A 115,343-nucleotide genomic window follows, 5' to 3' on the forward strand; every position below is an offset into this window, starting at 1 on the left:
TGGCTCTCGCTTTTCTTGGGCGTCTCGCTTATTGTGATTGACGTTGTGACGTCATTTCTCGCTCTTAAGATTCAGGAAAGTAGAAAATTGTCATTAGTATTGAAAGGTGAAGAATGATAATAGAAATTAAAGATCTTGTAAAAGAATTTGACCATCACAAAATATTTGATCGATTTAATCTTGAGGTAGAACAAGGTGAATTAATTGCACTAACTGGTCCGAGTGGATCGGGGAAAAGTACATTGTTAAACATCTTGGGTTTGATCGATAACTTTGATAGTGGTTCATATCGGCTTTTTGATGAAGAAAATATCAAAGTTAATTCTAAACGGGCGGGCAAAATAATTCGTGAAAGAATCAGTTATTTGTTTCAAAATTTTGCTCTGATTGACTCAGCGACAGTTGAAGATAACCTATTAATGGCTCTAAAGTACCGCAAAGAGTCGAGGCAGGCCAAAAAAAAGATCATCACTCAGTCTCTTAAGAGTGTCGGACTAGATGGATATGAAGGTAAGAAAGTTTTTTCGTTGTCGGGCGGTGAGCAGCAACGAGTTGCGATCGCGCGGGTGTTAATTAAACAGAGTGATTTGGTACTTGCTGACGAACCAACTGGTTCTCTCGATTCCAAAAATCGTAATGAAGTTCTTGAATTGCTGATGAATATCCATAAGGAAGGTAAAACGGTAATCATTGTTACTCACGATCAATTTGTTGCCGATAGCTGTCAGCGAGTTATTTCCATTGGATAATAGGCAACGCCTCGATATTTTAAGCATAAGTACTTTCGTTCCGCTGGCTGATCGTGGTCAGGAGACGGCTTAAATGAATAAATTTCTGAAAGATATTTTAATATTTTTGGGCGGGTTACTCGCGATCTTAGCCCTATTCCTTAGCTTGGTGCATAACAGCGTTACTGATCGGATTAATCCTTTGATCAAAGAAGAAACCAGCTACGCGCAAGTGCCGCTCAAAACGCAAGATTATTGATTTGATTGCAATGGCAAGAAATTTATTTACCAGATTTTTAGTAATGTGCTATAATTAAACATTGTTTTCTCCTATGTTATTTTTTTTAGATTTTTATTTCTTTAAGTATATTTTACAGTTTTTCAAAACTGTTGTGAAGATTTTAAGTATAAATAGCGGTGAGAAAAAGGATGAATCTACTTATTCTGAACCAGTAGATGTCGAATCAAACAATGCACAAAATCAACTAAACGAAAGTAACGTTGAAGAAAAGAGAGGAACAAGTGAAAATAAAACATCAGAATCTGAGTTAACTAATAAAGATAAAACGCAGTCAAGTCAGAGAAATGTTGAAATTGTTAGTAGATCGAACAATAAAAATCTAAATCTAAGTGAGCAAAATCCTAATCTTCATCCAGAAGTTATACGTTTTGCATATGATTTAGAAGTAAAGAAAGATAAGATTGATCCAAACAAAAATACTTTTGAAACCTACTCTGCTAATTATAAAAAAGGATTTAACTCTTTTTTATCCTTAAGAACGATTATGGACCCAGAGTTAAGCTATACGGATTGGTTTGAAAAGTTTTGTAATAATGGGGCAAATCCAGAAGGTGTTGGATATTCATCTTCTTCTAATTTATTAACACGGAAAAAACTTTCAAGAGAACAACTTGCAAATGCTCAACGATTCAGAAATGATCTTAGAAAAGGTGACATTGTAGTAGTTACAACTGGAGCAATGGGTCATGCAGAAATTGCAACAACCAGAAATTATTTACTTGAGATATCTGGAAGCGGAAATGTTCAGGATTGGTTTTGGGGAACCTTACATAATAATAATCAATACGTAATCGAAGACTGGATATTTCTCATTGGGTATGCCCTTGATGGTAGCAGGGCTAGGAATTATATTAGCGAAAAACAGAAATATATAGACTAAATAATTCGTATATGGCGAATCAAGTAGCAAACTGGGCAGATTCACATTTCTTTAATACTAATCATGGTTCGTATAGAAATATTAATATAACTTATCAGTTGACTCCACAAGCATTCTGGTATGGTTCAGGAAATGCCAGTGTAGTGAATCCAACCGCAGTTAAATCTAACTGGATTTTACCGTATAATTTACCTTATATGTTTAATAACTATGGAGGATACTCTGTAAGAAAGGTTGGAACGTATTAAAAATGAAAAAATTGAAGTGGCTTCTGATTTTGTTAATTTTAATGATAGGTATTGGAGTAGCTGTTTATCATATGCAAAAGAATCGTGCGGAGAAAAAAGCGTATGAAGTATTAAGTACTTTAGTTCCCCGCAATAAACAAATTAAACTCAAAATCACTACTCCTGGAAATGGGTTGCGGCTGTTTCCAGAGTCATATGATTTTGCTGTTACTACCAAGGAAGACTATAATCATTGGCGGAGCGTGGTCGTAAAAAGGAAACATTTCTTAAGTCCAGGAACTGGTGATAACCAGATGAAAGAACTAATAAACGATCCAAATAACTGTGAAATTATCTATAAAACTACTCAAACCGTAAAAAGGGGCAAGCCAGATGACGATATTATGATGATTTATGGTGATGACGGATTTATCAATAGCCATTATCCGTCGAATTCACCTTATACAAATCAACGTCATTTTAAAACTTGGAATCAGGCTTTAAAACACATGTATGATAATTTTTCTTGCCTTCCGAGTAACGAAGAACTTGTGAGCAAGTGGGATTTTCCGTCAAAAACCGTTAAAGAGCTAGCGGAATATCGGAAATCTCTTAATAAATAATATCTTGGAGTCATGATTTTTTATGGCTTTTTCTTGTTATAAATCGCTGAAAAAAAGGGCGGCATTATATCGTACAGCATCGGATATTTTTTCGAGATGTTATTTAAGTTTCCCAAAAATTCAGGTTAAGACAGTGGTTCTTCCCGAATTTTTCCTGGTGATTAACTAAAAACTAGCAGCATTTTTCTCTCCATTAAGGTAAAATAAAACGATAGAATCAATGCCAATAAGTGTTAAAGGGGTTGGTGGCCTCCATTGTAACGGACAGGTGATAATTTCATCAGTAATTAGCGGAGGGAACACTTATTTTGGAGGTTTATTCATGGCAGGCAAGAAAATTGCGGGCCGCGGTGTTGTCATGGTCGCGGTCTTTATCGCCACTTTTATGACAAGCGTGGAGGTGACGATTGTCACCACTGCGTTGCCGTCAATTATTAGTTCGCTGCATGGGTTGGCAGCACAAAGTTGGATTATGAGCGCCTATTTATTGACGATGGCTATCACAACTCCGATTTATGGTAAGCTCGCCGATTCTTGGGGACGGCAAAAGATTTTTCAATGGGGCGTTGTGGTCTTCACGCTCGGTTCGCTTTTTAGCGGGCTAGCGCCAAACATGGGGTTGCTGATTGCGGCTCGGGCGCTGCAGGGCATTGGTGCGGGAGCAGTGATGCCCCTGACTTTCACGATCATCGCCGATTACTATGATTTTCAAGAGCGTGCCAAGGTCTTAGCATTTAATAACACCGCTTGGGCGCTCTCGGCTCTTGTTGGACCGATGATCGGCGGATTTCTAGTCGACAATTTGTCCTGGCACTGGGTCTTCTTTGTCAACGTCCCGCTTGGGATTTTGGTTTTTATCTTGATTCAAGTAGCTTATCGAAACGACAATTTCACGCCGGAAAAACTAAAAATGGACACAATGGGCATCGTTTGGTTATCGGCTGCATTGATTAGTCTACTGTTGGGCGTTGAGTTTCTCGCAAGTTCTTTGCCACTCAGCTTTGGCTTGTTCGTCGTTACTTTAGTTACTCTTTACTTGTTTATCCGCACGGAAAAAAGAGTCGCTGACCCTTTGATTTCGCCGAAAATGTTCGCTAATCGCACTTTTTCTATTCAAATTGCAACGACCACGATTTTAAGCGGCGTCTTGATGGGCTATGAAGCATATTTTCCAATCTGGCTCCAGGCTTTGTATCGAGTTAATGCAACTAAGGCGGGACTAGTGGTGACTTCAAGTTCTTTGATGTGGTTGGTCGCATCGTTTTTTGTCGGGGCGCTGATTAGTCATTTTATTCCGAAAAAAATCAGTTTATTCGCCCTGACGATTCTTCTGATTTCTTATTTTTCACTTTGTTTTGCCAGTCTTGAGTTTCCGATCTGGCTGTTTTATGTGATTGCAATGGTCAACGGCGCGTGCATCGGGACAGTCAACAATATGAATTTAATTTTGGCTCAGCAGTTGGCGCCCGCCGAGATGATGGGTTCGGCTTCTTCGATCGTGACTTTGGGCAGGTCGCTCGGGCAGACCGTAATGAACGGAGTTTACGGCACGATTTTAAATATTGTGATCAATGCCACACGCGGGTCAATTCCATTTGCCAAGATTAATGAAGTGATCAGCTCCAGCTCCTCGTCCGCTCGCCCTGATCCTGCGATGGCGCAGGTGATCTTGAATGGACTGCACGGAATTTATATCTCAGCGACGGTGATTTTGGTTATTTGTTGGCTTTATAACATGACCGATCCACTCAAGGAAATTGTTAAAGAGTAAAAGTTTCAAGGCAAATGCTGTAGAGATTTTTTGAAAGACATTTAAAAACGACCCTCAAAAAAGATGAAGGTCGTTTTTTAGAGCAATTTTTCTTCCCACTCAGCTTCTTTAAAGCCGACGAGAACGAAGTCGGAGCCGATCACGAGCGGTCTTTTAACCAGCATGCCGTCAGTCGCCAAGATTGTCAAAAGTTCATCTTCGCTGGCGGTACCGATTTTGTCCTTTAGATTTAGCTCGCGGTATTTCTGCCCCGACGTATTGAAGAATCTTTTGAGCGGATAATCTGACTTGTGGTACCAAGCCTCTAACTCGGCTTTGGTTGGATTATTTGTCTTGATGTTTCGATCTTGATACTCAATGTTGTGATCGTTTAACCATTTCAATGCTTTCTTACAAGTGCTGCATGGCGGATATTGTAAAACTGTTATTTTCATTGTTTCACCTCTGGTTTAATTATAGCAGGATAAGAGGTAATTCAGAATATTAAATAGTTTTTTTCGGATTTTAAATATACTATAGATAAGAGATTTGGTATACTATGAGTAATTAATTACAGTCGAATTTTTTTCAAAGGAGATGACGATGAAATTACTTAGAAGGCTCAGTGCAATGTTGTTAGTTTTGAGTGGGATTTGGGTGTTGGCTTTTGCGTTTACTGCCAAGATTGACAGCAACGCCGCTGAATTTCCGGATCATGTAGCTAATGGTAGCGATTTCAGGGGGGGGCATTTAGCTAACTCCTTTGGAAATGACTTGCTTCAGCCAAAGTTAGAACGAATACTTGACCCGATCTCAACTTTGCCAAACGAAACGCAGTATTTCTTTTCAGCGGTTGGTGAATCGGTCGTTCTGTTAAACGATAACGGCAATTGGGATAGTATCGAGATTACTAAGCCGATTCAGTCGCAAAATGGCGGTGCTGTTTTAAATACTGCGCTCGATATGACAAAGGATTTTACTTTTAGCTGGGATTTGAAGTTTGATAGCGGTAATAGTTATATTGCTAATGGTTTAGGTTTTGTCCTGCACCCGTTGTATCGCCCTAAAGAAACCGTGATCGATTCCCAAGGTGGTCCAAGTATTACTTTGCCAGCGGTCATTGGACGGAAATTTCCGGGCAACCTTGCGGTGACTGATCCTAATGATCCAATGAACGGTCAAACTCTGCGTTCACTGGGTCCTGGTGGCGGGTATCTCGGAATCAGTGATTTAATGAACGCTATTGGTTTTAAGATTAACACTTATTACGTTTATAATAACTATCAAAGACCGAAACAAGAGGGAACTTATTACGGTCATCGGAATCATTTTGACGTTGGCGGAATGGGGTTCTATGGAATTACTGATGAAGAGAGTTTAGAAGGTATGACACCTCGAGTGCATACCCCTTACGGAGCTTTTGTTTCGACAGACAATACTGGCTATTCAAGTCAACCTTATTATCCCGCCAATCTTAATGATGATCCTGTAAAATCGATCAGTGACGCTAATGGAAGTGTTAATGGAGAAGCATTTAAGGTTTTTAATTACCGTTGGCATCCAATGACCATTGCTTACACTGCAAGCACTAAAACGCTAAAAGTAACAATTGCTGATGACACAGGGACTAAGAAAGTTAATTGGAGTCGAACGTTAAGTCCGGGGGAACAGGCAATTATTGCCGATCGGAAGAACTGGGCTTTTGCAATTGCGGGGTCAACCGGTGGTGGTTCTGAAGGAAAAAGCATTCGGAACGTCTACGGAACTTTTACACCCGCCGAGCCGAGTGTAATTGTGCGCCATGTCGATGAGAACGGAAATGATATTAAAGATGCTGCTACCACTTCGCTTGCTGATTGGCAGCTTACACATCCAGGATCCACGCATTTTGTTGATTCATCAAGCACCGAAACGCTGGAGAAGAACGGCTACACATACCGTCGAGCACAAGTCAACGGAACTTTCTTTGAGAACGGCACCCGAATCAATCGCCGACTTGATCGAGCTGGTTTGGACGCCGAAGTAACCAAGAATGGCAGCGTTTGGAGTGTATCGACTGAATTTAAATCATCAACCTTCATTAACTATGTTTATCGGCGTGAATTACCGAATGAAAGTCCAGACGTTAGTGCGACTTTAACAATGAGTGTTAACGGTGGCGCTTTTGGGAATACCGTTGACATTTGGCCTGGCGATACCGTTGCATTCAAATACAGTGCGAAGAATACCAATATGCCAATCTGGTCGAAAGTAACCGCCGTGCAGTCGTTGGGTGGATTATTTGAAGCACCAAGTGGGTTTACAGTCAAAGACGGATTATTGTACGTTCCACTAAATAATGGTACTTCAAATACTTTAAGAACTGGACAGATCGGTGAGAACATGGTATCGATGGTCTACAAAGGAGTCGAAAATGCGAATTTGACGGCTAATGATACGGGACAAGTGACGATTACTTATCACCCGACCGCACCGAATACTTCGCCAATTTCCGAGATTGCTTCCAAGGTTGCAATTTATGATCAATCGCTGCAGTTGGTGGATAGTGATGGCAATCCTGTGTACGGCTCGTATTTCTATAATGCTGATAATAACTTAGCACCACTTGCCAGTAGCGATCCGGTGTTCCATTTAGGGAACTTCATTCCAACTACGAATACCGTGAAACAGACCGACCAAGGCTGGTGGAATATTGATGAGACAACGAAAGTGCTGACGATTTATCCGCATAAATTAGACGGAGCTGTAGACGCGCTTAATGCAGAGTGGCCGTGGCACAATCGGGCGAGTGAAATCACCAGAGTTGTGGTGAAACCGGGCGTTACCGCTGCAGGTTCGCTAAAGAATCTATTTGCTGATTTGAGCAATGCAACGGAAATGGATATTAGATCACTTGATACGAGTGATGTGACTGATTATACTGCAATCTTTCAGAATTGTAATAACCTTAAAACACTCGATCTGACCAACTTCAAGGTGAAGAACGGAGCCAGCACGGAGCAGATGTTGAGCGGAACTAGTAGTTTGTGGAAACTCACACTAGGAGCTGAGACTAAATTGGGATCGACAACAGGACTACCAAATCCTAATATTCAGGCTCAAATTAGTGATGGAGGCGAGACTTATTATTGTACTGATCCTCAGTGGAAGGAAGTTGGTACAGGAAGCGATCACGATGCCAAAGGGGCAGTAAGACTTGCTGCCCAGATTATTAGTGACTCGCAATCGAGTACGACAGCGAAGATTTATGTCTGGGATCAGACAGGACGGTGTACGATGACGGTTCCGAGTTCAATTAATTTTGGCAGACAAGAGCTCAAGACTTCAGAAATTACAGCGACAAGTGCGAATCAAACTGTTGCGATTAGCGATACGAGAAATGTCCGTAAACACAAGAAGTGGCATCTTGAAGCAGAAGCGACACGATTTAAGAATAATAGAAATCAAGAAATTGCCGCAGATCCTTTGATCTATGCAGATACTGCGGGAGATCATCCATTAAGCGCAACACCAATAGTGCTGGGCGAACAGCAAGTTCCAGGTTTATTGTTTCAAGATAACTGGAGTCTGCCGTGGAATTTAAAGATCAAGTTAAATCCGCGTCTTGTTCCAGGAGGAGGCAAGTATCAGTCCACAGTCACGTTTACGTTGATAGACGTTGCGGGGCTATAAAAAGAATTTTAGGAGGAAAAATGATAAAACCAATTAATGACATTTGGAACGACGATGTTCAAGACATTATTGATTTCAATAAATCAGTCGGCATTCAGGACGATTTGCATAATTATGGCAAAGAAAATGTTGATTTTCAGGATTGTGATCTGAAAGAATCGCTAAGACAAGTAATCGATAATGATGCCGATGACCTAAGTTTTGATAGCGCTGATGAAGCGTGGAAATATTTGAATGAGTAAATTTGAGGTTAAGTTTTCTTCTAATTTTAAGCGCAATTTTTCAGGGGGAAGGTATAAGAAAGACGATTTTCTGGTAATTTTTGATATTCTAACTAAGGGACATAGTATCCCGGAAAAATATTTTGATCATCAGCTAGTTAATAGAAAGCCAGTGCGTGAACTTCATATTAAACCTGATTGGTTATTAATTTATAAGTATATTGATGAAAATACAATTAGGCTCATTGATACTGGAACACATTCCGATCTTTTTGATTAACTTACATTTCTTTTGACTCAATCAATGATTGAGTTTTTTTAATGCTTAAAATTCTGGTAGTAAAAAATTGCCAGCTGTGTGCGATCACGGAGTTTTAACTTTTCGAGAAGTTGGCTGATATAATTACGAACTGTACCCGAACTTAAAAATGTTTGTTCAGCAATTTCTTTGTTGTTAAGTCCTTGAGCTACAAGCGTTAATATTTCTTGTTCTCGTTGAGTTAGTTCAATTTTAGGCGTAGGTTTAGTGTAAGAGCTTTGCAGTTTTTTCATGATTTCCGGACTAAAGACCGTTTGGTTGAGAGCAGCGGTGTGAATGGCAGGGACAATTGCCGCTAGATTTTGCTTAATTAAATATCCTTTGACCCCCAGCTGTAACGATTTTTCGAGGTACTCATCATCAGAAAAAGTAGTCAAAAGGAGAATTTTGGCGTTCGGGTCAGATCCAAGAATTTCTTTAGCTGCAGTGAGACCAGACGACTCACCAATTCGAATATCGAGGAGCACGACATCGGGGTGAAATTGATGATAAAGATTCACGGCATCACTGGCTTCGTGGGCGCTTGCGACAACTTCCAGGTCGTCTTCGGCATTGATAATTGTTGTTAGTGCTTGAGTAACCAAATGGTCATCATCAACTAAGACTATTTTCAGCATTTTGATCCTTTCTAGGGAGAACTAAAGTTATCGTTAATCCTTCGGCGTTTTGATGGAGATGAAGTTGACCGTGAATTTCTTCGGCTCGCTGCTGCATGCTCGTTAATCCCATGCCTCGGGCGATTTCTTTTAGATTCTTGCCATTATCTTTAATTTGAACTTGATAGAATGCCGGGAGTTCTTGAAATTTAATCAGAACCTGATCGGCACCAGAGTGTTTGATTACGTTGGTGAGTGCCTCTTTAATCGTCATGAGAATAATTTGATTTTGCTCTAAAGATGTTTCGGCAAAAGGTTCCCCTTTAATTGTAAGAGCGCAAAAAGTAAAATCAGCAACGATCGGCTTTAGGGCTTGGCTCAAAGTTAGAGATTTTTCCTGAATTCCGTGAACACTAGCTCTGATACTATCCATCGCCTGATTAACGGTGCTGCTTAGTTCAGATAGCGGTTCGGTAATTTTTGGATCTTGATTTAAAATCTCGATCGCACCGAGCTGAATAATACTACTGGATAATAAGTGTCCGACGTTATCGTGAATATCGCGGGCAATTCGATTGCGCTCTTCAGCTAATTGAAGTTGCAGCTTCGTTTGTTCTTTTGATTCAAGTGCCAGATTTTGTTGTTGGAGCGTCGCAAATTGTTCAAAACTATCATCTTGTAGTTCTTGCTTCTTTCGTCTGATTTTGCCCAACTCCTGATCGGCATAACTAAAATAAAGCGCAAGGAGACAAAATAAAAGAACTAGCATTTTCAGCCAGTTGACATTGATGATTAGTGGAATCATTAGGGGAAATAAGTTGTGAGGCTTTGTCAGGCGGACAATAAAAGGGAAGAAGCAAATAAAGCTCGCATCATATAGCGCCAAGCAAGCGATAAAAACCGTTATTAACAAATCTCCTGCGGGGAGCCAGAAACTGAGATTAAGGCTAATAATGCTAATTAACACAACCCGAATCATTAGCGGGTCAAATCCCTGACTGCACATTAAAACGATCCCAACAGCAGTTAGCAAGCCAATTTCTAAATAAAAGTGAGTTTTTAGTTTCATAATTGAATCCATTCATGACATTTGTCACATAATTTTAGTCCGAAGTCACTGGGCAACTTGGCGACAAATTTATATAGTAGAGAATATCAGATCAAGGTGAGGAGTTCAAAATGATTATCGATGTTCAGAATTTGGTTAAACGCTATCGCGAGTTGACGGCGCTTAATCACGTGGATTTACAAGTTCAAGAAGGCGACATTCTTGGATTGTTGGGACCAAACGGCAGTGGTAAATCGACGATGATTAATTGTATTTTATCACTACTTAGTTACGATCGGGGCGAAATCAAAGTTTTTGATCAGACGATGAAGCCAGATAGCTACGCAATTAAAGAGCGCATTGGGATTGTTCCGCAAGAGCTGGCTTTTTTTAAAGAGCTCACGGTGCAAGAAAATATTAGTTACTACTGTGGATTGTATCTCAAAGATCGGGCACAGGTAGCAAAGAATGTGGATCAAACAATTGAATTAGTTGGCTTGCAGGACTTTACTAAATTTTATCCCAAGCAGCTGAGTGGTGGCTTGGCTCGACGCCTTAACATTGCTTGTGGAATTGCTCATCAGCCTGAATTAATATTTTTAGATGAACCGACAGTTGCCGTGGATCCCCAAAGTCGGAATCGAATTTTGGAGAGCATTAAAGAGTTAAATAAAAATGGCGCGACAATTGTTTATACGACTCACTATATGGAAGAAGTCGAGTTTTTGTGTAATCGAATTGTGATCTTAGATCACGGTTCGGTCATTGCGCAAGGTTCCGCCGACGAGCTTAAAGCAATGGTCAAAGCTAACGAAAAGATTGTGATAACCGTCCCGATGATTACAAGTGAGCAGCAAGCTGATTTGTTGAAGCTGCCAGCGGTGCAAGAACTTAATTACGCCGATCAAAGTTTGGAAATTACGAGCGGTGATCTAGAGCAAACGATGCTGCCGGTGCTTGAATATTTGCAGCAGGCAAAAGTCGCTTACGCTGATCTTCATACCAAAGAGGTGACGTTAAATGATGTGTTCTTAACAATTACCGGTCGTGAGTTGAGGGACGAAGCATGATGAAACATTTGATTTATTACCGAGTTAAAGTGCTGCTCGGTAACCGGTTCTTACTTTTTTGGACGCTGGTGTTCCCGTTAGTCATGGGACTTTTCTTTAAAATGGTTTTTAGTAATTTAGACCAAATTCAAATGTTAGACAACAGCACGCCGGTTGCCGTGGTGGGAAATGATCAGGAACTTCGGCGGGGGTTAGCTGAGGTAAAAAATGAAAACAAGTCAGTTTTTAAAGTGAGTCATTTAAGCCAATCAGAAGCTCAAAAGAAATTAACTGCAGGAGAATTGGTAGGATATTATGATACAAATTCCCAGCCAATTAAATTAGTAATTGCTCAAAACGGCGTCGAACAAAATATTTTAAAAGATATTTTGAGCCGTTATGAACAAAATCGTGCCATGTTTACGGAATTGTCAAAGTCCCATCCTGTAAATTTGAAGGTGCCTGATGATCACTACACCTTTAATCAAGCCAAAAGTCGTAACTTTAGCATTATGAGTTTTTATTTCTTTACTTTAATTGCGATGGCAGTCGGCTATGGTGTGCAATTTGGTCTGCGTAATGCCGAAGACGAGCAGGCGGATCAATCAGAAAACGGCATTCGGCTCACTTTAACGCCGATTCCCAAAATGTTGGTTGTCATTAGTAATTTAATTGCAGCGCTAATTGTCTTTTATGCGATCGTCTTGATCGTTTTAGCAGTTTTCCATTGGGGTTATCAGGTCGATTTTGGCAACCGGTGGGGATTAATTCTCTTGGTTTGTTTGATGGGGAGCGTTTTGCAAATTTGTATGGGCAAATTTATCGGCAATTTAATGAGTAAGCGAAGCTATTCGCAAAAACTCGGGGTTGTGAGTCTGATGGTATCGTTATTAACCGTACTTGCTGGGATGATGGGTACTCAGGGTATCAAACATTGGATTGATTTAAATTTGCCGCTTTTGGGTAAGCTCAATGCAGTTAACCTGATCAGCGACAGCATTTATCAATTATTCTTTTACCAGTCCTTAACAACTTTTTATCAAAATTTAGTCTGGCTGTTAGGGCTGACAATTCTTTTTGTGCTCTTAGATTATCGATTCGAAAGGCGGGTTCAGTATGTCAGTTTATAAGACGATTTTAAGAGTTCTAATCAAAAATATTGGCGAACTTTTGCTGGCTTTTGGAGTTACGTTGTTGATTCTTGTAATTTTTACCTTTCAACAAAAAAGCTCTTCTGATCAAGTGGCAAAAGTTGCGGTAATTACAACTAAAAAAAGTGATCTCACTAATTCGTTAACCGATTATTTAGGGCATCAGCAAAAAGTCGTTAAAATCAAAGATCAGAGTCAAAAGGGGATTGATGATGCAATTTTTTTTCAAACTGCGGATTACATTTTGTACTTGCCCGCAGATTTTGAAGCGCAAGTAAAGTCAGGTCAGAAGCCTAAGCTCAAAACTCAAGTTCGTCCAGGGACGTATAGAAAGGAGTTGGTCGACAGTAACGTTGATCAATATTTAAATACTTTGCGGCTTTACCAAACCAAATTGCCCGATTTAAAATGGGATCAACTTTTAACTAAGACGAGCCAGACTTTGAGCAAGCAAGGAAAAGTTAAACTTGATGAATCCTATGAAAGGCGCGAAAAACAGAGCAGGGCGTCAAACATTTACAATTTAGTTGCCTATGGGATTTTCCTCATTATCTTTGGGGCGTTTAGCACAGTAAATTTAGTCTTTAACCGCAAGGAAATTAAGGTGCGCAACCAGTGTTCACCGCTTAAACCGCGCGAATTATCTACGCAGATTAATCGAGGCTTGTCGACCTATTTGATTGCGACAAGCGCCGTCTTCTTGTTCTTGATTTTCATTTTTGCGGGGTTAAATCTGAATAAAGTCACCTTACTGTTTATCTTTAACTCTTTGATCTTTATTCTTTCAATTGTCACGCTATCGAGCTGGATTACTAGTTTATTTAAAAATGAGCAGGCGTTAAATGGTTTTCAAAATATTTATGGTTTAGGAAGTTGTTTTTTGGGCGGAGTGTTTGTTTCTAGCAGTCTGCTGCCTGATTTTGTTGGCAAAATTGCCTGCTTCACACCAGTGTATTGGTTTACAAAAAATAATGATTTAATCGGGGACACCGTTAATTTTAATTCCAAGTTTTACCAATCGTTTGGGCAATCGATGCTGATTGTTGTTGGTTTTGCGATCGCGTTTTGGACGCTGCAAGTCTTGTGCGAGAAAATGAATTTGGAGTTCGATTAAAAAAATACGCTCCAACTGCGTCTTAATTCTCAACTCCGCGAGAAAAGTTTTGTTCAATTAATGTTGGATTAATAATCCCATGCTCTGTTAGCGACCAAGGGGATCCTGGTTGATGAGTTATTGCGCTTAGCCCAGAAGCTGTAAAATCACCGTAGTCGTTTAGAATTCCTAAAAGTAAGTTAGAAATGTCAGAATCACTTTGAATATTGCTGTAGTCCTCAAAAGCCTCATCTTCAAGTTTATTGCCAATGATTCCTTTTTGACCTTTGAATTTTTGGTGGACTTCTTGTACAACTGGACCGTATGGCAATGCCAAAATTGGAGATTCAAACAGTTTGCCTTTAGTTTCTGCTGCGTAACGACCAAAAGCAAAATATAATAATTTAACCACCTTCATCTGGGTCAATTCTTCGACGTTTTCATCTGATTGGGCTGAAAAATAATTGTTAACCCGAAACCAGTTAGCTAGCTGCAGGGCATTAAACTTCGGTTTTGGCGGATCAATAGGAATGATTTCCTGACTATCACGTTTTAAATAGTTCTTGATCTTTTTAATAATGGTATCGGGAGTTTGATCTTGGTCAATCATTGTTTTTAGCAACTCGTCATTAACCATTAAAGCTTTCAAGATTTTGTTATTTGACGGGTTCGGAAATGCTCCTGCTTCGTAAATAGCGACAGTGTTAGGACTCCAACCAACCAATTTAGCGAATTCGCGCTGTGATAAACCAATCTTAGCGCGATATTTCTTGATTTCGATCGGCGCCACTAATCCCATCTCCGCACGATACATTTGATTTGCAATTTCAACTGCTTGATCGTCTAACTTAAGATCATCGACCAACTCATCAGTTTCTTGATCAAATCTAGCAGGAGCAGTTACTTCATAGCGATGCCCGTGAATCAGAAAAGTATTTGTGTGGTCTTTAATATATGTACTCATTGGCTACCTCGTGAATTTAATTTGATATATGAAAGCTAATAAACTTGATCCAACTACCTTCATTATTAATTTTGAATTTGATGTAAAAAATTTCCTCATTGAATTCGGTTTTATAAATCCATACGAATTCACCTGAACGATCGCGGTCGAGTTCTTGTTTCTTAAAATCACTGACGTCAAGTTGGCTAACGATCTCTTTGACCAAATCTGTTGAAATAGGATAGGCGGATTCTGATCTCCGATTTATCAAATTGAATTTATCATTTGAAATCAAATATTTTAATTTAGCTAATATTTCATACTGGTTCACTTCAGTAACCCGTTTTCTCTATCATTATTATAACTCAAGTTGTCATTTTCGCTACTAAATAATAGCACTGCTTTTAGGATCTGTAAATTTTTGCTAAAAAATAACAACAACTTATTTTAAGGTCAAATAAGTTCTTTGCCGATCGAATTACCAAGATCTATTTCTCGCTCTCCAGGATCAAGTTTAAATTGTGCGATATATTTAAATTCTTTCATTAAGATTCATTATAACATTAGGGAAGTTCCCAGAAATCTATCCGGGAACTTATTTTATTTGACACAGGGTGACCTTTTTGTTACATTTGAACATGTGATCAAATGTTCAAATGAGGAAATAAATGAGTTATATTAATTTTGAAAATGTGACTAAAGAGTACGTGGTAGGTAATAACACAAAGATAAAAGCTGTTAATCAAGTCAATTTTGAAATCGAGCAGGGCGAATTTGTTGTGATCTTGGGAGCAAGCGGTGCTGGGAAAACGACCCTTCTGAATTTGTTGGGCGGAATGGACAGCCTAAGTTCAGGGACAATAAAAGTTAATAAAAATCTGATTTCGTCGTTTGATGCGAAAAAAATGACGCTGTATCGTCGCAACAATGTTGGTTTTGTGTTTCAGTTTTATAATTTAATTCCTGATTTAACTGCACTTGAAAATGTAGAGTTGGCAACTCAAGATTGCGATAACCCGTTAGATCCCAAAAAGAGTATCTGCGACGTGGGATTAGAAAATCGTCAGAACAATTTCCCTTCTCAGTTGTCCGGTGGTGAGCAGCAGCGAGTTTCCATTGCGCGGGCGATTGCTAAGAATCCGGATATCTTACTTTGTGATGAACCGACGGGAGCTCTGGATTCCCAGACTGGGCAGCATATTTTTTCGCTTTTAAAAAGTGTTGCCACCGATCGACATAAAACAGTAATTGTAGTGACGCATAATGCAGAATTTGCGGAGTTTGCTGATCGGGTGATAAAGATGAAAGATGGACAAATCGAGGTAAGGAACAATTAAAAAGCCATTAATCAAGAAATTCTTTAGGACAATAAAGCATAATTTTGGTCAGTTGATTTCAATTGTTTTGATGTTAACGCTTGGAGTTACGATTTTTATCGGGGTCGACAGCACTTGGCGCAGCCTGCAAGTCTATCAAAATGAGGCTTATAAGAGAGATAACCAGGCGGACATCGAACTAATAATTAAACCGACTGTATTGGATCGCAAGAAAATTGCAGGCATTAAACACGTCAAAAATTTTGAAACATCACTCAAAACGGAACAAAAAAATTTAGTTGTGAATGCAGTCCAACCCAATTTTAAACTTAACGGATTCACGATTACGGGCGGGAAAGCCAAGCTTAAGGGCAACAATTGTGTTTTAGATCAAAGCTTCGCTGAACAAAATAAAATCAAAGTCGGCGATCAAATGACAATAGCCAAACAGCAATATAAAGTTGCGGGGTTGGCGACAAGTTCGTCCTATTTATATCTCACGCCTGATTCAACGACGGTAATCCCTAACCACAAAGAGTACGGCTTTGTTTATATTACAAATGAACGTCCGGTGGTCAATCGAATCTTATTGCAAACAAATCAGGTTAAACAAGTAAAAAAAGAACTTCAGTCAGTTTTCAAGCAAGACATTATTAGTTTATCGAGTACCAAAGAAACTCTAAATGACTTGGCAGTAAGCCAGAAAATAACTCAATATCAGACAATTGGCTCGCTCTTTCCAGTTGTATTCTTTATGATTGTAATTTTGATGAGCTTTACAACCATGTATCGGCTAATTAATCGTGAGCGTCAAACAATTGGAACTATGAGATCGCTGGGTTTGAGTGATTCACAAATTTTACTGCATTATCTGAGTTATAGTTTTTTGGTTAGTATTGTTGGGACAGTGTTAGGAGTAGTCCTAGGCTGGAAGTTAATACCACCGTACATTTGGCGTTTTTTCAACGAACTATTTGTGTTTGGTGACTACAAAATTATTTTAGATTTTAAGCAAGTCCTTTTAGTTTCAATATTGGGAATTTTATGTACGTGTCTAGCCACCGTTTTTGTTTTTAAGCGATTAAGTCGGGAAAAGCCAGCCGAACTACTGAGAGATAAGGTCGACGAAGGTCATCAAAGCCGTATTTTAATCTCAAGTAAAATGCAAGTTTTGAATAAGTTAATTTTTAGACAGATTTCTAACGGCAAACTGCGAGCGATAATGACGGTGATCGGCGTTGCGGGAAGCACCGGGTTGTTGTTGTCGGCGCTTGGAATTCGAGATACCGTCAATGGCGTCGCTAATACAGTCTATGAAAGAAACTATTTGTATGACGCGAAAATTTACTTGAATCAAAGCGTTCAAACTAACAAAAAGAACACAGAATTTTTAATGGAATATCCTGTGTTCTTAATGTCTGCGAGTCATGATAAGACTAGTATTGTACATATTTTGGAAGACCAAAGTAAATTAATCAGGATTTACCAACCGTCTGGCGAAGCAGTTAATTTAAAAACTGATGAAATCCTAATTACCGAAAAAACGGCTAAACTTTATGATGTCAAAGTGGGCGATCGAATGCGATTTTATGATTCAAAAGGAAATTTGATAAACTTCAAAGTAACGACGATTGGCCAGTTAAATATCGGTCAAGGGGTGTATTTAACTCAGGAAAGTTGGAAAAATTTAGCACAAAATTTTGTGCCAACAAGTATTATCTCCAAGAATCAGAATTTAGCTGATTTAGAGTCGCACGCCACCAAAGTCACTAAGACTGAACAGCAGAAAAAAGACTTTTTAAAAAGTATGAGCAGCACCCTGTCAATGTCACTGCTTTTGATTTTAGCTGCGGGTTCGCTGTTAATAATTGTATTGTACAATTTAGGGGTTTTGAATTTTAGCGACCGAAGCCGAAGTTTGGCAACCCTGTCTGTTTTGGGATTTAAGAATCAAGAATTGAAGAAAATTCTCTCGACCGAAAATATTTTTCTGTCAATTGCAGGGATCATAATTGGCATTCCAGTTGGCAAAATGCTTCATCACAAAATATTTGCCAACGCTGGAATGGGTGACGAATTAGATTTTACGCCATTAATTGCGCTAAAAAGCTATTTCATCACAATTGGATTTACGATTGCTTTAATTGTTCTCGTTACTTTCCTATTAAATCGCAAGATTAGGAAAATTAAAATGGTTGAAGCGTTGAAAAGTGTCGAGTAAATCAAAAAAGCTAATCGCAAAGATTAGCTAAACAAGATTCTTCCAAACCACGATTGAAGCCTTTGAGGCGAAATCTCATTGGCTTCTTTTCAATTTCTAGATCATTCTAACATTTTTTCAAATTAATAGCAATCCCAATTGTACATCACGTCAGAAAAATCTAAATTTTGCAGCTTCTCTTGATTGATAAAGAAGTTGGCAACTCCCGAATCGCCCCACATCACGTTATCATCGTCAGAGACGAGCTGGAACAGCAAAGTGTTGTAGTTATTTGCCAGTCCCTGGTCGTACTCGCGCGGGTCAGTTTGCGTGAAAAAAGGATATCCGCCAATTGCAGATTCAATCGGAACCATGTCCATTAGATCATCGATTTGTTGGTCGGAAAGGTTATCTTCCATCATGCCGTAAAAATCTTTGCCCACGGATTGAGTGAATTCCACAAAATCTCCCATCGGAATTATTTCAGACAGGGTGCCGGATAGGCGCTTCTCGTTTTCGACGACCTCATACAATTCTTCATTTTTGTATGGCTCAAAAATCCCTGTCAGATCCTGGGACGGCTCGCTTGAATCAGCGAAATAAAAGACTTGGTAGCCGCTGTGGTCTTTTGGGTCGTCTAAATTTAATCCCATTAGATCGTCAAAAATATCGATGTAAAAAGCGAGGATCCCTTGCTCAGGAAACGGCGAAAGTTTTGGCATTTCAGCAAAATTAATCTGTGCCAGGAAAGATAACGGCTTACCGTCAGTGTTAGTTGGGTACTTGACGCTTTTTGGCAGATAGCCAACCCCGCCAACCTTACTGCAGATGTTGGTGGTCTTATCATCAGTCAACTCAAGTGCAATAAATTGTCTTTTGGCAGCAGATATTTTTTTGGCATCTTCCGCTGAAAGATATTTTTGAATCATGGTTTCTAATTTGTTCATTTTTTGTTCCAACCCTCAATATGTGCAATCATTTCGTTGTAAGTTTGACCGGTGATGAGACCAACGGCCGAGATGATCAGCATAATCCCAACAAAAATTGTCGGGACAACTTTGACGACACCCTGCCAGTCCAGCTTCCAAGAAAGAAAGACGAACCCGAAATACGCAAGGCAGAAGATGAAAATTACCCAGGTCATTTCTTGATAGTTGTGAAGAAATCTCTGAAAATTTTCTCATTTTCTTCTTGGTTGATCGGCAATTGATAAGTGTTATCAGCGCCTTTAGCTGTAAACGGCGGAATCACAACTTTCAATTTTTTGGCGAGTTTTGGTGATTCGATCACGGTAGCTCCTTGCATCGAGCGTTTAGCCGAAGTTATCTCACTGCGATTTATCGTGATTAGCGAGCCGGGAGTTTGTTCCACGACGTCGAATGGCAAGATCTGAAGAGTTTGTTCATCAGAGGATAGTCCCAAAATAAAACTGCCAATTTTCTTGCTCATGAATCCAGATTTCATGCTGTAACCGTAAACCAAACGGCAATCTTCACCTGGTGCGGCTTGCTCGAAAATCCTTTTGATTAACTCATAACTTTCGTTACTTTTTTCATCTGATACTTTAAATAATCCCATGGGGGTCAATGCTCCTTTAAGGTTTTTAGTTTTGGACTTTAAAAATAGCGAATTAAAAAATCGATATCCTAAACATTGTAACATATTCGAATTTGAAATATTTTTTTGAAAATAACCAAAAATTCAAAAATGAAAAAGGTTAAATATTAAAATAATCGGCAAATATTCGAATTTATTTTAAATATTAACTAATAATAACTGCTTTTTGGTGAGTTAAATGTTAAAATGGTATTCAGCAAGGGAGGTATTTACGATGTCAACTGAACTAGTAGAAATTCTGAAAAAAGAATTTGAAAGTAGACCTTTAAGTAAAGACGAAAAAATAAGTATAATAAATAAAATGATTACTATACTTGATGATAATCAAATTTCTCAGGTCATTGAATCATTGAAGAAACCTTTTTTTAATTCTCAATTAAATGAGTACTTGATCGATTCGCAAATGCCAGAAATTGATTCAAAAGAATTTGATTTCTTGGTTCAGGCAGCTAAATATCACGGAAATATTGTTAGAAGTTTAATGAATGAAGCGGGCATTAGCAATTATTACATAGATAGATTTAGTAAGAAATATCATTTGAAAACAATTACCAATAAAACTCTGGTTTTTCCGTCAAAAAAAATTGATGCGCCGTTTTTATTTCAAAAACAATATTCAAAATCTGTCATCTCGCATGAATCAGCTTTGTATTTGTTGGATTTGTGTGATGTCATCCCTAAAAGAACCGTTATGAGTATGCCGAAGGGATACAAGTTATCTCAAATTAGTGATAATGTTTTGCAGTCGTCGTGGGAATTATATAATGGGCAAAAGTCTCTCCTTGTAAGATATCCAGAAAATGACCCGCTTGTCCTCACGAGAAGTGATCCCATTGAGGAATCTCAAATTTTAATTAAAGAAACAAGTGAAGGAAATCCTGTTCGGGTGACGACCTCTGAGCGCACAATTGCCGATATTTTGAGACCGAATTCATGCGCAGAGGAAGAATCGAAGGTTGAAGCTATTAGGCGGTACTATGATTCAAATCCCGGAAAAGGTCAAAGATTAAGAAGAATTGCTCATAAAGAAGGAGTGCTTTCAGAGTTAGACCGATATTTATGGTCGTTAAGGTTAGATTGATAAGAGGAGATAAAATTGAAATCCAATCGGCTAAAAGATTTAATTAAAACCCAAAATTCAAAAATAAGTTTTGAAGAATATAGAATTAGGTATGCTACGGAACGCTTTTTACTAAGGTTACAGGATAGTGAGTATAAGGATAATGTAGTTATTAAAGGTGGTTTTCTACTGGGAACCATTTTTAAAATTGAGCAAAGAACAACAAAGGATTTGGATACATCATTACGGGATATAGAAGTTGATCGAAAAAACATCACAGAAATGCTTGAAACGATATCTGACATTGATTTAAATGACAATGTTAAGTTTGAATTGCTGAAATTAGTAGATTCTCAACAAAATCATGTTTATGCTGGTTTTAGAGCAAAGTTAAAAATGAATTTCTCTGATGAAAATTCAAATATTTGCTTTGATTTGGATTTAGGGGTGGGAGATAAGATTACTCCATCAGCTCAAATTACAGAGATTCCTTTGCTTTTTAATGAAAAGAACGAGAAACAGGAAACGCTTGCCATTTATGCTTATCCTCTTGAAACAACACTTGCCGAAAAAGCAGAAATAGTATTGGATTTAGGTGTTAAAAATTCTAGAATGAAAGACTTTTATGACATTCATCTTATTTTAAATTCTCCTAACGAAACCAGTTCTGTGAAACTTTATGAAGCTTTTGAGAATACGTGGAATTTTAGACATAAAGACAAAATAATCGATGAAGAATTATTTGAAGATTGGTTTTTTATAATTGATGAAATATCTAGTAGTAAGGAAATTAATGGAAAGTATTGGAAAAATTATACTTTAGATAGGGAATATACTCAGAGTTTAGAATTTTCAGATATAATGCATCAATTTAAAGAATATTTAACCGAGCTTCATAATGTTTATAGAAAAATCACCCAGCGAAAAATCTGAGATGATTTTTTTGTGCGGGTATTGACCTTGGTTTGTATTAAATGGCATTTTTGTGATATAATCGCCACTAATAGGAGAATTTAACCATGAAAGATACTGTTACTAAAAGAATTTCTGTCAATTTAAATAAAACAACGGCTGAGACAGCAGATTTAGTGATTGCTAAATTGGGACTGAAAACTAGTGATGTTGTGTCGATGTTACTGACCCAAATAGCTGATACTGGAACGTTGCCGGTTTCGTTTTCAATTAGTGAATATGATAAATTAAAAGCTCAATTGGTTGCTGCAACGCATAACTCACCTAGTCAAAGTGTCGAAACACCAGCCGAAATAGCTGAATTTTTTGAAGATTAAACAAGATAATGGACTTAGGAAATATATTTTTGGCTTATTTAAAATACGATGATATTACTGGCGGGAAGACGAGACCCGTTTTGTATATTGAACAGGCTGATGGCTATCACTATGTTTACAAAATAACCTCCAAATTTTCAAATAAATCACTACAAATACGACCCAAGCATTATGAAATTAATGATTGGAAGCAGTCGGGATTAAAGAAAGGATCGTGGATTGATTGTAATAAGCGCTATAAACTGCCGATTAGAAAATCTGAATTGAGGTATCTTGGCAAGTTAAGCAAATTGGATTTGAAACAATTGCTTACATTTATGAATTCTTAAGTGTTTTTTTGGCGTGCTTATTCCCGCGTTGGGCTGACCCAAGTTCCCGATCCGTGCCCCAAGATCGTTTTAACCGCCGGGATAAAAGTTGTGACAATTGTGAGGGCATTCATAATCCACCACCAAAGCATGTAAAGCGGGGCAAACAGAATATATGCGAACTTGCGCCCACGGTCGTCGATGATGAGGGATGCCGTTAGCTGGAGCGCCCCTGCGATCATTTCAAAGCAGACGAAGACGAGCGCCATTGTCAGCAGGTGGATCAGAGCGTCGCCACTATTAGTAACAAGGTCAGAAACTACCAGCCAAATGAAGAAAATTGTGGAAATCCAGAAGAAAAACGACCAGATAATGCTAAAGCTTTGATCGATAAACATCAACGTTCGACCAATATTTTCTAATGGATGGCGCAGGATTTTACTAAAGTTGGTTAACCAAACTTCAGTTCCACCTTTTGCCCAGCGTTTTCGTTGCCGATAAAGATTTTTTGCTGTTTCAGGGACGTTCATATAAAACATAATGTCAGGTGCGAAAGCTGCAAGCCAGCCGTTTAATTGCTGATCCCAAGCCACACTGATATCTTCGGTGGCGCGATCTTGGCGAAAGAGCCCTACGTCAATCAGCGCACTTTTGCGATACATCGTGTTGGCGCCGCTGTAGGCGTAAATCCCGCCAAAAACACCAGTTTCAGTCCGCTTGATAATTCCAACAATGCTCGAAAATTCGACCGTTTGAGATTTCGCGATCAACTTGTTGCGATTTTGTACGTCCATGTTCGCTGTGACGGCGGCGATATTCTGCGAATCTTGCCGAATAAAATAGTTAACGTATTTCTTCAAAGCATCCGGCTCCGGCACCGTATCAGCATCGTTACTGAGAATCAACTCGCCTTTTGCAAAAGAAAGTCCAATGTTAAACGCATGCGCCTTTCCTTTATTTTTTTCAATGCGAATTACTCTAAGACGCGGGTATTGCTCCTGCAGACTCTTTAGAATCTGCGGCGTGTCGTCAGTTGAGCCGTCGTCAGTGACCAGAACCTCATAATTTGTGTAATTGAGTTCGTTCATTAAATAGTCAATCGTGTTTCTGATCGTCACATGTTCGTTGTGCGCGGGCACCATGATCGTAATCATTGGCTCAATATCATCTGGAATCTCGACCCACTCCTTTTGCTGATGTTTAAAAATAAACTTGTAACAAAGCACGCCAACAAACCAAGCCAGCCCTCCTAAGATCGGATAGGAAATTAAAATCAAAAAGGCAATGTTAAAAGGATTCATCTTTATACCTCGTGTTCTTTAAAAAGTCTGGCGGTGAAGTGCGTATCTAAATTCTGATCAGGACGCACACTGTAAAATTTCGCATCATGACGGGCGTCTTTAGGTCCAAAACGTTCAGTCCAAACAGCTTCCAGCACTTTTTCGCGCTGATCAAGCTTCTCTTGGTTTGGCACGATCTGCCGGTTTAGTGTGTGAGTGAATCGGTGGTTGTTCCACAATGTTACACAAAAGTAGAAAATGACGATGAATATGAAATATCCGATGAAAAAAAGTCCTAAGAATTTCAAAAGTTGAATTTCATCAAAATAGTGAGCAATCTTGAACTTGTGGGCAAAACTCGCAAACAAAATCGGCGACAATACCCAGAAAAAAGGAAACAAAACGCCGCACCAACCAATAAGTGCCACGAGCGTTTGCCCAATTTTCATGCCCCAATGGCCGCGCTTGAAGTAATCATCATTAACTAATTTCAATTTTCGTACCTCCACGTAATATTATAATGAAAAAATTCACCCTCAAACATTTTTCTGAAAAATTTCTTGACGCTTTTGAAAAAAAGTTGATAATAAATTTACAATCATGGAAATTAAGAGGGAAAACTTGTTTAAGAAAAGAACCATCTATTTAATTACATTTATTTTAATGGCATTTGCCTTGATTGGCAAAACCCAGCAAGTGCACGCAGACTCAGCAGTTGACGATGTTTTTGTCGGTCAGATCAATTACCAGCCAAATTACGGAGTTAGAGTTTATACAATTGACGGCGAGACGGTGAGTCCGACTGAGAAATTTCTGCCTCACGACTCACTGTGGCAAGTGTTCAAAAGCCAAAATATTAACGGTGTCAAATACAATAACGTCGGCGGGAATCAGTGGGTTCAAGCCCAGTATGTGATTAATTTCATCGGACAAGTTTTCTACGTCCCAGGCTACGGCATTCGTGTTTATCAAATCAATGGGAATCAAGTCATGCCAACCGAACAAACTTTGCACGACGGAACGCAGTGGAAAGTGTTTGAATCACGTGTCGTCAATGACGTCTACTACTACAATTTGGGCGCCAATCAGTGGGTTGAAGCGCAGTATCTGAGAGCTTACGTTGAGCCGAAGTGGGACCAGAAGTCGTACTTGACTGTGAGTTACGAGGCGAATTACGGCATCGGAGTGTTCAGCGAGGCGACGCACGAAGCAAAATTGCTGCAATATCTGCCAAACGCTTCGACGTGGAAAATTGTCGGCCAGCGTCAAGTTGCAGGAAAAAATTGGTACGAGGTCGGCAAAAATCAGTGGGTCGACGGCGATTATGTCGTGGTCGGACAGTTTGCAGAGAGTCGGGTGCTTGGGGCAAGTTACATCAGCCAAGAGGCTGCGGGGGCGCCGATGGGATGCGAAGCAGCGAGTTCTTTAGAAGCGCTTCACTATCAAGGTCACGCGGCTGATTATAATTTAAAATCTTTTCTAGCAACAATGCCCATCGCAGCCAATGGGAATCCTTACGAAGGTTTTGGCGGTTCGCCTTATCAGGTTATGAGCGGGATCTACCAGTCCATTTTCCCAAGTGCTCTGACTCCTTGGGTTCGCCGCTTTGGTCGGGCGAATAACATCAGCGGCAGTGGGATTGACGGCATTATCGGACATCTTGACGGTGGTGCACCAGTGGTCGCGTGGGTCACTTTAAATTACAAACCAGCAGTCTGGAGTCGTTATAACTGGGGGATGGGCGTTGATAATGCTCACGTCGTGACAATTGATGGCTACAACGCCGATTCGCTTCATATTGTTGATCCCGAGAACGGCGTTTATTGGGTCAAGAAATCCACCTTCCTTGAGGCTTACAATCATATGAAGTTTGCCGTTGCATTCTTAAAATAGTCGTAGTTTCTGTTACTTGAAATTACGGCTTTTTTGTCATAAGTCAACACTTGACAGATGCCAAGTGTAGAACTATAATTTTCAACGCTAAAAGGAGGCGAATATGGAAAGTCGATCATTTATCCGTTTTGAAATTGGTTTTTACCGGCTAAAACGGCGCTTACTTCAAGAATTTCTTAGACCTTACGATTTGAAAGCTTTTGACAGCATGTTACTGGTGACAGTTGTAATGCATCCGGGATGCAGTCAAGGAGCGATTATTCAACATGTCATGGCTGATGAGACGAGTATTGCGCGCGGACTTAGAAACCTAGAGGAGAAACGGTTGATCACCCGCCAAGAAGATCCAACAAATCATCGCAAGAAGTTGGTTCAACCGACGGCTAAAGCACAAGAAATTTTTGATAAATTTGATAGTTTACTGGAGTTGTGGAATGAGTTTATTTTCAAGGATTTTACATCCCAGGAACTTGACAGTTTAGAGAAAATGATTGCGAAAATGCAAACAAATTTGAAAGATATTGATTATCAAGAATTATTAACAAAATTTAAAAAAGAGTGAGGTGTTGAAGATGGATCAAACCGTTGATACTAACGGGAAACCTTTCAATAAGATTGCATTAGTTGTTACTTTATTATGTGGAACTTTCTGTACCGTCTTAAATGGGACGATTCTAGCTACTGCTTTTCCAACTTTAATGAAAACCTTCAATATTTCGGCGTCAACCGTGCAGTGGCTGACGACCGGTTTTATGTTGGTTAATGGCGTCATGATCCCCGTGAGTGCTTGGATCAGCACCCGAGTTAATTCAAAAATACTTTATATCAGCGCCATGAGTACGTTTCTAGTCGGAACAGTGATTTGTTATTTTGCTGGCAGCTTCCAAATGCTTTTGGCTGGTCGGCTAATTCAAGGAGTTGCTGTTGGAATCACGATGCCTTTGATGCAAACGATTATCCTGACGATCTTCCCGCCAGAAAAACGGGGGATTGCAATGGGACTAGGCGGGCTCGTAATCGGGCTAGCACCAGCGATCGGTCCGACACTTTCGGGCTGGGTGATCGACAATTGGACTTGGCGTGATTTGTTTAGCATTATTATTCCGATTGTGACGCTCGTTATCATCACAAGCTTCTTCACGATGCGCTCAGTTCTAAAAATCTCGCACAATTCGATCGATGTGCTTTCAATCATCGAATCGACGCTAGGATTTGGCAGCCTTTTATACGGATTTTCGTCGGTCGGCGATCACGGCTGGGCTTCTCCGCTAGTTTACGGTACGATTCTAGTCGGACTTGCCTTCATTGCCCTTTTTTGTTACCGCCAGCTGCATCTGGAAAATCCTTTCTTGCAGCTGCGAGTTTTCAAATCACCAGAATTTGCGCTGTCAGTCATCTTATCATCAGTTACAAACATGGCGATGATGGGAGTGGAAATGATTTTGCCGCTGTATTTGCAAATGGTCAAAGGACTATCGGCTTTTCACTCGGGTCTCGCCCTGCTTTTAGGAGCGTTAATCATGGGGGTCATGAGCCCCGTCACGGGAGCAGCTTTTGACCGGTTTGGCGCCAAACGCCTCGCGACTACCGGGATGTTCTTTCTAACTGCTGGAACAGTTCCTTTCCTATTTATTACAAAATCTTCTTCGACTTTATACATCGTCGTGCTTTATGCCTTCCGGATGTTCGGAATTTCGATGGTGAACATGCCAGTTACGACCTCAGGGATGAACTCACTGCCATTTAATTTGATCAGCCACGGTACGGCGGTCAATAATACGACCCGCCAGGTCTTCACTTCAATGGGGACGGCAATTTTAGTCAGCGTGTTGACTAATGTGACCAATAATCTAAAGCCAGCTGTTAGTGTTCTTAAAGCCACCCCAATGGCGTATAAAGATCAATTGCTTAGTGCAACGATCACCGGTTATCGGGCTGCTTTTGGCGTCGCAGTGTTTCTCTGCCTGGTAACTTTCTGCCTGTCATTTAAGCTTAAAGACAAAGAAACTTCAGCAGATTTACCGCTTGGAGGTGACGCAAAATGATCATTGTTTTATTGGTTGTCATGACGCTAGTTGCTTATTTTGGCGGAGTGTACGTCGAGAATCGCCAGGTTGGAAATTGGATTCGCTTCATTAGTGACGTGCTGTTGGTCGGGATTGTGGCGTTAATCATCGCTAACAATTCATATCATTTCGGCATGCAAAAACAAGTCGAGAAAACGACGACGAGTGTTCAGTCGGCACTCCCGCAGCAAAAAATTCCATTTCTATTGTATGAACCGCTGGGCAACGCAGGCAAAGAACAAGTTTATCTTTATCACAGTGGCAGCTCTAAACTTAAACATACGAGCACTGATCAGACGACGAATCGCGTGGTGCGGCGTGCAGGTAAACCTGAACTCGTCAGCGAGAAAACAGTGTGGCGTTACCAGAATAATTTCAGTCGTTTAATGTTTGGGGTCGCTGGAAATGACGGAACGCGAATTAAAACGAGAAATACTTTCTATCTTCCGAAGAATTGGGTCGTGATGTCTTCTAAAGATGCCAAAAAGTTAGCGAAACCAGCGATCCAAGCTAAATTAAGGCAAAATGTGCAGGGAAAATTGCAGGAAGCCTTAAGAAATCAGCCGCAGCTGACAAAATCTGAGCAGCAAGCTTTGATGCTGCAATACCAAAGTCAAGCGATCGAAAGATTAATTAAATAGCAGAGTTGCCAGTTTTGGCAACTTTTTTTTCGGATTTTAAATATACTATAGATAAGAGATTTGGTATACTATGAGTAATTAATTACAGTCGAATTTTTTTCAAAGGAGATGACGATGAAATTACTTAGAAGGCTCAGTGCAATGTTGTTAGTTTTGAGTGGGATTTGGGTGTTGGCTTTTGCGTTTACTGCCAAGATTGACAGCAATGCTGCTGAATTTCCGGATCATGTAGCTAATGGTAGCGATTTCAGGGGGGGGGATTTAACTAACTCCTTTGGAAATGGCTTTCTTCAACCAAAAATAGAACCCGATCTTGACCCGATCTCAACGTTGCCGAACGAAACTCAGTATTTCTTTTCGGCGCTCGGTGAGTCGGTCGTTCAGCTAAACGATAATGGAAATTGGGATAGTATTGAGATTACTAAACCAATTCAGTCGCAAAATGGCGGGGCTGCGCTCAATACCGCGCTCGACATGACAAAGGATTTTACTTTTAGCTGGGATTTGAAGTTTACACCTGGTAATAGTTATCTGGCAAATGGTTTAGGCTTTGTCCTGCACCCGTTATATCGCCCCAATGAAACTGTGATCGACTCCCAAGGTGGTCCGAGTATTACTTTACCAGCAGTTATTGGACGGAAATTTCCGGGAAATCTTGCGGTAACCGATCCCAACGACCCGATGAACGGTCAAACTCTGCGCTCATTAGGTCCTGGTGGCGGGTATCTCGGAATTAGTGATCTGATGAACGCTGTTGCTTTCAAAATTAACACTTATTACGTTGAATCGGGCTATAATCGACCTAAACAGGAAGGGACTTATTATGGAAGTCCGAGTCATTACGATGTAGGTCGAATGGGATTCTACGGCGTGACCGATTACCAAGAACCTTTGATTAAAAAGGGCCAAATGCCTTATGGAGCTTTCATCTCTACTGACAATACTGGTTATTCGTCGAAACCGTATTACCCTGGCACGCTTAGTGGTTCTTATGATTCTGATGTGGTTCCGATTAATGATGCTAATGGAAGCGTTAATGGTGATAAGTTTCAGATTTTTGATCTGAAATGGCATCCGATGACGATTGTCTATACAGCTAGTACTAAAACTTTGAGAGTTACCATTCGTGACGCTACTGGAACTAAAAAGGTCGATTGGAGTCGAACGTTAAGTCCGGGGGAACAGGCAATTATTGCCGATCGGAAGAACTGGGCTTTTGCAATTGCCGGGTCAACTGGTGGTGGCTCTGAAGGAAAAAGTATTCGGAACGTCTACGGAACTTTTACGCCCGCCGAACCAAGTGTAATTGTGCGCCATGTCGATGAGAACGGAAATGATATTAAAGATGCTGCTACAACTTCGCTTGCTGATTGGCAGCTTACACATCCAGGATCCACGCATTTTGTTGATTCATCAAGCACCGAAACCATTGAAAAGAACGGCTACACATACCGCCGAGCGCAAGTCAACGGAACTTTCTTTGAGAATGGAACTCGAATTAATCGCCGGCTTGATCGATCGGGACTTGGTGCTGAAGTTACTAAGAATGGCAATGTTTGGAGTGTTAGTACCGAATTTAGATCATCAACCTTCATTAATTATGTTTACCGGCGTGAATTACCGAATGAAAGTCCAGACGTTAGTGCGACTTTAACAATGAGTGTTAACGGTGGCGCTTTTGGGAATACCGTTGACATTTGGCCTGGCGATACCGTTGCATTCAAATACAGTGCGAAGAATACCAATATGCCAATCTGGTCGAAGGTAACCGCCGTGCAGTCGCTAGGAGGTTTGTTTGAAGCACCAAGTGGGTTTACAGTCAAGGACGGACTATTATACGTTCCGCTAAATAATGGGACGAATAACAACTTGTGGACGGGACAGATCGGCGAGAACACTGTGTCGATGGTCTACAAAGGAGTTGAGAATGCCAACTTGACGGCCAATGATACGGGGCAGGTGACGATTACTTATCACCCGACCGCCCCGAATACTTCACCGATTTCCGAGATTGCCTCTAAGGTTGCAATTTATGACCAGTCTTTGCAGTTAGTGGATAGTGATGGCAATCCTGTGTACGGCTCGTATTTCTATAATGCTGATAATAACTTAGCGCCACTAGCAAGTAGTGATCCCGTCTATCAGCTCGGCAATTTCATTCCAACTACGAATACCGTGAAACAGACCGACCAGGGTTGGTGGAATATTGATGAGACAACGAAAGTGCTGACGATCTATCAGCACAAACTAGACGGAGCTGTAGATGCTGATTCTTCGGGGCAGTGGCCGTGGCACAATCGGGCAAGTGAAATCACTAAAGTTGTAATGAAGTCAGGTGTTACAGCAACGGGATCGTTAAAGAATCTGTTTGCCGATCTTAGTTCAGTGGCTTCTATTGAAGGGTTGACAGCTGTCGATACCAGCGATGTTACTGACTATAGTTCGATCTTTCAGAATTGCAGTAACCTAAAAACGCTTGACCTGACTAACTTCAAGGTGAAGAACAGTGCCAGCACGGACCAAATGTTGAGCGGAACTAGTAGTTTGTGGAAGCTCACACTAGGAACTGAAACAAAGCTCTCATCCACAACAGGACTAACTAATCCCAATATTCAAGCTCAAATTAGTGATGGCGGCGAGACTTATTATTGTACTGACAATCAATGGCGGGAAGTTGGCACAGGAAGTGATCACGACGCTAAAGGAGCGGTAAGACGTGCCGCGCAAATTATTAGCGATTCGCAATCGATTACAACTGTGAGAACTTACGTCTGGGATCAAACGGGATTGTGCACGCTGACGGTTCCGACTTCAATTGAGTTCGGCAAACACGAGCTTAAGTCATCAGAAATTAATGCAACAAGTGCGAGTCAGACGGTTGCAGTTACTGACACGAGAAATGTCCGTAAGCACAAGAAGTGGCACTTGGAAGCGGAGGCAACAAGATTCAAGAATAATAGCGGGCTAGTAATTGCCTCAGATCCTTTGATTTATACAGATTCTTTGGGTGATCATCCATTAAGTGCAACGCCGACTGTTTTAGGAGAACAGCAAGTTCCTGGGCTATTGTTTCAAGACAATTGGAGCTTACCATGGAATTTGAAGATCAAGCTAAATCCGCGCCTTGTTCCAACGAGTGGAAAGTATCAATCAACTGTAACATTCACGTTGACGGACGTTGCGGGGCTATAATTTTTACAAAAAGGAGAATTAATGAATTATGAAATTGGAGAGTTTGCGGCGAAAGTTGGTCTGACGATCGACACCTTGCGTTATTATGAAAGTGTGGGGATTATTGCACCGGCGCGGCTTAGTAATGGGCACCGCTCATTTAATGACGAAGACATCGCCTGGGTGGAATTTGTTAAACGGTTAAAGGAAACGGGCATGCCCATCAAGAACATCAAAGCCTACTCAGATTTAAGGCGGGTTGGCGATTCGACGATCGATGAGCGGTTAGAATTATTAGCTGAGCAACAAAATTTGTTAAAAGAGCAGCAAGCCAAAACGCAAGCGCATCTTGACTTTTTGGCGCACAAAATCGAATACTATCAAGAATTGAAAAATAATTCTTGACCTGGGGTTAACTTCAGCTTGTAAGCTTATGCCATTACAAAAAGAAAGTAGGTTTTGATAATGGATCGATATTTATTAGGGCAAGAAAAATTGAAGCAAGTCGATGGCGTAGGCGGTGAGGCAGTTGTCGAGTCTTTAAAGGACATCGCACCAGACGTTTCGAAATATATTTTAGAATTTGCGTTTGGCGATATTTATAATCGGCCTGGGCTAGATTTAAAACAGCGCGAGATGATCACAATTAGCGCACTTTTGGTTGAAGGCGACACGGCACCGCAACTAAAAGTTCACCTGAATGCAGCGTTAAACGTCGGATTAACGAAAAATGAGATCATTGAAACTTTTATTCAGTGCATTCCTTACATCGGATTTCCTCGCGTGCTCAATGCAATCAATGTGGCAAGGGAAGTTTTTGATACATTTGACTTTTAGAGCTGAATGTTAGAATATTGAAACAGCAACGTTAAATCGCTAATATTATTTAGCGTTTTTTTAATGGGAGAAGAAGATGAATTTATTATTAGCATTATTACCAGCGATATTTTGGGGAATCAATCCGCTGATCATCAAGAAGATTAATGGTCAAACTGCCAACGAAATGTTTGGGACCGGGCTTGGAGCTCTGATTATGAGCATTGTGGCTTTTTTGGTCGTCGGAAGTTTCAATGGCATGTCGACGGTGACATTTCTTTTGAGTTTTATCTCCGGAGCGGCGTGGGCGATCGGTCAATTAGGTCAATTTATGAGTTTTAGAACGATTGGAATTTCCAAAACAATGCCGATTTCGACTGGCATCCAGCTAACTGGGACTTCGATTATCGGAGTGATTGCTTTTGGCGAATGGCAGGGTGTGATCAACAAGGTCATCGGCTTTCTGGCGATTGCGGTTTTGATTTTGGGCGTCTTTATTATTTCAAAAACCGGCCAGCAAAATGACAAGCAAAATATTCAAGACTATCTGCCTTTATTCATAACAAGCATTGGTTATTGGGTTTATAGCTGTATTCCAAAAGCCATTGATGCCAACGGTCTGCAGCTGTTTTCGGCGCAAATGTTGGGGACATTTGTCGTAGCTACAATCTACGCGTTTTATAAGAGTCATCGAGTTTTGCAAGAAAAGCAGAGTTGGTTAAACACCATTCCTGGCTTGTTGTACGGCTTGGCCTCACTTTCTTATATCTTTGCTGCTCGCAAGGTCGGGGTCAGCACAGCTTTTGTAATTGGACAAATTAACGTGGTCATTTCGACGCTCGGAAGCATTTTTATTTTAAAAGAAAGCAAGCAGGGCAAGGATTTAGTCAAAACGACTGTTGGACTTGGGTTAATCTTGCTGGCAAGCTGCGTTACAGCGTTTTTGTAAAAAGGAGTAAATTATTGTTTGAGAGTGCGATGATCAATGGGATTAAATTGACATTTTCCATCAGTCATTTGAAGCCTGATCAACCACTAGTTTTGTACTTGCACGGAGGTCCGGGCTTCAGCTGCGCGCCTTTGATGCAGAAGTTTAATTCGAGGTTAGATCAAGATCTTAATTTTATAAACTTAGAGCAGCGGGGCACGGGTCTTTCTTATTATCCGTTTGCCAAAGACGAGAAAATCACAATTTCCACGTTTATTGACGATGTATATCAATTTGTTTGTTATCTTTTGGATCGCTACCAACGCAAGCAATTAATTTTAGTGGGACACTCTTGGGGTTCCATTCTTGGTTTGAAGTTTATCGAGCATTATCCCGAGCTGATTTCTAAATATATCGGTGTTGGTCAGGTTATCAATACGCAAAAAAATCTCGATCTGCAGCGAGAATTTTTGACTGGCAAAATCAAAGATACCGATTTAAAAAAAGACAGCATTTACCTGACTAGGAAAATTGTCAAGCATGGAGGCTCTCTTTATCAGCAAACCAATGAAGCTAAGCTGATTCGTCCTTTTATCACTTCGGGGGTTTATTCGTTTGGCACCCTAATTAATTTCTTAAAAGGATCTAAGCAAACAGTTAATGCTTTGTGGGATGAGGTGATGCAGGTGAACTTTGAGGACGTCAAAGAATATTCAGTTCCAGTGTACTTCTTTGAGGGCAAACACGATCACCATGTCCCATCTTCCTTGGTGGACAATTATGCCAAGACTCTTCAAAGCCCAGCGTCAGTAGTTTGGTTTGAAAGCTCGGGACATTACCCGCAGTGGGAAGAGCCTGATAAATTTAATGATCAATTAATTAAAATTTGTACCTAAAAAAAGCTTTAGAATTAACAAATCGATATTTATTCATAAAAAAAGCCTCACAATTATGAGGCGCATCAAGGTTTTTATTTTTTCTGGCAAATTTCAATAATTTCATGATTGGGACCATAAAAATTAAAATAGCGGATTCCGTGTTCCCAGAATGGCAGTTGTTGGATTTCGGGATCAATCAATTCCAAATTCAGTCCTTTAACAAAGGAAAATGCCGCCTCAATATCGTTTGTATCAAGCGCAAAATGATTTATCGCTCCGGCAGTAGGAGCCGTTTCAGCCTCCCAGACTTCAAGAATTAAATTGCCTAGTTCAAAAAATCCAACTTTACTTCCTTGATTATCTTCAGTTTGAATTAATTTGAACCCTAACTTGGAATAAACATCCTCACTAAATTTAAAATTTTCTGTTGGAATTCCAATGTGTTGCAGTCCGTTAAAAAAATTGCTCATTTTTCTTACCTTTCTATTCTTTCAATAATCGTGCAGCTAGAAAGAAATTGCCCACTGTAGCAGAACCATTATCCTTAACTGCTGGTAAAGAGATATAATGTTCGAGTTTCGGCGTCGGCAAGTAATCGTTTAAAAGAGCACTAAATTCTTGTCGCACTTTATTTAGAAAATTTTCACTCGTAACGCCGCCACCAAACACAATTTTATCAGGTCTAAAAGATAAAGTCGTATCCATAGCTGCCTGAGCAACATAATACGCCAAAATATCCCAAACAGGGTTAGTGAATGGCACATCTTTGCCAGAATTTCCTAATCGAGCTTCAAATGTTGGACCAGAAACTAACCCCTCTAGACAATCTTTATGATAAGGACAAATGCCTAAAAAATCTAGGTCAGCGGGATGTCTTTTTACAAGAACATGTCCCATTTCGAGGTGACCTAATGAACCAACAAATTTGCCATCAACTACTACTCCAGCTCCAACTCCGGTTCCAATGGTGTAGTAAACGACAGAACTGATTTGTTCATTAAATAAAGTAGTCATGACATATTCGCCAAATGCGGCACTGTTAACGTCGGTTGTCCATGAGATTGGCATCTTAAGCCCTGACTTAATTAAACCAACAAAATTTGTGTTTTGCCATCCTTTTTTGGGAGTTGTAGTAATGTAGCCGTACTGAGGGGAGTTACGTCTAGTTTCAATGGGACCAAATGAAGCAATTCCTAGAGCGTCGATTTGAAATTGAGAAAAGTAGTCAATTACTCGTTGAATTGTTTCTTTGGGGGTAGTAGTTGGAAACTGAATTTGGTCTTTAATTTGATAATCGTCGTTACCAATTGCACAAACAAATTTTGTGCCGCCTGCTTCTACTGATCCGTATTGCATTTTTTCCTTTCTTAAATTAAGTTATATGATTTGAGCCCTTTCACAATTCCTAAATTATCGTTAGTATCGGTGATTAAGTCAGCGAGACCTTTGGTCTCTTCTCTTCCATTTGCCATCGCAATTTTGTAATCAACTTGCTCAAACATGCTTAAATCGTTGATTCCGTCACCGAAAGCATATGTCGGAATTCCGTTTAATCGGGCAACGTCAATAAATTTTTTGATGCCAGCGCCTTTAGAATTACCCTTGATCACAGTATCAATTGAATGTGCTCCGGTAATAAAAAATTCAAGTTCTGGAAAGTTCAATTGATATTTCTCGTCGGCGTGATTGGCGATTACAAGGATTTGATTGACCAAATTATTTTGATAAAAGTTAGGGTTGAGAATTGGAAAGGGAGATGAAATATTTTCATAAAAGCTTCTGGCTAAAGGTTTATCAGCAGAGATTGCAATTGTCTGAGAATTATAAAACCCAATAATATCATCTCGTTGTTCAGCATAAGATAGAATTCGCTCACAGATTGAAGGATCGATCTTTAAATTTTGAATGATCTTCCCTTCATATTCCTGGTATTGTCCATTCATTGAGATAATTGAATTGATGTTACACATTTTCATAAAAGGTCGCACTTCAAATGCAGCGCGTCCGGTTGCGATTACTGGTAAATTTCCATTGCTTTTTAGGTGAATTACTGCATTTTGAACTTCTTCGACGATAGTCGATTTACTGGACAGCAGTGTTCCATCCATATCGAAAAAAACAATTGATTTAAATTTTGCCACTCTAAATTTCCTTTACGTTCTTAGAATAATATTGCTAAATTTAGCTTCACCATTTGAAACAGCGATCGCTAAATCGTTGCCAAATTTATGATAAACTCGGCTAATCAAACTTACATTTTCAACAACGATTACCAAAATATCGTCGTCTACAATCATTTTGACATGAATAGGTTGACCGCCTTTAATTGGTAATGGTCGTTCTAGTCCCTTTGTCATCATTTGATACCAAGGCCATTCGGGGCTTTTATCAAAAGTTAACCTTTGATCATCTACTGACAGCAAATATTGATATGATTCATCAGTTTCTTGATTTTTGAAGGCTCTAATTGCAATATCAGCGAGATTTACATCCAAATTTACGTCAAAATCTAGAACATAATGGTCTCCAACATTTGTTGCAATGATTTTTTCGCTTCGTCCCTCAGAATTTTCGATTGTGATCGGGGAGATTTGAGTTGAATTTTTAAAAGCTTCTGTGAGCTCATCTGGCAATTTTGTCCCTAAAGTTCCGTTTGATCTTTGTACTATCTCTAATGGGACGTATGTTCCGCCCCATTCCCAGTTAACCAGGTCTCCTTGTCCACGTTCACGAGTAGGGACCCAGCCAAACAGCACTCTGCGGTTACCGTCATAAGCACTGCGGGCAGCATAGTATGCGCGACCGTCAAACGAATCATCTTTTGGTTTAATCCATGGACCAGTCATATTCTTGCTCATTCGATACCGAGTCTTACTTTGATCACTATATTCGGTGTAAAGTAAATACCACCAATCGCCGATTTTAAAAATATCTGGCATTTCAAGACCTGTATAAAGATTTGGTGCAAAGAAGTCTCCTTGAAAATCCCACTTTTTCAAATCCTTCGAGGTAAACGAAACAATTCGGCCAGTTAGTTTTGATTTAGGGCCAGCTAGGCGAGTTCCCAGAATTAACAAATATTGACTGTTTTCTTCATCCCAAATCACCCAAGGATCTCGCCAATCTGTAACGTCGTAACCAGGTTGAGCTGGTAACGCGAGTTCATCGACATTTTTGATAAAGTGCTCGTAGTCATCGCTGATTGCATGAAGTAAAACTTGTGAAGTTTTTCCTGCTTGATCAGCTTTTTTGTTATACCCGGTGTAAAAAGCGTGAATTTTATCGCCCGCTTTAAAAACTGAACCGGCATAAATCCACTGAGCGACATCGTCTGGTCCACCACTGGAAATTGAAATTCCATGATCTTCATAGTTAATGAAATTATCAGTAGTTGAAAGAGCCCAACCAAAAGGAGTGCTCTCCGTAAGAGGACCAGGGTCTCGCGGATCACGTTGATGGTAAAGATAGAAAGTGCCTTTTTCACCATAAGGCATAATATCACCCATCCAGGTATTATTAGGTGGTTGGTAAAAAACTTTATACATATAAATTAACCTCCGTTTTTTAAATATTTAATTTTTAATGAAATTGCATCGTAAGGATCAATTGATACAAGGGTTACTTTATCTTCCAGCGCATTAACAACTGTTACATTTTGATCATTAATCAGATTGAAAGGCAAATTTACATTTTGCTTGGATAAATTCTGAAGCCGAATGATCATTGAATCCTCTGAAGTATAAGAAGGATATATCGCGGCTACGTCTAGATCTGCGTTAAGAGATAGAATGGATAAACTTAAAGGGATAGTCTTTTTTTCTTCAGTTTCCCAGATTTTGTTGTCCAGGCGGTTGATGAACACATTTAATTGTTGTTTCTGATACGAAATTGAAACGTCCAAACTTTTATTTACAAGTTCGTTATTTTTTGTTTCACTAAATGGTTCATCTGACCACTCTAAATCAAATTTAAATTTGTTAATTCCTAATTCCTGGGCCAAAGGAGTTGGAATCATTGGATGACCTTGATTTGTGGTATCGCCGGAAGCTCGACCAGGACGCCAAGCCAAGTTAGGTTTACCAAGTTGTCCTGTCGTTGACATTAAGGTAATTAACAAATCATTATTTTCTGTTTGGTATTCCTTTTGACCTTTGCCCAAAAATGTAAGATGACCTTCTGAATTACTTAGGCTCACACTTTTGTCAAAGTTATACAAATTGACCGGTTTTTCATCATAGTGTTTCTCCCAATCAGCTGGGATCAACTCATTTTGCTGTTTAAGATAACCTAATTGAATTCTGGCAATTGTTTCACAATTCTTTAAGCCAGATTGTAAACGGAGCCTTAAACGATGCGACTCGACGGTATTGTCGATTGTTAAAATCCCTTTAATAGTTTTATTAGAGTTAAATGAAAGTTCCAGCTCGTAATTCATTGCTTGATAATGGGGATTATCAGATGAGTAGTCAGCAAGACTAAATGGTAAGCTTGCAGATCCGACTATTTTCATTGTGTTTTCAGTAACAATTACTTTATCGAAAGGAAGAACAGTTTCTTGATCTTGAGGCAAAGGGGAAAAGTCATAAGTATCGCCGTCGTTAGCGCAGTTTACAAGGGTGATTGCATTAACAATTTCTTTACCGTTACAGGTTATATTAATTTTTCCTTTATCAAAACTGATTTTAAGACCTTCCACTGAAATCGTTCCTTGGGAACTGGAATTGGATTTTTTAGAAATTTGCAATTCTTTTTTAGATGGTTGAATGGTGAAAACTTTGTAGCCAAGAGCAGGGAGCACCATTTTGGCACTAACAATTAATTCATAATAAGCGTTTTCAGATAAAAATTCTTTTCCGCGAGCGGTCATGGTCATTATATGTTCACGTGCTGGGTAGAATCTTTCTTTTTCAATTTTAATTTCACTCATTTGATCAATTGAGAATTTTTTGGAATTGCTAATGATTTTTAGTTGTTTTCTGCCACTGAATTCTTTAGCGTCCGTATTAAAAACGATGATTTCATTCGCTTTTAGCTTTAAAAAGTCAGCGATTTTCTTCTTAATCATGTTTTCAATGCCGTCAGCCATCTCGTTAGCTGCTTTGAAGCGAGCAAGAATGTCTTCATAGACATTGTCAGTAATACTACCGCCTAGAGTATCGTGAGGCTGACACTCTAATAATTTTTTCCAAAGATTGATGATCAATCCTGAGCCGATTTTTACTCCAACTTTACGACCGATTACAGCTAGTGGTTCCACCCTTTTTAGAATTTTTTGTTCTAATTCATAGTTTTCTTGTTTAATCCGATGTCTTAGCGAACCAATTGAGCGGTGCACCCTCGCGTAGGTAGGAAGTCTCAACTCTCCTTGATACGATGGCAGCTCCTTAATATTATTTCTAAGTTCGTTAATAAATTCTGGATAACTGCTAATTGTTGTGTGGTATTTGCTGATTTGATTAAGATCCTTGATAGTTTGGACCTCATTATGAATGATGTTCATCTGGTCAATTCCTGAAGGCATTAAGATCATTTGATTATCTTTGTGCTCAACAGCAAATTTGACTGCTGGATCATAGCGTTGTTCAACAAACTCTTTTAGATTTCTTTTGCTTTCTGGGGTGATTTGACCAGTGAAATATCCAAACGGGAAGTTAGCTGCGATGACAGTTTTATTTGACAATCCTCGCCAGTTGAAGTAAAGAGATTTCAATTGATGATCATAATTCGTCCCACGCCAAAATACGAAATTATCGATCCCGACTTGCCTTAAAATGGTCGGCAATTGAGCTGTAAATCCAAAGGTATCAGGTAGATACCCCACCATCATAGCTTCACCATATTGTTGATTTGCTTCCTGAATGCCAATCACCAGGTTGCGAATCATTGATTCAGCATCTGGAATTATACCGTCAGTTTGGGTATACCAGGGGCCGATAAATAATTGTTTACTTTGAACAAGTCTTTTAATGCGATTCCTTGCTTCGGGGTGAATATCAATGTAATCATCAATAATGGAAGTTTGACCATCGAAAGTGAAATTGGCTTCGGGATGCGTCTCTAGTTCGTCGAGTGCTTCTGTAAATACTTGATCACTTAAAACGAGGGCATCGGTCGTTGTGAAATACCATTCTCGGTCCCAATGAGTATGGTTTACAAAATATACTTCAGTCATTATTAGCCTTCTTGAGCGATTTTTTGATCACGGTGCATCAATTTTTTAATTAAATTACACATTAATGCACCAATTACAACTCCTACAATAATAGAAATACAATAAAGTAAGATGTTAGAAGCAAACGGTACTGCCATAAATGTTGAAAGAGCCGTCTTTTGACTTACTCCAAAAAATGAATTTAGTCCGCTAGCAATCGCAGAACCAACCATACAGCTAGGAATTACAGCGATCGGGTCTGAAACAGCAAACGGAATCGCCCCCTCTGTTAAGGCAATGATTCCGAGGATTAAAGCAGTTTTTCCGTTTTCTTTTTCCTCGTCGTCGTAGTATTTTTTGCCGATAAAGCAGGCAAGAGCCATTATTAGCGGCGGAATGCCAATTGCAATAAAGCACGCTGTACTGATAGCGTAACCGCCGGATGTATAGGCGGCCATACTGAATGTGTAGGCGACTTTGTTAATTGGACCACCCATATCAGTTGCCATCATTGCTCCAATAATCATTGAGACAAGGATTTGATTTTGTCCACTCATACTGGTTAGCCAGCCGGTTAAACCTTCCTGCATTGATCTAACAGGGGCTCCAAAAATATAAAACATGAATAGTCCGCCAACTAATACTGAAATTAAAGGGATTACGGTAATTGATTTTAAAGAAATTAAAGAAGCTGGCATTGGTAACTTTTTAAGCCATTGGATTAAATAACCTTCAAATACTCCGACAATCATTCCGCCTAAAAATCCCATCTTTAGTTGAACAGAAACTAAACCTACAATGAATGCTGGAGCTAAACCAGGTCGATCAGCAATTGAATATGAGATGTATGCGGCGATCATTACGGGAATGAAATTTAATCCTTGCTGTCCAATCATTCTCAAAACGCCCCAGATGTTGCTAGTTTGATTCCAAACATTTTGTCCGCCGCCGACAACCGCGATTGAGACTATTAAACCTGCAGCTGCGACCAATGGTATCATATAAGATACACCAGTTTGAAAATGTCCGACTAAATCTCGCCCAAACTGTTTTACTTTATCCATGAAAACTCTCCCTTTTGTATTTATTCATCTAACAATTCATGGGCTTTAGCGATTGCTTTGGCCCCGTCTTTAACAACTTCTGAAGTTCCAATTTTTAAGATTTTTTTTCCTTCGAAGCGCTCTTCATCACGGACCGTTGTATCTACTGCAAAAATCACAGCATCGGCCTCTTCGATGTCTTTAGGTTTTAATTTGTTTTCAATTCCCATGGCACCTTGGGTCTCTACTTTCATTTCATCACAATTTTTCTTGGCATATTTTTTTAAATTTTGTGCTGCCATATAAGTATGGGCAACTCCTGCAATACATGCTGATACTCCTACAAATTTAGCCATTTTTATATCTCCTTATTAATCTTTTGAAAAAATTTCTACTAGTTTTTGGGGATCATTTTCTTTTTTGATTGTTGCAACAAAATCATCATCCATCAATTTTCCAGACAATTTTGCTAGCATTTTTAAATGATCTTTTCCTACGTCGTCAGAGCGTACGGCCATTAGAAAAATAATATCTACTGGACTTCCATCAAGTGAATTCCATTCCAATGGAGTCTGATTTTTTGCGAATATAAAAGAAGCCTCTTTAACGCTACTACTTTTCCCGTGAGGAATTGCAATATTGTTTCCAATCCCAGTTGTTGTTAAACTTTCACGTTCCATTACGTCTGCAGAAAACTTCTTGCTGTCTGTGACGATGCCATTTTCTTCCAATTTTTGCGACATCTTGTTAATCGCATCTTTTTTGGAAGTGGCGTTTAATCCAATTAAAATATTTTTGGCTGTCAAAAAATTTTCTGCCAAATCATTCACCTCTTAACAAATTGATAATTGCCTCTATATTTTCTGCGTGAACCATTTTCTTTAATGTCTGTTTGTTATCTAAAATTTTGTTTAAATGCTCATACAACTCATTAATTTCATCCTTAACATCTTCATTCATCGCTAAAAAGAAGACGATGTTTACTTTTCCTTTATCCCAGATTACCTTTTGCTTATTGATATAAACTGCAATACAAGGCTTTTTCACAAATTCAATTGCAGCATGGGGAATCGCTACTAAGTGGATTTCGGTGCTTGCAAGTTTTTCGCGTTTGATCGCAGATTGTGCGATGCCATTAATTGCATATTTATTTTCTATCAATTTTTGCCCCAGAAAATTGATTACATTTTCTTGAGTCCGTTCTTGATTGTCGATGAAAATCAAACGATGATCAATCAAGTTCATAAAAGCTTGAGAACAAGAAATGTTTTTGGACAATTGGTCAATTTTTTGATTTATTCTTTCAAGTGAGGGATTGTCTAAAAAGGGCGGAACAACGACGATAGGAATTTGTGCAAGATCAATATTGATTGTGCTAATTACTAAATCTTCTTTGATCGGTTCTTCAAGCAATTCTTGAATCGAGATGACTCGTTTGATTTCGATTTGATCGGAGTAGTATTTATTTAGCCGTTGTTCTAGTAATCTAGCAGTTCCTAATCCTGTACTGCAGATTAAAACTACTTTGATTTTATTAACGTTACCTTTACGCTCATAATACGTTTCAAAGTGCAGGGCAATGAAAGCTACTTCATCATCATTTGTTTTTACCCCAAAAGATTTAGCCAACTTTAAACTAAGTTCGCTAGCCTTGTTGTATGAATAGGGGAAGAATTTTTTAATTTTTTGAGTATAGGGATTTCGGATCCTAAGTCCCAAATTTAAGCGACTAAGTGCGGGCATTAAGTGTAAGGTTAAATTGTTGATCAAACCATTATCAAATTCGTCCAAATTACTTTTTAAGAAATTAGATAAATCATCATTTTCCATTAATTGATTGTGAGGATCTGCAATGGGATCCTTTTTGGTCGCAACAATATGAATGTTGATGTAGCTGATTTCTTCTGGTGGAATTGAAAATTTAAATTCTTTTTCTAAAATCGAAACTAAATTGAACGTTCTGGGATCGATCGAACAATTTATCTTGTTTTTTGATAAGACAACGCCTTTTTTAATTCTTTCAATTGCGATAACTAAATGAATTGCTAAAGATTGGTACTCATAGTCACTAAACTTAATTTGACTATTCTTTTCAAATTCATTAAGAGCTTTTATAACTTTTTTCAGGTTTTGAGGACTGAAGAAGCTTAAAATCTTAGACGGGAGCTCAATTTTGAGATCATGATTGATACTATTAGGGCGATATTTGGCATCGCCCCAATAAATATCAACAAGTTTGGACATTAAATTTCTTTTTATTTGTTCACTTGCTGAGATAAATACGCCAAAACGATTACTGGTAAGTTTTGCATCGAATTTTTGCAAATTAACTTTTATTTCCTTCAAATCAGACTCTAAAGTACTGCGACTAACATAAAATTGATCGGCTAAATCTTGAATTGTTATTGGATGATTGTTCATTAACAGTTCAGAAAATAAGGAAATAATTCTTTGTTCCTTATAATCTTTACTTTGATCACTTAAAAGTCCATTAATTTTATTAGCTAATAAATCCGTGTTACCGGTAAAATAAATTCCAACATTTCGTTTTCTTACGATTTGAACACCATAATCAGAAATGTCTTTTTGGAGTTGATCAAGTAATTTAGAAACTGTTTTTTTAGATTTACCAACTAACTTTTCAAGCTCTGAATAGTTGGAAATTTTATCCTGTAATATTTGCTTGGCGATCCTTAACTCTTGCTTATTAATTTTCTCACCTCCTGTATACGCTTTCATTATAACCGTTGATGATAAAGAGTCATACATGATAAAGTGCACTTATAAAAGGGGAAAAATTACTTGTTGATGATGTTATTCGTAGGTAAATCGACTCGTATTAATTATGGTATAATTGAAGAAATTAGTTTTGGGGGAAATTTTAATGATTGGGACAATTCTTGCTTATGTATATGCGGCAGTGATGGCGATTAGCACTTGTGGGGTGATGTTTTCAGACAAGAAAATGCCGGTTTGGTTGTTTATTTTAAATCTTGTAGCGTCGCTGTTAATAGCATTTCAGTCGCAAGGCCTTATTTGGTTGATCATCGGATTATCATTAGTTTTGGTGGCGGCAGTTTTAAACGGAGAATACGTATTCGGCAAAGTTCATCCGAGTCATTTCCTTGTTCGACTGATCATTTCACTAATTATTGTTTTAATGGTTTATAAGAAAATTTAGATCCAAGCAAACTTTTTAAATCAAAATTAATACTACTTCTGACTGATGGAGATTTCCTTGGAATATGGTAAGGTTAAGCAGAAAAAAACTTAGGAGTTTGAAGTGATTAATCAACGTAATAATTTTATTAACCTATCACGGATTCGCCAGGAATTTAAACATGTGATTTCAGAAGATGAGATGAATAATATTGAAGGTTTCGTTCGGACATATCAGAGATATCAAGCTGGTGCCAATGAGATCGGGACTAAGCTGAGTAATTTGGATGACGATTTTCGCCTTACTTACGACTACGCGCCAATTCATTCCATGGAATCCCGGATGAAGTCGCCAGAAAGCATTATCGAGAAATTAGTGCGAAAACAATTGCCCGTAAGCGTGGATAATATTAAAGAAAATATCTTTGATATCGCTGGAATTCGCGTCATAACTAGCTATATTGATGATGTATACTCGGTTGCTGATTTATTAAAAAAACAGAGCGACATTACGGTTTTAAAAGAAAAAGATTACATTAAAAATCCGAAAAGCAATGGTTATCGAAGTTTACATGTAATTTTTTCAGTCCCAGTGTTTCAAACTGATGGCGTCTATGATGTTCCAGTAGAAGTTCAATTTCGAACAATTGGGATGGATTTTTGGGCGAGTTTAGAGCATGAACTAGTTTATAAAAATAATTTGGATTCTGAGACCAAGAAGCAATATCAAACAGATCTTGAGCACTATGCCGCTGAACTTAGCGATATGGATCGAAAAATGCGTGATATTTTTAAAGATCTGCATCCACAAAATTGAAAACAAAATAGCCAAGCAAATTTCTGCTTGGCTATTTATTATGGGGAATTACTTTAAATTTTCTTTGACACATCATCCCAGTCTTTAGTTTCAGGAACGATGCCCTTTTGCCAGAAATCAAGGAACATCTTAATGCATTCCTCCTCGGAGATGCCTTCAATTCTAAAAATTTGCATTGTGTCGTCAGGCCGCGAAAAAACGGCTTCGGCTACGAAAACGGCGTCTTTAAATCCGCCTAGAGCTTGAATAAGTGTACACTCATTAATGGGGTCTTCGGGCTCAAGAACGATAAAAGTAGCATCTGGTTTAGTAAGCTCGTGAATAATGTCTTCGATTAATTCGCCAGAAATTTGAGAGTTTTTGTAGACTTTTTCCTCCAAAGTAATAGTAAATCGATTTTTCATATTAGTTCACCGCAGGGACCGCTTCGCCGCGGATCACTTTCATTACGTTATCAACAACAACTTCTGCCATTGCGTTGCGTGCTTCAATGGTAGCGTTACCTAAATGAGGAGTTAAAACAACATTTTTCATTGATTTTAATTCTTCGCTTACTGCGGGCTCGTGTTCGTACACATCTAGCGCTGCTCCTGCAATTTCCTTATTTTTTAGCGCTGAAACAAGAGCCGCTTCGTCGACAATTGGGCCTCTGGCAGCATTAATTAAATAGGCGCTGTCTTTCATTTGTGCAAAAACATTTTGATCAAATTGATGCTTGTTATCATCAGTTAAAGGAGAATTAAGTGAAATAAAATCAGATGTCTTCACTAATTCGTCGAACTCCAGGTACGATAGATTTAACACCCGCTCTTGTTCAGGTTTTAAGCGCCGCGGCTGCCAGTAGAAGACGTTCATTGAGAAGCTTTGAGCAAGGTTTGCCACAGCTTTGCCAATGTTTCCAAGACCAACGATTCCGAGGTTCTTACCTGCAATTTCATGACCTAAGAAGAACAAAGGGCGCCACCCATCAAAGCCGGTGCTGCGCATTAATTGGTCGCCTTCGACGAGACGGTGGCTGATTGAAAGGATTAACCCGATGGTCACTTCAGCGACGGAAGTGGTGGAGACGATCGGCGTGTTGGTAACGCAAATTCCTTTTTTGCGCGCATAAGCAGTATCAATGTTGTTGAAGCCGGATGCGAAATTCGCGATTAATTTGAGTTTTGGGGCATGATCGATGATGTTTTTATCCACTTTTGTCGAAAGAGCGGTGATTAAAAAATCTGCGTCGGCGACCTCTTCAATGAGTTCAGCCTCGGTGATTAATTTCGAACCATTAAAGGTCTTGACAGTTAGCTTATTTTTTTCTAATTTAGTTGTAGCAATTTCTGGGATTCGATCAGTTATATAAACTTTCAATTTTTAAGTTTTCCTTTCATTCAACATAAATTAAATATAGAATACCAGTATTAATACCTGATAAAAAGACTTATTTTCTGGAGGTGTGAAGATGCATTACATAGAAGTGACGCACAGCTTTAAGAGATATCAAATGGGAGATTCAACAATTGTTGCAAATAATGATTTGAATTTTCACATTGAAAAAGGCGAGCTGGCGGTGATTTTGGGCGCTTCTGGCGCGGGAAAATCAACACTTTTAAATATTTTAGGTGGTATGGATAATAACGATGAAGGAGATGTGATCATTGATGGCAACAATATCGCTAACTATGATGCTCGTCAATTGACAACCTATCGGCGCAATGATGTCGGATTTGTTTTCCAATTTTACAATTTAGTTGAAAATTTGACGGCCAAAGAAAACGTTGAGCTGGCTTCGGAGATTGTTAGAGATGCCCTTGACCCCGAACAAACTTTAAAAGACGTCGGACTAGAAAATCGAATCAATAATTTTCCGGCACAACTTTCTGGCGGCGAACAGCAGCGGGTAGCGATTGCGCGGGCAGTGGCAAAGAATCCGAAGATTTTACTTTGCGACGAACCAACTGGCGCCCTCGATTATGAAACAGGTAAACAAGTTCTTCAAATTATTCAAGATATGAGCCGTAATCGCGGGGCCACAGTTATTATTGTGACTCACAATGCAGCAATTGCGCCGATTGGCGATCGAGTGATTCGAATGCGCGACGCGAAGATTGAGAAAATTGAAGAGCAATCAAATCCAAAGTCGATCCAGGATTTGACTTGGTAATCTGCGATGAGAAAAAAAGCTTTATGGAAAGATCTTTTTGGATCTTTTAGTCATTCAAAAGGGCGCTTTTTTGCAATCGTTGGGCTCATGCTTTTAGGTTCGTTTGCGTTAGTTGGTCTAAAAGTAACTGGTCCAGATATGCGGCAAACGGGTGCTAAATATTTTCAAAAACTAAATACTGCTGATCTTTCGGTCATTGGCAGCTTGGGTATTGATTCTGACGACCAAAAGAAGATTGATCAAACTCCAGGGATTCATGAAATTGAGTATGGATATTTTAAGGACGCAACGATCGATCAAACTAAAAATAGTTTTCGGCTTTTTTCTAAACCTAAAAATATTTCGAAATATGAGCTGATCAAAGGTCGTTTACCCAAACACGCTGATGAAATTGCCATTGACGCGCAATATCAAGGACAATACCATCTTGGGCAAAGAATTACTTTTAATGAAAAATCAGATCCTGCAGGTCAAAAGAATCTAAAGAGACAAAATTTTAAAATCAGTGGGTTCGTTTCTTCTGGCGAAATTATTTCATTTGTTAACCGTGGTCAGTCCACGGCGGGTACGGGCGAACTAAAAGGCTACGGCGTGATTTTGCCGAGCAATTTTCAAAGTGATTACTACATGCTTGCTCGCCTAAGGTTTAATGATACCAGAAAACTTGATCCTTATTCTGAGCTTTATAATAAGCGGATTGAAGCACATAAAACTGCTTTAAATGAACAGTTAAAAGGTCAGCCGCAAAAGCGTTTAGCTGCGATTAAAGAAAAATCTCAGTCTCAAATTGATGAAGTTAATCAGCAAGTTATTGCGGGCAAAAATCAATTAGCGTTAGAAAAAATTCAGCTCACTCAGGCAAGTAAAGAGATTACGGCAGCAAAGAACTCGCCTCTTGCCCAGACGCAAGCCTTAAATCAAAAAGAGCAAGATTTAAAATCGAAGGAAGAAGAGTTGAATACTGCTGAGCAAAAAATCAAAGCGACAGCTTTGAAAGTGGAGCAAGGCAGAGAAACTCTTAAACACTTGGAACAGCCCGTTTATACCGCTTATAATCGGCGAGATTTTCCAGGCGGTATCGGATATGGAATTTATGGCAATATTTCGCGGATTGTGGATTCGCTCGCTAATATTTTCCCGATTTTTCTCTATTTTGTAGCAGCACTTGTGACAATGGCAACGATGACGCGTTTCGTTGATGAGGAGCGCATCAAGTCTGGGACCTTGAAGGCGCTAGGCTATTCCAACAATGATATCATCAAGAAATTTACAATCTATGGTTTTATTTCCGCAATTTTAGGCTCGGTAATTGGGATTGTGCTGGGGCACACATTAATTCCCATCGTTGTCTATAACGCCTATTCCGAAGGTTTTACTGTTCCGAAAATTGAGCTTCAAATGGATTTAGGGATTACCTTGATTGCGTTAATGCTTGCAATCATTAGTGCAGTTATTCCAACCTATCTGGTGGCTTTGCGCCAATTACAGGAGCGACCAGCAAATTTATTACTGCCTAAACCACCAGCGGCGGGCTCAAAAATTATGTTGGAACGGATTCCGTGGATTTGGAATCATCTCAAATTCTCGGCGAAGGTCACCGCTCGCAACATTTTCCGTTACAAAAAACGGATGTATATGACAATTTTTGGAGTGAGTGGCGCCGTTTGTATGTTATTTGCGGGACTTGCAGTTCAGCATTCAATCTCTGGGATCAACTCACGGCAGTTTAACGAACTGATTCGCTATGACTTAATCGTTGCTCAAAATAATTACGTCAGTGATCAACAAGCTCAAAAATTTGATCAGAAATTACAGCAAAAAAGTATCGATCAAAAATTGGCCGTTCACTATGAAGAAATGACGAAAGTTGCAGGCAAAAATGGTGACTTGCAGAGTATCACGATGATTACGCCGCATCGAGCAAGTGATTTAAATCAGTTCATCACCCTCGATCAGTGCCAAAATCATCATAATATACCTCTAACCGACGATGGCGTTGTAATTTCTGAACGTCTGGCAAGCCTTCTTAATGTTAAAAAAGGTGACCAAATTACGTTAAAAGATGCATCCGGGAAAAATCGCTCGATGAAGGTGATAGGAATTTGCGAGATGTATATGGGTCATTTCGTCTTCATGAATAAAACCGCCTATCAGAAAATTTTTGCTCAAAAATATCAGGCAAATGCTGAATTGATCACGTTAAAAGACCGCTCACTTCCAAATGTTCAGCGTCAAGCAGCAAGTTTTATGAAGTTGGGTAGTGTCAAAGGTGTCGTTCAAAATACCGCGCTGATGAACGAAGTGAGCGTAGTCGTTAAAGCGCTCGATCAAATTATGGTGGTCTTAATAATTATTGCTGCGTTACTTGCAATTGTAATTATGTATAATTTGACCAACATTAATGTCTCAGAGCGAATTCGCGAGCTTTCTACCATTAAAGTACTCGGATTTTATAATCAGGAAGTTACGATGTATATTTACCGAGAGACTATCTATCTTTCACTTCTCGGGGTGCTCGTAGGTTATCTGTTCGGTGAAATACTGCATCGTTACATTATTTTTGCCGTCCCACCCGAGGACGTGATGTTTAATCCAGCACTTAACTATCTCCCGTTTGCAGCTCCTTTTGTCGTAGTTGCTGTAATCACGGTAGTTTTAGGCATTTTAGTCAATCGAAAGCTCAAAAATCTGGAGATGTTGGCAGCTTTAAAGTCGGTTGATTAAAGCAAATTAATTTCCAGATTGGATTTTTTTTGCTACTATATAAAGCGAGGAAAGCAAAAGGAGGCGTAAAGCCGATGAAAAAATCGTCAACAGTTGAAACACCAGCACTTTATCTAAATCATAATCGTCATATTGGAGTTATTAATTACAGCAATGAATACTTTACTGATACTTTTTCGCTAATTAATAGTCCAGAATTCTTAGCGGTGGTTCGCTTGTTTTTGCAAAGTCGGGGACACAATGAAAGTCCAGAATTTGAAGATTTATCCGCTGAAGAATATATTGGAATCATCAAGGATGTCATGGTTGATCAGACCAATGTATTTGAGCGCTATAGCCAAGAAGAAATATTGCAAAGCGTTGAAGACCTATATTCTTTCTATCGCTCATTTCTCAGAATTGCGGTTGTAAATTTGCATGGTTCTGATGTGGTCGCAAAAAATTTCATGATGATGGACAATCAATTTAATGATTTGATTATTCATTTTTACCGCTCGGTCGAGGAGAAACTGCAGGGCCATGTCAATCAAACATATCGTCAAGTAAGCGCCGGCTCTTCTGCTTGTATCTTAACGCAGTCGCATCAATGGCCCATTCCGGCGGGTTATGAAGCACTGGCTTCGATTCGTTTTATTGATACTTTAATGCTGCGCCCGCCAATGATGATGGCGACGCCTAGTAATAAGCGAGAAGGCGTCTTTAGCGCGGTACAGACTAATCCGGTTGAGAAGTTTACAGGTAATAGTGATGAATGGTTCTGTTTCCCAGCTAAAATTGGTGAAAGTTTGGCTTACATTTATTTCCATCGGGATTATTTTGTAAGCGGCATTTCTTTGGCCAACTTGTTTGAAGTTGCAGATAGCAAAAGCGTGGAAGGCAAAAAGCCAGATTTAATTTTATTCTTCGGATTGGCTCAGACCGAAGGCGATACTTGCCATTATTATCACGACACGGTTAACGATCTTTGGGTTGGTGAGGTTCCTTATAACGACAAGACGACTTATTTTGGCTACATGAAAAAAATGTGTCTAACTTTGCATAACTTGCATATGATTGAAGAACATAAATTGCCGATTCATGGTTCGATGGTCAAAATTAAATTTACGAATGGCAAAACTAAAACTGTCGTCTTTTTTGGCGATTCTGGCGCAGGGAAATCTGAATCCATTGAAGCGCTGCAAGAAGTGGCAAACGAGCAGATTATTCGCATTGAGACGATTTTTGACGATATGGGAAGTTTTACCCTCGAAGATGGCGTATTGTACGCGCAAGGAACGGAGATTGGGGCGTTCGTGCGGCTTGATGATTTGAGCTCGGCGGTTGCATTTAACAATATGGACCGGGGGATTTATCTTAATCCCGCTGAAAAAAATGCTCGCGTAATTATCCCAGCTGATTCATATGAAAATGTCATCGCTCATCATGAAATTGATATGTACGTTTATGCTAATAATTATGATGACGAGGTCGGCATTCATCGTTTTACCGATCAAGAAGATGCAAAAAAGACTTTCGTTGCAGGGAAACGTAAAGCCTTAGGAACCACCGATGAAACTGGCATGAGCACAACTTTTTTTGCCAATCCTTTTGGACCAGTGCAAGAAGAAGCCAAAACTCGGCCGATCATTGACGATGTTTTCAAATATTTATTTGACCACGATATCTACGTTGGTGAAATTTATACGCATTTAGGCAATGATAAATCGCGCGATAGCTTACATGAGTCAGCCCGAGAGCTGCTAAAAGTTTTGATGGAATCTTAAAATTAAATCCGAAAACCAAAATTATTCGTCCAAGTTGGTTGACGGATTTTTTATTTTGTTCAAAATCAGGTCGGGATTGATTGAATCCTGGTGTTCCCAATATTGGTAAAGGAGGAGTTCCATGATGATAATCATCGAAACATTAGAAGTCATATCAACTCCCTGCACCGTAATTTCATCGGTGAATAGGTAGAGATTAATATCGCTGAGATTTTGAATCGTATTATTATTGGCGCCGGTCACCGAAATGATTGACGAATGCTCAGTTTGGGTTTTAATGGTCTGAATGATTTGAATTAATTCTTCATCTTCACCGCTATAATTGAAAATAAAAATCAAATCTTCTTTTTTGATATTTCGATAAGCCCACTGTCTTTGTTCGTGATTATGGGGAGTTATCACGATAAAATCGTTTAAAGTATAGAGATATTCGATGTAGGCCGTGGTGTTTTTGCTTAGGCCCTTAGCATAGAAAAATAATTTGGGAGTAGAAGCTAACTTTTGACAAATTTCGGCCAGTTTTCTCTCGTCTAAGACCCGCACAGTCTCCTCAAGATTCTTAAGATATTCGTTGCGGTATTTGGACTGTTTTTGAGTAAATGTAACGTTGTTTTGATTGGTTTCTTTGGTATTTAAAATCGTGTATTTAATTACCGTTGAAAATTCACTGTAGCCAGAAAAACCGATTTTTCGAACAAATCTCAAAAATGTTGTTGTTGAGACAAAGCACTCTGCCGCAATTTCCCGGATGCTTTTGTGCTGGACTGCAACTAAATTTTTCACAACGTAATCCAAGAGCGCATATTCGCTTTTGCTAAGTTTATTTATATGGGGTTGAATAACTTCAAAAAAATTCAATGTTAACCTCTCTCAATCTGGCACGCCAAGAACAACCGAATGAATGTTACCGCCACCTAACAATAATTCCCGTGTATAAACGGGTTCAATTTTTCGATCAGGGAACAATTGTTGGTATTGTTCAATCGCTAATTGATCGTTGGGATCATTAAAAATAGGGAGAATTACCGCATTATTTGCCAAATAACAGTTAATATACGAGGCAGTTAAACGGTCACCGGCTTTGCGAGGCAAAAGCCCATTTACGGGGTCGATGTATTTGTTTTCAATTTCACTTGCAAGAAGAATTTCTGGTAGTTGAACTTTGTGGATTTTAAAATGTCGTCCTTTGGCATCGGTGGAATTACTTAAAATGTCGGCTGCTTCGTGTGTGATCTGATACATAGGATCTGCACGATTTTTGGTCCAATTTAGAGCAATTTCGCCAGGCCGAATGAAAGTTGCCATATTATCAATGTCTCCGTTAGTCTCGTCCATAAAATATCCATGTTTCAGCCAAATAATTTTATTAATATTTAGATATTTTTTGAGGACTGTTTCGACTTTTCTTTTAGAGATTTGATTGTTTCGTCCCTCAGAGAGGACTGATTCTTCAACAACAAGCAAAGTTCCCTCGCCATCAGTTTGGAACCCGCATCCTTCTAAGACAAAATCCACGTCGTAGCAGTCTAGTTCATCTAATTCTCCTAATTTTTGTGCTACAAGGTCATCTTGATCCCAAGGAAAATAAAGACCGTCGACCAAACCGCCCCAGGCGTTGAAATTCCAATTTACGATGCGATTTTTGTGGTTGCTATTAGCGACATAGGTTGGTCCAATATCTCTAATCCAGGCGTCGTTGTAACTCATTTCGACGAGACGGACCGCTCTTGAAAGCATTGAACGGGCGTTTTGATATTGATCAGGCTGGACTAACATGGTTATTGGCTCATATTTGCTGATGATTGAAGCAATTTCAGCAAAAACTTTTTGAGCAGGTTTGCCCCCTTTGCGCCAATTATCAGGTCGCTTTGGCCACATCATATATGATTTCGAATGGGGATACCATTCAGGGATTGCGAAAAAATGATCTTTTTTCGGATTAGAATTGATAAAATTCATTACAAGAGGACTATAAGTTAATAATCCTGCTCCTTTCTAAAGATACGTGTCGATTTTAGTTTGAACTACATTCTTAATTTACGCAAGATTTTATCTAAATAAATAAGGCTGGACAGTTGTGCCAACCTTATTTTGATTCGTTTATTTTGCAGTAATTTTGGTTCCTTCAGATCCTTGAATAATTTTTGCGACATCTTCTAAGGCTCCAATGACTGCTGAATTGCCGGTTTCATTAACGAAATCAACGGCAGCTTGAACTTTAGGCAACATACTTCCTGCTGCAAATTCATGTGAATCGATGTGTTCTTGCAATTCACTTGCCGTCACGTCTTTAACTTCTTTTTGATCGGGTTTACCAAAATTATAAAATACTCCGCCAACAGAAGTTAAAATAATTAATTGATCGGCATTAACTAGCTGAGCAATCTTTGAAGCACTGAAATCCTTATCAATAACCGCTTCTTTGCCGATCAGTTTATTACCTTGCTTCACAACTGGAATTCCGCCACCACCAGAGACGATCGGAATAATTCCTGCTTCAACAACTTTCTGAATAGCTTCGTATTCATTAATAATTAAAGGCTTTGGTGAAGGAACGACCCGACGGTAACCTCGACCAGAATCTTCAACAAGTTCCCAGTCCGAATGAGCCGATTTCATCTGATCAGCTTCTTCTTTTGTATAGAAAGGACCGATTGGCTTAGATGGGCTCTTAAAAGCAGGATCAGTTTCGTCAACGATTGTTTGCGTTACAATCGAGATCACACTGCGTTTGATCCCATTTTCTGCTAATTCTTCATTTAGCGCATTTTCAAACCAATAGCCAATGCTGCCTTGGGTCATTGCACCACATGTATCAAGCGGCATTGCTGGATTTGATTTACTATCTGAGTTCATCTGTTGGAGCAGTAAATTTCCAACTTGTGGACCATTACCGTGAGTAATAATTAACTGATCTCCATTTTTGATGAAATTAATGAGTTCATGAGCCGTATTTCTGACTGCTTGCATTTGAGCACTTGCAGACGCATCAGTGGAAAGGATTGCGTTGCCGCCAAGTGCTACAACAATTTTTGCCAAATTTTTTTCCTCCTATTTTGGGTTTGGAACTTGCTGAGTAATACAGTGGATGTTGCCGCCGCCAAGTAGGATTTCACGAGCAGGAACACCGACGATTTTACGATCAGGATAAGCTTTTTGGAGCGTTTCCTTCGCTTTTTCGTCGTTTGGATCACCAAATAATGGGAAGACAATGCCGCCGTTTGCTGTGTAGTAGTTAACATAACTTGCAGCCAAACGATCGCCTTCTTGGCGAGGCAAAGTACCGTCAACAGCGTCGACGCCTTCACTTTCTTCTTTGGTGATCAAGACTGGTTTTGGGACATAAAGTTTGTCAACTTGGATTTTTCTGCCTTTAGCATCAGTCGAATTGGTTAAAATATCGTAATTTTCTTTTGAAATCTCGTATTGCGGATCGTTTTCGTCGTCAGTCCAAGCCAAAAGGATGTGGCCTGGTTCAACATAATTAGCAATGTTATCAACGTGACCGTTGGTTTCATCGTTGTAGATGCCGCGTTTAAGCCAGATGATCTTCTCAAGGTTTAAGTATTCTTTTAGAATATCTTCAATTTGTTCTTTGTTTAATTGAGGGTTTCTTCCTTGTGATAGAAGACATTCTTCCGTTGTAATTAAAGTCCCTTCGCCGTCAACGTGGATTGATCCGCCTTCAAGGGTGAAGTCATCAAGCCGATAGCGATCAGTTCTTTCAAGTTCAGTAACTTTTTGAGCAACACGATCGTCTTTGTCCCATGGGAAGTAAAGGCCATCAACTAAGCCGCCCCAGGCGTTAAAGTTCCAGTCAACACCGCGCATTTCTTTTTGGTCATTAACAACAAATGTTGGACCGCAATCACGAATCCATGAATCGTCGTTAGAAATTTCAACGACTTCCACAGCATCAGGCAGCATATGACGAGCGTTAGCATATTGCTCGTCAGATACGCCAACAGTTACGTGTTCAAATTCAGAAATAGCTTTTGCCACGTTCACAAAAGTATGTTGAGCAGGTTTTGCACCATCACGCCAGTTATCAGGACGTTCAGGCCATAAGATATAGACCCCTTTATGAGGTTCAAATTCACCAGGCATTCTAAAGCCATCTTTTTTAGGTGATGATTGTAAAGTTTTCATTTTTGATTCCTTTCTTAAAAGATTATTATCGTGATTTGAGTTAGGTTTTTCTAAGGAGGTGGCAAATTCACGATTTACATCTTAAGTTAATAGTTTCTTTTTTCCATAAAAACAGGGATATTCCAAAGACAATGATGTCAGCAATTGGTTGGCTGAACCATACGCTATTTGGTCCAAACGCTGCATTTAAAATGAGCTGCAATGGCGTTGCAATAATTAAGAATTTGATTACTCCTAAAAATGTTGAAATCTTAATCTTATTAATCGCTTGATAGTATCCAGCTAAAATATTAACCGTTGACCCAAGAGCGGTGCAACCGACCATAATCAAGGATACTGACAAGGTGGTGTCGATCAATTTCTGATCTGTCCTTGCAAAAATTGAGATCAAAGGTCGTGCAAATACTGCGTAAAGTAAAGTGATCAAAGCAATGATCACAACATTGGAAATGATACTGATATTTAGTAGTTGGCGATTCCGATCATAGAGCTTCGCACCATAATTATAACTAGCGATCGGCTGCATTCCTTGGGTTAGAGAAACGGAGATAATGTTTAAAATGTAAAAAATGTATCCGTTAACAATACCAAATGCTGCAACATCAACGCTATTACCGTTCTTGCTTAGGATGATATTCATCACCCAGGTAAAAATTGAACTGGAAATAGTAATTAAAAAATACGGGCTTGCAATTTTAAGGTCTTTAAAGATTGTTGGCCAATCAAATTTAAAATCAAATTTAATTTTAAGCTTTGTTTTTGAGAACAGAAAGTAAAATATTCCGCCGAAGAATAAACCGATGGCCATCGCATAATAGATGCCAACTGCAACAATTCCCCATTTAGCCACAAAAATTCCATAATACAATTCGATAATCGCAAATAATGCTGATAATGACATAATCCAACTGCTTAAGCCTGGTTTTTCATCGACTCTAAGCATGCTAACAATCATTTGACCAGTAATTGCAAAGGGATATCCAGCCATAAAAACTCTAATAAATGTTACTGTAGAACGGTGGATATCGGCTTTAGCGCCAAGAATTATCGCAATACTATCGGCGTTTAAACTAATGATCAAGGCAATAACGGTCGAGACAATTAAAGTGAACCAAAATCCATCGGAGAATATTTTTTGACAACGTTTAAGATTACCTCTGCCTTTATCAAGAGCCGATACAGTGCTGATTCCAATGCCTAAAGCTCCACCAAGCCCAGTATTTAAAAGCTCAAGTGGCATGATAACACTGACGGTAGCAAGTCCTAATGCTCCAAGCCCGCGACCGATAAAGATTCCTTCTAGAATAACCATGATAGCCTGGGCAACTTGACCAATTAATGTTGAAAAACCGTATTTTACGAATAATTTATTGATATTCGTAAAGGCAAGTTCTTGATCAAGTTGAGCTATATTTTCATTATCACCAGTGCTATCCATCAATATTAACGAGTTGAGTTGTCAACTAGGTTCAAAATCATTTCTTTAAGTTTTGGATCATTTAAATCGTCAAGCTGTTTTTCAGTATAATTCATTGAAGGCGCGAGTAAATATACAAGGAGCGCTCTAATTGAAGTCAAACGGTTCTCAGCTTCATCCCAAGCGATTGATGCAGGCGAATCTAAGACTTCATCAGTTACTTCTTCGCCGCGGTTTGCAGGCAGACAATGCATGAACATTGCATGGCTTGATGCTTTGGCCATCAATTCTTCACTGACCTGATATTTAGGATAGAAGATTTTCATTCTTTCGTCATATGATAATGGTGATTCATATAAGCCATACCAAACGTCAGTGTAAACAAAATCAGCATCTTTCATCGCTTCATCAGCGTTTTCAGTTACTTCAACTTTGCCGCCTGATAATTCACAGTTTCGCTTGGCAATTGCGAGACTTTCATCAGGAATTTGATATCCTTTTGGTCCAAACTGAACGAAATGCATGCCCATCTTAGAAGCAATGAACATTAATGAAACACATACTTGAGTAGCGTCTCCGACAAATACTACTTTACAATCGCTTAATTTCTTACCAGCAGGTAAATGTTCAGCCATTGTTGTGATGTCACCAATTTCTTGGGTTGGATGATTGTAATCGCTCATTCCGTTTAAGACTGGAACAGTAGAAGTTTCAGCAAGTTTTTGAACAGTGGCGTGTTTTGCAACTCGTGCCATTAAGACATCAACTAATCTTGAAAGAACGATTGCCGTATCACCTAATGATTCACTTTCTGAACTTCCTAAATGGATCTGACCAGGTGCTAAGTATTCTGCGTGTCCTCCTAATTGAGTCATTGCAGTTTCAAAGGCAACTCGCGTTCTTGTTGATGATTCTTCAAAGATCATTCCCAAAGTCCGGTTGGGTAACAGGTTGGGGTAGTTCCCTCTTTTAATATCGCGTTTAATTTGAATTCCAAGATTAATTAAATATTGAATTTCCTCTCTAGTGTAAGTGTTAGTATCGATAAAATCGCGTTTCATAAGTACATCCTTTCAAGTAAATATCGTTAAGAGTCGTCGTTTTTCTTAACCGTGATTTAATATAAATCGTGAAAGCGATTAAATAAAGGCAATAACGCTTAATTGAATTTAAATTGAAGATCATGTAGTTTGTTACATTTTGCGTAACAAAGACAAGACTAAAAAATGTATCAATTTCCGCAAAATAAAACAAAGTACAAGGTAGTTGTTACTCTGCCACAAATGAAGAAAGCCCTTTCTAGTAACGAATTTGCCTTCTATACTGATTATGTTAAAAGATAAAGGAGAAATGAAAAAGTTATGCCTCAAAAGAAAAAATTTAGCCTCATGAGTGCGGTCTTATCAGTTATTTGTGTGGTATTTGTTGCCGAAGCAGCTGCACCAGTTGCCTCAATTGGAAATTCTCAGTTTTTCTGGTGGATTTTCTTATTAGTCTTGTTCCTTTTGCCATACGGACTGATCTCTTCAGAACTTGGAACCACTTATATTGGTGAAGGTGGCTTATATGATTGGATCACTAAAGCTTTTGGTCACAAATGGGGGGCAAGAGTTGCTTGGTACTACTGGATTAACTTTCCGCTGTGGCTTGCATCTCTTGCTGTAATGTGCCCTGGCTTAATTGAAACGATATTTAACATTAAGCTTGGGACTTGGACTGGTGTTTTAATTGAATTAATCTTCATCTGGTTAATCATTTGGATCAGTTTCTATCCAGTCAGCGATAGCGTTTGGATTTTAAATAGTGCCGCGATCATTAAAATGACTCTTGCAATCTTAATTGGAGTACTTGGGATTTACGCTGCAGCAACTAAAGGGATGGCTAACGAATTTACATTAAAGAGTTTGTTGCCAACTTTTGATTTGCATAGCCTCTCTTTTGTTTCGGTCATAATTTTTAATCTATTGGGCTTTGAAGTAATTTGTACGATGGCCGACCAAATGGAAAATCCGACTAAACAAATTAAACAATCGATTATCATTGGAGGCATTGTAATTGCAGCAATTTATATCTTTTCAGCCTTCGGAATTGGCGTTGCAATTCCAACTGACAAGATTAACACCGGCAGTGGTTTAATGGATGCCTTTAAATTGCTTTTGGGTACTGATCACGGTTTTTTCATTGGCTTAATTGCATTTTTGTTCCTATTAACTTTGTTTGGCAACATGATTTCTTGGTCGTTTGGAGTAAATAGCGTTGCTTGTTATGCTGCCAAAAATGGCGATATGCCAAAAGTTTTCGCTAAACAATCATCGAAAAATGAGATGCCAAACGGCTCTTCAATTATGAATGGAATCATTGCTTCATTAATCGTGATTGCCGCACCGCTGCTTCCAAGTCAAGATCTATTTTGGTCATTCTTCTCATTGAACTTGGTCATGTTAATGCTTGCATACATCCCGATTTTCCCAGCTTTCTTAAAGCTTAGAAAAATTGATCCTGACACGACGAGACCTTTTAAAGTTGGCGGCAGCAAGACCTTCATTACGATTTTGGCCTATATTCCAGTAGTCTTGATCGTGATCGCTTTAATCTTTACAGCGGTGCCGCTAGATTTTAGCAAGGACAGTATGACTGAACAGTTACCGATTTTTATTGGGACGATTATTATGATTATCATTGAAGAGATCATTATCAAAGTTAAAAAAATTACTAAAGAATAAAAATAAAAAAGCTGGGAACGAATTCCTAGCTTTTTTAGTCTAAGCTGCGGTGCATATGAGTATAGTTATGAGGTCCGATCTTAACTCGATTTACTTCTTTAAATCCGACGCGCTCATATAGTTCTTTAGCTTTGGGGTTGCTGTCATCAACATTGAGGCCGATCACTTTTTTGCCAGCTTTTTTTGCCATTTCAGATGAACTTGCTAAAAGGGCGGTACCAACTCCGCGGTTGCGAAAATGTTCGTCAACCACAAGTGAATCTAAATACCATTCATCGCCATATACTTCTGAATTAGGAAAGAATTTTTCTTTGATTTTAAACTTTTCCTCGGTCAGGCGATCTAACTCAAGATTAACACTTGTTTCATCTTCGGCAGGAAATCCGTAAGCAATGCCAATGATTTGACCGTCTTCTTCGGCGACAATTGCGCGCGAGTGATGATAACGGCCGTTAGGATCTCTTAAACTTGCTTCGAAGATCAATTGCTCCGAACGCTCGGGACCGAGTTCTCGGTATAGTTGGGTTTGCATGTCATCAATAATGGACATCTCTAACTGAATTAATCTTTTAAGATCCTTTTTTGTAGCAACTCTAATTTTCATAAAGTCCTCCTTAGAACTATTTATATCATAAAGAAGAGGGGGTAGCTTTTGCAAATTTTCAAAGAAATTGGTTAAAAATCTGGAAATTAAACCTAATAAATCCTTATTCATGATAAACTGGTAACCAAGATAAGGAGCGTTTTTATGTCATTAACAATTAATTCTTGTTTATTACTTTTAAAAGAGCATCACTTGTTAAAGAGTAGTGCAATTCAGGGCGATCCGGCAACAGTTATGACGGATATATCATTTGATTCGCGGCAGGTGAAGGAAAATTGTATTTTCTTTTGTAAAGGCGATCGGTTTCGACCCGCTTTTTTAACGATGGCGCGCGAACAAGGGGCGATTACTTATGTGGCTGAGAAACCATTGGTTGAAGGCAGCGGCCTTAATGCTTTGATTGTTCGCAATGTTACTAAGGCAATGGCTATTTTGGCGGCTGCTTTTTATGATTATCCGCAAGATGATCTTAATACTTTAGCGATTACAGGAACCAAAGGTAAAACGACCGCGGCTTATTTTGCCCATGCGATTTTGGATAAACAAATTCCTCAGCGCGTCGCTTTATTTTCCACGATTGAACGAGTTATGGGGACGAAACCGGAAGATACAATTCCAGCTAAGCTTTCAACACCAGAGAGTATTGATTTGTTTTCGGAAATGAATCAAGCCAGTGTTAATGATTTAACAGATCTTGTGATGGAAGTTTCGAGCCAGGCTTACCTTAGAAATCGAGTTTTTGGCTTAACCTACGATGTTGGATTATTTCTTAATATTTCGCCCGATCACATTGGCGAAAATGAGCACCCGAATTATGCAAATTATCTTCATAACAAAATTCAGCTGATTATGAATTCGCGCAAAGTCGTGTTAAATGCCCAAACTCAAGACTGGGACATGGTTTTGAAATCAGCTCAGGTTAGCACAGATGAAGACAGCATTTTTATTTTCGCTAACAAAGATTATTTGAGCGATCATCCGGAAACGGAGTTAGATTTTTATTATTTGGTTAATGAAGATTTGATTAACGGAGTCAAATTCACCTTGAAAGCTAGCTCGCAAAAAGGGAAATTGTTGGATATTGAGGGAGATTATGAAATTTCAATGCCTGGGGTTTTCAACGTCGTAGATGCTGTTGGGGCGATAATTTCGGCGACTCTTTTGGGAGCTAATCGGCATGAGGCGTATTTAGGGATCAAAGATGTGCGGGTGCCAGGCCGGCTAGAAGTTGTCGATTTGAAAAATCACGGAACAGGGATTGTGGATTTTGCGCACAATAAGTTGAGCTTGTCAGCGACCTTAAATTTCATTAAAACGAAATTTCCACAAGCCAAAATTGGGGTTGTGACTGGTAGTGCGGGCGAAAAGGGCATCAATCGACGCGCCGATATGGGAGAAGTGCTCAATACAATGGCAGATCGGGTTTATTTGACGACTGACGATCCAGATTTTGAAGAGGCGAGTGATATCGCAAAGGAAATGAGTTCATGTATCGTTAATGAAAATGTCAAAGTTCAATTTATTGAAGATCGGGCCGAGGCGATTAAGCAAGCAGTTCGTGATAGTGGCTCAAACGATGTTGTTTTGATTGCCGGTAAAGGTGCTGACAAATACATGATTATTCGGGGCCAGCGTTTGCCGTACGAAGGCGATAAAGAGTTAGCTTTAAAAAGTGCTGAGGAACTTGGATGAAGCGATTTTTTACAATCCTTGGCGGCATGGGAACTGCTGCTTCGATGAACTTTGAGAAAATTCTCAATGAGCGAACTCACGCCACAAGAGATCAGGATTATTATGATTATCTTTTGGTTAATCATGCGAGTGTACCTGATCGAACTGCTTATATTTTAAATCATCGTAAGGAGAGCTTTTTGCCGGCGCTTAGTGATGATCTGATCCAACAAAATTTATTAAAGCCTAACTTCATTGCGATGGCTTGCAATACCGCGCACTACTTTTATCCGGAACTCCAGGCAATGACTGAGATTCCGATTTTGCATATGCCATTTTTAGTGGCGCTTGAAGCAGTTAATCGTTATCCTGATCAAAAATCGTTTGGCCTTTTGGCAACTAAAGGCACGCTCAGTGATCACGTTTATGAGAAATGTTTTGAAATTTTAGGGCGCGAGGTAATACTTCCGAGTGAAGAACTGGCGGATTTAGTGATGAAATTTATTTATGAAAATGTCAAGCAAGAAAATCAGTTAGATCGGGAGTTCTTTAATCAGATCTTAAAACGCGCTCGCGATTATTTTGGCGTTTCTACGCTGATTTTAGGATGTACCGAATTATCCTATGCCGCTGATGTTCTGCAAATTACCGATAATTTATTGGACTCTCAGAGTATTTTAGTTGATCGGACTTTGGAACTCGCGTATGCATTTCGTTATCAGTCTGCCCAAGTTCCGATTTTATTGCAAAAAATGAAAACAATCGGCGACCAAAAAGGATTACTTGATAAAATTAGTGATTAAAAATGCGCTTAAAGATAGTGCATTTTTTTGAAAGTGGGATGAAAGTTGAAAAAGAAACGATGGGTCATTTGGATTAGTACAATAGTCCTTATTTTATTAGTTATTCTGGGATTTGCCAGCGATTATATGTTTAATTATGCGTTTGTGCGCAGCGACAAAAGCTTTATTAAATCAAATCTACCGGTCGCTTTAAAAAAATCGCAGAGCTGGTTAAGGTCGACACCAAAAGAAACTTGGTATGAACGCTCATCCCAAGGCAATCTGCGTTTAGCGGCAAATTTTGTTCCAGCTGCTAAGAAAACCAATCAAACGATTGTCATATTTCACGGCTATACCAGAGATTCAGAGTATATGGCAGATTTTATTCAGCTTTTTCATGATCAGGGATATAATGTCTTGGCGCCGGATGCGCGAGCTTCTGGTAAATCAGAAGGTAAAATTATTGGATATGGTTGGCCTGAACGCAAGGATAATTTACGATGGATTAATAAATTGATTCAGAAAACTGGCGGCAATAAAGCTCAGATTGGGTTATTTGGAGTTAGCATGGGCGGTGCATCGGTGATGTTTCTAGCTGGTGAGAAATTACCATCACAGGTCAAAGTACTAGTTGAAGATTGCGGGTACTCAAGTATTAAAGGAGAGCTTACTTATCAGCTAAAAGAGATGTTTAATCTCCCTAGTTTTCCTTTGATTCCAGCAGTAAACCTTGAGACAAGAGTGCGCGGCGGCTACAACTTTAACGACGGCGATGCAATAAAACAACTCCAAAAAAATAAGCTGCCAATATTATTTATTCATGGCAGCAAAGATTCTTTTGTTCCGACTAAAATGGTCTATGATAATTATCGCGCGACGAATGCTCCGAAAAAACTTTATGTCGTTAAAGGCGCAGAACACGCTAATTCTTATGCAACTGAACCGACAAAATACCGAAAGACAGTTGGGACCTTTATTAAAAACTATTTGCCGTGATCGTCTTCGGCTTGATCGATAGGAATCTGATTTAGGTCAGATTCTTTTTTCGGCAGTTCTTTGACGAGAAACCAGGTGATAAAACCGCGGCGAATTTTCTGAGCAGTAAAGTTGAACTGATCAATGATAATGGAATCATTGACTTTCATTTCAGGATTTAGTTCGCTAATATATCCTGCGATTGTGGTACTTTCTGACTCTTCAAAGCTTTCGATCTCTACTTTAAAATAACGTTCAAAATCGTATAAGGTGGTTTTGCCGGAAACGGCAAAAGTTTGATCAGGATTTTCTTGAATATATTCATCAGACACATCGTCAATTTCATCACGCACACTACCAAATAATTCTTCGTAGATATCTTTATCGGTAATAATTCCACTCGTTCCGCCGTATTCATCGACGGCAATTACGATTGGCGTATGTTTAGAAATCATTTCTTGTAATAAATTATGAACGGGGGTAGTTTCAGGCATTGTAATGATTGAACGCAAAAGGCGGCTGACCGTGATCGAAGCGTCGACTTGCGATTGGCGAATTAAGTCATAAATATAAACATACCCCAAAATTTTGTCTTTATCATTATCAGCAACAACGGGATAACGACTGTACCCCTCATTTAAATAAACGATCAGCGCTTCTTTGACGGTTGTTGTAATATCAATGACTTCAAGACTTGTGCGGTCAACCATGATATCAGTGGCGACTTTATCATTAAACTCAAAAGCTCTTTTCATATAAATCAAGTCAAAATCGTCAAGTGCACCTTGTTTCACAGCTTCTTCAGTCAGGGTAATAATTTCATCTTCGTTAACAAAATCAATTTTTTCGTCAGCCTCGTCACTATTTTCAACAGGTTTTTCTTGAAATTTCACCAAAAAAGAAGTGATGGGCGAGAAAAGTATATCTGCGAATTTCAACAGCCAGCCAAGTCGATTGATTTCACTATTTTTAGTAGCAATAAAAAAACGTTTGCGACTTGAGCTAATAAGAAAACTAGCAGCAAAAATTATAATAGCAAGAAATAAGAGATAAACAAGGACCTGAACCCATTCTTGCGAAACAATTGGAACAATCAAATGTTTTTCCAATGTATTAATTAATTCGAGAGAAAAATATCCCGCTGCAATAATTGAAAGAATCCAGCTAATTACTGCGCTGTAATAAGATCTTGTCTCTTGTTTTTGCAATTTGGTCGACTGGTCATCGTCCTCACCAAATTTGATTTTGTAAAATAAAATTTGACGCCAGAAATTAAATAACTCTTCTAAGAAAAGAAAGATAAGTATACAGGCGGCGTCTGCCGTGATTGTTTCTGCCAAAATAGCTCCTTGTTTTATTTAATAATTGTTTTGACGTATCTACCATCAATCCATTGATTACCGCCAACGTTAAACCAATTGGTGTTGTTGATCGTAGTAATGTGAAATACTTTCCACTGGGTTCCAGTAATTAAATATTTCTCCCCCACGGGCTGTTTATTGAAGTATGGTGAGGTCCAAACTCTAATGCCGTATCCAGGTTCGTAATCAATCGTTGCGACCGAATTATCGTTTTGACTGGCGGTTTCCACGTATTTACCATCGATCCATTGATGATTGCCAACGTTAAACCAAAAAGTATTGTTGGCATAAGAAATTCCAAAAGATTTCCATTGCGAATTATTTGGTAAAAATTCTCCAGTTTCATGATGAGAACTGGTGTAACCATTGTAAACCGGAATTGAACCTTTGACACAACGAACAGTTGCGATACTTTCTTGGGGCATATCAATTACATTCCCGATATCTAAACTAGGATTTGTGCCACCCGTTTCATTGAAGAGCTTAAACGAGTATTGATACTGGCCATCTTGATATTTCGTTGGATCAAGGCCTGATAACGTTACTGTATATCGATCGCCAACTTTAAGCTCGACATTTTTAGGCGGTAAATAAGTCACCGCTGAAGCATAATACCCCGTAATATTGTCAGGAGCAACCCCTTGAACTTTGGTAGCATTTCCTACAACCCCCGTTGTGTCGTCTTTAACTGTAACACTCAAACCTGTGCGGGGAATTAAATAGTCGTTACTGAAATAAATTGACCAATAGATTGGATGAGCATCGGAATTGTTATTAACCAGTTCCTCAATAGGGAAGACACTTTCCGCTGGATAGTTAACGATAGTCCTGGAAGGATTTGATGATACGTCGTGAGTGGTATTGTCAAAATAAATATCTTCATATTTAATCCCATTATTACCGTAAGCAACCCCGATACCGAAGTTAGAGAGTCGACTTGATAATAATTCGGCTCGATGTCCGGTTGCATTAGGTGTTAAATAATCATAATTGTCAGCAATCAAGTTAGCGATGGGATAATAAGAAGTTTCCACGGGTGAATTACCGTTGAAGTAAAGGACCGCAAAATTAGTGTATTTTTTGCTGTTATCCCAAACAGATTGTGGAATATAATAAGGCTTAGTAGCATTAGTTAAATTATGTTGATATTTCATGGGGTCGGCATTGCTGGCTGCTAAAAGGTAGGCGCCAAGTTGTGCAAAATTATTAGCAGTTCCCTGTTCATAAGATATAGCAGCGTTAGTAGCTGGTGGTAAGTTGAGCAAAAAGCGATAGTAATTAATCCATTCGGTGGTCGTAGAGAGAAAATCTTGTTTAAGAAATCCAGCTTTAAAAGGGTACATAAAAACTGGTGGCACGGAATAGATATCATAACTGCCGCGAGCAACATCACGACTGGTTAACTCGCTAAACCGTAGACGTGCCTCTTTGATTTTGGTTGATTCAGCAGGAGTATACGAATTATCATCAGCTAACACGACATTACCTTGTAGTTGAGCTTGAAACCAAATAGTTGTTAGTAAGATAACAACTTGAAAGACCCGCTGCTTATTTTTTTTAAACATATCTAATTTCTCTCCCATTGATTACTATTATTAATTCTACACTATTATAAAGCAATTTTTTGCCTTTCTTTTAATCACTGAGAAATAAATGTTTTAAATCATTAAGATCAACGGGGCTCAGTTTCAATTCTTCGTGTAAATAATTATCAGTTGAACCTGCTAATTTTACAATCCATTTCATGGCTTCTAAATAGTAAGCAAGGTTTACAGTATATAGGGCTTTTATGTTGTTAATAAAGATATTGGGCTGGCCTTTTTGGCGCAGCGCCTCAATAATATTGTTGACATACTTGGACATGATTTCATTTGTTAAAAGATAATCTTTTTTGTAATCCGACTCTAAAACTCCAAGAGCACTCAGTAAATAAATTGAAGCGAGTCCTGTGCGGTCCTTACCAGAAGTGCAATGAAATATTATTCCATGTGCTCCTTTGGTTAAAAGAATTTCAAAAAAATGTTGAAAAGCTTTTTTTGAAGTTTCAGAGGTAACCATTTTCCGATAAACATTTTTCATTCTTTCTATTCCAGCAACTGAATTGTTCATCAACTCTTCTTGGAGTTCTGCAGGCGTTTTGGAGTTTTTGGTTTCGTCGCGCTTTAAAACAGGATTTACAAACAGTTGGACCTTGAAATTCGGGGGATCAGGTTCTTCTTTGATCTCATCAGTTGAACGAAAATCAATGACCGTTTTAACTCCGTAATGTTCAAGAAATGACAGATCTTGATCGTCAAGTTCAGATAACTTAGCGCTTCTGATGAGCTTTTTCCATTTTATCTGTCGGCCCTCAATTGTCTTATATCCGCCCAATTCTCTGATGTTGCGCCCGAAGCGCAGGGGAATGATTCGATTCATGAAGTCAAACCAGCTCCTTTCCACTTAGATAACTTATATTATACGTTATCCAGGGAGAAATAGATCTTTTGAAACTTAAATTCTTAGCTAGAATCATGTTATAATGAAGTCGGTTAGTAGGTAAAAAGATAACAAGAGGTGTAAAAATGGATTATAAAAAAGTCATGGTTCCGTTAGATGGATCAGATAATTCAGAATTAGCATTTAAACGAGCAATGGAGTTTGTTACAGAACCAGGCACTTCGCTGTATTTGGTTCATGTTATTGATACGATGCCGTTGGTTGGTAACTACGGCGTTATTTCCGGGGACTTGTTTTATGATCTAAGTGAACGGGCGAGAGAATATTTAACCCAAATGAAAGAAAAGGCTGAGAGTCAAGGAGCCAAAAATGTTTCGATTCACGTCCGTTTTGGCAATCCAAAAACTGTAATATCTAAAGATTTTGTTGATGAATACCATGTTGATTTAATCGTAATTGGTTCAACTGGTTTAAATGCAGTTGAACGGATTTTGGTTGGTTCAGTTGCTGAGTATGTCAATCGGCACGCCAAAGTTGATGTTATGATCATCAAACAATAAGCTCTCTTCGTAGTTGAAGAGAGTTTTTTGTAGTTTTCTAGCATTTACGCAGGTTGCTTGTTAGCACTGGTTTTCAATTTTAGATACTTAAATAGTTCAATGAATTTACATTAAATGTTTAAGTTGTCAAGCATGTGAATACATTTCTTTTGCTTACGGGTCGAACATTGAACTTCCGCCCCATTTGATAATACAAATGATTCGTCTTTTATTGATCTTTTTATCACTTTTTTTAAATTGATAATTACACTGCGATGGCATCGAAAGAAATAATTTGGTAACTTAGATTCAAAGCCGCCTAAAGTTCCGTTACATTCGAAGATTCTATCTTTTGTTATGACTTGTAATTTATGATTTCCAATCATTTCTAACATAATAAGTTCCTCAATTAAAACGAATTGTTCCTCGTAATCTGAAACGAACTTTATACTTTTGGAATCATTATCGATTTTTTCCTGATTGTTTAAAATAAATTGATGTCTTTGGGCAACAGCGTTTAATACATTGTTGATTTTTTCTTTCAAAATAGCGGAATCTAACGATTTTATTATATAGTCAAAAGCACCGATTTTGTACTCAAAGGTTAGCATTCCGTATTCAAAATACGATGTAATAAAAATAATGAAACCAAGTGGGTCAATTTGTCTGATTTTTAGAGCTAAGTCAATTCCATTGTAACGGTCGTTGTTTAAATCTATATCTAAAAAATATATATTAAGACCGTTAGTTTCCAAATTGGAGATAATTTCCTCAAACTCTGTCGTTGCAATAGCTATACTCATCGGCGCATCTTTGCAGGCAATAAGCGACTCTACGATCTTTTTAATAGCCAACAAATGAATCTCTTGATCATCACAAATAAAAATTTTCATTAAATTATCCCTCCTCATTGCTAATTATTTCTTTATGAATAGTTTTTGCACAAACGTTCCATTACTACACGATGTACTTAATGATAAATTATCGCACTGATTAACAAATTCGTGTAGGTTTTGTAACCCGAACCCTCTGTTTTTACCTTTTGAGGATTTACCAATAGTTATTTCTGGTTTATCAGCACAGGTGTTTGTAACTATAATCGTTGTGTGTCCCGAATTGTCGAAAAAACCGATCCGGATTTCTGGAGCATCATTTTTTTTGCATTCTTCAATGGCGTTATCAAGAATAATTCCGAGACATCTAACTAAATTAAAGGGATCGATTTTTTCAATATTAATTTCGGGAATACATTCAACCGTTACATTTATTTTTCTTGTAATGCCATGATTACTTTAGTTGATACTACGCCTTTAACTGCTGGTAAATTAATTCTTTTGAGCTGATCAAGGGTGCCTGCTTTAATTTGGACGCCTTTATGAAGTAATTTATTTTGAATAAGATATTCTTTGATTCCACGAATATCAACGTTATCCGCAGTGATAAAACCATCAATTTCACTGAGTAAATTATTATAATCATGTTGAACTTTTTGGATGCTTAACTGTAAAGATTCTAGCGTACCAATATAGTTCTCCATCATTTCTTTTTCTTGCTTTCATTGGTTGTATAAATCAAAAAAAGTAAAATCAATCCGATGAATGACAAAAAAATCACATCTATATTTAGATTGCTTGATATCTGATAAGATTTTTTAGGATTATTTTCGATACTTAAATACAGATTCCCTCTATTACCACTACTGAAGATTATAATAATTTGAGATATTAAAATCGCTGATAAAGTGTATATTGCAAAAAGTATTTTACGTTTAGTTTTTAAAAAAATTGAAACCACATATTTAAAATTCTTTCGAATAAAAAGAGTAAATATTAATTGAAAAATAAAATTTATCATCAACCTGTAGGTTACTGGGATAGGTTTAATAATTATATTTATAATTTGTTGTACTAAAAGATTTTCGATTAAAAAAATAGCAGTGAGGGAATAAATTCTTTAGATTTATTATTTGATAGTAGGAAAAAACCTAAAAAACTAAACAAGTGATTATTTCATATTGATATTGATTGATCAGAAATAAATTTCTTTGTAAACGAGATTCATAAAGGAATAGGGAACAGATCGAGAAACTTGTAATAAAAATTTGAAGTTTACGACTAGTAGAGAAAAGTTTATTAAAAATCAAAAAAATATTTAGTTCAAGAGGTACGACTGCCAATAACACAGAAAGTATAACAATCAAAAAAAGTACTCCTTTAGCTTCAGTTCATCAAGCATTATCATTGTCTTCTAACTACAATCTATAAATTTAAAACACGATTGTCAACAGCTTAATTATATTATTTTTTGTTTCTCACTTAAGTAATACTTAAACGCTCGAACTTTGGCGATCAAGTTTAAAAGCGGTCTAATCGAGTAAGTTTTTAAAATAGTGCCAAATTATGTTGTAATCTGGCGTTATGGATAATTGGAGGTGAGGATAAAAATTTGTGAAAAAGAAAAACTTATTTTTATCTGTTTTTATTTTGGTAATTACAGTTGCCGCTGTAATATACTTTTTTTTGAATCAAAAAACAGGAGATGTATTAAGTAAAAAGCCTCCAGAGGGAGTCTTTAGAGTTAATGAAAACCAGTTAAGAGAAATGCAGAAAGAAGCAGCTAAGGAGGGACAAACGATTGAAATCCATGGAGGACCTTTAGACAATATGGGAGGCAAATAGATTGCTGATTTATATCTTTTTAAACGATGATGATGCTTTCTTCTATATATGAATTTGAATTCAAGACAGATATGGAAAAATTCGGCTAAATTTTTCAGTACTTAACGTTCTTTTTAATGGAATCTCACTATGTAAAAACTCTACAACACTTCTAATTGATTAAAAAAAAGAATCCAATTCGGATTCTTTAACAGTTTAGCCAATCAATGATTCAAGCTCATTTAATCTTTGTTCAAAGACAGCAAATGTTTTATTGAGGTAATCAGGTTTAGTCATATCGACGCCCGCTGCCTTCATTGTTTCAATTGGATATTGAGAATTTCCGCTTTTCAGGAAGCCGAGATAGCGATCGACCGCGTTTTCTTGGTGGCTGAGCATGTTTTCACTAAGAGTTGTCGCTGCTGCAAAACCGGTCGCGTATTGATAGACGTAGTAATCATAGTAGAAGTGAGGAATTCGGCTCCATTCCAAGGAAATTTCGGGGTCGCTTACGACGCTAGAGCCATAGTAGTCAGCATTTAACTTGCCGTAATATTCAGAAATTCCGTTAGCAGTAATTGGAATTCCGTTTTGTTCAGAAGTGTGGAGGTAATGCTCAAATTCAGCAAATTGAGTTTGACGGAAGACCGTCCCTTTGACGCCGTCTAAGTAGTGATTAAGAATGTAAGCTCGTAATTTAGGATCATCAGAGTTCGCTAAAAAGTCGTCAGTTAAAAGATTTTCGTTTGTCGTTGAGGCAATTTCAGCTACGAAAATTGGATAGTCACCGTAAACGTATGGTTGATATTTACGAGTGAGCCAGCTGTGAACACTATGTCCAGTCTCGTGAATGAGAGTATAAACATCATCAAGCGTGTCTTGATAGTTTAACAAGATAAACGGATTAGTATCGTACGCTCCGCCGGAATATCCGCCTGATCGCTTCCCTTTGGTCTCGTAAACATCAATCATTCTTTCATTATAAATATGATCGACGGCATCTAAATATTCATCGCCGTAGATTTCAAGAGCTTGGCGAGCTCTTTTTTTTGCTTGTTCGAAGTTGTACTCAACTGGTGGTTCAGATAAAAGCGGCACATAAAGATCGTACATGTGCATCTCATCAAGTTGAAGAATTTTTTTACGAAGGGCAACATAGCGATGTAAAAGATCGAGGTGCTCGTGAACGGCAGAAACTAAGTTATCATAAACTATTGCTGGAATGTTGTTAGTAGCCATCGCAGCACTTCTTGCGTCGGGGTATTTATGTACTTTAGCGAGATAGTTGTCAGCTTTAATCTGCCCGCTGAGAGTCTGAGCAAAAGTATTTTTGTAATCGCCATAAGCCTGATACATTCCTTTAAAAGCATCTTTTCTAACTTTGCGATCATATGATTCAATGTGAAGACTATAAGAACCGTTGGTCAAACGAACTTTTTGCCCATCTTCATCTATAATTGAAGGAAAAATTAAGTCGTTATTAGAGAGAACGGAAAATGTCTCAGCAGAAGTGTTCAACACATCTTGAACCTGCGAGATTAAAGCTTCCGCTTCTTCGTTTAAAACATGGGGACGTTTTTTTTCAATAAAATCAAGATAATGAGCATATTGTTCTTTGGCAGGATTTTCTTTTAGAAATTCGGCAATTTTCTTTTTGTCAATGCTTAAAATTTCAGGTTGAATAAAAGATAGAGCACTCTCAACTTGCGCGGCCAGACTGTTAACCCGCGCGTTGTAGGCCTGATATTTATCGTTTCCGGTGTCTAAATCATTATTCATACTGGCGTAAACGTAGACAGTTTCAAGCAGTCGAAATGCTTTGAGACTAGCCTCAATTGCCCCGAAAAAATGCTCCGCATCCGCTCCCATTGTTGAGCGGTACTTGCTTGCGGCGCTCGTTAATTCTTGGACCTTGTTAAATGCAGCTTCAAAGTCGCTGTCATTTTTAAAAATGGTGGTTAAGTCCCAGGTGTCCTCGACTGGAATTTCATTTCTTTGATTTTGAACCATTAGCTTCCTCCTTAGATATTAAGTTTAGTATAAGTGATTTTTGAGATTGGGCAATATCTGTAGTTAGAACTAATTCATATATGATAGAATCAGCAAAAGCAAAAACTTGTGTTCTCTGATATTTTCATAACTAAGCACCAGGTAAAAATAAATTGAACTATTGAGCTCTGACTGAAGGTTGTTGGCCTTATTGTCTAAATCGGGCTCTGAATTCTAAATGTAATAAATTTTTTTTCGGAAATTGAAATTTAGCCATTAATTGTGGTATCTTATATTAAGGATTAGTAAGCATGATGGAGAGCAAAAAATGATTTTTGAAAAACTTTTCTTGGAAAAACCTGAATTGACCCGGTTAAAGCTTTACCGGAACGTCTTGTCGATGCCCAAAAAAGTATTTAAAGCAAATGAGCTTGCAACGGTACATAAAACAACTTACCAGCAGACTTATAATAATTTACAGGGCTTAGCTAAGGATTTGCAGGATTTTTACGGTCAAAGCGCTGAGACTTTTTTTGATGGAACCGATGTATTTCAAGAAAGTTTTAAAATGCCTCTAAGTGATTATCGGCGAAAGATGGTTACGCGGACGCTTCCTTATAATTTTATTGATGCGGTTTTCAAAAATAACTTTGAAAATCTCAATGACTTCTTGACAGAACAGTTGGTTTCGCGTTCAACTCTTTCTAGGCGAACCTCCACTTTGCATGATTATATGAGACGTTTTGGCATCGGCTTATCATATATTGATATGGTATTTTTGGGAGACGAAAGAAAAATTAGAGAGTTTCTATTTATTTTCTATTACTCTTTGTCTCAAGGAGGAGTTTGGCCTTTTGAGAATGTTTCATTTGAGCAGGCCAGATCATTGCTACAAGTGATTAATAACAATTGTTTTCATTATTTGTATCGTAATCGGGTTGATGAGTATCAGTGTATCTTCCGGTTGGCGATCGCAATGGAGAGAATTGAGCAGGGCTATACACTTTCACGTAACAGCCGCCTTGATTTGTTAGTGAAAAATAATAGGTTCTTTAATGTTGAAAAATCAAAGCAATTCGGTCTTTTTCAGCTTTCATCCACGTACTCCTTCAACGAAATCGAAGAATTGTTTTTTGCTTTTAATCATTCAATTTCGCCATTTACTAAAGCTAACGTCAACGACCATAACTTGGTCGAAGTATTTAGTGAAAACGACACATTTTTGTGGGATTTCGTAATCAATTATTTAGAGTTCTTGGCTAATTCGTATTCAGAACAATTGTCACAGGAAGTTTTGCAAGATCCAGTATTACTTGCTAATTTAATTAGAATTTTTTACTCGTATTTTGTTTTTGCGGGCAGTTTCCCGACAATGGCAGATTTATTTGAATCTGAAAGTAATTTGACTGGCTATAATCAACTGATCGATATAACAAAGGATTTTATTTTAAAAAATGCTGCGCAGTACCAAATGCCCGACATAATTACTAATAGCCGCTTAATCAGTAACGATATTTATCAACTGTTGTTACCAGTAATTGGGAAAGTTGTTTCTGGTGATGCAATTCAAGTGAAACTTTATTTGGAAGAAGATATCGTTGCGAGTCGAGACTTAACAACATTTCTGTCTGATTTAAAAGGAATTCATGTTTTAAGTAAGGCAGATCCTGTCGATCTGGCTGATATTGTTGTAACTCCGTTGGGTAGCTTAGGAAATCTTCCCAATGTTGTGATTCCTGAAAATGTGAAAATGATTTATTGGAACAGTGAAGATAATGAAGATGAATTTTATCGAATTTATCGCCAAATTCGTTCGGTCCACATAGAACGAAAAGCTACCAATCAAAAAACTGACCAGGAAGATTCTTCTGCTTCTGGCAGTGATCAAGTCTTGGCATAGAAAAAGATCAATCTCAAAATTTCGAGATCGATCTTTTTTCTACGATTAGTCAAGTGATTTTGAAATTTTATTTTAAATATTTTTATTTTGATTAATCAGCAAGGGACAAATTGTTCCTTGTTTTTTTATAAAGGATCCTGATTTCTGAACTTTTAAATTCAAACTCAAAAATATTTTAAGTGATCTCAAGTAGAAACTTTGCTTCATAAAGTTCAATTTCAACTATCGCTAATCACTAAAATCTACTGGAATATTCAATTTTTTCCTGCACCAAATAAACCACCACTGATGAATTTTTTTCTAAATGGTGTTATAGTACTCTTGTAATCAGAAATAACCTATTGGCGCTTTGTCGTCGGATGATAAGAATATTTCTGATTTTTAATGATCAGGATGTACATCGTTCTAAGCAGGCGGTGCATCGAAGCAATGGCAATCTTCTTCGTCGAATGAGACGGGGCTGATTGCTTTTTGTTTCGGTAATAATCTGCAACATGCATCTGCTTAGAAGTTTTACTGCTGGTTGAAGAGACAATATTCATCACCATCTGATAAAGAATTTTGCGCCCATAAGGATTCCCCCGTTTACTGATGTGATCGGCTGCTTCGTAATTTCCCGACTCATAATGTCTCAGATCAATTCCAATATAAGCATTCACTTTATTAGCTGAAGTAAAACGTCTAATGTCACCGATTTCGGCAATTAAAAGAACGGCGGTTACTTCGCCAATGCCTGGAATACTAAGTAAGATCTCATATTCAGGGAGGTCTTGAGCCAGTTCAATCATTTCTTGAATTAAGTCATGCTTTAAATCTTGAAGTCTGAGTGCCTCGTCAGCCAAGTAACGAACCTGCTTGATCATGCTTGAATTACTGCTGACAGCTGGATGACAGGCTTGGGCTAAATCTTGTAGTTTAGCTGCAATCTTTAGTGCCCTGGCTTGTGACATATTCTTATTGGTAGAATTAAGCACCACTGGTGCTAGTTCTTCAGGATCTCCAGTGGGAACCATCGTACTCAGAGGATATCTCTTAACTAAGTTCCAATAGAGTGTGCCATTAGGCGTGCTGAGAATTCTCTCAACACTTGGAAAAGTCATTTGGAGTGCTCGATGAAGCCTCGTCTTCGCTCGAACTAGATCTGTACTGATTTCCTGGTAGAAACGACTCAAATCTTTTAATTGATCATAAACGGGATCTTGCTGATAACTAGGTTTACGATTTAGTTGAAACTGAGTTTGAGCCAAATTAAAAGCATCAGTAGCGTCAGTTTTACGAGGACGCAGACTGTCTAACTGTTTCTTGGCAACTAAGGGATTAAGGCAAGTATATTGATACCCGTGATCTTGCAGTAACTTTTGTAAACTGCGGGAGTAGACCCCAGTGGCTTCAAAGACGATCTCTGGTTCTTTAACCGAGTTAAGATCATTTAAAAGGCGATCAAAACCGATCTGATCATTGTCAAATTTATATTGGTTCACGACATTTTGATCAACGGATATGGCAACATTTGAAGTCTTGCTGCTGATATCAATTCCGAAAACAGTTCTCATTATTTAGTACATCCTTTCTTGAAGTTGAGTTCATTAAATCTTTATCTATCTAATTTTCTATACCCGACGACATGCGTCCAACATTCTACGAACAGACCTTAATAAAGATCATGAAGCTGCCAGTTTTTTTTACGACGACAAAGCGTCAAAAAGACCTACGACTTGTGCAACTTCATGCCTACTGTAACATAAAAAAAGTAGGGAACAGATGAATTCCGTCGAATCCATCTATCCACTACTAATCTTAGAATGTTTTTTTGGACTATTCAGCAGCAGTTGCTAAAGCAAGCTTGATCATTTGATCAAGATTTCGTTCGCGCTCCTTGGCACTAAGTTCTTCGCCGGTAACAAGTGAATTACTAATCGTCATGATTCCAAGCGCTTCAACGTGATACTTTGCAGCAAGAGTATAAAGAACCGCAGTTTCCATCTCTACCGCCGTGATGCCATATGAAGCGACAAGTTCGTGAATTTCATCGCTATCGTCATAAAAGCGATCTTCGCTTAAAACGGAGCCGACTTTGGCTTTGATTCCTTCTTTTTTTGCGCTTTCGTATGCTTGGTGAAGCAAGTTAAAGCTCGCTGGCGGAATGAAGGTAACTTTATTAGCAAAATACTGTTCGCGTAATGCAGCCGTCGTGCCTGCACCTTCAGCAAGTAAAAGTTCATTAACGCCAAGATCACGTGAAATACTGCCAGCAGTGCCAATCCTAATTAATTTTTTGGCGTTAAAACCTTGAATTAATTCGTTGACATAAATGCTAATAGAAGGAATTCCCATGCCAGTTGCTTGGACTGAAACCTTCTTGCCTTTATACGTTCCGGTATAACCTAAAGCTCCCCGGACCTCATTGTAAAGGGTCACTTCAGTTAAATAATTCTCTGCTACGTACTTTGCGCGGTAAGGATCTCCTGGCAAAAGGACGGTTTCGGCGATGTCGCCTTTGTTAGCTCCAATGTGTGTTGTCATTTTAATATAACCTGAATTTATTTATAGGCCAATAACGAACAAAAACTTTTCCGATTAAGGAACTGCGTTTGACAAAACCAAACGATCTTCCATCGTGGGAGACTGGCCGATTATCTCCCATCACGAGGTACTCTCCTTCAGGAACTCGTTTTTCATGCAAAAGATTTTCAAGGGTAAAGTCAATTGTATACTGGGATTGATTTTGCCCTGAAACATTATTGAACTGCTCAAGCCCTTTTTCTTCTTTTTCTTTACTTAAATATGGCTGATCGACGCGCTTACCGTTAATATAAAGCTGATCGTTTTTAGATTCAACTGTATCACCGGGCATGCCAATCACTCGTTTAATATAAAGATCGCCTGGCCGGTCGGGGGCTTTTAAAACCACAATATCATTTCTTTTGGGTTTAAACATTTTGGCAGAAAGCAATCTTTGACCATTGTAAAGAGTCGGCTCCATCGAAGGGCCGTTGACCACGTCATTACCGACGATATATGTTAGTAAAAGCTGTGAAATAATCAGCACCACTCCGAAAAGAATCATTGTTTGAAAAAAATTAGTAAAGCTTCTATTAGTCTTTGAATCCATTAGTTCCTCTTGATTTTCGATATTTTATTTAATTTATTATACCGCATCGGCATTTATTCGTTACCTTTAATTTGAAAATAGAACTAATAAATTGAGCAAACTAAGCATCATTTAGCGATTTATCGGGTAAAATAAAATCTGAAATTAACTATAAGGAAAGATGAATGAAATTTTCTGAACGTTTAAAAACGCAGCGGAACAAATTGAATTTAACCCAAAAAGAAGTTGCTAACGAGCTTTACGTAACGCAGCAGACCATTTCAAGTTGGGAAAATGGGCGCAGTTATCCGGATCTTGAGACTTTAATTAAACTTAGCGATTTGTATCAAATTTCTTTGGATGTTTTAGTAAAGGAAAACGTTCAGCTCCAAGCAGATATCAAGAAAATTCAAGTTTTAAAGGAAATTAGACCAGTAATTTGGATCTTAATGTTGATTAATTTAACGTTGATCGTGATTAATCTCGGATTTCTTAAAGATCAGAAGGTCTCTTTAACTGAGCTGGGTTTAATTTTGATTATGGCGCTTAACAGCTTTACTTTAGTTTATTTGAACAATTTTGTTCAGCTGAAATTATTAGATCGACCACGTAAGAATTTTCGTAGTTATGTTTGGTGGCTGCTTCTAGGACTTTGGCTGTTAGCGGTGATCTGGAGCATTTTGATGCCATCATTTCTCAATGGATTCTTTCTGGGATTCCTGGCAATTTTGACTTTTTGGTTGTTGCTGAGCCTTTAAAATCAAGGCTACAACAATTCGTTGTTAGCCAAAAATGACTTTTTTTCATATTCTAAATTCTGAGGAGGTCTTGATGAAATTTTCTAAACGACTGCAAATGCAAAGAACAAAATTAAATTTAACTCAAGCAGAGGTCGCCAAAAAACTGCACGTAACCCAACAAACAGTTTCTGGTTGGGAAAATGGGCGCAGTTATCCAGATATTGACTGCTTGCTTGAGTTAAGTGATTTATATCAAGTCTCTCTTGACACTTTACTTAAGGAGGACATTGGAATGAAAGAAGATATCAAAAAGAAAGAGGTCATTAACGGAATTAAGCCAGTTATTACGATTTTGGTGGTTGTAAATGCAATTTTAGCGGTGGTAACAATGATTTTTGAAATCAATAACCAAAATCCTGGAATGGCTGATGTGCTGCTTGATTCAGTTGTGGCTATTAACGAGCTCGTTTCATTTTATTTAATCAACTTTATGAATCATAAACTACGTGATCAAGTCCCCAAAAAATTTGATCATTTAATTTGGCCAGTTTTATTAGGCGCTTGGATTTTAACAGCCGGATTATTTTTTAGCCCCCTTCCCCATGTAGTGACTGTTGTTTTGGGGCTTGCCTTACTAGTTGTAACTTTGTTTTTCTGCTTTAAATAGGGCATACAAAGATTCTTTGTTAGCTAATTGTGAACTTTTTGTCTAAGCTTAATATTGGAGGGAAAAATGAAATTTTCTGAGCGTTTAAAGGATCAAAGGAGAGATCTTGCTTTAACACAAAAAGAAGTTGCTCAAGAACTTCATGTGACCCAACAAACGATCTCTAGTTGGGAGAATGGGCGGAGCTATCCGGATCTTGATAGTTTAATAAAGTTAAGTGATCTCTACCAGATTTCCCTCGATATTTTACTCAAGGAGGATGTTGGGATGAAAGAAGAAATTAGAAAACAAGAGGTGTTGAAAAATATCAAGCCAGCTATCATCAGTTTGAATGTACTTAATATGGTAATTGTGGTAATTATGTTTATCTTGATGAGCTTTGAGCAGATTGATAAAGGTCGCCTTGGACTGGCCGGGTTTGGCGTTTTTGGTATGTCTGCCCGTTTCACCAATTGTAGTCGGAATCGGTGCCGCAGTTTTGGCCCTTTTGAGTCTGCTGTTTTATTTAAAACGCTGGTAAGAACAAAGAACTTTGGTATGATAAGTACAGATATATGATAAGTACAGATATTAGTTAAGGGGAAAAATGTTAAAAATAGAAAACATCAGTAAATCTTTTGGCGAAGTACAAGCGTTAAGCTCTGAATCTTTTGAGGTTCAAGAAGGCGAAATCTTTGGTTTAATTGGTCAAAATGGGGCTGGTAAAACGACGACGTTTCGGATTATTTTGGGTCTGATGAAACCTGATCAAGGTTTCATCACTTTCAATAATCAAAAAGTAGATGATGAAGTTTTAAATCAAATTGGTTATTTACCAGAGGAAAGAGGACTTTTTCCTAAAATGAAGATTGAGGATCAAGTCGTCTATTTAGCTGAACTTAAAGGTCAATCGCGGACAATAACGAAAGAAAAGATTGACGAGTATTTTGAGAAATTTGAGATTAAGGGCAAGAAAACTGACAAACTGAAATCTCTTTCCAAAGGTAATCAGCAGAAAGTCCAGTTAATGGTTACCTTGATTCATGATCCCAAGTACATTATTTTTGATGAACCATTTTCGGGGCTTGATCCGGTGAATGCTCAGATTTTTCGGGATGCAATTTTAGAAGAGAAGAAAAAAGGTAAGTGCATCATTTTTTCAAGCCACAACATGGACAACGTCGATGAGCTAAGTGATCAGTTGATCATGCTAAAAAATGGGAAAGTGATTCTTGACGGAACTGTCAAAGATGTGCGTAATAGCTACGGAAGAATTAAAGTGTTTTTGGAATCTCAGTTGTCAGCTGAAGATTTGGAGCAAATTGCCGGAATTAAAGAACTAAAAGAAAAAGATGGCAGGTTTGAAATTACCTTAAATGATCCAGCGGTTGGCAAGGAGATTTTGACCAAAGCGCAAGCTAAAGGTAACTTCCAAGAATTCTCGCAGCAGCCGCTATCATTGGATGAGATCTTTAAAATCAAAGCGAGGGAAAATTAATGAGCAAATTAAAGGTCGTTTTAAAAAATGTTTTGATTCAAAATTTGAAGTCACCAATCTTTATTTTTATGTTATTCTTTCCGATTATAATTGGGGCAGTCGGGACTATAATTGGTAGATCCAATTCCGGTTCGGCTAAAATTGCCGTTATTTCATCTGATAAGGCATTAGCTAAAACTTTTTCAAATTTCAATTCTGATGACACAAAATATCTGACGAAATACGATGATCAAAAGACTGCCAAAAAAGCGCTGATTGATCAGGATATTGATGGCTATTTAGTGCTAAAAGAAAGTAAGGGAGAAATTGCAGCCACTTTATACAAGACCAACCAAAGTTCGAAGATTTATGAACAAGATATTGAGTTAGCAGTTAATCAGATTGGCTTAAACGTGAAAGCACAACAAATGAATTTACCACCGGCAACACTAAAGAAGATTGTGGAGCCAACGGAATTTAAACAACATACCAGTATGGTTAGTAATCACAAATTGGTAACGCAAGATCAAAGCAAAATGATAACAAAAATGCTTGCCGTAATGGCAGTCACGTTTATTTTCTTCTTCCTTTTGATTATTTATATGACTCAAATGGCAACGAATATTGGACGCGAAAAAGGTGAGCGAGTGATGGAAATCATCCTCTCAAGCACTAGTGCTAAAACTCAATTTTTAGGCGAAGTTGGCGGCGTATTTCTGACCATGGTGGTCCAAGTCTTAATTTATTTGGCAATGATCTTAGGATTTGTGAAGTATTTCCAAGTGACTAAAAGCTTCGATGGTTTCTTAAGAAATCTAAATTGGGGACTACTCTTTAGTCCCGAAATGATTTATACATTAATTTTTGGAATCATGGGCGTCTTTCTTTATTTAGTTGTGGCAGCGATGCTCGGAGCTCTTGTTTCAAACATTGAACAAGTGAACCAGTCGATCATTCCCTTGATGGTTCCGGCAATGATTGCTTATATTTTAGTTTTCGCTTCGATCGGCGGCGGGATGAACGGACTTGTTAAAGTTTGTGCCTTCATTCCGTTTATTTCTCAAACTTTGATGCCGTCGCTTCTGGTATTAGGCAAAGTTACGTGGCTCGAAGCACTAACATCGATGTTAATTTATTTGGTGGTAACGATCTTGATGTCGTTTATCTCCATTAAACTCTATCGATCAAACGTTTTGGTTTATTCACAAAAGGGTGTTTGGGATTCATTTAAATCATCGCTTTCCCTCAGAAAAAAAGCTAAAATGGGTTAAACAAATTCAATTTGGGGAAGTTTATTGATGCAGTCAGATCTTAATTACGATTATATTTCACAAGTTCTCTTAAAAGTTGGGAGAATTATGATCGAAAACGGTGCTGAAACTACGCGGGCTGAAGATACAATGAAAAGGATAGCGAGACAAGCAGGGGTTTCAGATTTAGAAGTATTTTCAACTTTAACGGGAATTGTGATTGGGATTAATAAAGTTGATAAAACGGCAGTAATTCAAATTTATTCACGAGCAACCAATATGGAACGAATAGTTGCAATAAATGATCTATCTCGCAAATTTACAGCTGGTAAAATAACGTTCGATGAACTAGCTTGTGGTGTAAATAGAGTTGAGAAACATGTTCCAGATTTTTCTTGGTGGCTTAAAGGAATTGCTGCTTTTATGATCAGCGGTGGTTTAATGATCCTTTTTTCCCCTGAAACTGCTAATTGGGATGATTTTATTCCAGCTGGAGTCATTGGCATGCTAGGATATCTGACCTCAACATTTCTGCACCGATTTTATAAAATGCAGTTCATTAGCGATTTTGTGGCATCGTTTTTGATTGGCCTTTTAGCTTTTATTGCTTTAAAATTGAACTTAGTAGTGAGTTTTAACGGCGTGATCATCGGGGCAATTATGCCATTGGTGCCTGGAATTATTATTATGAATGCTTTAAGAGATATGTTGGCGGGTCATTTGCTTTCAGGACTTGTCAGATTTATTGAAGCAGTGTTGACATTTATATTTATTGGGGCTGGTTTGGGGCTCGTTTTGAGGTTTTTCCGCTAATGAAGCAACTTTTAATTAATGTGATTTTGAGTTATTTGGGAAGTTTGAGTTTTGCCATTATCATTAATGTTCCGCATCGACTTTTGAACGCTGCCGGGATTACGGGAATTTTTGGTTGGCTCGTATATTTAGCTTGTCGGGATCTTCATCTAGGTATTTTTATGTCCAATTTGATGGGAGCAATGATTATCGGGATGGTTAGCTATGTTTTTGCGCGCTATAAAAAAGTTCCGATTCTTAATTTTAACGTTCCTGGCTTGATTTGCTTAGCACCAGGTGCGCTAACCTACGAAGGAGTTCATGATACGGTCTTTAAAGGTGTTAGCCAAGGGCTCGATATTGTGGTCAGAGTCATGATTGTAATATTAGCTTTGGCAGTCGGCACAATGTTAAGCCAGTTGATTGATGAAGCATTAAAAAGAATTTGGCAAAAAATCTGGACTTGATTTAAGCAGCAGTAATTGTTAGAATGACTGTTGTGCGATGAGTCGATGGGGTACGTATGTACCTTTTCAGCAGGTTGCTTGCACACCTCAGGAAGAGGAAGCAAGGATTAATAGTCTGCTTAAGCAATTAAGTCCTGCACAATAGTTCAAACCTTTGTGTTTGAACTATTTTTTTTAGAAAATTGATCGTTATCTTTGAGGTATAATAAGTGGAGATTGCAGTTTTAACGGCAAGTGAGTTAATCGAAAATGAAGCGTACTTTTTGCAACAAAAAGATTTAACGCAAGCAGAGTTTCAAAAGAATGGTAATAAATTAGCTCAGACAGCTTTAGATTTAGTAAAAAATAATTATCAGAAAAACGGTTTAGCAATGTTTCAATATCAGATTGTTGACCTGTCAGAGCTGAAAATCAGTTTTTTCTCTAATATAATTAATTTGCCTTATTCCTATGCTAAAAAATATGCTGAATTTTTTGCTGACGGAGCTACGGCAGAGATTAAATTTTACTTTTCAGTAGAGTCGCCTTTTGTTAATAAATCCAAACTTTGGATTGAAGAAATTGGCGATTTGGCAGAAAATGTAGTGAAAATTGAAGAGCTTTTGGTTCAAACACAGGAAAACGAGAGTGAAAAGGATTCTTTAGTTGATGAAAAAAACAGTAAAAAATAGTTTCACCTCGCTTGTGATCGTGATCATGGCCTTAGTTATTTTTGGAGGCTCCTTTGTTGTATCTTCTAAGTTGAAGAAAAATCGAGATGTAAAGCGAGTTCAAAATATGTATCACCTTTTGTCAACAAAAGGTAAGCTTCATACCGAAAGAAATGCTTACACATATTTAACTACGGTTGGTAAAGAAAGATTGCAACCAAATCTCACTTTTGACGCAAAAGGAGTACCGGCGAACACTTTAACAGCATTTTCTGAAGAGAACGTGACTTTGACCCCTTATCACTATGAGGGAACTCTTAAGCTACCAGAGAACCCAACTAAAGGTCAACGCTTATATTTTAAGGCACCTTTTCCGATTACAATCAACGAAAATTTAGTAATGACCATATATTTTAAAAATAAATCTATTAGCTATGATTCGACCAATATTTTGTTAAAAAGCCAAAAGAAAAAACACCAGGCTTACTTATATTTAGGAGAAAGTTCAGATTCTGATGGTAAATTGATCGATGATATTTCGACAATTAAAGCGCAAAGCGGTGAAACAGTTAGATTCAAACTGACCAACGTTGAGCGTTCATTCGATTCGGTTTCAGATCGAAAACTTATTAAGCATCCGGCGTTGTTTTATTCAAGACAGGAGTTGTTAGATAAGCCAGAACTCACATTAAAAGTGGGATATCATGTAGATCAGCCGAAGTTTCATTTTGTGATGCAAGGTTATCAAGATGAAGATTTGATAGTTAAGGTGATTTCAAATCAACCCAAAAATTATCAGCGGAAAATTCGGATTCAGTTAATCCCTAAAGGTAAATTATTAGCTGATTTAAAATCTGATTCTCCCAAAGATTATCAGTTCAGTTTGTTATATAATGGACTGGTAATTAAAGATCAATATTACATAACAAACAATCTATCATCTCTTTCGAACTTTAATAATGGAAAATAATAAAAATTTAAAGAAGCAATGCCCAATATGTGGCGCCCTAATCGACGAATATCTTGATTACTGTCCTGAATGTGATTCTTATGTCGGAGATGTTCTCCCCGTTAATGATGACGGGGTGCAAATGAAATCATCAGAGCCAAAAGAGTCAAATGTGTCAGCTAGTGAATTTGATCAATTGGATACGATTCTTGATGAGTCCAAAAATTCAAACAGTAAAATCACGATTGAAGAATTGCAGCAATTATTAGCAGGTAACGTTCAGCAAGGCTCAAGATCAGAGGCTGTTGAAGAAAATCTGCCTAATCAAAGTTTGCCAAAACGGGGGCATAAAAATAATAATGAAGATGCGGGTCTCCCTCCAAAGAGAACGGAGCTCCGTAAGAGAAGACGTAAGCCGACTTTTTCTAAGGAAGATGAGGTTGAAGCAGAGCTAACGAATTTTAATCAGCCAGAAAAGATTGTCATTGATACTCAACCAATCAGTTCAACTGAAATTATTGATTCTCATGAGTTTGAAGAACAAGAATCAAAGCTTAAAAATCGACCAGAGAAATCTAATGATAACTTCTTCAAAGAGCTGCTGTTCTTTGATTTGGAATCGTTGGTTCATCCTTCTGTCAAGACTGAAGCTAATAAAATTTGGCAGGGGCTGATCACTTTTGGTGTCGAGATCATTTTCTTCATTTTTACTTTTCAACTTTTGTATAATAGCGGCGTTCAGATGTCTTCAAAAAAAGGAGCGCGGGCTTTTGGTCAATATTTGGTACACAGTCTAACGATTGGAACCAAGTATTCAATTCTCTGGCCAGTCCTCATTATATTAGGAGTTTATCTGGTCACGCTGGGGCTTGGATTACTATGCGATCGGTTTTTGATTAGCGATGACGAGTTTTCCTTGTCACTTTTAGTAGCACAGGTAGCTCGTTATTCAATTATTCTCTTGCCAATTTCATTTCTAACCTTCGCTTATTCTTTGTTTAATAATCAATTAGTTACTAAATTAACGCTGTTTTTGCTTTGTATGGTACCGCTGATCTTAAGCATTGCGGTGGCAATTTATTTAATCCAAGCCAGAGGACAAGTGATTATTGATCGAGTTTACATCATCATTATTTATTTCGTCCTGTCTATTTTTGGAAGCTATCTTTTAGTTCATCCTTACCTGATTAGTTTTATTCAGGCATTTAATCGGTTTTTAATTCAATAAAAATGAAAAAAACCAGCCGATCTGCTTAAAAGGCTGGTTTTTGTTTTATAATATTTAAAATGCCGTTTAGCAGATTCGAACTGCTGACCCCCACCTTACCACGGTGATGCTCTACCTACTGAGCTAAAACGGCAATAGATAGAATTTATCAAAAAATCAGTGATGTGTCAATTAGGAAAGAGGAAAAATGAAAAAAATTGCATTAACGGGTGACCGACCAACCGGAAAACTTCATCTCGGACATTATGTGGGCTCGCTCAAACAACGCATTGAGCTTGAACAAGAAGTTGATCAAAATTTAATCATGATTGCAGATATGCAGGCGCTAACGGATAATGCTCGCGATCCTGAGAAAATTAGGAAAAGCCTCACAGATGTTGCACTTGATTATCTTTCAGTCGGGATTGATCCAAAAGTTTCAACTATTTTCGTTCAATCGCAAATCCCAGCTTTAAATGAACTGACGATGATTTATCTTAATTTAGTTACGGTCTCGCGCTTAGAACGCAATCCAACCGTCAAAACAGAAATAAAACAAAAGAAATTTGGACAAAGTGTGCCAGCAGGATTCTTTATCTATCCGGTTTCGCAAGCTTCAGATATCACGGCATTTAAAGCCAATTACGTACCGGTAGGTGATGATCAGGAACCGATGATCGAACAAACTCGAGAAATTGTCCGATCATTCAATTCAATTTACAAAAAAGATATTTTGGTTGAACCTAAAGGAATTTTTCCACCCAAAGGTCAAGGTCGGATTCCGGGGATTGATGGCAACGCGAAGATGAGTAAATCTTTAGGTAATGCGATTTATCTATCTGATAGCGCTGATGAGGTTAAGAAGAAAGTAATGTCGATGTATACCGATCCTAACCATATTCATGTTGAGGATCCTGGTTCGGTTGAGGGCAATGTTGTATTTACTTATTTGGATCTTTTTGACCCAGATCAAGCTAAGGTGCAGGATTTAAAAGATCAGTACCAAAAAGGTGGTCTCGGGGATGTTTTAATCAAGCGCCGTTTAATTGAGGTTTTGAATGCCTTTTTAGATCCAATTCGCACTAAACGCGAAGATTATAAAGCCAATCTTGATTACGTTTATGATGTTTTAAAAGCAGGCGACGAAGTAGCCAATCAATTGGCAGATGCCACTTTAAATGAAGTGAGAGATGCGATGGGGATTAATTATTTTAATTAAGGAGATAAACGATGCAGTGGGCTAAAATTCAAGTAATCACAACCAACGAAGCAATTGAAGCTGTGAGCGAGATTTTAACTAAATTTGGCGCAAAAGGAGTAGAGATAAACGATCCGCTTGATCATTATGAAAAGCCAAGTTCTGATACAGTTATTGATCAAAGAACTCTCACAGAAGGTGAGGTTAGCGTCACAACTTGGATTGCTGAATCTGAGAAATTAAATCCAGAAGCTATTAAGAAAGAAGTTGAAGGGTTAAGTGAGTTTGGGCTTGATCCAGGCGAAGTCAAAATTTATCTTTCTTTTGAAGACGATCAGAATTGGAATTTGACCTGGCGTGAGCATTATTCCCCCATTCCGGTTGCCTCAAATATGGTGATTATTCCAGTTTGGCAAAAAGAAGAGTATCAAAATGATCCACGGATCAAAATTTTTATTGATCCTGGGATGGCTTTTGGAACGGGAGATCATCCAACGACTATTTTGACGCTGCAGGCGCTGTTAATCGCTTATCGCTTAGAAGATAAAGTTTTCGATATTGGGAGCGGTAGCGGGATTCTTTCGATCGCTGCTGTGAAATTAGGAGCAAAAAACGTTTATGCAACTGATCTTGATCAAACGACAATTGAAAATGCGGAAGAGAATTTAAGAATTAATGGTGTGAGTCAAGATGTTGAATTAAAAGTAAGTGACCTTTTGAAAGCTACTGATCAGAAGGCTGATCTAATTTTGGCAAATATTTTAGCCGAAGTTCATTTTCAACTGATTCCTGAGCTCGACAGCCACTTAAATGAAGGCGGAAGAGTTATTCTCGGGGGCATTATCAAAGAAAAAGAAGCAGCAATTACGGATAAATTAGAAGATTTTGGATTTAAAGTTACAGAACGCCTAAGCATGAAGGATTGGGTCAGCTTAATCGTACAGCGGGTCGACTAATGCAAAGAGTTTTTATTGATAATAATTTAGACTCACGAGTTGTTTTGACGGGGGAAGAATACCATCATTTAGCCGAAGTGTTGCGCTACCAACCAGGTAAAACTTTTGAAGTAGCTGATACAAATGGTCAGGTGGCAGTGTATGAATTATCTCGAATCGATATTGATCAAAAACAACTTCATGCCAAGCGGATCAGTGAAAATTCTCGTAATTCGGAGTTGCCGGTTGAGGTAACTTTAATTTGTGCCCTTACTAAAGGCAAAAAAATAGATGAGACGGTGGAAAAGGGGACCGAATTTGGCGCAAGCCATTTTGTTTTCTATCCGTCGAAGTTTTCGCCGCTTAAGTATTCGGATGAGTGGGGTCAAAAAAAGGAAGAGCGTTTAAATAAAATTGCCTTAAGTGCTGCCAAGCAGTCTCATCGCAACGTTGTGCCGTCGGTGGAAATTGTTCGTTCATGGTCTGAATGTGATTTAGACGCCCAAATTAAATTTTTGGCTTACGAGAAAACTGACCCAACTGGGCTAAACTTTAAAGCGTCGCTGGATAAATTGAGTCCTGGAACGTCAGTTTGTTGCGCTTTTGGACCAGAAGGCGGGTATGATGTTTTGGAAGTGGATGAATTTATTGATCACGGCTTTCAAGATATCTCTCTCGGTCAGAGAATTCTCCGGGCTGAGAACGCTCCAATATTCTTTTTAAGTGTTCTCTCATTTTATTTTGAATTATGACTATTTATCCTAAGATATACGCTATAATGTATAGATATTTATGAGTCGGGGTGGGGAGTATGGTCAAAACGAAGAACTTTACGATTGATGATGTCATCAAAATGTGTCAAAGCTATATGAATGATGAGCATGTAGCGACAGTCAAAAAGGCATATGAATTTGCTGAATACGTTCATCATGATCAGTACCGTAAATCGGGGGAAGCTTACATTATTCACCCGATTCAGGTTGCGGGTATTTTAGCAGAGCTCAAAATGGATCCAGATACTGTAAGTTCGGGATTCTTACACGACGTGGTGGAAGACACGCAGGTTACGGGTGGAGATATCGAGGTCATTTTTGGCAGCGATATTGCCTACATTGTTGACGGTCTTACTAAACTGTCAAAAGTTAAATACGTTGCTCATAAGGACGAGCTAGCTGAAAATCATCGGAAGATGCTTCTAGCTATGGCTAAAGATTTACGGATTATTATGGTCAAATTAGCCGATCGATTGCACAATATGCGGACACTTGAGTATTTGCCAAGCGATCGACAACAGGCAATTTCTAACGAAACCTTGGAGATTTTTGCGCCATTAGCAGATCGCTTGGGAATCAGTGCGATTAAATGGGAGCTAGAAGATCTTTCTTTTCTTTATCTTAAGCCGAAGGAATATCATAAGATTGCAAGTCTGATGGATACCAAGCGGGGGGAGCGCGAAGGGTACATTGAAGAGGCAGTTACAGCAGTTAATCGAGCGCTTCTTGATCTTAATCTTGACTATGAAATTTACGGCCGTCCGAAACATATTTATTCCATTTACAAAAAAATGGTCAGTAAAAACAAACAATTTGATGAACTATACGATCTTTTGGCTTTAAGAGTGATTACAAAAACAGTTCAGGATTGTTATGCAGTTTTAGGGGCAGTTCATACAGAATGGCTGCCGATTCCGGGGCGGTTTAAAGATTACATTGCCAGTCCGAAGAAAAATCTTTATCAATCCCTTCATACGACGGTGATCGGTCCCGGAGCGAAACCTTTAGAAATTCAGATTCGAACTGAAAAGATGCACGAAATTGCCGAATTCGGGGTGGCTGCGCACTGGGCTTATAAAGAGGGCGAAACCGATCAAGTAAAAATTGATGCAACTGGTAAAAAGTTAGATCTTTTTCGTGAGATTTTAGAAATTCAAAGTGAATCGGAAGATGTTGATGCCCACGATTTCATGGCAACGGTTAAAGGTGATCTTTTTTCCGATCGGGTTTATGTTTTTACGCCTAAAGGGGACGTCTACGATTTGCCAAAAGGTTCAGTGCCGCTTGATTTTGCCTATTTGGTTCACACTGAAGTGGGAAATCATGCAATTGGTGCTAAGCGAAATGGAAAAATAATTACACTTGACACGCCTTTAAAAAATGGCGATATTTTAGAAATCATGACGGCAACGCAAGCAAAGCCAAGTCGTGATTGGGTTGATTTTGTCAAAACCACTCGGGCCCGCAATAAGATTAAACGTTATTTTAAAAATCAGGAAAAAGACGAAGATATCGAAGCAGGGCGTCAAATGCTCGAAAATTATCTGATTGATAATAAGTTTGATCCTAAGAAATTTCTAACCAAAGAATCTTTAGCAAAGATTGAAGATAAATTCAAAGGCTTTGGAGCAAATGAGATTTTGGCAGCAATTGGCTATGGTGAGCTATCGGCACAAGGAGTAGCAAACCGTCTAACAGAGGATTATCGAAAGCAACAAGCTAAGGAAAAACAAGATCAAGACCTAGCTAAGATGCTGGAGCCCTCAAAATCTAGTCGTCCTGTTAACAGCATTGACGAAGATACAGGCGTTTACATTGCAGGAGTAGATAATCTTTTAGTTCATCTTGCACGCTGTTGCACGCCAATTCCGGGAGATCCAATTGTCGGTTACGTTACACAAGGTCGGGGAGTTACCGTTCACCGTGCTGATTGTCACAATGTGACTAATAATCATGACGTAGAGCAGCGTCTAATCGAAGTTTTCTGGGGTGATCCAGATAATCGCACCAGACTCTATGCAACTGATTTAGAGATTTATGGCTATAACCGCAATGGCGTCTTAAAAGATGTGGTCCAGGAATTAAACGTTTTGGCTAAAGGACTTGGCAATATCAGTGCAAAAGTCAGCTCTGATGATAAAACGGCGACGATTGAGGCGACCGTAAAGATTTATAATAAGGAAAGCTTAAGAAGAATAATGGAAAGTTTAAAGAAAGTTCCAGATGTCTATAATGTAGTTAGGGCGAATAAATGAAAGTAGTATTGACAACAGTTAAAAGTGCTTCTGTGACCGTTGATGAGCAATTAATCAGTGAGATTGATCGTGGTTTTCTTTTGCTGATTGGAGCGGAAAAGGGCGATAGTGAGGCTGACGTAACTCGTTTGAGCGAAAAAATTAGCAAATTAAGAGTCTTTGAAGACTCAGACGGCAAGACAAATTTAAGCTTAGCCGATGTTAATGGCGAAATTTTAGCAGTTTCTCAGTTTACGTTAGCAGCTGATGTGCGCAAAGGAAACCGTCCAAGTTTTACACAGGCACTTGAATATCAAGAAGCGCAGATCTTGTATGAATTTTTCCTGAAAAAACTTCGCGATGCGGGTTTTAAAACTCTACCTGGAGTTTACGGGGCCAATATGGCTGTCAGTTCAATTAATGATGGTCCATTTACTTTGATTTTACGTAGTCAAAATGGAATTTTAACCTGAAAGGAGCAGTAATGGCGCAAATTGTTGAAATTAATGAAAAAGAAATTTTGGTGGGTGACGATAATGGAAAATTGATTTCGGTTGATCCATATTCGTTAGATTTTACCCCGGAAGTTGGTCAAACCGTTCAGATTTATCACGCCGATGACGGAAGAGTAAAGGTTGTTGCTGTTTCAAAGCCTAATGTTGAACCAACTTATCCCAAAAAGACTTATCAGGTCAATAAAACTATATATATTTTGTTGGCGTTGTTTTTTGGTGGTTTAGGGATTCATAAATTTTATGCGGGATTCATTGGTAAAGGAGTTTTGTACTTGGTTTTCTCTTGGACTTTTATTCCCGGGATCATCGCTTTTTGTACGTTCATTAAAGCAGCTATTACTCCACCAGATGATAACGGATTTTTGTATTTGAACGGAGATTCAGCGATTGTTAACTGATTTTACCCATTGCAGTTTGGCTTTTGCAGAAATGGTAAAAAAAATTAGTTAGATATTGTTAGACGCGGAGCTCGTAAAATGATAAAACGTTTGATCTTAAGAAACAAAAGAACTTAATTAATCGATAAATTTAAACTAAATAAAAAAGAGACCGAATCGGTCTCTTGAGGGGGCTTAAAGAAATTCTTTGGTGATTATCGCGTGACTAAAAATAGATTATTTAAAGTAGCTTTCTAAACCTAAGACCACGCGTGAAATAAATTGTTGGCGATAGCTATCCGATCTGATTTGAGCGAAATCTGAATCGCTATTAATATAGCCAATTTCCAGTAAAACTCCTGGATAATCGTTTTCTCGAATAACTTCAAAATTTCCGAAATTGGTATTGCGATTCGGAATTTTTAGGCCATTAAACTGACTTGCTAAAGTTTTTGCCAGTTTGAGGTCTTTTTTTTCGGAATAATAGTAAGTGGTAATGCCACTTGCCTCATTAGCTGATTTGGAAGAGTCGAGATGGAGACTGATAAATGCACTTGGCTGATTTTTATTAGTTATCTTGACTCGGTCCTCTAAAGAAACCCAGGAATCTTTATTTCGAATCATTACAACCTTGGTTCCTTTGGTCTGCAACTGATCCCTTAATTCTTTGGCATATAGAAGGGAGAAATTTTTTTCGTAATGGCGGTTATCATTTGCTTGAGCACCGGGATCATCACCACCATGACCAGCATCAATTACAATGGTTGCCTTAGCTAAGGATCGTGGTCGTGCAGCTTCTTGAGCCTGCTCAGCGCCAGTATTAGGAATTTCGGTAGTTACTAGTTGACGAGAAACGTAACCAATAATATTTTTTCCGTTTTTCACTTGATAAAAATCTCCAACAGAGCCAACAACTTCAAGCTGATCATCCTGCTTTGAAGTTGCTAAAACATGTGAATTAGGGTTAGCTTCCTGGTAAAGATTAATTGTTGGACGGAGCACATAAACTTTGGTTTGAGCTTTTTCCTGCTCGTCATTGGTTAGATCAAATAGTTTGTTGTTAATCCAGCCAATTTTTCCGTCCATCGTGATCTGACTCCAGTCACCTTTGGTGTAGACAATATTGACTTTAGTGCCTTTTTCCAGCCGATTTAAAACCTTACTTTGAGTGTTGGCATATTCACGGATATTGACCCCACTAGTATTAACAACACCGGTTGCATTGGTCGCTGAATCAATTTCAGATGAGTCTAGAAGCCAATCGGCAACCCATCCAATTTTATCTCCATCCAGCCGAATTTTGTCCCAACCGTTTTTTTGTTCGAGAATTTGGATCTGGTCTCCTTCTTTTAACTGCGCCATAACATTATAAGAGAGCATGGGACCAGTACGAACATTCACAACTTTTGCCTTGATAGTTACGACATTAGACATTGCGACTGTATAAGTACTCACCAGGCCCACGACTATTGTTACCAGGAGAATGATATTAATATAATTTTTTTTGAGAAATACTTTTAACTGATTCAAACCCTTAACACTCACAATCTTTTATTTAAAGATAACTTATTTTTGTCTTGGAAAAAACCCCTTTGACCTAAAAAAACTGATTTTTTTCATCAGTTTTCATGTTTGTTGCTTAAAATTTAGAAATTTGGTCAACGTTAGCTTTTTGCCAATCTCGATCATAAAATCGTTCGTTTAGCTGATAGAGAGGCTTCCGATGGTTATTTTCTAAAAATGGTTGAACCGCACTGTCAAAATAAAGCCATCCGCGCCAGCCAAAATGAATTGTATCGGTCATAAAATAAGGAATATCTCCATCATTTGAGAGATCGACGATATGTTTGAATCCTTGTGAATCAAGCTGATATTTGATTTTAGTAACGGCATTTTGAATTTCTTTTTGTGAAAGACCTGTGTATTTTTGCCACTTTGCATTGACTGGAGGAATTACAAAAATTACATCGGTGTTGTTGTGGATGAAAGTTTCTAAGACTGCTTGGAAGTCAGCATATTCGGGCGATTTAGTAAAGCGATCCTTTTTTTGAAATCCTTTCAGCTTTTTAATTCGTTTCGATAGCTGATCATGATAGAATTTATCGCTAATCCCAAAACTGTTATTAGATGTCTGCTCTCTTCCCAAGCGGCCTGCTAAATCGTAAAGATCATTATAGTCATATTTATCCGGTAATTTCTTTGCGAACTTATCCACTTTTTTTTCGTTACGATTAGAAATAAAGAGATTAGAGAAGAAACGGTCTTCTTGCAAAAGTATGCGATGCTTCAATTTGATGTATGAAATTTCTTTATCAGAAAGAGATTTATCTTCACTTATTTTTTTAAATGCATTGCGTAATACAGCATCACTAGATGGATCCAGTAAATTAAAGAAGCGTTTAGCGACATAACGATCCATTTTGGAATTATGCTCTCGTAAAATCCATTCTGTCGCCTGTAAAGGCGAAAAATAATAGTTAAATGCATCTTTTTTAGCACCTTTTGGCACAAACCATTGTGGTGAGATGCTAAAAACTGCTTTTTTATTTTCTAGTTGCTCATTAACCGACTGCATTGTTAGAAACTGAACGAGTGATTGCGATCCTTTAGCTCCTAGCAAGAACGGCCGATAACTGCGATCGTATTTTTCAGCTAAAACTGCTGGGTGGAGAGGATCAAATCTTGACCATTCAGACGAGCCAAAAAAGGCGACATAATTACCACTAAGCGCCTGTTCTTTGACGGCAGTTCCTTTTTGGACTTTAGTCTCAAGGGCTGTTGCGGCATTTTTCTGGACCGATTTACTAACTTTTCCTAAGCCGAAGTGAAAAGGTGAGACTAATAATAAAAATACGATGATCGCGGCACAGACAATCGGACCGAAGATCTTGCAGAGTTTTTTAAACATTATTGAAGCATACCACTAACTTTATCAACAATTTTTTCGGGGGTATCCCATTCATTTCGATCAAATTCGGAAATTTGGACGTCAATTCCTAATTTCTCTTGTAATTGTAATAGCATTTCAACAGTTGCCATCGAATCCATTAATGCTGTATCAAACAGGTTAACATTCATTTGATCAGCCAGATCAGTTCCGGTAATTTCGTTTAAAACATCAAGTACTGTGTTTTTGATTTCGCTTTTTTCCATTTTTTAAAACTCCTTTTTTAACTAAACCACAATTCATTTAAAAATCCTGAGAAAATCAGAAAACTGAAACAAACAACATTCACAGTCAAAAAGATTGCGAAATATTTAGTAAACCGATTCTGAGGGATCTCTTCGCGGTGTTTCTTCTTGTAACGCAACCAAGCATCATTGATGACGATTGCAAAACCATGGAATAATCCATAGGTTATATAGTACCAGGTTAATCCATGCCAGAAACCCATGATTAACATATTTAAAACATAAGTAACATTTGCTGCGGTAATTCTTGACTTAAAGGTTTTTTTCTTCATAAACATGAACAAAAGCCGCATGTATATATAGTCTCTAAACCAAAAAGATAAACTCATATGCCAGCGATTCCAAAACTCTTTGATGTTAGGGGATTGCCAAGGTCGGTTGAAGTTCATCGGGGTCTTGATGCCCATGAAGTAAGATGTTCCAACTGCAAATAGACTATATCCAGCAAAATCAAAGAAGAGATCTGCCGAATAGACATACATAACTCCCACGAGCGGCCACGAGATGCCAAGAAAATTTCCTCGCGCGGCCATTGCCGCGGTTTTAAGGCCAGGAAGTAAGAGGGTTCCAAAGATATAAGCTAAAATAAACTTGTAAATAAATCCCAGAAATATATAATGTACTCCTTTTTGGAGCATTTCCAGGTATTCATCTCTTTTTGGAACGTTTTGATAATCCTTAACAAATCTCCGATAACGATCGATTGGACCTGAAGAAATAGTTGGAAAGAATAAAAGAAACTGTAAGAAGTTCATTAAATCTAAATCTTTAATTACTCCATCACGAGTTTCCATGATTGTCTGCACAACCCGAAAAGTCAAGTAACTAATTCCCAAAAATCCAATTAAAGTTTGCACATTATTATGAGTTGCCGTTGAAATCTTGACTAGCGCCAAAGGCAGAATAGCTAAAATGACAGCACAGTAGAAAATCCAGCCTTCATTACACTTCTTGCGATAACTTGAATAAGCAAAAGTTATCACTGTTTCATAAATCGTATAGATAATAAGGGCGACTCCTTGGTGCCAAGAAGGTCCACCAAATGTTAAGAACAAAAAAAATAAAGAAATAATTGCTTCATAAATCCTACTGCGACGGCCGTTTAAAATCAAAATAATAATAGGTATTAACGCAATAAACAGAACAATAAAATAGCTAGGATTTTCATAAGGTTGAAAATAAATCATTAAGAATTAACCTCGTTAATGATGGCTTTCAAATCAATTTTTCCATTAGGACTTTGAGGCAATTCTTCTTTATAGATGATTCTTTGGGGCACCATATAAGAGACCATCTCTTTTTGTAAGCCAGCTTTAATCTCTTCGGTGGCTTTGAGCTCATTACCTACAACAGACTTTGTGGGGACAACCCACGCAATTAACTGGGAAACTTTTTGGTCACGACCGTACACTGGAACTACAACTCCTTGTTTTACAAGTGGTTGATGTTGCAAGTGGAAGCTCACTTCTTCAAGTTCAATTCGGTAACCGTGCAGCTTAACTTGAAAATCAGTCCGACCATAGAATAGGAATTGACCAAATTGATCACGAGCACAAAGATCACCAGATCGATATTTTCTTGGGCGATCTTTAATAAAGGCAGCTTCGGTTTTTTCGGGATTATTAAGGTACCCTTTAGAGACACTGGGACCTTGAATGATCAATTCACCTTTTTCGTTATCAGATAGAACCTCGTCAGTTGTAGGATTGACAATCGTCATTAAGGTATCATCCTTTGGGGTTCCAATCGGGAGCCGATCATATTTTTCAAGAATTTCGTCAGTTATTTCCACAGCTGAGACAGCAACGGTTGCTTCAGTTGGTCCATAGGTGTTAAAAATATGAGCATTAGGAAAACGAGTTCGTAATGCTTGAGCAGTTTTATGAGTTAGTTCTTCACCGCAAAATAAGAAGTGCGTAATTTCTGGCATCGATTCAGCATTAAAAGCTGGGTTTAAAAGACAAACATCCGCAAAAGTGGGAGTTGAAACCCAAACTTGAACCTTAGTATTAGGCAAAGCGTTAAATAATTCTTTGAAATTATCAGTAACTTCTTTATCGAGAGCTACGAGGGTTCCGCCGCTGGCTAAAGTTGGTCCCCAGTTCATGACTGATAAATCAAAAGAATAAGGCGGCTGAGAGAGGTTTCTCGGCTCATTAGGGAGTGAAAACTCCGAGCTAAGCATCCAATTGACAAAGCTTAGAAGATTGTTGTGTGAAATCTGTACACCTTTGGGTTTGCCAGTTGTGCCAGATGTGAAAATAATATAGTAAGTTTCATCACTTGAAACCGCGTGATCGACTGAATATTCAACGGGTTCATTGATAATTGAACTCAATTGGTCTGGTTCAATAGTAGGGAGTTCGTTAATCTTAAAATCTGTCGGTTCGACGTTAATTAAAGCAGCAGGTTCGGCGATTTCGCCAATCAATTCCAAGCGAGTTTTAGGTGAATGACTATCGACCGGAATATAAGCATGTCCTGATTTGACAGCACCTAAAAAAGCCACTAAAGTCTCAAATTTTTGGTTTCCGTAAACCATAACTGGGCGGCTACGATCTAAATTTAGCTGATCAAGATAATTAGCTAAGCGATTGGAATATTCTCGTAGTTCGCCGTATGTATTTTTGACTTGATTATTTTCATAAACAATCCGCTCAGGGTGATCAAGCCCGAATTGATCGATTGTTTGGATAAAGTTTTCTATCATCTATAAACTCCCAATAATTTTTAAAATCCATTATAAATAAAGCCGCCACCGCCGACTCCGCTGTAACTATAAAGATAGACGAGGACTAGAAAAATAACTGTATAAAAGATGGTGGTGCAAATAAAGCGAGCAATCCCGTTATTCTTAAACGCAATCCATTTTTTCTTCATTAGTGTAAAGCAACTCCTTATCATAGACCCAAACCGTGGTAACATATACCATACTATTATATGATAAATCATCGGTTAATAAACTATTAATTAGAATTTTATTATTTATTCTAATTTTCTCCATCGTTCGCTCGACTGATTTTTAGTTAATTGTTGAGAAAATTATAGCAGACGTTGTTCAGTTTAGCTATTTCTAACGATTGACAAATATTTGCTGCTTGTTTATCCTTATTGTATAAAATCAGAGATCAAGCCGAGGCTGAAAGCTTGAAAAAATTCGTGACGTACCAATTAATCGCAGTTCGCTGCGTTATCAAACTAGTTAAATTATAGGTGGTACCGTGCAATTATGCGCCCTAAAAGTTTTTTAGTGGCGCTTTTTTTGTTTGGTAAGGAGGATAGAATGGTTTATCAAAGGCCAAAAGGAACCAATGATGTTTTGCCGCAAGAAGCGGTTATTTGGCAGAAATTAGAGAATACGGAAAGACAAATTGCTGCAAAGTTTGGCTATTCTGAAATTAGAGTACCAATTTTTGAAAACTTAAATCTATTTCAGCGTAGTGCAGGGGAAACTTCTGATGTTGTCGCAAAAGAGATGTATGAATTTACCGATAAAGGTAATCGTAAGATGGCTTTGCGACCAGAAGGAACTGCCGGAGTAGTGCGAGCGTATATTGAAAATAAACTTTTTGGACCGGAGTTTGCAAAGCCTTTTAAGGTCTATTATCTGGGACCGATGTTCCGCTACGAAAGACCGCAAAGCGGACGCAGCCGACAATTTAATCAATTTGGAGTTGAAGCTTTCGGAGTTGAAGATCCTAGGCTTGACGCCGAGACGATCACTTTGGCGGTCGAAATTTTAAAAACTCTTGAAATTACAGAAGTTAAAGTTGCTTTAAATACTTTAGGAGATCAAGAATCCCGGCAGGCTTACGAAAAAGCTCTGGTCGATTACTTGACGCCGTATGAAGCTGAACTATCTGAAGACTCCAAGATCAGATTAGTAAAAAATCCATTGAGAATTTTGGATTCCAAAGATCCAACCGATCAAAAAATTGTCGCGGACGCGCCAAAGATTATTGATTACCTTACTGATAGCGCCGCTCAATACTTTGAAGAAGTAAAGAAATACCTGGCGTTAAACGGAATTGATTTTGTCATCGACGAAGAATTGGTGCGGGGACTTGATTATTATAATCACACAATCTTTGAGTTGATTTATACTGGCGATCGTTTTGGCGGCAGCGAACTCACGCTGATTGCAGGAGGAAGATACAACCAGTTGGTAGAAGAGCTTGGTGGTCCCGCAACTCCTGGAGTTGGTTTTGGCCTTGGCGAAGAGCGATTAATTGAAATTCTCGCCCAAAATGAGGATTTAAAAGAAGAGTTGCAGCCCGAAGTCGATCTCTTTTTGGTCGGAGTCGAAGAGGAATCTGTACCAGAAATTTTCCAATTAGCCAACACATTGCGTGAACGAGGACTTTCAGTAGCTTACGATTACACGGGACGTTCTTTGAAATCGCAATTTAAACTCGCCAATCGCTTAAAATCACGTTACACGATTGTGATTGGAAGTAAAGAAATTGCAGATAAAGTATATCGATTGAAGAAAATGAGTGATGGCACTGAATTTGAGCTAGCATTAAAAGACATTACGAAGGGTAGGTTAGAAGATTAATGGCTGAAAGAACAATGTATGCAGGAGACGTCACAATTAAAGACGTCGGTAAAACGGTTACTTTAAAAGGGTGGGTTCAAAGAAGACGTGATTTAGGAGCGTTGATTTTTATCCAGCTAAGAGATCGTGCGGGGATCGTTCAATTAGTAATTCGTGAAGACGCCAATGAAGAATTGCACCAGCAAGCTTCCGCTTTACGTAATGAATACGTTATCGAGGCGACTGGTCGTGTCGTGCAGCGAGCTGATGGCGAAGCAAACGATCGGATGAAGACAGGTGAAATTGAAATTGAAGTTTCAAATCTAAAAGTCCTAAGTACTTCAAAGACGCTGCCTTTTAATATTGAAGATCACGTTGAAATTAAAGAAGACCTCAAATTAAAATATCGCTATTTAGATCTGCGTCGCCCTGAAATGCAAAGATCTTTAATGATGCGTTCAAAAATCACGCACGTTATTCACCGATTTATGGACGATCATGGTTTTATTGATATTGAAACGCCTAATTTAACCAAATCAACGCCTGAAGGGGCAAGGGATTTCTTAGTTCCTTCTAGGACTTATCAAGGAAATTTCTGGGCTTTACCGCAGTCGCCCCAGTTGTTTAAGCAACTATTGATGACATCAGGTTTTGATCGCTATTATCAGATCGCACGCTGTTTTCGGGATGAGGATTTACGAGGGGATCGGCAACCAGAATTCACTCAAGTTGATATTGAAACTTCATTTTTAAGTGATCAAGAGATCATGTCAATTGCTGAAGAGTTGATCGCCGAAGTTCTAAAAGAGGTGGTTAATGTCGAAATTAAATTGCCGATTGAACGAATGACTTGGGATTATGCGATGGAACACTATGGTTCCGATAAACCAGATCTCCGTTTTGGGATGGAGCTCATTAATGTTGAAGATGCAGTTAAAGACGCTGAGTTTAAGGTTTTTAGTTCGGCAATAAACGAAGGCGGCATTGTACGTGCCTTGGTTGTACCAGGTGCTGCTGAGAAATTTTCTCGCCGGGACATTGATAATTGGGGCGAATACGTCAAGCGCTTTGGAGCTAAGGGACTTGCTTGGTTAAAAGTTAAAGACGGTGAGGTTCAAGGACCAATCGCTAAATTCATGAAGCCAATTGCATCGAGACTGTTAGCCCAGACGAAGGCGCAAGATGGCGATTTGATTTTGTTTGCCGCGGCCGAAAAAGCAGTAGTAAACGCAACTTTAGGTTATCTTCGGACGATGCTAGGGGATCAATTGGGATTAATTGATCACGATCAGTTCCGTTTTGTTTGGATTACTGATTTTCCAATGTTTCACTATTCAAAAGAAGAAGGTCGCTACGTGTCAGAGCATCATCCTTTCACCCTGCCAACAGAAGAAACGGTTGATTATTTGGAAACTGATCCCAGCAAAGTTTATGCTTATGCCTATGATATCTGCTTGAATGGTTATGAATTGGGCGGGGGATCTCTAAGAATTCATACCCGTGAAATGCAGGAAAGAATGTTTAAGGCACTTGGCTTTTCACTTGAAGACGCCAATGAGCGCTTCGGTTTCTTAATGAATGCTCTTGATTACGGTTTCCCGCCACTCGGAGGAATTGCCTTTGGACTCGATCGTTTTGCGATGCTTTTGGCTAAAAAAGATAATATCCGTGACGTCATTGCTTTTCCAAAGAATTCAAAAGGCACCGAAGCTTTAACCGGCGCTCCGGGTGAGGTCGATTCAGCGCAGCTTGATGAACTGGGAATTAAAACTATGAGAAAAATGTCCGCCGCTGATCTTGCTAAAATCGAAAATATAACCATTGATGAAGATTTAAGTCTGAGGCGTTATCAATTAAGCGATGCAGCAGCAATTCAGGATCTAGTGGAGACTAATCGGGATCATTTGGCGAAGTTTTTACCATGGGCTAAAGATAATGATTTAGCAGCTGAGGAGAAATTTGTGCAGGAGGCCGTTGCCAGTTTTGATGCTGGGTTGAGCTTTAATTATGTGATCGAGAAATCTGGAGAAGTTGTCGGCGTGATTGATTTTCATAATATTCAAGGTAGCAATGCTGAAATCGGTTATTGGCTGGGCGCAGAATATCAGCACCAAGGGATTATGAGCCAAGCCGTTAAAAGTTTGATTGCAAGATTAGCTCCTGTTATGAAATTACACCGAGTTGTGATTAAGACTGATCCATCAAATAAAGCAAGCCAAAATGTTGCCTTAAAAGCGGGATTTACCTTGGAAGGAATTGAACACGGCGCAGTTTTAAACAATGGTGAATATAAAGATTATGAAGTCTATTATTACCTAGTTGAAGGTGTTTAATTTTGGATTCGGCGATCGAACTTTTTGAAATTTTTGTTCAAGAAGATTTGTTTTTGCGACTGGCGACGCCGAGCGATGCACCAGCGTTATTTAAAGTGCTTGCGGAGAATCGGGCTTATTTGGCTCAGAATCTTCCCTGGGTTAATAATTACTCTGAGGCAGATTTAAAAGCTTTTTTGACCGAAGCGCAGGCAGCTTTTTATCGCGGGGCAATATTTGAATATCTAATTGTTAAATCACACAAGATTATTGGAATTGTCGAGTTAAATGATGTCAACGCTAACGAGCGCTCAGGTGAAATTGGTTATTGGCTAGCTGAAAAGTTTACAGGACATGGGATTGCAACCCAATCTGTTAAAGCATTAGTTGCAGTTTTAAGCCGAGCTGCTGGAGTTCATCGTTTTGTCATTCGCACGGATCCTAATAATTTAGCAAGCCAGCAGGTAGCAAAAAATGCTGGTTTTATTTATGAGGGAATTAGGCGTGAAGATCACTTTACCTTAAATAAGTTTAGCGATTCTGCGGTCTATTATTATTTAGCGCAAAATAAAAATCAGCCTTAATACCGATCCTGTTTTTTGGTGATCGTGTTATAGTTATTTTAATCATTTAAAGGAGTTTTATTTATGAGTAAAAATTCGCGTCGTTTATTATGGATTGGGATCCCAGTAGTTATCGTTGTCATGCTAATAGGATCTTTTATTGGCACATATAATTCGTTGGCAAAATCAAAGCAGAATGTTAACGCTCAATGGTCACAAGTTGAAAATGTGATGCAGCGGCGCTACGATCTGATTCCTAATTTAGTTAATGCTGTTAAAGGTTCAATGAAGCAAGAGCAAAAAGTGTTCGGCGATATTGCTGACGCTCGTAAGAGTTATGGTAATGCATCGACTGCTTCTGATAAATTGAAAGCTGATGCAAAATTAAATAGTTCAGTTGGAACCTTAGTCAATGTGATTGGTGAGAACTATCCAGAATTAAAATCAAATTCAAACGTCAGCAGCTTGATGACTCAGCTGGAAGGTTCTGAAAATCGCATTAGTGTGGAACGTCGTCGTTACAACGAAGCAATTCAAACTTACAACAATTCAATCGTTACATTTCCGAAAAATATGGTCGCTGGTATGATGGGTTATCATCAAATGGATTACTTCAAAGCCGATGGTAAGGCGCAAAAAGCACCGACAGTTGATCTTGATACAGGGAAATAAATATCCTGTTTTTAATGCAAGAAGGGAAATCTAGATGACTCGAAAACTTATTGGAAAATTTTGGCTGTTACTAGTCCTATTGTTAGGTCTCTTGGTAAGTTTTGATCGGCCAAAAGCATCATCTGACCTTCCGAGTGCACCTGATAATTTTTATTACGATGAAACTAATCTGCTAGATTCTTCAACTAAAGAACTTGTTCAAGCCAAAAATCAGTTTTATCTTAAACAGGATTCGGCGCCCCAAGTGGTGCTCGCTGTAGTTAAGTCAACTGACGGTGATAGTATCGACAGTTATGCTCCAGATTTGTTCCAAAAATGGAAAATCGGCAACAAGAAAAAGAATAACGGAGTTTTAATTCTTTATGCCTTGAATGATGGAGCACGCAACGTCCGGATCGAGGTCGGTTATGGGCTTGAAGGCGATTTGCCGGATGCTTTAGCGGGCAAGATTTTGCGTGATCACGAAAGTGATTTGAAATCGAGTTCGCCAGAGAAGGTGAATCAGGGTTTGCAGGCGGTTTTTAAATCGGTGGTCGGAGTTGTTGATCAAGCCAACGGATACAAAACTGACGATTTACAGTATGGCAAATCTTACGTGGATGCGCGTCAAAATCAGAAATCTGATAATCCTGTCTCTCCTTATTTTTTGATCGCAGTAGTGGTGATCATCGCCTTATTAGCAGTAATTAAACCCCCAACCATTCATCAACGAGATCAAAGGCGTCATAGTCTTTTGTGGTGGCTTTTCTGGTTTTTATTAATCTTTAGAAATAATAATCATCGTGGCGGTGGTTATTGGGGTGGCTCTGGCGGCGGATTTTCCGGTGGAGGAGGCTTCTCAGGTGGCGGTGGTTCATCTGGTGGAGGCGGCGCTAGTATCTAATAAATTTAAAAAGATTACTCTTAGAAGTAGTCTTTTTGTTAAAATAAACTCTTGGAGGAAAAGTCTGATGATTAAATATTTGATCATTTATTGTCATCCGTGGCCCAAGAGTTTTAATCATGCCATTTTAGAGGCGATAATTAAGAATCTAGAAGAACACAATCAGTCGTATCGAGTGATTGATCTTTATGCTGAGCGTTTTGATCCGGTTTATGATGAAACAGGAGCCGGGACTGTTAAATACTTGTTGATGCTCGCAAATTGTGAACGGTTAATTTTGGTGCTGCCGATCTGGCATAACGGAATTCCAGGGCTGTTAAAAGGTTTTATTTATAAACTTAAAAGAGTATCAGGTGGTCAAAGAAATCTGACAAATATCAAGCAAGCTTTGATTTTATCGACTTCGTCGACGCCGACTTTTTACTATAAATATTTAGGCGGAAATATTCTTAAAAAAGATTTGATCAAACGTACTCTTAAGCCCTTAGGGATAAAAAAAGTTCGTTGGATCAATTTTGGAAGCTCTAGTCGTTCAACTAAAGATCGACGTGAAAAATTTTTAATGCGAGTTTCCAATTTAAATCTTTAAACCAGGTGTTCTTTCTAGTACAATTATTCTTCGATGGATACAAAAAAACACGAAATTTACATTTCAGAAGATGAATCAAAATTTAAATTGCCACCGGATCGAAAGTTTGAATTCGTTGCAAATGGGAAAATTTATCAAGTTAAACTCATTGATAATGATCAAAATCAACAGTCCGATTTAATTAAACAGTCATTTTGGCCCTTAATCATTGGGACAATCGCATTTTTTGTCATGGCGCAAATTACTAACAAGAAGTTTTTGCCGATTTCTGGTACTTACTCGCTTGCTAGTTTTGTGCTTGTAATTGGAGCAATTACCGCTTTTATATTATTAATGGTTTCATTTATCGGAGGTAAACTTAAAGGCGTCCCCCGCTTAAAAGCCCTGTCGTGGCGAAGCTTTCCGACGATCATTCTTGCTTTTACCAGCATTACAGTGTTCTTTTTGATGGCTTTTTTCTGGCTGATCGACGTTGCTTTTAAAGGAGCGGTCTTTGATATTTATACTTCAACGGTGTTCGCTGCAATTTTTCTAGCAATCACGAATTATAGCGTTTTATTTATGGCGAAAAACGTCTCTCCTTCAATGATTACTAATTTACTGATTATTGTAATTATTAGTGGAGTAATTTTTTCAATTATCGTTAATCAAAATTCGCGCTGGTGGCAAGTTAATTTAAGCTTTTTAGGGTCGCGGGCGGCGAAGAATGCGTGGCAGTTTAACTTTACTTTAATTCTATCGGCTTTATTGATGGTTGCTCTAGTTGATTATCTTTTCGTTTCGCTGGAGAAAATATATCCCAACAATTGGCGCCTAACGCTTTTACGAATTACCTTAACGATGACCGCGGTTTGTCTCGGCGGAGTGGGGCTATTTCCTAACGTTCACGGTGATATTTTACACGAGCTTCATGACAATTCAGCATTTTTGATGATTTATCTGCTCTTTTTTCAAATTGTTGCTGTTCGTTGGCTCTTGCCCCAGGTCAGCAAAACTTTTCTGATTGCTTCCTATGCGATGGGTGGATTTGTCCTTTTTTCTGGAGTAATGTGGCACATTTTTCACTATTTTTCTTTAACTGCCTTTGAGATTATTGCTTTTATTCTTTCGTTCTCGTGGATTTTACTTTTGATTCAAAACTTAGAGTATTTAAGCCGCAAGCCAATTTCTCGCTATATTCTAAAAGAAAATGACACCTCAGATTGAAGTGTCATTTTTTAGATAAAATCTTTTGCCAGTTCCAAATATTCATCGATGTCTTTTTTCACTAGATCAGCTCCTGACTGCCAGAAATCTTCTTTTGTTAGATAGACATTTAGATGTTTTTTAGCCAACTCTTCAACAGGCATATTCGCACTATCTCTAAGCAGTGCGATGTATTGATCTTCAAAGTCAGCACCAGACCTTTGAGCAAAAGCGTAAATTCCCAAACTAAAGAGGTAACCAAAAGTATAAGGGAAATTATAAAATGGTACCTCATCGATGTAGAAGTGAAGCTTACTGGTCCAAAAGTGGGGGTGATATTCTTCCATTGCGCCGTTAAAGGCAACTTTTTGAGCACCAATCATCATCTCGTTGAGTTCTCTTGGAGTAATGATTTGCTTTTGGCGCTTGGTATAGAAATTGGTTTCAAAGATGTAGCGAGCGTGGATATTCATAAACATTGCAACGGCGTTGACCATTTTAGCATCGAGAAGAGTTAGTTTCTCAGCTTTCGAGGTAGCAGCTTCAACATTGGCGTTGTTAATAATAGTCTCGGCAAAAGTCGAGGCTGTTTCTGCGATATTCATTGCGTAATTTTGGCGCCAATAAGGTAAATCGTAGAGCTGCATCGTGTGAAAAGCATGCCCTAATTCATGTCCAATGGTTGCAGCATCATTGACCGAACCAGTAAAAGTTAGAAAAATACGAGCTTCTTTACTGATCGGTAAGGAAGTTTCAAATCCGCCAGGCGATTTGTCAGCCCGATTCTCGGCTTCAATCCATTGGTGCTCAAAAGCAAATTGGGCTACTTTTCCCATTTTTGGTGAGAATTTCGTGAAATTTTTGATAATGAGTTCTGCAGCTTCATCAAAGCTCATCTCATGGGATTCGTAACCTTTTAGATTAAGCGGTGCCGATTGATCTTGCCAAGAAATATGCTCAGTCGGCAGTTTTAAAAGTTTGGCTTTACAATTTAAAAATTCGACCAACATTTTCTTGTTCTTTGCAACAACACTCCACATCGTGTCGAGCGTTTGACGGCTCATTCGGTTTAATTCAAGGGGGTATTCGAGAAAATTATCATAATGATGAGCTTCATAATCGGTTAAACGAGCGCCTGCTAAGTGGTTTAAAGTATCGCCTGAGAGATTTTCGGCGCTGCCCCACATCTTTTCATAAGACTGCATCAAATTTTTCCGAGCAACAGGATTGGCGATGCTATCTAACAAGTTAAGAGCTTGACCAGCGCTAACTTGGTACTTGATTCCATTTTCGTCAGCGTATTCAGTTGAAAGACCAGAAGCAATTGTTTCATAGTGGCTCGACCAGGCATCAAGGGCGTCTTGTTGCAATTTTTGCAGCAGGTACTCGGTTGACGGATCCAGAAGTCGCACGGATTTATCCCGCTGTTCTTTTAAAGTGAATGCGATTGGTGCCATTTCGGGCTTACTTAATAGTTCATCAAATTCTGTTTCACTGAGTTCTGCCAATTTACGGCCCCAGCTTTGTTCGACCTGAGTTATTTTTAAAACAAGATTTTGAATCTTGCCATAATACACGCTAACTCGCTGGTCGCTGTAATGGACTGCCTGCCACATTCCAATAAATGAGGAGATTTCGCCTAATTCGGCTTCCGCATTTTGGATTTTGGTTGCGATTGACGGAAAATCTCCCGGGTGTGCGTTTTCTAAGGTGCTTTTTACAAGCTCAATCAGCTCGTCAGTTTTTTTGAGGGCTGATTTGAGTTCAGGTGAATCAAGATCTCCACCAAATAGCGTTGAGAGATCCCACGTTTCTTTTAAATTCATGCGATAATCCTTTCTTTTTTATCCATTATACATTAAGGTCGATTTGTAATGAGCGTCCAAGTGATAGTTGTCGTATAGTTTTGGTTTGAAGCTGAATTTGATTTGTTTAAAGCATTCCCAGGGAAATAAATGCTTGCCGAATCTCTTGAGGCAAAATCGGCGTCCCAACTGCCAATTGCAGTTTGGTTAGCAGAGCTATTACTGTTAAGCACGCTCACACTTGGTCCACCAGCCTGGAGCACTGTATCATTGAAAACAGGCGGATTACTATCTAAATACTTAGAATTTCCGCTTAAGATATTGTCGTCGATGCCTTTGATAATGACGTTATTTTTATTAAAAGTTAGACTAGGACCGTGACTTTGACTAACGGTTCCATCAGGTCCACGGAAATAATCCATTTGAGCTTCCACTGTCCACGGAGTTGTCGGATCTCCTGAAGCATCTGTAACAATAAGAGAACGGCTGACAGGAGTTTGGGTTCGGTTTGTATGGAGATAATCAGTGATGTTATTTGGCGTATTAGTTGCATCATCACGGTAATTTAGATTTAATTTAGCGGTGACACTGCCAGCCATTGGTACTGCGTGGGCAAGTTTAATCGTAACGTTGGGACTATTTTCCGTGCCAAAGTCAAAATTGGGCACCGATCTAATTGTAGTTCGACCAGATTTTTGATAATTGAGCGACAGGACTTGGACGTCATTATCTGTCGTTCCCGGAATTAAACTATCGGATAAACTGGTATAACTTGGATTAAAAGTCGCAGGGTTACTAGTTTGGTCAAATTTGTAGTTAACGTCATTGATCATTTGGGCGACTGAATCCCAAGAGCCATAAGTGATCGTGCTATTTTCATTAGTAAGTTTGAGCGTTAATTTCCAACTGTTTGGAGGCTCGGTATTATCAAGGGGCCACTGAATTGAGTTACCAAAAATTCCGTCACCTTCGTGATGTCCCGCTTCGCCAGTTACTCCCGTACCAAAAGCTATCAACGCTTCTGGCAGTCCAGGATAATTATTAGCAGATGTCCCGAAATGTGTTGAAGGGGAGCCGGTGTAATTACGATTCATCACGCCTGGTAGTGGATAAGTTTGTCCATTTATGATGTATGGCGAACTAGCGGTGCCATCTACGCTGTAGTTGCTTTTAACGACTAGCGCTTGCGGATCTTCAAGGTAAGTGATCACAAAGTCTTGAGGTGAACTATCAGCGTTGCGTCCATTTTGGGTATGATCAGCCGTTGGATTCGCTTGAAGTGCAGCAGCAAGACTAGGATAAATAACATGATCAGGTCCTGTTACGACATAGGAGTAACCAGGCTTTTTTAGATCCGGATCTTTAAAGCCAAATTCGTTATTGCCGCTTCCTGGAGAAGTTAGTGATGCATCTGAGGTCGTGCTCAATTCTTTATTAATTGGATTTGAAATTGAAATGGGGGTTCCTTTAGTATTACTAGCGCTAGTTTTTAAATTAACTTGCTGAGCGTCTCCGACAATGGGTAAAGTGACACTTGCTTGATAGCCAATTGCAGGAGGAGTGAGCAAAGTGACAACACTGGTCGTTAAGATATTTGGATAGATAGCGCTACTTAGGATCGGCTGCGAATCATTCCAATAAATAGGAAAATTGCCGACTGGCTGACAAAGATGATAACCCGCTCGAATAGTTCCAGCAGTAATTAGCTGTTGATTAATATCATCAAGTCCAGCAGGGTCATTCAGAATTTTTTGACCCCAAGTTGCCGAAGCGTCGCCGTCAGTAATTTGATCGCCAAGATAATATTGGGCGGTATGCAAAGGGAAAGTATTGTTAGGATTATTGGTGTAATAACCCTTCACCGTGAAATTGACCTTAGGCATTTCCTTTAGCGTCAAGGTAGTATTTTGAGTTTTCTTCGAAAAAGTATCTAAAGTAATGTGGGTGCCTGCAGGCAGTTGATTATTATTGCTATCAAAATATGCCCACCCGTGCGGGGCGTCACTTGGAACGACTATATCATTAACTAATTGTGGATTACTATAAGACACTGTGTACGGTGTGGAGGTCTGGGTGTGATTGTAGTCCATTTTATCAATGACAAGATTACCGACTTTAGCAGCATAATATCTAATTTTAGTAATTCGATCGACGATCGGGTAAAAACCGGTCAAAGGGCTGGCTGGTCCTACTAGGAAAAAAGTACCTTTGGAAGCTAGGAAGCTGCGATTAAACGGCAGTGAGTATGCTGCACCAGGGGTATCGGTAATATGGGTATCGGAATAAAGGAGCTCATCTCCGGGGTCAACTACTTGATTTCCGTTGTGATCAAAATAGTAGTCGACCTGGACATCAGAAGCAGGAGTTGCTGGTAAATAAGTTTTCCCTTGCATCATCCGAACCAGTGGCGCGGTTTTTTGATTAAAGTAATATTTATTAGCGGTTTCGCTGGTTTGTACTCCTTGTAAGTACTCGCCAAAAGCATCCCCTCGTCCGGTCATAATAGAGTCCGTGCGGTTATTAATGCACACGGGTTGATTTAGCGTCTGATCTAAATAATTGTAGCCCTGCGGATTGCGATATTCATTGTAGTCATTTTTTTGAATTCTTAAGGGATGTCCATTTAGGACAAAGCCCGTCCCGTAATAAGTTGCAAAATTACTTTTAACAAGCGGCCCTGAACCGTTTGCCTCAAGTGATTTACCAATTGCAAAACCAAGTCCCTCTTGTTGGGTGATCCCAAGGTCAGCGTCCAATCTTAGATAACCAAAAGTCGACGTTGGATAAGCACCAAATTTAACACCCTTGGAATTTCGAACATCTTGAACTGAAATGCTGGGGCGAGTTAACAAGAAGTACATTTGACCGCTTGCAATATCACTTGAATATTGAGTAGAACCATTAGTGTTATTGAGCCATTTGCTCATTTTTAGCCAGGGATAACCAAAAATGCTATTAGCGCCAGTGACCGAATTTGGATTATCGTCCCAAAGAAGAGTATCGGCAACGACATGACTAAGGACAAAACGATTGCCCATGCCGTAGCTATCAGGTACGATTCCTGGTAAAACAAAATAAGTTTCGCCGTTGTGGACGTAAGTTAAATTCTCGTTAAAGCCGCTATTTTGTTGGATTACCGAGTCCATTCGCTGATCTTCGGTACCGGCTATGGGAATTGTCCATCCTGCTGGAACTCGATCACCGTTACTATTGATGATTCTGACCTGGACGTCACGGTAAAGGAAGTTTTTAGTGGCGGGGATAAAAACTTTTCCCTGATTGATGTAATTAACCGTAGCGGTTTTATTTTTGACCGCACTACTAGCGTTACTAATTAACCATTGGCCAAAATTGTAGCGGTTACCAACATCGCTAAATCCACTAGTATAAGCGTATGGCGGACTATATTGCCAACTACCAGAGCTAGTAAAATCAAGCCACAAATATTGGGATCCGACGTAGAAGAATTTAGTGCCAGTATAACCATTCCAGTCTTGGATTGAGACTTTTTTTAAGGCAACAGCCAGGGTATCGTTTAACTTGATGCCACTTGCAGGTCCTAAATTAATGCTGCCGTATGAACTTCCCGTTCGGCTGTCTTTAACTTGAATAGAAGGATTTGATAGAACAAGATAAATTGCACCGCTGGTAGTATCATTGCCGTATTGATTGATCCAAGCGCCCCAGTTACGAGAGTATTCAGCATTACCAAGTGGATTATTGGGATTATCCGACCAAAAAATGCCATCACGAACCAGATTAGTTACTAGGTTGGTTCCGCTTTGATTCGGATTGCCTGGTAAAACAAAATAAGATTGACTGCCCAATTTGTAAGTTAGATCGTCGGTCACGCCGCTTTTTTGAATAACTGAAGCAATTGAATCACTTCGATCGCCGCTTAAAGTAAGGCGTCCAAGATTATTGCCTTCGGGATCCTTTAGTTGAATACTTGCTGAAACTAAATCAGCCCTAGTTTGAATCTGGCTTTTATTGGTTTGATGACTTACGACCCAAATGAAGCCAGAAAAAACTACTAGCAAAAATGCAAAAATGATAAATAGTCTTTTTTTCTTCATATTATCTTTAGGCCTTTTTCCAATGATTTAGATAAACTAATTCTAAAGGATTTCTTGAAGGTGTTTACGGTAAAAATTGTAAAAAAGGAATAAAAAAATTGAAAATTTCGAATTACTCTCTGAAATGAGTTTAAAGTTTTAAGAAAAAAACTCTAAAATTTACATTTTTTATTAAATGAAATAAAAAACGTAAACAAATCAATTGGATTGTTATATAATTGAAGCGGAAAGTGATTTAAGGATAGATAGGAGTAAAAAGATGGTACGTAAAGCTTATATGATTGGAACGGGGATTGGTAACTTAGCAGCTGGAATTTATTTAATTAGAGATGGTCAGTGGGATGGAAATCAGATTACCATGTACGGTGTTAATAAACACGGTGCAAACGATGGAGCAGCATTTGCAAATTATCAAGGCGAATACAATGTTCCCACTGTTAACAATACAAAAGGTTTTTTGGCTGAGGGCGGTCGAATGCTTAATGAAGAAACATACGAAAATTTATGGGATGTTTTAAGCACAGTTCCATCCCTTGATAACCCTGGTCAATCGGTTACCGATGACATTTTAAATTTTGATCATGCCCATCCAACACATGATGTTGGTCGATTGATGGATAAGAAAAACGGGGTCCGAAATAAGAAAAATTCTGATAACTATTATCACATGCAATTTGATAACAAAGATCGGATGCTTCTGACCAGACTCATGCTTTTGCCTGAAAAGAAAGAAGAACTTTTAAACGATCTCAGTATTGAAGAATGGTTTAAAGAAAGTCCTCACTTCTTTACGACTAATTTCTGGTATATGTGGGAAACAACGTTTGCTTTTAAGAAGGAAAGCAGCGCGATGGAGCTTAGACGCTACATGAATCGGATGATTTTGGAATTTAGCCGAATTAATACGCTTGAAGGGGTAACTAGAACACCTTACAATCAGTACGAGTCAATTATTTTGCCAATGCGTAAATATTTGGAAAATCATGGGGTTAATTTTGTTAACAACATGATGGTATCTGAGTTCGAATTTGCTGATACTCCATTAAGAGATGATATTATTGTAACAGCTCTTAAAATGGAAAATGTTGAGACTGGTGAAAAGAGCGAAGTTAGAGTTGCTGAAGATGACCTTGTTTTTGATACTAATGGAGCAATTACTGATGATGCAACTCTCGGTGATTTGGATACACCAGTGACTGAAAATCATGATTATCCAGTCAGTGCAAAACTTTGGAAGCAAGCTACTGAACATTTTTATAGCTTGGGACATCCTGACAAGTTCTTCAATGACCGTGCACAGTCAGAATGGTTAAGTTTTACAATTACGACTAAAGATCACTACTTCGTTAACCAGATTTCAAGAATTACTCAGCAACAGCCAGGGAATGCCTTAAATACCTGGATTGATAGTAATGGATTGCTTTCGATTGTTGTTCATCATCAGCCTCATTTTCATGCACAAAAGCCAGAAGAAACGGTTCTTTGGGGTTATTTCATGTTCCCTCGTAAAATGGGTGATTATGTAAATAAACCGATCATCAAGATGACGGGGCGTGAAATTGTTGAAGAATTAATTGGTCATTTAGCTGAAGTTGATCCAGCGCGGGATAATATTCGTAACCATCAAGAACAAATAATGGATAGCGTCATTAATTCGATTCCAGTTTACATGCCTTATGCCAGCGCACTTTTTAATCAAAGAGCAAAAGGTGATCGTCCTGATGTTGTACCAGCTCATTCCCATAACCTAGCTTTTATCAGCCAGTTTGTGGAAATGCCTTTTGATATGGTATTTACTGAACAATACTCAATTCGGGCAGCTCAGATTGCTGTATATAAGTTTTTGGGAATTCCAGATTCAGAATTAACAAAAGTTCATCACTATGAGAAAGATCCACGGATCTTACTAAAAGCAACTAAGACGATGTTACGCTAATTTTTGCCAAACGAGAAAAAATATGCTAGAATTGAGCAGTTGTGTATGCAACCGCACTGAACTGGAGGCAAATTTAACCAGTAAGGCGAGTCTAATATAGGAGTGAAGTTAAATGTACGCAGTTTTTGCAAATGGTGGAAAACAGTATAAAGCTCAAGTTGGCGATGTACTTTTCCTTGAAAAAATTGATCAGGATGTTGACAGTGAAGTAACTTTTGATCAGGTATTGATGGTATCTGATGATAACAATAAGGTTACTGTCGGTAATCCAACAATTGCTGGTGCAACGATCAAAGCAAAGATCGAGAAGCATGGCAAAGAAAAGAAAGTAGTTACTTTCAAATATAAAGCAAAGAAACACTATCATACAAAACAAGGTCACCGTCAGCCTTATACACGTGTTTCAATCGAATCTATCAACGTCTAAGAGGTAAGTAAAAATGTTAATGAATTTTCATATTGATAATCTTGGATTAAATAAAATGGCCCACCATAAAGGGGGCGGTTCATCATCTAATGGTCGTAACTCTGCAGGCCGGCGTTTAGGTGCTAAGCGTTCTGATGGTCAATTTGTTCGTACAGGTACGATCATCTATCGTCAACGCGGAACACATATTCATCCTGGAACTAATGTTGGTAAAGGCGGGGACGATACTTTATTCGCATTAGCAGATGGCTATGTTAAGTACGAACGGATGGGTAAATTCAAGAAACAGGTTTCTGTAAACCCCGCATAATTAATGAAAAAAGCAGACACATGTTTTCCATGAATGTTTGCTTTTTTGTTTGGGAGTATTTATGGAACAAACACATTTAAAAGATTTTCAAAGTTGGCTTAGTTTAAAAAGCATCGAAGGTGCGCTTTTGTTAAACCCAGTTAATGTCTCTTATTTTACTGGTTTTACTGGCGATGAATCTTATCTTTTTGTAACGCCAAGTGAAGCACTTTTCATAACTGATTCCCGTTATTTGAGTCAAGTGAAAGCCGAAGTTAGGGGAGTTGCTGTTGAACAAAATCAAAAGGGTCTAACGGGTGTAATAAGTCTAATTCATGAAAGATTTCCTTTAAATGATTTAGGTCTTGAACTGAGTTATGTATCAGCCAGTGATTATTTGACAATCAAAAAGAAGATTTTGTGCCCTGTTATTGATATTGGAGCACAAATTGATAGTTTACGACAAGTCAAAGATGAAGAAGAGATCAACTGTATTA

The 115,343-nt window shown here is 38.6% G+C and carries 112 protein-coding genes, 1 tRNA gene and 1 pseudogene (2 of these 114 cut by a window edge); 67 read left to right on the top strand and 47 right to left on the bottom strand.

The window, feature by feature from the left end; all coding sequences use genetic code 11:
- From R8495_RS02305 to R8495_RS02330, 6 genes are all read left to right on the top strand, one after another.
- A protein-coding gene (locus R8495_RS02305; RefSeq protein ID WP_317635952.1) for a DUF1430 domain-containing protein crosses the window boundary here: on the top strand, window positions 1-117 show its 3' portion. 2,016 nt of this gene lie to the left of the window's left edge; 117 of the gene's 2,133 nt are visible here — the last part of the coding sequence; the start codon falls outside the window, past its left edge; it ends in the stop codon at window positions 115-117.
- Window positions 117-749, top strand: a complete 633-nt coding sequence (locus R8495_RS02310; protein WP_317636572.1) for an ABC transporter ATP-binding protein — start codon at window positions 117-119, stop codon at window positions 747-749. Before R8495_RS02305 ends, R8495_RS02310 begins: the two co-directional genes overlap by 1 nt.
- 73 nt (window positions 750-822) lie before the next feature.
- A complete protein-coding gene (locus R8495_RS02315) occupies window positions 823-987 on the top strand; it encodes a hypothetical protein (protein ID WP_317635953.1) in 165 nt (54 codons plus the stop codon).
- A gap of 73 nt (window positions 988-1,060) precedes the next feature.
- On the top strand, window positions 1,061-1,909 hold the full coding sequence (locus tag R8495_RS02320) for a hypothetical protein (RefSeq protein ID WP_317635955.1): 849 nt from the start codon (window positions 1,061-1,063) through the stop codon (window positions 1,907-1,909).
- A gap of 250 nt (window positions 1,910-2,159) precedes the next feature.
- On the top strand, window positions 2,160-2,759 hold the full coding sequence (locus R8495_RS02325) for a hypothetical protein (RefSeq protein ID WP_317635956.1): 600 nt from the start codon (window positions 2,160-2,162) through the stop codon (window positions 2,757-2,759).
- 322 nt (window positions 2,760-3,081) lie between these two features.
- The gene (locus tag R8495_RS02330; RefSeq protein WP_317636573.1) at window positions 3,082-4,530 is read left to right on the top strand and encodes an MFS transporter; all 1,449 of its coding nucleotides are present in this window, start codon (window positions 3,082-3,084) and stop codon (window positions 4,528-4,530) included.
- A 77-nt stretch (window positions 4,531-4,607) separates the two neighbouring features.
- Here the strand turns inward: R8495_RS02330 and R8495_RS02335 are convergent, their stop codons facing one another.
- Complete coding sequence (locus R8495_RS02335; protein WP_317635957.1) at window positions 4,608-4,964, bottom strand: arsenate reductase family protein; 357 nt, start codon at window positions 4,962-4,964, stop codon at window positions 4,608-4,610.
- A gap of 148 nt (window positions 4,965-5,112) precedes the next feature.
- Here R8495_RS02335 and R8495_RS02340 point away from each other — a divergent pair, with 148 nt between their 5' ends.
- The 3 genes from R8495_RS02340 to R8495_RS02350 are packed head-to-tail and all read left to right on the top strand — an operon-like array spanning window position 5,113 to window position 8,682.
- Complete coding sequence (locus tag R8495_RS02340) at window positions 5,113-8,181, top strand: BspA family leucine-rich repeat surface protein (RefSeq protein WP_317635958.1); 3,069 nt, start codon at window positions 5,113-5,115, stop codon at window positions 8,179-8,181.
- A gap of 20 nt (window positions 8,182-8,201) precedes the next feature.
- Entirely contained in the window at window positions 8,202-8,423 is a 222-nt protein-coding gene (locus R8495_RS02345; RefSeq protein ID WP_317635959.1) for a hypothetical protein, read from the top strand.
- Entirely contained in the window at window positions 8,416-8,682 is a 267-nt protein-coding gene (locus R8495_RS02350) for a type II toxin-antitoxin system YafQ family toxin (protein WP_317635960.1), read from the top strand. The genes R8495_RS02345 and R8495_RS02350 overlap by 8 nt, the downstream gene beginning before the upstream one ends.
- Before the next feature lie 38 nt (window positions 8,683-8,720).
- On the opposite strand, the gene R8495_RS02355 is transcribed toward R8495_RS02350, so the two are convergent.
- Both R8495_RS02355 and R8495_RS02360 read right to left on the bottom strand, forming a co-directional pair.
- A complete protein-coding gene (locus R8495_RS02355; RefSeq protein WP_317635961.1) occupies window positions 8,721-9,338 on the bottom strand; it encodes a response regulator transcription factor in 618 nt (205 codons plus the stop codon).
- Complete coding sequence (locus R8495_RS02360) at window positions 9,316-10,386, bottom strand: sensor histidine kinase (protein WP_317635962.1); 1,071 nt, start codon at window positions 10,384-10,386, stop codon at window positions 9,316-9,318. The genes R8495_RS02355 and R8495_RS02360 overlap by 23 nt, the downstream gene beginning before the upstream one ends.
- Window positions 10,387-10,496: 110 nt before the next feature.
- Between R8495_RS02360 and R8495_RS02365 the strand changes: the two genes are divergently transcribed.
- The 3 genes from R8495_RS02365 to R8495_RS02375 are packed head-to-tail and all read left to right on the top strand — an operon-like array spanning window position 10,497 to window position 13,679.
- Window positions 10,497-11,435 carry an ABC transporter ATP-binding protein gene (locus R8495_RS02365; protein ID WP_317635963.1) on the top strand — a complete coding sequence of 313 codons (939 nt, stop codon included), beginning with the start codon at window positions 10,497-10,499 and terminating at the stop codon, window positions 11,433-11,435.
- Window positions 11,432-12,544, top strand: a complete 1,113-nt coding sequence (locus tag R8495_RS02370; RefSeq protein WP_317635964.1) for an ABC transporter permease — start codon at window positions 11,432-11,434, stop codon at window positions 12,542-12,544. The genes R8495_RS02365 and R8495_RS02370 overlap by 4 nt, the downstream gene beginning before the upstream one ends.
- Window positions 12,531-13,679 carry an ABC transporter permease gene (locus R8495_RS02375; protein ID WP_317635965.1) on the top strand — a complete coding sequence of 383 codons (1,149 nt, stop codon included), beginning with the start codon at window positions 12,531-12,533 and terminating at the stop codon, window positions 13,677-13,679. Before R8495_RS02370 ends, R8495_RS02375 begins: the two co-directional genes overlap by 14 nt.
- A 22-nt stretch (window positions 13,680-13,701) precedes the next feature.
- Here R8495_RS02375 and R8495_RS02380 read toward each other — a convergent pair whose 3' ends face one another.
- Window positions 13,702-14,622 (bottom strand): type II toxin-antitoxin system antitoxin SocA domain-containing protein, encoded by a 921-nt coding sequence (locus R8495_RS02380; protein ID WP_317635966.1) that lies wholly within the window; start codon window positions 14,620-14,622, stop codon window positions 13,702-13,704.
- Window positions 14,623-14,638: 16 nt separating this feature from the next.
- Complete coding sequence (locus R8495_RS02385; RefSeq protein WP_317635967.1) at window positions 14,639-14,932, bottom strand: type II toxin-antitoxin system MqsR family toxin; 294 nt, start codon at window positions 14,930-14,932, stop codon at window positions 14,639-14,641.
- A gap of 337 nt (window positions 14,933-15,269) precedes the next feature.
- Here R8495_RS02385 and R8495_RS02390 point away from each other — a divergent pair, with 337 nt between their 5' ends.
- Both R8495_RS02390 and R8495_RS02395 read left to right on the top strand, forming a co-directional pair.
- Window positions 15,270-15,938, top strand: coding sequence for an ABC transporter ATP-binding protein (locus R8495_RS02390; protein ID WP_317635968.1), 669 nt, complete (start codon window positions 15,270-15,272; stop codon window positions 15,936-15,938).
- A gap of 52 nt (window positions 15,939-15,990) precedes the next feature.
- Complete coding sequence (locus R8495_RS02395; RefSeq protein ID WP_317635969.1) at window positions 15,991-18,138, top strand: ABC transporter permease; 2,148 nt, start codon at window positions 15,991-15,993, stop codon at window positions 18,136-18,138.
- A gap of 122 nt (window positions 18,139-18,260) precedes the next feature.
- Here R8495_RS02395 and R8495_RS02400 read toward each other — a convergent pair whose 3' ends face one another.
- Genes R8495_RS02400 through R8495_RS02410 form a run of 3 tightly spaced genes read right to left on the bottom strand, consistent with a single transcriptional unit; the run spans window position 18,261 to window position 19,695 of the window.
- Window positions 18,261-19,064 (bottom strand): YwqG family protein, encoded by an 804-nt coding sequence (locus R8495_RS02400; RefSeq protein WP_317635970.1) that lies wholly within the window; start codon window positions 19,062-19,064, stop codon window positions 18,261-18,263.
- Window positions 19,061-19,261, bottom strand: a complete 201-nt coding sequence (locus R8495_RS02405) for a hypothetical protein (RefSeq protein ID WP_317635971.1) — start codon at window positions 19,259-19,261, stop codon at window positions 19,061-19,063. Before R8495_RS02405 ends, R8495_RS02400 begins: the two co-directional genes overlap by 4 nt.
- Window positions 19,258-19,695 carry a hypothetical protein gene (locus tag R8495_RS02410; protein ID WP_317635972.1) on the bottom strand — a complete coding sequence of 146 codons (438 nt, stop codon included), beginning with the start codon at window positions 19,693-19,695 and terminating at the stop codon, window positions 19,258-19,260. Before R8495_RS02410 ends, R8495_RS02405 begins: the two co-directional genes overlap by 4 nt.
- A gap of 253 nt (window positions 19,696-19,948) precedes the next feature.
- On the opposite strand from R8495_RS02410, the gene R8495_RS02415 reads away from it, so the two are divergent.
- The 4 genes from R8495_RS02415 (at window position 19,949) to R8495_RS02430 (ending at window position 22,412) form a co-directional block, all read left to right on the top strand.
- The gene (locus tag R8495_RS02415) at window positions 19,949-20,815 is read left to right on the top strand and encodes a type IV toxin-antitoxin system AbiEi family antitoxin domain-containing protein (RefSeq protein WP_317635973.1); all 867 of its coding nucleotides are present in this window, start codon (window positions 19,949-19,951) and stop codon (window positions 20,813-20,815) included.
- Between the two features lie 15 nt (window positions 20,816-20,830).
- The gene (locus tag R8495_RS02420) at window positions 20,831-21,727 is read left to right on the top strand and encodes a nucleotidyl transferase AbiEii/AbiGii toxin family protein (RefSeq protein ID WP_317635974.1); all 897 of its coding nucleotides are present in this window, start codon (window positions 20,831-20,833) and stop codon (window positions 21,725-21,727) included.
- Between the two features lie 86 nt (window positions 21,728-21,813).
- Window positions 21,814-22,083, top strand: a complete 270-nt coding sequence (locus R8495_RS02425; RefSeq protein ID WP_317635975.1) for a type II toxin-antitoxin system RelB/DinJ family antitoxin — start codon at window positions 21,814-21,816, stop codon at window positions 22,081-22,083.
- A gap of 29 nt (window positions 22,084-22,112) precedes the next feature.
- On the top strand, window positions 22,113-22,412 hold the full coding sequence (locus R8495_RS02430) for a type II toxin-antitoxin system PemK/MazF family toxin (RefSeq protein WP_317635976.1): 300 nt from the start codon (window positions 22,113-22,115) through the stop codon (window positions 22,410-22,412).
- 17 nt (window positions 22,413-22,429) lie between these two features.
- Here R8495_RS02430 and R8495_RS02435 read toward each other — a convergent pair whose 3' ends face one another.
- Window positions 22,430-23,692, bottom strand: a complete 1,263-nt coding sequence (locus tag R8495_RS02435) for a glycosyltransferase family 2 protein (RefSeq protein ID WP_317635977.1) — start codon at window positions 23,690-23,692, stop codon at window positions 22,430-22,432.
- Between the two features lie 2 nt (window positions 23,693-23,694).
- A complete protein-coding gene (locus R8495_RS02440; RefSeq protein ID WP_317635978.1) occupies window positions 23,695-24,165 on the bottom strand; it encodes a cell division protein in 471 nt (156 codons plus the stop codon).
- Between the two features lie 127 nt (window positions 24,166-24,292).
- Between R8495_RS02440 and R8495_RS02445 the strand changes: the two genes are divergently transcribed.
- The 9 genes from R8495_RS02445 to R8495_RS02485 all read left to right on the top strand — a co-directional run bounded on the left by R8495_RS02445 (window position 24,293) and on the right by R8495_RS02485 (window position 34,082).
- A complete protein-coding gene (locus R8495_RS02445; RefSeq protein ID WP_317635979.1) occupies window positions 24,293-25,564 on the top strand; it encodes a C39 family peptidase in 1,272 nt (423 codons plus the stop codon).
- 103 nt (window positions 25,565-25,667) lie between these two features.
- Window positions 25,668-26,126, top strand: coding sequence for a MarR family winged helix-turn-helix transcriptional regulator (locus R8495_RS02450; protein ID WP_317635980.1), 459 nt, complete (start codon window positions 25,668-25,670; stop codon window positions 26,124-26,126).
- Window positions 26,127-26,136: 10 nt separating this feature from the next.
- Complete coding sequence (locus R8495_RS02455) at window positions 26,137-27,609, top strand: MDR family MFS transporter (protein WP_317635981.1); 1,473 nt, start codon at window positions 26,137-26,139, stop codon at window positions 27,607-27,609.
- The gene (locus tag R8495_RS02460) at window positions 27,606-28,271 is read left to right on the top strand and encodes a DUF4811 domain-containing protein (protein ID WP_317635982.1); all 666 of its coding nucleotides are present in this window, start codon (window positions 27,606-27,608) and stop codon (window positions 28,269-28,271) included. The genes R8495_RS02455 and R8495_RS02460 overlap by 4 nt, the downstream gene beginning before the upstream one ends.
- Window positions 28,272-28,385: 114 nt before the next feature.
- Window positions 28,386-31,463 carry a lectin-like domain-containing protein gene (locus R8495_RS02465; protein ID WP_317635983.1) on the top strand — a complete coding sequence of 1,026 codons (3,078 nt, stop codon included), beginning with the start codon at window positions 28,386-28,388 and terminating at the stop codon, window positions 31,461-31,463.
- A gap of 21 nt (window positions 31,464-31,484) precedes the next feature.
- Complete coding sequence (locus R8495_RS02470) at window positions 31,485-31,847, top strand: MerR family transcriptional regulator (protein ID WP_317635984.1); 363 nt, start codon at window positions 31,485-31,487, stop codon at window positions 31,845-31,847.
- A 60-nt stretch (window positions 31,848-31,907) separates the two neighbouring features.
- Window positions 31,908-32,279 (top strand): carboxymuconolactone decarboxylase family protein, encoded by a 372-nt coding sequence (locus R8495_RS02475; RefSeq protein ID WP_317635985.1) that lies wholly within the window; start codon window positions 31,908-31,910, stop codon window positions 32,277-32,279.
- Window positions 32,280-32,355: 76 nt separating this feature from the next.
- Window positions 32,356-33,207, top strand: a complete 852-nt coding sequence (locus R8495_RS02480) for a GRP family sugar transporter (RefSeq protein ID WP_317635986.1) — start codon at window positions 32,356-32,358, stop codon at window positions 33,205-33,207.
- Between the two features lie 14 nt (window positions 33,208-33,221).
- Window positions 33,222-34,082, top strand: a complete 861-nt coding sequence (locus R8495_RS02485) for an alpha/beta fold hydrolase (protein ID WP_317635987.1) — start codon at window positions 33,222-33,224, stop codon at window positions 34,080-34,082.
- Between the two features lie 74 nt (window positions 34,083-34,156).
- Here the strand turns inward: R8495_RS02485 and R8495_RS02490 are convergent, their stop codons facing one another.
- Genes R8495_RS02490 through R8495_RS02530 form a run of 9 tightly spaced genes read right to left on the bottom strand, consistent with a single transcriptional unit; the run spans window position 34,157 to window position 43,997 of the window.
- Complete coding sequence (locus tag R8495_RS02490) at window positions 34,157-34,534, bottom strand: VOC family protein (protein WP_317635988.1); 378 nt, start codon at window positions 34,532-34,534, stop codon at window positions 34,157-34,159.
- A gap of 13 nt (window positions 34,535-34,547) precedes the next feature.
- Complete coding sequence (gene scrK, locus R8495_RS02495) at window positions 34,548-35,420, bottom strand: fructokinase ScrK (protein WP_317635989.1); 873 nt, start codon at window positions 35,418-35,420, stop codon at window positions 34,548-34,550.
- A gap of 11 nt (window positions 35,421-35,431) precedes the next feature.
- On the bottom strand, window positions 35,432-36,205 hold the full coding sequence (locus R8495_RS02500) for a Cof-type HAD-IIB family hydrolase (protein ID WP_317635990.1): 774 nt from the start codon (window positions 36,203-36,205) through the stop codon (window positions 35,432-35,434).
- 12 nt (window positions 36,206-36,217) lie between these two features.
- Window positions 36,218-37,609, bottom strand: coding sequence for a glycoside hydrolase family protein (locus R8495_RS02505; RefSeq protein WP_317635991.1), 1,392 nt, complete (start codon window positions 37,607-37,609; stop codon window positions 36,218-36,220).
- A 5-nt stretch (window positions 37,610-37,614) separates the two neighbouring features.
- On the bottom strand, window positions 37,615-40,236 hold the full coding sequence (locus R8495_RS02510) for a glycoside hydrolase family 38 N-terminal domain-containing protein (protein ID WP_317635992.1): 2,622 nt from the start codon (window positions 40,234-40,236) through the stop codon (window positions 37,615-37,617).
- 2 nt (window positions 40,237-40,238) lie between these two features.
- Window positions 40,239-41,279 carry a PTS fructose transporter subunit IIC gene (locus R8495_RS02515; RefSeq protein WP_317635993.1) on the bottom strand — a complete coding sequence of 347 codons (1,041 nt, stop codon included), beginning with the start codon at window positions 41,277-41,279 and terminating at the stop codon, window positions 40,239-40,241.
- 20 nt (window positions 41,280-41,299) lie between these two features.
- The gene (locus tag R8495_RS02520) at window positions 41,300-41,614 is read right to left on the bottom strand and encodes a PTS fructose transporter subunit IIB (RefSeq protein WP_317635994.1); all 315 of its coding nucleotides are present in this window, start codon (window positions 41,612-41,614) and stop codon (window positions 41,300-41,302) included.
- A gap of 15 nt (window positions 41,615-41,629) precedes the next feature.
- On the bottom strand, window positions 41,630-42,088 hold the full coding sequence (locus tag R8495_RS02525; RefSeq protein ID WP_425613252.1) for a PTS sugar transporter subunit IIA: 459 nt from the start codon (window positions 42,086-42,088) through the stop codon (window positions 41,630-41,632).
- Window positions 42,081-43,997: a BglG family transcription antiterminator gene (locus R8495_RS02530; RefSeq protein ID WP_317635996.1), complete on the bottom strand. Its 1,917-nt coding sequence runs from the start codon at window positions 43,995-43,997 to the stop codon at window positions 42,081-42,083. The genes R8495_RS02525 and R8495_RS02530 overlap by 8 nt, the downstream gene beginning before the upstream one ends.
- A gap of 145 nt (window positions 43,998-44,142) precedes the next feature.
- Between R8495_RS02530 and R8495_RS02535 the strand changes: the two genes are divergently transcribed.
- Both R8495_RS02535 and R8495_RS02540 read left to right on the top strand, forming a co-directional pair.
- A complete protein-coding gene (locus R8495_RS02535; RefSeq protein WP_317635997.1) occupies window positions 44,143-44,439 on the top strand; it encodes a hypothetical protein in 297 nt (98 codons plus the stop codon).
- A 102-nt stretch (window positions 44,440-44,541) separates the two neighbouring features.
- Window positions 44,542-45,234: a GTP pyrophosphokinase gene (locus R8495_RS02540; RefSeq protein ID WP_317635998.1), complete on the top strand. Its 693-nt coding sequence runs from the start codon at window positions 44,542-44,544 to the stop codon at window positions 45,232-45,234.
- 53 nt (window positions 45,235-45,287) lie between these two features.
- Here the strand turns inward: R8495_RS02540 and R8495_RS02545 are convergent, their stop codons facing one another.
- Both R8495_RS02545 and R8495_RS02550 read right to left on the bottom strand, forming a co-directional pair.
- Window positions 45,288-45,638 carry a hypothetical protein gene (locus R8495_RS02545; protein ID WP_317635999.1) on the bottom strand — a complete coding sequence of 117 codons (351 nt, stop codon included), beginning with the start codon at window positions 45,636-45,638 and terminating at the stop codon, window positions 45,288-45,290.
- Window position 45,639: 1 nt separating this feature from the next.
- Window positions 45,640-46,593 carry a 2-hydroxyacid dehydrogenase family protein gene (locus tag R8495_RS02550; protein ID WP_317636000.1) on the bottom strand — a complete coding sequence of 318 codons (954 nt, stop codon included), beginning with the start codon at window positions 46,591-46,593 and terminating at the stop codon, window positions 45,640-45,642.
- A 91-nt stretch (window positions 46,594-46,684) separates the two neighbouring features.
- Here R8495_RS02550 and R8495_RS02555 point away from each other — a divergent pair, with 91 nt between their 5' ends.
- The 3 genes from R8495_RS02555 to R8495_RS02565 all read left to right on the top strand — a co-directional run bounded on the left by R8495_RS02555 (window position 46,685) and on the right by R8495_RS02565 (window position 51,873).
- The gene (locus tag R8495_RS02555) at window positions 46,685-47,386 is read left to right on the top strand and encodes an ABC transporter ATP-binding protein (protein WP_317636001.1); all 702 of its coding nucleotides are present in this window, start codon (window positions 46,685-46,687) and stop codon (window positions 47,384-47,386) included.
- 6 nt (window positions 47,387-47,392) lie between these two features.
- Window positions 47,393-50,110 carry an FtsX-like permease family protein gene (locus R8495_RS02560; protein WP_317636002.1) on the top strand — a complete coding sequence of 906 codons (2,718 nt, stop codon included), beginning with the start codon at window positions 47,393-47,395 and terminating at the stop codon, window positions 50,108-50,110.
- Window positions 50,111-50,184: 74 nt separating this feature from the next.
- On the top strand, window positions 50,185-51,873 hold the full coding sequence (locus tag R8495_RS02565; RefSeq protein WP_317636003.1) for a phosphoenolpyruvate carboxykinase (ATP): 1,689 nt from the start codon (window positions 50,185-50,187) through the stop codon (window positions 51,871-51,873).
- Window positions 51,874-51,894: 21 nt separating this feature from the next.
- Here R8495_RS02565 and R8495_RS02570 read toward each other — a convergent pair whose 3' ends face one another.
- The 6 genes from R8495_RS02570 to ptcA all read right to left on the bottom strand — a co-directional run bounded on the left by R8495_RS02570 (window position 51,895) and on the right by ptcA (window position 58,500).
- Window positions 51,895-52,731 (bottom strand): MurR/RpiR family transcriptional regulator, encoded by an 837-nt coding sequence (locus R8495_RS02570; RefSeq protein ID WP_317636004.1) that lies wholly within the window; start codon window positions 52,729-52,731, stop codon window positions 51,895-51,897.
- Between the two features lie 12 nt (window positions 52,732-52,743).
- Entirely contained in the window at window positions 52,744-53,832 is a 1,089-nt protein-coding gene (gene aguA / locus R8495_RS02575) for an agmatine deiminase (protein WP_317636005.1), read from the bottom strand.
- Window positions 53,833-53,973: 141 nt separating this feature from the next.
- Complete coding sequence (arcC, locus tag R8495_RS02580; RefSeq protein WP_317636006.1) at window positions 53,974-54,912, bottom strand: carbamate kinase; 939 nt, start codon at window positions 54,910-54,912, stop codon at window positions 53,974-53,976.
- 12 nt (window positions 54,913-54,924) lie between these two features.
- The gene (gene aguA / locus R8495_RS02585) at window positions 54,925-56,022 is read right to left on the bottom strand and encodes an agmatine deiminase (RefSeq protein WP_317636007.1); all 1,098 of its coding nucleotides are present in this window, start codon (window positions 56,020-56,022) and stop codon (window positions 54,925-54,927) included.
- A gap of 67 nt (window positions 56,023-56,089) precedes the next feature.
- A complete protein-coding gene (locus R8495_RS02590) occupies window positions 56,090-57,460 on the bottom strand; it encodes an MATE family efflux transporter (protein ID WP_317636008.1) in 1,371 nt (456 codons plus the stop codon).
- Window positions 57,461-57,465: 5 nt separating this feature from the next.
- A complete protein-coding gene (ptcA, locus tag R8495_RS02595; RefSeq protein WP_317636009.1) occupies window positions 57,466-58,500 on the bottom strand; it encodes a putrescine carbamoyltransferase in 1,035 nt (344 codons plus the stop codon).
- Window positions 58,501-58,800: 300 nt separating this feature from the next.
- On the opposite strand from ptcA, the gene R8495_RS02600 reads away from it, so the two are divergent.
- The gene (locus R8495_RS02600) at window positions 58,801-60,162 is read left to right on the top strand and encodes an APC family permease (RefSeq protein ID WP_317636010.1); all 1,362 of its coding nucleotides are present in this window, start codon (window positions 58,801-58,803) and stop codon (window positions 60,160-60,162) included.
- 34 nt (window positions 60,163-60,196) lie between these two features.
- Here the strand turns inward: R8495_RS02600 and R8495_RS02605 are convergent, their stop codons facing one another.
- On the bottom strand, window positions 60,197-60,766 hold the full coding sequence (locus R8495_RS02605) for a GNAT family N-acetyltransferase (protein WP_317636011.1): 570 nt from the start codon (window positions 60,764-60,766) through the stop codon (window positions 60,197-60,199).
- A gap of 144 nt (window positions 60,767-60,910) precedes the next feature.
- Here R8495_RS02605 and murE point away from each other — a divergent pair, with 144 nt between their 5' ends.
- The 3 genes from murE to R8495_RS02620 are packed head-to-tail and all read left to right on the top strand — an operon-like array spanning window position 60,911 to window position 64,215.
- The gene (gene murE, locus R8495_RS02610) at window positions 60,911-62,458 is read left to right on the top strand and encodes a UDP-N-acetylmuramyl-tripeptide synthetase (RefSeq protein WP_317636012.1); all 1,548 of its coding nucleotides are present in this window, start codon (window positions 60,911-60,913) and stop codon (window positions 62,456-62,458) included.
- Complete coding sequence (locus tag R8495_RS02615) at window positions 62,455-63,240, top strand: aspartate/glutamate racemase family protein (RefSeq protein ID WP_317636013.1); 786 nt, start codon at window positions 62,455-62,457, stop codon at window positions 63,238-63,240. The genes murE and R8495_RS02615 overlap by 4 nt, the downstream gene beginning before the upstream one ends.
- 45 nt (window positions 63,241-63,285) lie before the next feature.
- Window positions 63,286-64,215, top strand: coding sequence for an alpha/beta hydrolase (locus R8495_RS02620; protein WP_317636014.1), 930 nt, complete (start codon window positions 63,286-63,288; stop codon window positions 64,213-64,215).
- On the opposite strand, the gene R8495_RS02625 is transcribed toward R8495_RS02620, so the two are convergent.
- From R8495_RS02625 to R8495_RS02635, 3 genes are all read right to left on the bottom strand, one after another.
- Window positions 64,203-65,534 (bottom strand): hemolysin family protein, encoded by a 1,332-nt coding sequence (locus R8495_RS02625; protein ID WP_317636015.1) that lies wholly within the window; start codon window positions 65,532-65,534, stop codon window positions 64,203-64,205. The two genes, R8495_RS02620 and R8495_RS02625, sit on opposite strands and share 13 nt — an antisense overlap.
- A 14-nt stretch (window positions 65,535-65,548) precedes the next feature.
- Window positions 65,549-67,120 (bottom strand): CAP domain-containing protein, encoded by a 1,572-nt coding sequence (locus tag R8495_RS02630; RefSeq protein WP_317636016.1) that lies wholly within the window; start codon window positions 67,118-67,120, stop codon window positions 65,549-65,551.
- Between the two features lie 70 nt (window positions 67,121-67,190).
- Complete coding sequence (locus R8495_RS02635) at window positions 67,191-67,973, bottom strand: tyrosine-protein phosphatase (protein ID WP_317636017.1); 783 nt, start codon at window positions 67,971-67,973, stop codon at window positions 67,191-67,193.
- Between the two features lie 146 nt (window positions 67,974-68,119).
- On the opposite strand from R8495_RS02635, the gene R8495_RS02640 reads away from it, so the two are divergent.
- Window positions 68,120-68,554 carry a universal stress protein gene (locus tag R8495_RS02640; protein WP_317636018.1) on the top strand — a complete coding sequence of 145 codons (435 nt, stop codon included), beginning with the start codon at window positions 68,120-68,122 and terminating at the stop codon, window positions 68,552-68,554.
- Window positions 68,555-68,664: 110 nt separating this feature from the next.
- On the opposite strand, the gene R8495_RS02645 is transcribed toward R8495_RS02640, so the two are convergent.
- Genes R8495_RS02645 through R8495_RS02650 form a run of 3 tightly spaced genes read right to left on the bottom strand, consistent with a single transcriptional unit; the run spans window position 68,665 to window position 70,073 of the window.
- Window positions 68,665-69,426, bottom strand: a complete 762-nt coding sequence (locus R8495_RS02645; protein ID WP_317636019.1) for a LytR/AlgR family response regulator transcription factor — start codon at window positions 69,424-69,426, stop codon at window positions 68,665-68,667.
- A gap of 24 nt (window positions 69,427-69,450) precedes the next feature.
- Window positions 69,451-69,813 carry a GHKL domain-containing protein gene (locus R8495_RS11130; RefSeq protein ID WP_425613259.1) on the bottom strand — a complete coding sequence of 121 codons (363 nt, stop codon included), beginning with the start codon at window positions 69,811-69,813 and terminating at the stop codon, window positions 69,451-69,453.
- Window positions 69,798-70,073 carry a hypothetical protein gene (locus tag R8495_RS02650; RefSeq protein WP_317636020.1) on the bottom strand — a complete coding sequence of 92 codons (276 nt, stop codon included), beginning with the start codon at window positions 70,071-70,073 and terminating at the stop codon, window positions 69,798-69,800. Before R8495_RS02650 ends, R8495_RS11130 begins: the two co-directional genes overlap by 16 nt.
- 907 nt (window positions 70,074-70,980) lie before the next feature.
- On the opposite strand from R8495_RS02650, the gene R8495_RS02655 reads away from it, so the two are divergent.
- On the top strand, window positions 70,981-71,211 hold the full coding sequence (locus tag R8495_RS02655) for a hypothetical protein (RefSeq protein ID WP_317636021.1): 231 nt from the start codon (window positions 70,981-70,983) through the stop codon (window positions 71,209-71,211).
- Between the two features lie 195 nt (window positions 71,212-71,406).
- Here the strand turns inward: R8495_RS02655 and pepF are convergent, their stop codons facing one another.
- Window positions 71,407-73,200: an oligoendopeptidase F gene (pepF, locus tag R8495_RS02660; protein WP_317636022.1), complete on the bottom strand. Its 1,794-nt coding sequence runs from the start codon at window positions 73,198-73,200 to the stop codon at window positions 71,407-71,409.
- A gap of 307 nt (window positions 73,201-73,507) precedes the next feature.
- On the opposite strand from pepF, the gene R8495_RS02665 reads away from it, so the two are divergent.
- Window positions 73,508-75,079, top strand: a complete 1,572-nt coding sequence (locus tag R8495_RS02665) for a helix-turn-helix domain-containing protein (protein ID WP_317636023.1) — start codon at window positions 73,508-73,510, stop codon at window positions 75,077-75,079.
- A 338-nt stretch (window positions 75,080-75,417) separates the two neighbouring features.
- Here R8495_RS02665 and R8495_RS02670 read toward each other — a convergent pair whose 3' ends face one another.
- The 3 genes from R8495_RS02670 to lepB form a co-directional block, all read right to left on the bottom strand.
- Window positions 75,418-76,632, bottom strand: coding sequence for an IS110 family RNA-guided transposase (locus tag R8495_RS02670; RefSeq protein ID WP_317634801.1), 1,215 nt, complete (start codon window positions 76,630-76,632; stop codon window positions 75,418-75,420).
- A gap of 262 nt (window positions 76,633-76,894) precedes the next feature.
- Window positions 76,895-77,602 (bottom strand): purine-nucleoside phosphorylase, encoded by a 708-nt coding sequence (gene deoD / locus R8495_RS02675; RefSeq protein WP_317636024.1) that lies wholly within the window; start codon window positions 77,600-77,602, stop codon window positions 76,895-76,897.
- A gap of 1 nt (window position 77,603) precedes the next feature.
- Window positions 77,604-78,191 carry a signal peptidase I gene (gene lepB, locus R8495_RS02680; RefSeq protein ID WP_317636025.1) on the bottom strand — a complete coding sequence of 196 codons (588 nt, stop codon included), beginning with the start codon at window positions 78,189-78,191 and terminating at the stop codon, window positions 77,604-77,606.
- Between the two features lie 164 nt (window positions 78,192-78,355).
- Between lepB and R8495_RS02685 the strand changes: the two genes are divergently transcribed.
- From R8495_RS02685 to R8495_RS02730, 10 genes are all read left to right on the top strand, one after another.
- Window positions 78,356-78,928, top strand: a complete 573-nt coding sequence (locus tag R8495_RS02685) for a helix-turn-helix domain-containing protein (RefSeq protein WP_317636026.1) — start codon at window positions 78,356-78,358, stop codon at window positions 78,926-78,928.
- Window positions 78,929-79,001: 73 nt separating this feature from the next.
- Window positions 79,002-79,577 (top strand): helix-turn-helix domain-containing protein, encoded by a 576-nt coding sequence (locus tag R8495_RS02690; protein WP_317636027.1) that lies wholly within the window; start codon window positions 79,002-79,004, stop codon window positions 79,575-79,577.
- 66 nt (window positions 79,578-79,643) lie between these two features.
- Entirely contained in the window at window positions 79,644-80,135 is a 492-nt protein-coding gene (locus R8495_RS02695; RefSeq protein ID WP_317636028.1) for a helix-turn-helix domain-containing protein, read from the top strand.
- Window positions 80,136-80,163: 28 nt separating this feature from the next.
- On the top strand, window positions 80,164-81,054 hold the full coding sequence (locus tag R8495_RS02700; RefSeq protein WP_317636029.1) for an ABC transporter ATP-binding protein: 891 nt from the start codon (window positions 80,164-80,166) through the stop codon (window positions 81,052-81,054).
- Window positions 81,054-82,304 carry an ABC transporter permease gene (locus R8495_RS02705; RefSeq protein WP_317636030.1) on the top strand — a complete coding sequence of 417 codons (1,251 nt, stop codon included), beginning with the start codon at window positions 81,054-81,056 and terminating at the stop codon, window positions 82,302-82,304. Before R8495_RS02700 ends, R8495_RS02705 begins: the two co-directional genes overlap by 1 nt.
- 27 nt (window positions 82,305-82,331) lie before the next feature.
- The gene (locus R8495_RS02710; RefSeq protein WP_317636031.1) at window positions 82,332-83,096 is read left to right on the top strand and encodes a threonine/serine exporter family protein; all 765 of its coding nucleotides are present in this window, start codon (window positions 82,332-82,334) and stop codon (window positions 83,094-83,096) included.
- The gene (locus R8495_RS02715) at window positions 83,096-83,542 is read left to right on the top strand and encodes a threonine/serine exporter family protein (protein ID WP_317636032.1); all 447 of its coding nucleotides are present in this window, start codon (window positions 83,096-83,098) and stop codon (window positions 83,540-83,542) included. The genes R8495_RS02710 and R8495_RS02715 overlap by 1 nt, the downstream gene beginning before the upstream one ends.
- Before the next feature lie 209 nt (window positions 83,543-83,751).
- Entirely contained in the window at window positions 83,752-84,213 is a 462-nt protein-coding gene (locus tag R8495_RS02720) for a hypothetical protein (protein ID WP_317636033.1), read from the top strand.
- Window positions 84,191-85,162 carry a hypothetical protein gene (locus tag R8495_RS02725; protein WP_317636034.1) on the top strand — a complete coding sequence of 324 codons (972 nt, stop codon included), beginning with the start codon at window positions 84,191-84,193 and terminating at the stop codon, window positions 85,160-85,162. Before R8495_RS02720 ends, R8495_RS02725 begins: the two co-directional genes overlap by 23 nt.
- The gene (locus R8495_RS02730) at window positions 85,152-86,369 is read left to right on the top strand and encodes a hypothetical protein (RefSeq protein WP_317636035.1); all 1,218 of its coding nucleotides are present in this window, start codon (window positions 85,152-85,154) and stop codon (window positions 86,367-86,369) included. The genes R8495_RS02725 and R8495_RS02730 overlap by 11 nt, the downstream gene beginning before the upstream one ends.
- Window positions 86,370-86,429: 60 nt before the next feature.
- Here R8495_RS02730 and R8495_RS02735 read toward each other — a convergent pair.
- Window positions 86,430-86,502 (bottom strand) — tRNA-Thr (locus tag R8495_RS02735).
- 54 nt (window positions 86,503-86,556) lie between these two features.
- Between R8495_RS02735 and trpS the strand changes: the two genes are divergently transcribed.
- From trpS to R8495_RS02765, 6 genes are read left to right on the top strand one after another with little or no spacing between them, the layout of a single operon-like run.
- A complete protein-coding gene (trpS, locus tag R8495_RS02740) occupies window positions 86,557-87,567 on the top strand; it encodes a tryptophan--tRNA ligase (RefSeq protein WP_317636036.1) in 1,011 nt (336 codons plus the stop codon).
- Window positions 87,568-87,578: 11 nt separating this feature from the next.
- Complete coding sequence (gene prmA / locus R8495_RS02745) at window positions 87,579-88,502, top strand: 50S ribosomal protein L11 methyltransferase (RefSeq protein WP_317636037.1); 924 nt, start codon at window positions 87,579-87,581, stop codon at window positions 88,500-88,502.
- Window positions 88,502-89,233 (top strand): RsmE family RNA methyltransferase, encoded by a 732-nt coding sequence (locus tag R8495_RS02750; protein WP_317636038.1) that lies wholly within the window; start codon window positions 88,502-88,504, stop codon window positions 89,231-89,233. Before prmA ends, R8495_RS02750 begins: the two co-directional genes overlap by 1 nt.
- A gap of 59 nt (window positions 89,234-89,292) precedes the next feature.
- The gene (locus R8495_RS02755) at window positions 89,293-91,509 is read left to right on the top strand and encodes a RelA/SpoT family protein (protein ID WP_317636039.1); all 2,217 of its coding nucleotides are present in this window, start codon (window positions 89,293-89,295) and stop codon (window positions 91,507-91,509) included.
- A complete protein-coding gene (gene dtd / locus R8495_RS02760; protein WP_317636040.1) occupies window positions 91,506-91,961 on the top strand; it encodes a D-aminoacyl-tRNA deacylase in 456 nt (151 codons plus the stop codon). Before R8495_RS02755 ends, dtd begins: the two co-directional genes overlap by 4 nt.
- Before the next feature lie 11 nt (window positions 91,962-91,972).
- Window positions 91,973-92,401, top strand: a complete 429-nt coding sequence (locus tag R8495_RS02765) for a TM2 domain-containing protein (protein ID WP_317636041.1) — start codon at window positions 91,973-91,975, stop codon at window positions 92,399-92,401.
- Window positions 92,402-92,617: 216 nt separating this feature from the next.
- Here the strand turns inward: R8495_RS02765 and R8495_RS02770 are convergent, their stop codons facing one another.
- The 6 genes from R8495_RS02770 to R8495_RS02795 form a co-directional block, all read right to left on the bottom strand.
- On the bottom strand, window positions 92,618-93,835 hold the full coding sequence (locus R8495_RS02770; RefSeq protein ID WP_317636042.1) for an N-acetylmuramoyl-L-alanine amidase family protein: 1,218 nt from the start codon (window positions 93,833-93,835) through the stop codon (window positions 92,618-92,620).
- Between the two features lie 184 nt (window positions 93,836-94,019).
- Window positions 94,020-95,288: a D-alanyl-lipoteichoic acid biosynthesis protein DltD gene (gene dltD, locus R8495_RS02775; protein WP_317636043.1), complete on the bottom strand. Its 1,269-nt coding sequence runs from the start codon at window positions 95,286-95,288 to the stop codon at window positions 94,020-94,022.
- Entirely contained in the window at window positions 95,288-95,533 is a 246-nt protein-coding gene (dltC, locus tag R8495_RS02780) for a D-alanine--poly(phosphoribitol) ligase subunit DltC (RefSeq protein WP_317636044.1), read from the bottom strand. Before dltC ends, dltD begins: the two co-directional genes overlap by 1 nt.
- A 17-nt stretch (window positions 95,534-95,550) precedes the next feature.
- Window positions 95,551-96,759, bottom strand: coding sequence for a D-alanyl-lipoteichoic acid biosynthesis protein DltB (gene dltB / locus R8495_RS02785; protein WP_317636045.1), 1,209 nt, complete (start codon window positions 96,757-96,759; stop codon window positions 95,551-95,553).
- A complete protein-coding gene (dltA, locus tag R8495_RS02790) occupies window positions 96,759-98,282 on the bottom strand; it encodes a D-alanine--poly(phosphoribitol) ligase subunit DltA (protein WP_317636046.1) in 1,524 nt (507 codons plus the stop codon). Before dltA ends, dltB begins: the two co-directional genes overlap by 1 nt.
- Before the next feature lie 20 nt (window positions 98,283-98,302).
- Window positions 98,303-98,452 (bottom strand): teichoic acid D-Ala incorporation-associated protein DltX, encoded by a 150-nt coding sequence (locus R8495_RS02795; protein WP_317636047.1) that lies wholly within the window; start codon window positions 98,450-98,452, stop codon window positions 98,303-98,305.
- Between the two features lie 403 nt (window positions 98,453-98,855).
- Here R8495_RS02795 and hisS point away from each other — a divergent pair, with 403 nt between their 5' ends.
- The 8 genes and pseudogenes from hisS to R8495_RS02835 all read left to right on the top strand — a co-directional run bounded on the left by hisS (window position 98,856) and on the right by R8495_RS02835 (window position 106,334).
- Window positions 98,856-100,130 carry a histidine--tRNA ligase gene (hisS, locus tag R8495_RS02800; protein WP_317636048.1) on the top strand — a complete coding sequence of 425 codons (1,275 nt, stop codon included), beginning with the start codon at window positions 98,856-98,858 and terminating at the stop codon, window positions 100,128-100,130.
- Window positions 100,130-101,881: pseudogene (gene aspS, locus R8495_RS02805) on the top strand (aspartate--tRNA ligase); the annotation flags it as partial. The gene hisS and the pseudogene aspS, both read left to right, overlap by 1 nt.
- A 9-nt stretch (window positions 101,882-101,890) precedes the next feature.
- The gene (locus R8495_RS02810) at window positions 101,891-102,442 is read left to right on the top strand and encodes a GNAT family N-acetyltransferase (protein WP_317636574.1); all 552 of its coding nucleotides are present in this window, start codon (window positions 101,891-101,893) and stop codon (window positions 102,440-102,442) included.
- A 2-nt stretch (window positions 102,443-102,444) separates the two neighbouring features.
- A complete protein-coding gene (locus tag R8495_RS02815; protein WP_317636049.1) occupies window positions 102,445-103,005 on the top strand; it encodes a GNAT family N-acetyltransferase in 561 nt (186 codons plus the stop codon).
- Between the two features lie 63 nt (window positions 103,006-103,068).
- Window positions 103,069-103,656: a LemA family protein gene (locus R8495_RS02820; protein ID WP_317636050.1), complete on the top strand. Its 588-nt coding sequence runs from the start codon at window positions 103,069-103,071 to the stop codon at window positions 103,654-103,656.
- Window positions 103,657-103,690: 34 nt separating this feature from the next.
- Window positions 103,691-104,539, top strand: a complete 849-nt coding sequence (locus R8495_RS02825; RefSeq protein ID WP_317636051.1) for a TPM domain-containing protein — start codon at window positions 103,691-103,693, stop codon at window positions 104,537-104,539.
- Between the two features lie 67 nt (window positions 104,540-104,606).
- Complete coding sequence (locus R8495_RS02830) at window positions 104,607-105,128, top strand: NAD(P)H-dependent oxidoreductase (protein ID WP_317636052.1); 522 nt, start codon at window positions 104,607-104,609, stop codon at window positions 105,126-105,128.
- A gap of 33 nt (window positions 105,129-105,161) precedes the next feature.
- Window positions 105,162-106,334: a DUF998 domain-containing protein gene (locus R8495_RS02835; protein WP_317636053.1), complete on the top strand. Its 1,173-nt coding sequence runs from the start codon at window positions 105,162-105,164 to the stop codon at window positions 106,332-106,334.
- A gap of 11 nt (window positions 106,335-106,345) precedes the next feature.
- Here R8495_RS02835 and R8495_RS02840 read toward each other — a convergent pair whose 3' ends face one another.
- Together R8495_RS02840 and R8495_RS02845 are read right to left on the bottom strand one after the other, a co-directional pair.
- Window positions 106,346-108,139: a M3 family oligoendopeptidase gene (locus tag R8495_RS02840; protein WP_317636054.1), complete on the bottom strand. Its 1,794-nt coding sequence runs from the start codon at window positions 108,137-108,139 to the stop codon at window positions 106,346-106,348.
- A gap of 32 nt (window positions 108,140-108,171) precedes the next feature.
- A complete protein-coding gene (locus R8495_RS02845; RefSeq protein ID WP_317636055.1) occupies window positions 108,172-112,194 on the bottom strand; it encodes a WxL domain-containing protein in 4,023 nt (1,340 codons plus the stop codon).
- Between the two features lie 259 nt (window positions 112,195-112,453).
- Here R8495_RS02845 and R8495_RS02850 point away from each other — a divergent pair, with 259 nt between their 5' ends.
- The 4 genes from R8495_RS02850 to R8495_RS02865 all read left to right on the top strand — a co-directional run.
- Window positions 112,454-114,130 carry an oleate hydratase gene (locus tag R8495_RS02850; protein WP_317636056.1) on the top strand — a complete coding sequence of 559 codons (1,677 nt, stop codon included), beginning with the start codon at window positions 112,454-112,456 and terminating at the stop codon, window positions 114,128-114,130.
- A gap of 112 nt (window positions 114,131-114,242) precedes the next feature.
- Window positions 114,243-114,557 (top strand): 50S ribosomal protein L21, encoded by a 315-nt coding sequence (rplU, locus tag R8495_RS02855; RefSeq protein ID WP_317636057.1) that lies wholly within the window; start codon window positions 114,243-114,245, stop codon window positions 114,555-114,557.
- Between the two features lie 19 nt (window positions 114,558-114,576).
- Window positions 114,577-114,867, top strand: coding sequence for a 50S ribosomal protein L27 (gene rpmA, locus R8495_RS02860; RefSeq protein WP_425613260.1), 291 nt, complete (start codon window positions 114,577-114,579; stop codon window positions 114,865-114,867).
- 61 nt (window positions 114,868-114,928) lie between these two features.
- Window positions 114,929-115,343, top strand: partial view of a M24 family metallopeptidase gene (locus R8495_RS02865; protein WP_317636059.1) — the 5' end (the start) only. The gene runs 659 nt beyond the window's last position; 415 of the gene's 1,074 nt are visible here — the first part of the coding sequence; its start codon is at window positions 114,929-114,931; its stop codon lies off the right edge, out of view.

Source organism: Xylocopilactobacillus apicola, assembly GCF_033095985.1.
Lineage (GTDB): Bacteria > Bacillota > Bacilli > Lactobacillales > Lactobacillaceae > Xylocopilactobacillus > Xylocopilactobacillus apicola.

Coding starts and splice junctions, on each gene's coding strand:
- R8495_RS02635 (WP_317636017.1), bottom strand. CDS start 67,973: ATGAATCGAATCATTCCCCTGCGCTTCGGGCGCAACATCAGAGAATTG.
- R8495_RS02535 (WP_317635997.1), top strand. CDS start 44,143: ATGATTGGGACAATTCTTGCTTATGTATATGCGGCAGTGATGGCGATT.
- R8495_RS02415 (WP_317635973.1), top strand. CDS start 19,949: ATGTCAACTGAACTAGTAGAAATTCTGAAAAAAGAATTTGAAAGTAGA.
- R8495_RS02370 (WP_317635964.1), top strand. CDS start 11,432: ATGATGAAACATTTGATTTATTACCGAGTTAAAGTGCTGCTCGGTAAC.
- R8495_RS02360 (WP_317635962.1), bottom strand. CDS start 10,386: ATGAAACTAAAAACTCACTTTTATTTAGAAATTGGCTTGCTAACTGCT.
- R8495_RS02350 (WP_317635960.1), top strand. CDS start 8,416: ATGAGTAAATTTGAGGTTAAGTTTTCTTCTAATTTTAAGCGCAATTTT.
- R8495_RS02590 (WP_317636008.1), bottom strand. CDS start 57,460: ATGGATAGCACTGGTGATAATGAAAATATAGCTCAACTTGATCAAGAA.
- deoD (WP_317636024.1), bottom strand. CDS start 77,602: ATGACAACACACATTGGAGCTAACAAAGGCGACATCGCCGAAACCGTC.
- R8495_RS02320 (WP_317635955.1), top strand. CDS start 1,061: ATGTTATTTTTTTTAGATTTTTATTTCTTTAAGTATATTTTACAGTTT.
- R8495_RS02380 (WP_317635966.1), bottom strand. CDS start 14,622: ATGAGTACATATATTAAAGACCACACAAATACTTTTCTGATTCACGGG.
- R8495_RS02810 (WP_317636574.1), top strand. CDS start 101,891: ATGTCCGCCGCTGATCTTGCTAAAATCGAAAATATAACCATTGATGAA.
- R8495_RS02850 (WP_317636056.1), top strand. CDS start 112,454: ATGGTACGTAAAGCTTATATGATTGGAACGGGGATTGGTAACTTAGCA.
- R8495_RS02690 (WP_317636027.1), top strand. CDS start 79,002: ATGAAATTTTCTAAACGACTGCAAATGCAAAGAACAAAATTAAATTTA.
- R8495_RS02605 (WP_317636011.1), bottom strand. CDS start 60,766: ATGAAAATTAGAGTTGCTACAAAAAAGGATCTTAAAAGATTAATTCAG.
- R8495_RS02365 (WP_317635963.1), top strand. CDS start 10,497: ATGATTATCGATGTTCAGAATTTGGTTAAACGCTATCGCGAGTTGACG.
- lepB (WP_317636025.1), bottom strand. CDS start 78,191: ATGGATTCAAAGACTAATAGAAGCTTTACTAATTTTTTTCAAACAATG.
- R8495_RS02400 (WP_317635970.1), bottom strand. CDS start 19,064: ATGAACAAATTAGAAACCATGATTCAAAAATATCTTTCAGCGGAAGAT.
- R8495_RS02480 (WP_317635986.1), top strand. CDS start 32,356: ATGAATTTATTATTAGCATTATTACCAGCGATATTTTGGGGAATCAAT.
- scrK (WP_317635989.1), bottom strand. CDS start 35,420: ATGCAATACGGATCAGTAGAAGCAGGCGGCACAAAATTTGTTTGTGCA.
- R8495_RS02505 (WP_317635991.1), bottom strand. CDS start 37,609: ATGTATAAAGTTTTTTACCAACCACCTAATAATACCTGGATGGGTGAT.
- R8495_RS02755 (WP_317636039.1), top strand. CDS start 89,293: ATGGTCAAAACGAAGAACTTTACGATTGATGATGTCATCAAAATGTGT.
- aguA (WP_317636005.1), bottom strand. CDS start 53,832: ATGAATTTTATCAATTCTAATCCGAAAAAAGATCATTTTTTCGCAATC.
- pepF (WP_317636022.1), bottom strand. CDS start 73,200: ATGGTTCAAAATCAAAGAAATGAAATTCCAGTCGAGGACACCTGGGAC.
- R8495_RS02640 (WP_317636018.1), top strand. CDS start 68,120: ATGGATTATAAAAAAGTCATGGTTCCGTTAGATGGATCAGATAATTCA.
- aguA (WP_317636007.1), bottom strand. CDS start 56,022: ATGAAAACTTTACAATCATCACCTAAAAAAGATGGCTTTAGAATGCCT.
- R8495_RS02450 (WP_317635980.1), top strand. CDS start 25,668: ATGGAAAGTCGATCATTTATCCGTTTTGAAATTGGTTTTTACCGGCTA.
- R8495_RS02520 (WP_317635994.1), bottom strand. CDS start 41,614: ATGGCTAAATTTGTAGGAGTATCAGCATGTATTGCAGGAGTTGCCCAT.
- R8495_RS02645 (WP_317636019.1), bottom strand. CDS start 69,426: ATGAAAATTTTTATTTGTGATGATCAAGAGATTCATTTGTTGGCTATT.
- R8495_RS02615 (WP_317636013.1), top strand. CDS start 62,455: ATGAAGCGATTTTTTACAATCCTTGGCGGCATGGGAACTGCTGCTTCG.
- R8495_RS02510 (WP_317635992.1), bottom strand. CDS start 40,236: ATGACTGAAGTATATTTTGTAAACCATACTCATTGGGACCGAGAATGG.
- R8495_RS02715 (WP_317636032.1), top strand. CDS start 83,096: ATGAAGCAACTTTTAATTAATGTGATTTTGAGTTATTTGGGAAGTTTG.
- R8495_RS02820 (WP_317636050.1), top strand. CDS start 103,069: ATGAGTAAAAATTCGCGTCGTTTATTATGGATTGGGATCCCAGTAGTT.
- R8495_RS02410 (WP_317635972.1), bottom strand. CDS start 19,695: ATGGGATTATTTAAAGTATCAGATGAAAAAAGTAACGAAAGTTATGAG.
- R8495_RS02765 (WP_317636041.1), top strand. CDS start 91,973: ATGGCGCAAATTGTTGAAATTAATGAAAAAGAAATTTTGGTGGGTGAC.
- R8495_RS02840 (WP_317636054.1), bottom strand. CDS start 108,139: ATGAATTTAAAAGAAACGTGGGATCTCTCAACGCTATTTGGTGGAGAT.
- R8495_RS02355 (WP_317635961.1), bottom strand. CDS start 9,338: ATGCTGAAAATAGTCTTAGTTGATGATGACCATTTGGTTACTCAAGCA.
- R8495_RS02515 (WP_317635993.1), bottom strand. CDS start 41,279: ATGGATAAAGTAAAACAGTTTGGGCGAGATTTAGTCGGACATTTTCAA.
- murE (WP_317636012.1), top strand. CDS start 60,911: ATGTCATTAACAATTAATTCTTGTTTATTACTTTTAAAAGAGCATCAC.
- rplU (WP_317636057.1), top strand. CDS start 114,243: ATGTACGCAGTTTTTGCAAATGGTGGAAAACAGTATAAAGCTCAAGTT.
- R8495_RS02565 (WP_317636003.1), top strand. CDS start 50,185: ATGAAAAAATCGTCAACAGTTGAAACACCAGCACTTTATCTAAATCAT.
- R8495_RS02730 (WP_317636035.1), top strand. CDS start 85,152: ATGGAAAATAATAAAAATTTAAAGAAGCAATGCCCAATATGTGGCGCC.
- dtd (WP_317636040.1), top strand. CDS start 91,506: ATGAAAGTAGTATTGACAACAGTTAAAAGTGCTTCTGTGACCGTTGAT.
- R8495_RS02315 (WP_317635953.1), top strand. CDS start 823: ATGAATAAATTTCTGAAAGATATTTTAATATTTTTGGGCGGGTTACTC.
- R8495_RS02340 (WP_317635958.1), top strand. CDS start 5,113: ATGAAATTACTTAGAAGGCTCAGTGCAATGTTGTTAGTTTTGAGTGGG.
- R8495_RS02685 (WP_317636026.1), top strand. CDS start 78,356: ATGAAATTTTCTGAACGTTTAAAAACGCAGCGGAACAAATTGAATTTA.
- ptcA (WP_317636009.1), bottom strand. CDS start 58,500: ATGAAACGCGATTTTATCGATACTAACACTTACACTAGAGAGGAAATT.
- R8495_RS02825 (WP_317636051.1), top strand. CDS start 103,691: ATGACTCGAAAACTTATTGGAAAATTTTGGCTGTTACTAGTCCTATTG.
- dltD (WP_317636043.1), bottom strand. CDS start 95,288: ATGTTTAAAAAACTCTGCAAGATCTTCGGTCCGATTGTCTGTGCCGCG.
- dltB (WP_317636045.1), bottom strand. CDS start 96,759: ATGATTTATTTTCAACCTTATGAAAATCCTAGCTATTTTATTGTTCTG.
- R8495_RS02455 (WP_317635981.1), top strand. CDS start 26,137: ATGGATCAAACCGTTGATACTAACGGGAAACCTTTCAATAAGATTGCA.
- R8495_RS02650 (WP_317636020.1), bottom strand. CDS start 70,073: ATGATGGAGAACTATATTGGTACGCTAGAATCTTTACAGTTAAGCATC.
- prmA (WP_317636037.1), top strand. CDS start 87,579: ATGCAGTGGGCTAAAATTCAAGTAATCACAACCAACGAAGCAATTGAA.
- R8495_RS02700 (WP_317636029.1), top strand. CDS start 80,164: ATGTTAAAAATAGAAAACATCAGTAAATCTTTTGGCGAAGTACAAGCG.
- R8495_RS02670 (WP_317634801.1), bottom strand. CDS start 76,632: ATGAGAACTGTTTTCGGAATTGATATCAGCAGCAAGACTTCAAATGTT.
- R8495_RS02710 (WP_317636031.1), top strand. CDS start 82,332: ATGCAGTCAGATCTTAATTACGATTATATTTCACAAGTTCTCTTAAAA.
- dltA (WP_317636046.1), bottom strand. CDS start 98,282: ATGATAGAAAACTTTATCCAAACAATCGATCAATTCGGGCTTGATCAC.
- R8495_RS02725 (WP_317636034.1), top strand. CDS start 84,191: ATGAAAAAAACAGTAAAAAATAGTTTCACCTCGCTTGTGATCGTGATC.
- R8495_RS02555 (WP_317636001.1), top strand. CDS start 46,685: ATGCATTACATAGAAGTGACGCACAGCTTTAAGAGATATCAAATGGGA.
- R8495_RS02600 (WP_317636010.1), top strand. CDS start 58,801: ATGCCTCAAAAGAAAAAATTTAGCCTCATGAGTGCGGTCTTATCAGTT.
- R8495_RS02705 (WP_317636030.1), top strand. CDS start 81,054: ATGAGCAAATTAAAGGTCGTTTTAAAAAATGTTTTGATTCAAAATTTG.
- R8495_RS02665 (WP_317636023.1), top strand. CDS start 73,508: ATGATTTTTGAAAAACTTTTCTTGGAAAAACCTGAATTGACCCGGTTA.
- R8495_RS02425 (WP_317635975.1), top strand. CDS start 21,814: ATGAAAGATACTGTTACTAAAAGAATTTCTGTCAATTTAAATAAAACA.
- R8495_RS02830 (WP_317636052.1), top strand. CDS start 104,607: ATGATTAAATATTTGATCATTTATTGTCATCCGTGGCCCAAGAGTTTT.
- R8495_RS02475 (WP_317635985.1), top strand. CDS start 31,908: ATGGATCGATATTTATTAGGGCAAGAAAAATTGAAGCAAGTCGATGGC.
- R8495_RS02560 (WP_317636002.1), top strand. CDS start 47,393: ATGAGAAAAAAAGCTTTATGGAAAGATCTTTTTGGATCTTTTAGTCAT.
- dltC (WP_317636044.1), bottom strand. CDS start 95,533: ATGGAAAAAAGCGAAATCAAAAACACAGTACTTGATGTTTTAAACGAA.
- R8495_RS02375 (WP_317635965.1), top strand. CDS start 12,531: ATGTCAGTTTATAAGACGATTTTAAGAGTTCTAATCAAAAATATTGGC.
- R8495_RS02435 (WP_317635977.1), bottom strand. CDS start 23,692: ATGAATCCTTTTAACATTGCCTTTTTGATTTTAATTTCCTATCCGATC.
- R8495_RS02330 (WP_317636573.1), top strand. CDS start 3,082: ATGGCAGGCAAGAAAATTGCGGGCCGCGGTGTTGTCATGGTCGCGGTC.
- R8495_RS02345 (WP_317635959.1), top strand. CDS start 8,202: ATGATAAAACCAATTAATGACATTTGGAACGACGATGTTCAAGACATT.
- R8495_RS02545 (WP_317635999.1), bottom strand. CDS start 45,638: ATGAAAAATCGATTTACTATTACTTTGGAGGAAAAAGTCTACAAAAAC.
- R8495_RS02335 (WP_317635957.1), bottom strand. CDS start 4,964: ATGAAAATAACAGTTTTACAATATCCGCCATGCAGCACTTGTAAGAAA.
- R8495_RS02470 (WP_317635984.1), top strand. CDS start 31,485: ATGAATTATGAAATTGGAGAGTTTGCGGCGAAAGTTGGTCTGACGATC.
- R8495_RS02405 (WP_317635971.1), bottom strand. CDS start 19,261: ATGACCTGGGTAATTTTCATCTTCTGCCTTGCGTATTTCGGGTTCGTC.
- R8495_RS02795 (WP_317636047.1), bottom strand. CDS start 98,452: ATGAAGAAAAAATGGATTGCGTTTAAGAATAACGGGATTGCTCGCTTT.
- hisS (WP_317636048.1), top strand. CDS start 98,856: ATGGTTTATCAAAGGCCAAAAGGAACCAATGATGTTTTGCCGCAAGAA.
- R8495_RS02695 (WP_317636028.1), top strand. CDS start 79,644: ATGAAATTTTCTGAGCGTTTAAAGGATCAAAGGAGAGATCTTGCTTTA.
- R8495_RS02390 (WP_317635968.1), top strand. CDS start 15,270: ATGAGTTATATTAATTTTGAAAATGTGACTAAAGAGTACGTGGTAGGT.
- R8495_RS02490 (WP_317635988.1), bottom strand. CDS start 34,534: ATGAGCAATTTTTTTAACGGACTGCAACACATTGGAATTCCAACAGAA.
- R8495_RS02325 (WP_317635956.1), top strand. CDS start 2,160: ATGAAAAAATTGAAGTGGCTTCTGATTTTGTTAATTTTAATGATAGGT.
- rpmA (WP_425613260.1), top strand. CDS start 114,577: ATGAATTTTCATATTGATAATCTTGGATTAAATAAAATGGCCCACCAT.
- R8495_RS02460 (WP_317635982.1), top strand. CDS start 27,606: ATGATCATTGTTTTATTGGTTGTCATGACGCTAGTTGCTTATTTTGGC.
- R8495_RS02750 (WP_317636038.1), top strand. CDS start 88,502: ATGCAAAGAGTTTTTATTGATAATAATTTAGACTCACGAGTTGTTTTG.
- R8495_RS02530 (WP_317635996.1), bottom strand. CDS start 43,997: ATGAAAGCGTATACAGGAGGTGAGAAAATTAATAAGCAAGAGTTAAGG.
- R8495_RS02835 (WP_317636053.1), top strand. CDS start 105,162: ATGGATACAAAAAAACACGAAATTTACATTTCAGAAGATGAATCAAAA.
- R8495_RS02465 (WP_317635983.1), top strand. CDS start 28,386: ATGAAATTACTTAGAAGGCTCAGTGCAATGTTGTTAGTTTTGAGTGGG.
- R8495_RS02630 (WP_317636016.1), bottom strand. CDS start 67,120: ATGTTTAAAAAAAATAAGCAGCGGGTCTTTCAAGTTGTTATCTTACTA.
- trpS (WP_317636036.1), top strand. CDS start 86,557: ATGAAAAAAATTGCATTAACGGGTGACCGACCAACCGGAAAACTTCAT.
- R8495_RS02845 (WP_317636055.1), bottom strand. CDS start 112,194: ATGAAGAAAAAAAGACTATTTATCATTTTTGCATTTTTGCTAGTAGTT.